The sequence below is a fragment of the Flavobacterium sp. B330r genome (assembly GCF_056824325.1).
This window is the reverse complement of the sequence record NZ_CP124860.1, coordinates 4,210,016-4,325,358: the sequence shown is the minus strand read 5'-3', so window position 1 is coordinate 4,325,358 and position 115,343 is coordinate 4,210,016. Positions and strand designations below refer to the sequence as shown.

The window sequence follows — 115,343 nt, the reverse complement described above, 5'->3', positions numbered from 1 at the left end:
TACTCCATTTATCCCCACATCTTTTCGGCTGATTATCGGGCTTTCAGTTGCTTTTTCCCAAGGTCCAAACGGACTCTTAGCTGTTGCATAACCTACTGCATAATCAGGGTTTCTAAAATCGTTTGCAGAATAAATCATGTAATACAAATCATTGTGTTTCAATACCGTTGGTCCTTCTGTAACTGGCCAAGAAACATTCTGGGTATTTTCCCACGGAAGACCGCCAGAAATACATTCTTTAAGGGTTTCTTCTTTAATTCCAGACCAGTTATCTTTAAGTTCCGCTACAAAAATTCGGTTTCCATTGGTCAAACGCACGTGATAAAGGTATTTTTTGCCGTCCTGATCAACAAAAAAGAAAGGATCGATCTGATTGCCCGAATTAAACATTGGAGTCTTAGAATCGTTTTTAAATGGCCCAAGCGGACTATCACTGCTTGCAATGGCAATATTCTCATCGGCGGTATAAATCATATGAAATTTATTGTTGTATTTAAAAACCTGCGGTGCCCAAAAACCTTTCGTCCCATAAGCGTCTCCTTTTTTTAATGCTAAACCATTTTGTGCTCCAACAGGCCCTTTCCATTTTTTCAAATCAGAAGAAGTGTACACCTGAAAACCTTCTCCGTTAGGAAAATCTCCCGTTGTGGTTCCGTACAAATGATAAACTCCATTTTCGTGAAAAATGGTCGGATCTGCCAACAAGATTGGTTTGTCTTTTGAAGCTGTTTTTTTGCCAGTTTCTTTCTCTTGAGAACAGCAAACAAAGACACAAAACAGACTTAAAAGCGTAAAATATTTTTTTATCTTCATTATTAAACTTTTTATTTAATTAATTCTATTTAAAAACTAAAAATCAAATAGTTAATGATACACTATAGAAAACCTCTATAATGGAAATTCATACTAAAAACCATTATTTTACTCAAAAATTCTCATCTTAATTTCGAAAAAAATAAGCTCTAAAATCTTCCTTAAAAAATGGTTCTTTAATCCTAACTTCTAACTCAAAACTTATTACTTTTCAGATGAAAATTGATACAAAGAAACCGTATGATACTTCTCTCCTGCTTTTAATGTTATTTGAGGGAATTTTGGCTGATTTGGCGCATCAGGAAAGTGCTGTGTCTCTAAGGCAAAAGCAGTTCTAAAATCATCCTTAACACCTGATTTAAAGGTGTTTTTACTCTGCATAAAATTTCCGCTATAAAATTGAATTCCAGGCTCTTCTGTGTAAATATCTAAAGTAATACCTGAAATATCTCCTTTTATGGTTGCAGCATGAATAAATCCATCTTTTTTCGTTGACTTAAGCACGTAATTGTGGTCATAACCTTTTCCGAATTTGAGCTGTTCGTCTTTGGTTTCTATTCTTTCGCCAATTTTATGTTTTGATGTAAAATCGAATGGCGTATTTTTTACAGATTTCAATTCTCCCGTCGGAATCAAACCTTCATCAACTGTTGTAAATTTGTCTCCGTAAATCTGTAATTCATGATTTAAAATTGTCCCGCTTCCCTCTCCATTCAAATTGAAAAAGGCATGATTAGTTAAATTGACAATTGTAGTTTTATCCGTCGTCGCTTCGTATTCCATTTTTACAGCATTGTTATCTGTGATCGAATAAGTCACTTTTACATTCAGATTTCCAGGAAAGCCTTGTTCTCCATCTGGCGAAGCATATGTAAAAACCAAAGTATTACCGTTTGTCTTTTCAGCATTCCAAACAACATCCTGAAACCCTTTTACACCACTGTGTAAAGCATTTTTCCCATTATTAAGCGGAATCTGATAGTGCTTTCCTTCGAGTGTAAATTTGCCTAATGCAACTCTGTTGCCAACTCTTCCAATTGTAGCGCCAAAGTAAGGTTCTGTGGCGTTTTTAAAGCCCTTTGCACTGTTCATTCCAACAACAACATCAGTCGGTTTTCCGTTTTTATCTTTAACCCATAAACCTATTAATCGCCCACCATAGTTGGTAAAAGCAGCTTTTATATCTTTATTTTCGATCCAATACAAACTGACTTTTTTACCATCAATGATTGTGTCGAAGTTTTTAGTCTCTAAAACCGTTTTTACTGTATCTGATTTGATTTCTGAGTTTTCTTTTGAAACAATATTTTCTTTTTTACTGTCTTTACAGCTGAATTGAAAAAGTGCCAGCAACAAAAGTGTAGCAATTTGAATGTTTTTCATTTTTATCTTTTTTGAAAATGATTTTAATTTGATGGAATAGCCAATGACATTCCTTCGCTAACTGGCTCGCCTAAAACAGGAAATCCGTTTGCATCCCAGTCAATTTTCTGCATTCTTGGCGATCTTTTGTTCCCGCAACCTTCGCCCGGGTTTGAGTTAGCGTGATACAGAATCCAATCTTCTTTTCCATCAGGAGATTTAAAGAATGAATTGTGTCCTGGCGCATACACCTTGTTGATTGAAGATTGTTTGAAAATAGGCTCAGGAGATTTCTTCCAAGCATTCGCATCTAGCAAATTTTCTCCGCCGTTAAATGTTAACAATCCTAAAGCATAGAAATCAGTCCAGCATCCGCTTGCCGAGAAAACAATAAAGATTTTACTGTTTCTTTCTAAAAATTGTGGACCTTCGTTCACATTCACCTGCGGCGGATTTACCTTATCATGCAAAGCGCCGTGTGTTTCCCAATCGTTTGTTGGCGCAGAAATCATAACACGATCGCCATCAATCTCAAGCGGATTTTTCATTTTGGCAATGTAAATATTCTGCTGACCGTTTTTATCTCCTGCCCAGCCTGCCCAAATCATGTAAAGCTGTTTTTTATACTCGAATACATTCCCATCAATTGCCCATTTATCGGTTTTCGCAGCAATTTTACCTTTAAACTCAAATTTTCCTTTAAACGGATCTGATGATTTATTTTCTAAAACATACATTCTGTGATTGTTATTATCGCCATTATCGGCTGCAAAATAGCAATACCACTTTCCGTTGATGATATGAAACTCTGGCGCCCAGATTTCTGCCGAATAATTGGTGTTTTTGGGTGGTGTCCAAATCACTTTGCTTTCGGCATTTTTGATATCAGAAAGGTCTTTTGTTTTCCACAACACCAATTTATTTCCAAGCGTGTTGGTATAGTAATAATAGCCTTTGTAATACGTGCTGTAAGGATCTGCTCCCGATGGCAGAATGGGGTTTGTGAATGTTTTTTGCTGTGCAAAACTTATTGTTGTGAACAGAAAAAGGATTAGATATTTTTTCATTTTTAATTTTTTGTTAGTCTTTGAATTTTCTCTCGCAGATTTTGCAGATTTTTTTTATCAGTGTAATCTGCCAAATCTGCGGGAGAAATAAATTTAATTCTAATTCAAAGCATTCATAACCTCCGTATTAATTTTATTCACCGCTTTAAAATCCATTTTGTCTACTTTTCGATCATAAGTCATAAAACCGTTTACTTCACCTTCAACATCTGTTGTCTGTGTGTAGACTGCTGCCGAGAATCCCGTTTTAACGTATTTTCGAAGCGTTTCCGCGTACTTTAGGTATTCAGTGGTAACTTCACTTGCATTTTTAAATTTAATGTAACCCCAGTTGTCATTTGCCCTCCATAAATGCCCTTCCAACGGAAGTCCGATTCCGCCATACTCTCCCAAGACTGTAACTCTTCGGGCATCGTACAAATACATTTCTGGCCCTGGATAATTATGCAAATCCAAAATATCGCCCGTCTGGAAGTGATTTCCACCGCTCGCAGAATTAATCAAACGCGTTGAATCATGGTTTTTTGTCCATTCTGTAATTTCAACGGTTTTAAATTGTCCCCAAGCTTCGTTAAACGGAACCCAAACCACAATACTTGGATACGAATACAAATGATCCATAATCTCTCTCCACTCTTTTCTGTAGATTTCTTCAGATTTTGCCGAACGCTGTAATTCTGTTCCCGTAAAATATTTTGTGTTTTGCCAAATCGGCTGATCGTCACCGCTCGGCATATCTTGCCAAACTAGAATTCCTAACTGATCGCAATGCGTATACCAGCGCTCCGGCTCTACTTTTACGTGTTTACGAATCATATTAAAACCTAATTCTTTGGTTTTAATAATATCATATTTCAAAGCTTCATCAGTTGGTGCGGTGTACAATCCGTCAGGCCACCAGCCTTGGTCAAGAGGTCCAAACTGGAAATAATCTTTGTTGTTTAACTGCATTCTCACGATTCCATTTTCATCTCGTTTAGATGAAATTTTTCGCATTGCAAAATAACTTTTCACCTCATCAACGACTTTATTTTTGCTGATTAAGCGAATTTTAGTCTGATACAAAAACGGACTTTCAGGCGACCACAATTTCGGATTATTCAAAATAATATCATTGCTTTCGCCTACAACCGCTTTTTCTTTAGCAATCTCTTTTCCGTTATCGAAAACAGAAATCTCTACTAAATCTCCTTTTTCTGCTCCATTTACCTCAGCTTTAACACTAATCGTATTTTGATCAATATTTGGCGTTGTTTTTAATGCTGCAATGTTTTTAGCATTTACAGGCTCAATCCAAACCGTCTGCCAGATTCCTGTAACGGGTGTGTACCAGATTCCTTCTGGCTTTTTAACTTGTTTTCCTCTTGGCTGAGGCCCATCGTTGGAAGGATCCCAAACTTTTACTACCAATTTCTGATTTTTCCCTTTTTGGATGAATGGCGTAATATCGAATGAAAACGGTGTATATCCTCCCGTATGAGAACCGACTTTTACATCATTCACAAAAACTTCTGTTTTCCAATCTACAGCGCCAAAATGTAAAAGGATGTTTTTTCCATTCCAACCTGATTCAATCGAAAATTGGGTTTCGTACCAAAGTTCGTTTTTAGCTCCCACTTCTTTCATCACGCCAGACAAGCTCGATTCTGCCGCAAACGGAACCAGAATCTGCCCGTCATATTTTGAAGGCACGGCTTTTCCAAATTCTTGAATGCTATAATTCCACAAACCATTCAGATTTTTCCATTGGCCGCGCTCCATAATCGGACGAGGATATTCGGGTAAAGTTTTCTTAGGATCAACCTGCTCTGCCCATTTGGTTTTGATTTTATCACCTTGTGGTTTCCATTGCGCATTTACCGCAAACATGGATAACAAGGCTAAAAAAAGGATACTTTTTCTTTTCATGCTTTATATTTTTATACTTGTAAGTTTTTTAAACCATATAAGTCATGTAAGTTCATTTTAGTTTAACTCGCTAAAAAAAATGCCGAGAGCATATAAGTTTTTACTTTTATTTAAGACAAGATTTAATATGAACTTACATAACTTATATGGTGAAGATATTTACCGTAATATTTCTTCTAAATCAAAATGAATTACCGGGCTCATCTCCACATAAGCCCGATAATTACTGAACTAAACTAACTTAACTAACCAAGTTTTTTAATTGTGAATTGTTAATGGTAAATTGTAAATTACACAGAACTTCAAAAATGAAGTTTGGAAATAATTAATCATTAACAATTTACAATTCACCATTATTTTCCGAATTTCTTCACCAAACTGTCGTATTCTTTTTTAGAGATTGTAATCATGCAGCCGTGGCGCACTTTTTCTGGAAGACTATATTTGTCCCAATCGGAGAAAAAAGTATATCCTGAGGCTTGAAACCAAGGTCCGTTTAGGTTATCTGCGATTGATAATCCGTAGGAAACACCTGGGTATTGTTCGTAATACATGTACCATATTTTGTCATCAGGAGAAGGAATTAGCATTGGCGCTTCTCTAAAGTTTGGACTGATCGATTGCTGGGGCAAAGAATAAGGGCCTAAAAGGGATTTTGATTTGGCAATTCGGATGGTTTTTCCGGTTGTCCAATACAAAGTTGGATAGGTTTCGTCTTTGATCACGGCATAATAAGAATCGCCGACTTTACGAATAAAAACATCAATCGTTCCCATATCCCAGTCGAATAAGCGTTTTGGCGTTCCTTCGAAAGTTTTTAGATCTTTAGATAAAACATACAAGGTACGCTGACTCGCCCAATAACGTTCTCCGTCTTCTTTCGTTCCTTCCAAATGTGGCGTATGCCAAGTCATGATGAATTTTTCTGAATCTTTGTCGTAATACAATTTTGGTGCACCTATTCGCTGTAAAGCATTTGAATAATCAGGAGTGCTTTTTAAATCTGGTGTATAATCAGAATGTTTTTTCCAAGTAATCAAATCATCCGAAACCCAGATATTAATGCTTTTTGCGTCGTCTCCTGTATTTCCTGCAATGTAATATTTTCCGTCTGGCCCTTTGCAGATATCGGGATGTCCTTTATAATCTTCAAAAACACGTTTTCCGTTATTCAGGTTTTCCCAATGAAGTCCGTCCAAACTAACAGAATAATACAATCTGCCGTAATCGTTATGCGTCATGTGCGCAAACAAATAAGCTTCGTTTTTTGGTTTTTCATTTCCCTTCACTTGTCCCGGCGGATCTGGTTGTTGCGCTTTCGCGGAAAATCCGACCAGAATCATCATTAGAAAAAATAAGTTCTTTATTGTTTTCATAAACTGTTTTTTTAATGTGTCAATTAGTCAATTTGATAATTAGAAAATGAGAAAATGTGGTAATTAAAAAATTAGTCAATTAACACATGTCACGAATTATCTAATTATCAAATTGACACATTATCTAATTCTTCTTATTCGCCTCAGACGTCATTTTCTTAATCAAATCGGTTTCAGCTTTTATGTATGGCGTTCCGTCTGTGTGCAATACATCGTGAAACCATAATTTTGGCTCTGCTGTATAGGTTTTCGTCCAACTATCCCAAGCGTATTTAGTTTGTGTTTTTCCGTCTACAAATCCCCAGTTGATCATTCCTACGTTGTATTTTCTCGCAAGAGGCAAAAAGCCTTCAAAAGTGCTTCCGTTTGGTCTTGCCATATATTCTGTACAGATTAATGGTTTTCCGTAACGCTGTAATTGTTTGATTACTTTTTCGAAATCCTGAGGTGTGTTGTAATTGTGGAAAGAAACAATATCAGATTGTTCGATCTGCATTTTGTGCATTGGTTTCATTTTCGCTTCGTCGCTCCAATCTCCAACCCAAACCCCTGAAGTCAATGGCTGCGACGGATTACTTTCTCTCGCCCACACAAAAACATCTTTTAAAAGTGGCAAAATCAAATCGACTTTGTTTTTAATTTCTACTTTTTCGTAAGAAGGCCCAGTCATGTTATCTGGTTCGTTCCAAACATCCCAGCCTAAAATTCGTTTGTCATCTTTAAATTTGGCTACCGTTTCTTTTACATATTTCTCTAAACGCGGATATTGTGTTTTATCCTGAAGCGCTTTTTGCCCTGGAGCCTGCACCCATCCTGAATTGTGCGTATGCGGTTTTGGAGCGCGCTGTTTTCCTAATGCAGGAAACGGATCCCAACAAGAATCAAACAACACAAAAAGGGTTTTAATATGATGTTTGTCTGCAATTTCCAAAAATTGATCCATGCGTTTGTAAAGTCCTTCAGCATCCTGCTGATGCAGTAAATCGTGCAGATAGACGCGCATTACATTCATGCCAAGACCTTCAGCCCAACCCAATTCCTGATCAATTCTCTTTGGATCAAAAGTATCTTCCTGCCACATCTCTAACTGATTTATAGCTGTGCTAGGAGAATAATTTGCGCCAACTAACCAAGGCTGTTCTGCATACCATTTATTGGCCTGATCTTTTGTCCAGATTTCTCTTTTTTCTATTGATGCGATTTCGCTTTTCTTTTCTTCAGGAGTACTTTTTTTATTGTTGCAGCTAAGCAATACGAGTCCTGCTAACATAAATGTCAGACACAATTTTACTTTCTTCATTTCAATTTTATTTTTTTGAACAATCGTTCTTTATGATAAGGGAACCAGACTTTTACATCTGATCCCCTCAAAAAATCAGTTTTAACTCATTGAGTGATTTTTTCTATTCTTCAGCTTAATTTAAATCTCTCTAAATCTGCTTTAATCTGTATAAATCTGCGTGAAAAAATGGATGCAAAAAGCATTTCACGCAGATTTTAAAAGATTTTAGCAGATCAAATTAGATTTTACTTGTTGAATGAAATTATCTTTGTTTCCATCCAATCCGTAATTTAATATCCAGAATTCTGCTCTAGATTTGGGTTATTATCTACATCGCTTTGTGGAATTGGCATTCTATGATTTTTACCAACTGTGAAGTTTTTAAAATCTGGATCACGAAGCGCAATTTTATCAACAGAAGCTTGAGTGTTTAAATCTCCCCAACGTTTTAAGTCTTCCCAACGAACGCTTTCACCACATAACTCTAAAACTCTTTCCATTTTCAAACGCTCTAAGAATTTGTCATGATCGGTTCCAATTTCAGGATGTGCTGTTGCCAATGCATCCATGTTTGCACGAGTTCTTACCAAATCAACATACTGATACGCTTCAGCAGTGCTTCCTAATTCGTTTAGAACTTCCGCGTAGCGCAATAAAATATCCGCATAACGAACCAATCTGTAGTTTACCTGATTGTAGTAGTCTTCGTTATTTCTGTAATAATCACGGCTTCCTTTTCTAAACCAAGCTTCATTATTGTTCCACTCCCAATTTCTATCGTATGTTTTGTCTCCAAAATCGGCTAATAGTTGAGGATAGAATAAGGTCCATCTTAGCCTTTCATCCAGTTTTCCATTTTTATTGTTTTCTTGTTTAAAAGCATCAACTAACCAGATACGCGCTTGTCCGTCAGACCATCCAATTCCTCTTGGCGCAAAAAACTGAGAACGGTTACTAGAAACTGCTGCATTTTGTGCCTCATCAGTTCCCCCTTTTCTTTGATCTCCAAATTGAATTTCAAAAACAGATTCACCGTTATTTTCATTTGTGTCCGTAAAATTATCTCTGTAATTAGACACCAAACTGTACTTCGCTCCTGCTCCAGAAATTAAAAATTCAAGTGCTCCTTTTGCTTCTGGCCATTTGTGCTGCTGCATGTATACTTTTGCAAGAAAAGCTTTTGCAGCACCTTTATCTGGTCTTCCTAACTGATCGGCTGCCCAGTCTCTTGGTAAATCTTCAAAGGCTTCATTCAAATCTTTTTCTACTTGAGCCCAGATCTCAGCAACCTTTACTTGTTTTGGTAAATCGGCTGGCGTAGACGGATCTAAAACCAACGGCACATCTTCCCAAATTACACCTGCATAATAGTAATGTAATGCTCTAAAGAATTTTGCCTGTGCGATAATTTTCTTTTTATCATCTTCATTCTGAAAAGCGATATTCGGAACATTGGCCAAAACCTGATTGCATCTAAAAATGGCTTTGTACGTATCTCTCCATGTTACGGCATTTCCTTCCCAAAAATTATAATTGATGTAATTAAATCTTGTCCAATCTGCCAATTCTGTCCACGGACTTACGCTATACCCCTCATCAGAAGTTAAATCTAAACGGAAATAAATCCATCTTGCCCACAAACCATCTTTATAAAACATGGCATAAATAGAGTTTACACCGGCTTGTGCATCGCTCTCCGTTTTCCAATATTGGTCTACTGTAATATCATTTGGGCTATTCAAATCTAATTCGTTTTCACAAGCGGTAAAAACAAGACCTAAAAAAGCTGCGGTTATTATGATTATTTTTTTCATTACGCTATTTTTTTAATTAAAAGCTAAATTCTACACCAAAAGAATAAGTCTGAAGATTCGGGAAAGAACCATTATCAACACCTCTTTCAAAAATTCTATTATCACCCGTATTGCTAAACTCAGGATCTAAACCTTTGTATTTCGTGATTGTTAGAATGTTTTGTGCAGATAAAGTCAATCTTGCTCTTGAAATTCCTGATTTTTCTAAAACACTGCTTGGTAAATTGTATCCAAAACCAATGTATTTTAGTCTGATGAAATTGCCGCTTTCCAAGAAACGGTCACTATCTCCTCTTGAATTTAAAGTCGAACCTTTTGTAACTCTAGGAAAATCGGTATTTGGATTTTCTGGTGTCCAAGGCTGAATACCTTTTCTGTAGTTACTATTATCGTCAAAACGATCGACAACACTTCTAAATCCGTTGTAAACTGTAGCACCATTTGAAGCAATCCAGTTCATAGAAAAATCAAAGTTTTTATATTCAGCTCCAGCGTTTAAACCCATTTCAAATTCTGGCCACGGACTTCCCACAATCGCTTTGTCTTCGTTTGTAATTTGTCCGTCTCCATTATTGTCTTTAAAACGAATATCTCCAGGTACTGCATTTGGCATAATAACTTTCCCGTCGGCATTTTTATAATTGTCTATTTCCTGCTGATTTTGGAACAATCCATCTGTTTCCAAAACATACCACATTCCTACTGGGCTTCCGCTTCTAGTCATGGTGTTTCCAATAATGTTTTCGTTTTGTCCATTTCCTAAAGAAACCAGCTTGTTGTTTACCTTTGTGAAGTTTACAGAAGCATTAAAAGAGAAATCATTGATTTTTTTGCTGTAAGCCAATTCAAGCTCAAATCCTTTATTTTCTACCGTTGCAGCATTAGAGATTGGGTTTCCTCCATCATTTCCTGTAGTCAATAAGATTGGAAAACCAAATAATACATCTTCTGTACGTGCAATGAAATAATCAGCCGTAAAACGTAAATCGTTATTTAAAATTCCTAAGTCTAATCCAAAGTTGGTTTGTTTTAATTTTTCCCAACGCAATTGCGAGTTCGATAATTTTACTTGAGTTGCAGAAGGATATAAAACTTGGTCTTTTCCTAAAACAACCTGTCCGAAATTATTAATGAAACTTTTAGATTCGTATTCTCTAATATTTCCAGAACCTAATTCTCCATAACTTGCTCTTAATTTTAAATCTTTAATGAATTCTGATTTAAAGAAAGATTCGTTGCTTATTCTCCATCCCGCAGAAATAGAAGGGAAATTACCCCATTTATTACCATCGCTGAATCTTGAAGAACCATCACGTCTGATTACGGCATTAAACAAATAGCGGTTATCGTAACTGTATTCAAATCTTCCTAAATACGACGTTAAAGCCGCTTCATTAATGAAACCTCCAACAACTGGTGAATCTCCTTGGTTTAAAACCTCATAATATTGTCCAGTTCCAGAATTCATCGGAAGATTTCTTTTTGTTCCATAAATCTGGTCATAATTGTCTTTTTGATACGTCTGACCTACTAAAAGCGTAATATCATGTTTACCAAATTCTTTTTTGAAAGTCAATGTATTTTCAAACAACAAAGTCTCTGATCTACCTTTGTTTTGATCGGTTTGAGAAGGATCTTGAGGCTGGTTTAATGTCCAGCTTCCTTTTTTTCTCATGTATTTATAAGAATCGAAACTCGTTTCATATCCAAAATTGAAACGGTATTTCAGCCAAGGCACAAACTTTAATTCTGACCAAATGTTTCCTCTAATTCTAAAATTTTCATTAGTTACATTAGAAAAATCAGCCAAAGCCAAAGGGTTTGTTCCGAAAGTATCGGCAACACCTTGTTTCCCATAACCATATCCTCCAGGATTTGATGAATCGTAAAGCGGAATCGTTGGCGTCATTCTGTAAACATCAATAATTGGATTTCCAGACATTTCATCTGTTTTGGCATTACTGATCGCTAAGTTTTCTCCAATACTGAAAATTCCTTTTGTACCGCTTGAATTGACACGGAATGAAATTCTGTCAAAATCAGTTCCGATAACTGTTCCTTCATTTCCAAAATAATTTCCAGACATAAAAAAGGTCGAATTCTCATTTCCTCCAGAAAAACTCGCGTTGTAATCTTGAATCATTCCCGTCTGGAAAGTGGCATCCTGCCAATCTGTATTAACAGCCATATTCAAGTTTTGTCTTGGGAATCCAGCATTATCATAAGCCATGTTGTTGTATTTGGCAAATTCCTCAGTTCCCATCAAATCGTAACGAGGCATAACCTGAAGACTGCTTTTTGCTGATACTTCAACCTGAAGCGGTCCTTTTTTACCTTTTTTAGTTGTAATGATAATGACACCATTTGCCGCTCTAGAACCGTAAATCGCTGCTGCAGAAGCATCTTTTAAAACCTGAATCGATTCGATATCATTTGGGTTAAAGTCTCTGTTTGCAGAAGTTACCAAACCGTCAATTACGTATAATGGGTTTGTATTTTGAAGGTTTTTAAGTCCGCGAATTTCAATATTGGCTTCTTGTCCTGGACGTCCGCCTCCGCGAACTTTAACTCCAGTAACCAAGCCTTGAAGTCCGTCTGCAACTGTTGTAACTTGTCTTTTCTGAATTTCTTCAGGTTTAACCAATGCAACTGCTCCTGTAAGATCTTTTTTCTGTTGCGATCCGTAACCTACAACTACTATCTCATCGAGTTTCATGGCATCTTCTGCCATTGTAACATTTATAGAAGTTTTGTTGTTAATTGCAATTTCGATTGTTTTATAGCCCTGCGAACTAAAAACTAGTGTCTGATTTCCGTTGGCAGTGATTTTATAACTCCCGTCAAAATCAGTAACAGCACCATTTTGAGTTCCTTTTATCAAAACATTCGCAAAAGGAACCGCTTGTCCGTCTGCGGTAGTTACTTTTCCCGTAACATTTACTTGCTGGGCAAAAGCGGACTGCAGTAATAAACTAAAGAAAACCAAGAGGTAATATCTCTTCGTTAAAAAGTGAGTGAACTTTGTTTTCATTGATTTTTGCATTTTAGATAGTTTTATTTCTTTTTGTGGTTTGGTTTAATGAAATATGGCTCTTTTTTAATCGTCTGGAATACGGGCAAAAAAAGAACTAATATTCTTTGGTTGTAATAAATTGTTCATTTTGTTTCAAAATTAGTAATGGTTAGATTTTTCAAACTTTATTTTATTGATAGTATATTTTTATCCTTAAAAAATTATCAATATCGTTTATTTGAAAATTCAAAGTAGACGCTTTTTATTCAAAATAAAATGCTTCATTTGTGTCAATATCTCTCTCAAATGATTCAAATTGTATTAAAAACAGTCCGTTTTCATTCAGATGCAACATTTTGTAGAATATTGACACGATATGCCGAAATATTGATTTTAGCCTTAAAAACAGACCTATGCGTAAATTCTTTCTTTTTTTATGTTTCAGCTTTTTTTCGATAAATTTTTCGAATGCGCAAGATTATTATTTTAAACATTTTCAGGTTGAAGAAGGACTTTCAAACAATACCGTTTTAACCTCCATTCAGGATAATGATGGTTTTATGTGGTTTGGAACCAAAGATGGTTTGAACCGTTTTGATGGCTACCGTTTTAAAACCTATAGAAGCAACGGAGACCCAATACATAGTTTAGGAAGCAATTATATACAGTCGCTGCACGAACATAACGGTACGATTTGGGTTGGGACTGATAAAGGTTTGTATCATTACGACAAAAAGCAGGATAATTTTACGATTTTGAATGAAGCTATAAATGATCGTATCAATGACATCAATCACGACCAAAAAGACAACATTTGGTTTGTTTCTGGCAACATTTTGTATAAGTATGCACCAAAAAAGAAGGAAACAACCACTTTTAACCCGAACAAATATTTCATCACCACTTCGATTACGAAGGATTATAAAGGCGAAATCTGGGCTTCTTCTCTAAATAAAATCTATCATTATTCGGAAGAAAACCTTTCTTTTGAGAATATTCCGTTAAATCCTCCAGCCGATAAAGCCAATTTTAGAATTACGGTTATTTATGCCGTTGATCGCGAAAACATCGTAATTGGTACGCTCGATCACGGCGTACTCCTGTATAATAGAAAAGACAAAACGACAAGTGAACTTAAATTTGGAATCAAAGAACCGGTTTTCGTGCGTCAATTCAGAAAAAAAGGAAACGATGAACTTTGGATTGCGAGCGAATCGGGTGTGTATGTTTATAATCTGAAAACTAAAACCGCTGTAAATCTTAAGAAAAATTACAACGATCCGTATGCGATTTCAGATAATGCGGCTTATTCAATCACAATTGATAAAGAAAACGGAATCTGGATTGGAACGTATTTTGGCGGAGTCAATTACCATCAGAAACAATATACGCAGTTTAAAAAGTATTTTCCGCAGAACAACCAGAACTCTATTAGCGGAAGCGCAGTTCGAGAAATTCATAAAGATGATCATGGCGATTTATGGATTGGAACCGAAGATGCGGGCGTAAATCGTTTTAATCCAAAAACCCAAAAGTTTACTACTTATCCCGTTTCCTATTATAATATTCATGCTTTAATGCCTCGAAAAGACAAAATCTGGGTCGGAACTTTTGAACATGGTTTAGATGTTTTGGACAGAAATTCTGGCGCAGTTATCAAACATTACAGCGCAAATGATGGCCGAAGCGGACTGCACAGCAATTTTATTTTTTCTTTTTATGAAATGAAAAACAATGACCTGATTGTAGTGACAACATCGGGACTTTATCGCTATAACGAACAGGCAGATAATTTTGAAATACTGAAATTCTTTCCGGAAACGTATCATTACACGAATATGAAAGAAGACAACGACGGCAATCTCTGGGCTGGAAGCTATCGTGACGGATTGCTGTTTTATAATCCGAAAACGAAGAAAAAAGAGGTTTTTACGTATGATTATAAAAATCCAAAAGGGATAAGCAATAATACGATAAATGCTATTTTTGAAGACAGTTCTAAAAATTTATGGATTGCCACCGAAAACGGACTGAATCTCGTAAACAGGCAAAACCATACTTTTACCAAATTCACAACCAAAAACGGAATGCCGAGTAATGTCTTCTACTCTATTTTGGAAGACGATTCTAAAAATTTGTGGCTGACAACATCCAAAGGTCTGGTAAAATTTGGTCCAGATCATAAAGCAATCAAGATTTTTACCACCGCAAACGGATTATTGAGCGATCAGTTCAATTACAATTCGGCTTTTAAAGATGCAAACGGCGATATGTATTTTGGAAACCTAAACGGAATGATCAGTTTTAATCCGAAGCATTTCAGTAAAAACAAATACACGCCTTTTATTTACATTACCAATCTGCAAATCAATAATAAAGACATTGAAGTTAACAGCCCCGACTCGCCTATTTCGCAGTCTATTTCGTTTCTAGACGAATTGGAACTCAACAACAGCCAGTCGACTTTTAATTTGGAGTTTGCATCTTTAAATTATACCGCGCCAGAATTGACCGAATATTGGTTTCAGCTCGAAAACGTTAATAATGATTGGGTTTATCTAGGAAGAAACAACAAAGTTTTCTTTACCGAACTAGCGCCTGGCGATTATGTTTTTAAAGTAAAATCCTTGAATAGCTTTGGAGTTTGGAGTAAAGAGATAAAACTCAAAATTACAATTCTGCCTCCATTTTATGCCAGCAGTTATGCGTATATATTTTGTTTTATACTGTTCTGCGCCGGATTGTATTACATTATCAGATATTCTCAAAATCTGACTCAGATTAAAAATAATCGCAAGATAAAACATCTAAACGACGAAAAAGAGAAAGAAATCTATCAGGCAAAAATTGATTTTTTTACGAATGTAGCACACGAAATCAGAACGCCTTTGACTTTGATTAAAGGTCCGCTGGAAAAGCTTTTAGGCATGAAATACGAATCGGAAGAAGTGCCGCAATATCTTTCGATTATGAAGAAAAACACTTCTCGTTTATTGAAATTGGTCAATGAATTACTCGATTTTAGAAAATCTGAAATTGGCGGTTTGAAATTGACTTTCGTCGAAGCGAATATTTCTTCGATGGTTCGAAATTTCCATTTGAGATTCAGCCAATTAATTGAAGAACGTGAACTGGAATTTGAATTGGAATTAGGCGAAAAAGACATTCATGCTTTTGTAGATAAAGAAGCTTTCAAAAAGATTCTGAGTAATTTGATCAACAACGCGATTAAATACTCAAACAAAAAAGTCTTTATTTCTTTATTTAGAGATGAAAAGAAACTCCATTTGATTGTAAAAAATGACGGAAATGTGATTCCAATTCATTTAAAAAATAAAATTTTTGAACCGTTTTTTAGAGTTGACGACAGTAGTACGGCTTCAGGAACTGGAATCGGGCTTTCGTTAGCACATTCTCTAGCGCAATTGCACAACGGAAGTTTAGAGTTGATTGAAGATACGAATTACAATATCTTCGAATTGGTTGTTCCGCTACATCAAGAAGAAGAATTTATGCTTTACGCCGATGCTGAAAAAGAACAGATGGAAAGCGAAACGCCAAAAGAAGCTGTTGAAATCAAAAATGAAAAAGCTCAGGTTTTGGTGGTGGAAGACAATGAAGATCTTCTAAGTTTTATTACAACAGAATTGGCAGGAACATACACTATTTTAAAAGCAGAAAATGGTGAAGAAGCCCTCAAAATAATTCATAATCAAAACATTCAGCTGGTAATTTCGGATGTGACTATGCCAATCATGGACGGAATTACGATGTGTAAAAAGATTAAAACCAATCTGGAAACGAGTCATATTCCAGTAATTCTTTTAACAGCTAAAAATTCGCTGAAATCACAAATCGACGGACTTGAAGTTGGTGCAGATGCTTATGTAGCCAAACCTTTTTCGATGGATTATCTGAAAGTACAAGCCAATAATCTGATTGAAAACCGCAGACAGATTATGAATTATTATGCAAGTTCTCCGCTTTCGCACATTAAAAGCATTGCTCACAATAAAACCGATGAAAAGTTTCTGAAAAAACTCGACGACGAAATTCTTAAAAACATAACCGATCAGGATTTAAGTGTAGAATCACTAGCCGAAATCATGAATATGAGCCGCTCGACTTTATACCGAAAAATCAAAGACATTACAAATCTGAGTCCGAACGAATTAATCAATATCGTACGATTAAAAAGAGCTGCCGAGCTATTATTAAACGAAAACTACAAAATGTACGAAATCGCAGAAATGGTAGGCTACAAATCGCAAACGAGTTTTGGACGAAATTTCCAAAAGCATTTTAATATGTCACCAACGGATTATATCAATGCGAATAGATAATTAGAAAATGTGTCAATTAGATAATTAGTCAATTAACCTCATTATCTAATTGGCACATTGACTCATTAGCACATTATTTAATACCTAACAGTTGATACAATTCCTCTTTTTTATTCAAAGCAGCAGAAATAGTTCTCCCATCAATCAATTCGACCACATTTCCGTTGAGACTTCTCACCGCTTCCAAATTTAGAATAAAAGAACGCTGCACGCGAAAGAACATTGGCAGTTTCAAAACTTCTTCCATTGACTTTAAAGTTCCTAAAGTTGTGTATGATGCGCCGTTGATAACAAATTTCAGATAATCGCCTTGCGCTTCTACATAAAGAATTTCACTCAAAAGAATCTTAATCAGTTTTCCTTCCGATTTGATAAAAATTCGATCGGAATTGATTTGATGAACCGAAGTTATTTTCTTTAGCGAAAGATATTCTTTGGCACGATTTACCGCTTTCAAGAAACGATCAAAACGAACGGGTTTTAAGAGATAATCGACTGCTCCGGTTTCAAATCCTTCCAAAGCAAAATTGCGATGTGCTGTGATGAAAATAATAACTGGAGCATTGGTAAGCGATTGCGCCAATTCTAAACCATTAAATTTGGGCATTTCGATATCGCTGAAAACAATATCAACTTCATTTTTCTGCAGAAACAATAATGGTTTAGACGCTTCTGCAAACGAGTCTTTTAGTTCCAAAAACGGAATTTCAGCAATAAAAGATTCGATAATATCTCTTGCAATTGGCTCGTCATCAACAACAATGCATTTCAGTTTTTCCATTATTTTCTTAAAACTATTTTTAAATCGACTTTAAACGAGTTTTCCAGTCTTTCAATTTCTAATTTATATTGATCGGGATACAGCAATTCTAAACGTTTACGCGCATTCTTTACTCCTATTCCGCCAAAATCAGAATCGTTTTCCATTACTTCCGAATCATTCTCTAAACTAAACCAAAAAGTATTATTTTCCATCTTAATGTCAAGTTTTACAAAGGCATTTTTGCTTTTTAAACCGTATTTAAAAGCATTTTCTATGAAGGTAAATGTTAGAAGCGGTGCAACAAAAAGTCCTGCAGTTTGTCCTTCAATAGTAACTTGAATATTCGTTTCATCTGCATAACGCATTTTTTCTAAAGCGATATAGTTTTTGATAAAATCCAATTCTTTTTCCAAACGGACAATTTCGGTATTCGATTCGTAAAGCGTATAGCTCATAATATCCGAAAGGTTCAAGATTAATTCTGGAGCCAGATTGTCTTTTCTAACCGTAAGTCCGTAAAGATTATTCAAGGTATTAAATAAAAAATGCGGATTTAACTGCGCCTTCAGAAAGTCTTTTTCAATTTGAATATTCTGAATTTCCAAAGCTGTTTTTTCTCTTTCAATTTGAAATTTCTTGTTATAGAGTTTCGTGATTTCGACCAATATTTTAGCAAAACAAAAAGGCGAAAGCAATGAAATAATAATTATGGTCTGCGAAAGCATTCTTTTTGGAGAAACTGCTTCTAGAAAAGTTTGATTTGCGCTCATTTTAATAACGCCTTTCAGTTCTCCAAAAGTAATTTCAAGACCTAAAGCATAATAAATCAGTGAAATAAAATACGTTGCCGCCATCCAGACAAATATGGAAATTGGAAAAACCAATAATAGCAGTATTATAATTCGGTTTTTGCTTCCTGAAAATATCTTTGGTAACAAAAGATAAAACAGCATATAAAACACAATCATATTTACCAATGCCATTCTTATTGTTAGTAAAACAGCATCAAAATAGACTAATTTATAGCCAATTACATAGCTCAAAAAAAGCAATATAGAAAAACCTAACCACATGAAAACGTGCAGTAAAATTCGATTTCTTTTCGTAAAAAAGTGATCAAAATTCAGCTGCGCCATTTTATCTAAAAAATATCCAGAAGTCGATGTGGTATTTGGCATGTAAAAGATTTGTAAAGCAGTTTCAAATATAACTTTAATTTGGCAGGTTTTATAAAATTCTAATAACCGCATTAATCAAATTAATCGTGTTATGCCCTAGAATAGAATAAATAAGATTTCCTGAAAACTGTCTTAAAATACCAACGCTCAAAGAAGAAATTAATGTGAGGTATACCATTGTAATAATATCGAACTTCAAATGTAAATCCTGATCTAGAATTGCTCCGTGAGAAACTCCAAATAAAACCGTTACGATAACAAACGCCCAGCCAAATTTGATGCCTCGATAATTCCATGTTGGCGCAAAAGCTTTATCTAAAAGCCATAAAGAGATTCCTCTAAAAAGTATTTCTTCTGTTAATCCAGGCATTGTGGCTTGAAAAAGAAAAGTTTCTAGATTGAAGGCATTTCCTTTTGGAAATAAAATGAGTTTAAAAATAATGTCGAAAAAAGTGAATCCGAAGAAAACCAATAATCCGAATTTCAAATTTGTTAGCGAATTGGTCTTAGAAGTGAATCCGATTTTGATTCTTTCTTCTTTTGAAACCGAAAAGATAATAATCAATGCTAAAACTAAGCTCAGGAATTTTCCTGCCCAATTGAACTTTAAATCAAGATTTATCAATTGTTTTCCTGAAGCCTGTAAAAACACATCGGCAAGAAAATATAAAATGAAAAATCCTAAATATTTTAAATTCAGTTTTTCCGATTTGAAACATGCAATAACAATAATCGGAGCGATTAGCAAAATCCAAAGAAGGGGTGTAAATAATGACATAATTTTGATTTTAAAGGTTTTAATTATGATCAAAAGTATATCGCGAGTATATCAATTAAAATTGTCATCGGTAGAACACACGATCTGCTCGGTGAAAATGTTATTTTACCCGATAATAGAATTTGATAATTAGAAAATGTGCCAATTAGATAATGTGAGTAATTATCTAATTGGCACATTTTCTAATTGACACATTGACTAATTTCTACCACATATATTTCAATATCAATCTTGCATTAAACGGCGTTCCTGCTGTAAAATGAATTTCTTCTACAGGATCGGTTTCATTTGCCAGTCTTGATTCGGTTAAGAATTGTGTTTCTTTCCATTTTGTATTGAAAATATTGTCGATGTTTACGCCAATCGAGACTTTCTTTATTTGATAATTCACAGAAAAATCGGTAATGCAATACCCTTTTGCTATAACCGAATTATCTTCGTTTGCTGGTCTATCGCCTAAAAAACGGGTTCTTAAACTTCCTGAAAATCCTTTTAGATCTTTTACCGAAATTCCGTTCATCAACGTATTTTTTGGAGCCAATGGCAGGTAATCGCTTCCTTTAGGTTCGTCAATTGCTCTTGCGTGCGTATAAGTGTAATCGGTATTCCAGAATAACCAATTGGTCAATTGATATCTGAAACCAAAATCGAAACCTTTTCTTTCTGTTTTTCCGCTTGGTTCAACAACCGCTTCGTCTCCAACATAAACAAATTCTTGCGCTAAATACAAATACCAAATTGCCGAATTGATAATCATTCTTGGAAATGGTTTCCAATTGATTCCTAAATCTGCTCCGTACGTTTCTGGAAGGATTTTTTGGCCACTTTGCGCTACTACTACTCGAGTATCGTTGCTGTGAAATCCTTTTCCTAATTTCAAGAAATAGTTTAATTTTTCATTCTGAGTATACAAAAAGTTCAGTTTCGGACTCACAATTGCTTTGGTCTGCGTCTGATTGGTATAAGTTGGAGCTAATTGATCTTCGTAACCAAATTTGAAATAATCTAAACGCAAACCTCCGTTTACCAGCCATTTTCCTGCTGTAAAATCAAGACTTGAATAAGTAAATAAGTTAGTCTGATTTACCGTTCCTAAACTCAAATAATCTAAGACCGTTTTTCTGTTTAATGTATGAGACAACTCTACATCTTTATTATTATCATTTCGAAGTCCAGCTCCCAATTTAAAACGCCATTTTTCATTTAGTTTCTGATCGTATTCCGACTGAAAACCTACAATAGTTCTATTTTCTTTCTGTTTAATCTGATCGCCGTTTACAGGATCATTCAAGAAAAATGTAAAATTAGAATACAGTTCAAAATCATATTTACTCAAATAAGCACTGCTTTTAATATGTGTGTCTTCGCCAATTTTTGCATCGTACTGCAAATTGAAATTGGTTCTATCAGTATTCCCTCCTTCATTAGAATCAATTGCTCCGAAATGCGAAATGGTTCCGTCGTTTACCGCACGGTCTGGGATTTGTCCGCTGGCATCCCATTGGCTTTTAAAATGGGAAACCGAAATAGCCAGACGATCTCCATTCTCCATTTTAGCATTGTATTTTCCAAATAAATTAATTCGGTTAAAGTTCTGAGGCGCATCAAAATAACCATCCGTCATCATGTATTCTCCCGCAAAATAAGCCGATTGGTTTTCTTTATTCAATAAATTAAACATCGCAACGGTACGGAAGGTATCAAACTGTCCTCCTTCAAAAGAAATAGAGCTGTTCTGCAAAGCATTTTTGGTATTAAAACCAACATATCCAGCAGTTGTAAAATCGCCTTTATCTACAAAGTAGGCTCCTTTATCAAAATCAATATTATCGACTGTTTCCGGAATCACAAAATGCAGATCTGAATACCCTTGCCCGTGTGCGTGCGAAACCATGTTTACGGGCATTCCGTCAACAGTGATGTTAATATCGGTTCCGTGATCACAGTCAAAACCTCTTAAAAAGATTTGTTCGGCTTTTCCTCCTCCTGCGTGCTGACCGATGAAAAGTCCTGGAACTTTTCGCAGCAGATCTTGAGAATTTGAAATTGGCTGAATTTCAAAATCAATTTTAGAAATGGTATTCAAGTATTTTAGATTATTGCTAATCTTAACTTCTTCCAACAAAAAAGGTTTTTCATTTATTGAAATCGTTAAGAAATCCAAAGAAGCAAGTTTAATTTTTTGAGGAGAAAATCCTTTTTTTGTAATCAGCAAACTATCATTTACCTCCACTCCTTCCAATGTAAATTTTCCGTTGGCATCAGTATGTGCGTGTGTTTTTGAGGTTAAATCACGAATTAATACTTCTGATAAAGATTTTCCGCTTCCGTCATTTACAATACCGTTGACAGATTGTGCATTAATAGAAACAGAAAGAATAAAAAAGAAAAGTGCTGATAAAGATTTCATTGCTATTTTGGTAACTAAATTGGTAATTTGAGCGCAAAAATAGCATAAAAAAGATTTTTCCAGCTTATTTATCGAAAATCTGAAACAGTAGATCCGTTTTTCTTCGGATCGTACAGCATAGCGGTACACAAACAGTTTTTTCTGCCCTTGCTTAATAAAATAGGACAGTTGATACAGCTTTTACAGTTTTCCCAAAAAAGGTCATCATTTGGCAATTCAGCGTAAGTAACGGGTTCAAAGCCAATTTCGTGATTCATTTTCATAACGGCAAGACCTGTAGTTAGGCTGAAAATAAGCGCTTTTGGATATTTTTTACGGCTGAGTTCAAAGATCTTTTTTTTAATCTTTTTTGCCAGGCCAGTGTGTCTAAACTCAGGCGCAACAATTAATCCCGAATTAGAAACATATTTTCCATTTTCCCATGAAGATATAAAAGCAAAACCGGCCCATCTTCCATCTCGTGTAATTGCGATAACGGCTTCACCTTCTCTCATCTTTTTTTCAAGAAGCTCGGGCGGTCTACTTGAGATTCCCGTTCCGCGAGCTTTGGCAGATAATAATGTTTCTTCGCAGATTTCATTTAGATAAAAAACATGTTTGCCTTTTGTTTCTTCTAAAATAAAATCATAAGATTCGGCAGCTTTTTCATGGGAAGAAAAAACAGTTGCATCTTTTCTATACTCGATAGTTTTCATGATACCTAAACTATTTTAGCAATCAGCATAACGGTGATAAAAAGAACTACTGTAAAAACCATTAAGTTAACGAATCGATCTTTATTTCGTCTAGATTTATTTGAAAAGTACGTTTTTGTGATTTCTTTATTTCTTTTATTACTTGTTTTCATATTTCTTAAATGTTGTATAATTAAGGGCTTGTTTAATAATCCACAACATAAAAACAAAAGGCATGCCATAGCATCTCAAACTACGATAAACCATTCGTTATAAAACAAATAATAAAAAATCGGCTTTAATCAATTTGCAAAAGCTTATCAAAATGATAGGATATTTTTCAAAATGAAAGGGATTTAAATAAAAAAGCCCTAAATCGAAATTTAGAGCTTTTTTATATTTATAAGTGACCTAATAAATTAGTCCCATTGATTGTTTTTAGAAAGGGCAAATTTACCTGCTCCAGTAAAAAACAAGGCAATAGCTCCAAAAAGGTAAAGCATTAATAATTCTAAAGCATAACCTCCGTGATCGCTAATGGTGAAAATGTCCTGAGCGTGGGCTGTTGCAACTGCAACCACACAAGTGATCGCCAAAAGAACTGCAGCAATTCTAGTTCTAAATCCTAATAAAATAGCAATTGGAGCTAAAACTTCACCAATGTAAACCGCATATCCAAATGCGCCCATGTTATCTACAAGGAAAGAAATTCCGTGAATCAATTTAGAAACACCGTGAAAAAGCATCAATCCACCAGTACTAATACGCAATAGCAATAATCCAAGGTCTGTGTTTTTTGAAATCATAAAAAATTTTGTTTAGGTTAAAAATTATATCAAAATTGGGTTTATAAGCCGACTAAAATACAAAAATTTCCCAATGAAAAACAATCTTATTTAAAACAATTCCAAATAACCGTTTTTAGACTATCACAAACGTGATTTACTTTAAAACTTTATCGCAATTTTTCCAATTGTTTTTCCCGATTCTAAAAGTTCGTGTGCTTTCTTTAGATTTTCGGCTGTAAGTCCATTTAAAGTGGTGTTTAAAGTCGTTTTCAAGATACCGTCATCGAGTAAATCGGCTACAATATTCAGAATATTATGCTGCTCGATCATGTCTTCCGTTTGATACATAGAACGCGTATACATCAATTCCCAAGAAAAAGAAACACTTTTGCTTTTCAGCTTTGTTAATGCAACTGGGTCGCTGCTTCCTGTAATGGAGGCAATATGTCCTTGCGGTTTAATCAATTCGACCATTGTATCCCAATAAGCATTGGTGTCGACAAAATCTAAAATAAAGTCAACGTACTCAAAGCCAGCCTCTCGAACCGAAGAAATCAAATCTTTATGGTCTACAACAAAATCAGCTCCCTGCTGTTTGCACCAAGCAATCGTTTCTGGACGCGACGCTGTTGCGATAACGGTTAAGCCAGCAATTTTCTTGGCTAGCTGAATGGCAATCGAACCAACTCCTCCTGCTCCACCAATAATTAAAATTGATTTTCCTTTGTCTTTATCAGCGCTAATTCTGATTCTGTCAAATAGAATTTCCCAAGCCGTTAAAGCCGTTAACGGAATTACAGCAGCTTCTTCAATACTTAATGCTTTTGGTTTTTTGCCAACAATTCTTTCGTCTATAATCTGATATTCGGCATTGCTACCTTGTTTGGTAATATCTCCAGCATAATAAACTGGATCGCCTACTTCAAACAAAGTAACATCCTCTCCAACAGATTGAACGATTCCGACAGCATCCCAGCCTATAATTTTTGGAGTTTCTAAAACGGTGTCTTTCGCACTGTTTTGGCGAATCTTAAAATCGACTGGATTTACTGAAATCGCATCAATTTTAACTAATAAATCGTGTGGCCCAGGAATTGGTTTTACGGCTTCAAATTCGATAAAACTTTCTGGGTTTTCTATGGGTAATGATGTTTTAAATCCTATTGCTTTCATTTCTTTTTAATGTTTAAATTAAAACTATATTACAAAGATAAGACGAGTTGAAATCTCTTGATTGGTATATATTGAGTGTATATTTGTACATTTTTTTCAAAGATACTAAGGTTTTAAGTTGCTGAGAGGCTAAGTTTTTTTTACGCAGGTTTTATTTAATGCTTTCTAAGAAACAAACACATAATCCCAATAGTTATCGGGGCTATGTATTTAAATAAAGCCTTAAATTTGTAAAAACACTTTACTTATGAATATCAGAAAAGCCGAAAAATCAGACTCAAAATATATTGCTCCTATATTGTTGTTAGCAATGGAAGACATTATCTATAAATTTATAGCTAAGGAAGATTACGCTTCCGCGAAAGACTTTCTGCAGTATTTCGTCGAAAGAGAAAACAATCAATATTCTTATCAAAACTGTTTTGTGGCCGAAGAGGATAACGAAATAATTGGTGCCGTAAACATTTATAATGGCGCTGACATTGAAGAATTACGTAATCCTATTATTGAATACGTTAGAAAACATTATAATCCTGAATTCGATCCTGAATTTGAGACCCGTGAAGGTGAATATTATATAGATTCGTTGGGCGTAAATCCGAAATATCAAGGAAAAGGAATTGGTTCTCAATTATTGCAATTTTTGATAGATAAATACGTTCATAAAAATAAAGAGGTTTTAGGTCTGCTGGTTGAGGAAGACAATCCGAGTGCTAAAAAACTGTATTTAAAGCTTGGTTTTAAAGTAGTTGGAAACAAAACTTTGGTTAAGAAGAACCTAGAACATCTTCAAATCAAAAATTAATTATAGAATGAAAAATATCACAATATTAGAAGCAGGTTTAATTTTAAGAATAGTTTTAGGAATCACAATGCTTTCGGCCGTAGCGGACCGATTTGGAGTTTGGGGCGCACCAGGATCTCACGCAGTTGCCTGGGGAAATTGGGAAAATTTCGTAATCTACACCCAATCTCTAAATTCTTTTGCCAACAAAGCCACAGCAGAAGTTCTAGCAGGAATTGCCACTTTCTTTGAAGTTTTACTAAGTCTACTATTGTTATTTGGTTTCAAAACCAGACTTGCGGCTTTAGGAACTACGCTTTTAATGTTCTTTTTTGCATTTGCTATGTCGGTTTCTGTTTCTGTAAAAGCACCTCTCGACTATTCGGTTTGGACAAGTTGTGCAGCGGCTTTACTGCTTGCTAATATTGGTAAAACATCTTATGCCGTTGACAATAGGATATAGTTTTCGATAAAAGCGTTCTAGAAACTTTGTCAAAGTCTAAAACTTTGACAAAGTTAATCGCTTCGAAAAGTTCAGCTTAAAAAACATCTATTCACATCTTTTTTCTGAGGTAAATTCGTTTCGGAAATTGATCTTCTATACTTTCTTTCCCTTCAAATTCTTCGTAATTTATTGATCGTAATATATCGATCAAAGCAGTATCTACGGCAAAAGCGCTCACCCAAATTAAATCGTGTTTTCGCTGAGAAGCAATTTCTTCAGCACGTTTAATAAGCACTTTTAAATCTTCTTCATCAAAATAAACAATCTCACTCAGATTGATTGCTTTTGACGCTCCAAGGTTTTCGTTTAATATTCTCGACGAATCCAATTTTAAATACGCTTGCGGAGTTTCGCCAAGATAAGCCATCAGAATCTCGATCGAAAAATCGTTCTGAATTCGAAACAACTCTTTTTTCGAAAGATGTTCTTCGGCATATTTTTCTCCTAACTCTTTTTCCTTAAATAAATTGGTATAGAATTGAACGGCTTTGTCTTCCATCCAAAAGACATTATCGTTGATTATGACAACAAATTTTGCAATTTTACTCATTTCTTTTCTTTAAAAATAAAAAGCAAAATTGCACCGAATGTTAGTCTAAAAAAAGAGCGATAAGGCTTCTGTTTTGTGCAAAATGTCGGCTAAATGATTTTAATCGATCTGTTTTTTTCGATATTCTAAAGGCGAAATACCTTCATAGTTTTTAAAAAATCGTCCAAAAACAGATTGATCAGAAAAATGAAGTAAATCGCTGATCTGATTGATGGACATTTTTTTATTCTGCAACAAAACTTTAGCTTCCAGAATCACCATTTCGCTAATCCAGTCACTAGCCGTTTTTCCGCTATGCTTTTTAATGACTTCAGACAAATATTTTCGGCTTACATTTAATTCATCCGCATAATGTTGCACCGTTCTAAAATTCAGAAAATCTTTAAAAAGAAGCTCTTTAAACTTTTCATATAAAGGGCTTTGTACTTCTGTGGGAATTTTTTCTTTCTGAATACCATCAATTTCATAAATTAAAATGTACAAATAACTTCTCAAAATAGAGGCTTGATGCTTAGACTGATCTTCTGATACTTCTTTGATTAAGCTAAAAATGCGTTCAAACTTGCTTTCCTCTCCTTTTGCGAGTGGAGAGATATTGCTATCACTATTTTCAAAAAAAATATATTGTGTTAGAAAAAAGACGTTTGCTTGATTTTCTAGAAAAAACTGCGGTTTAAAAAATATTATATCGATTAGAATTTCGTCCTCATTTTTAGAAAAACTTCTTATTACCGAAGGCCCTAAAGCAATAATAGCTGGAGCGTGAACCACTTTTGTTTCGAGCCCAGTATGCATGATTATACTTCCTTTTCTTAGAAATTCAATTGCATAGCTTTCGGCACGATAAGGCTCGGTAATGTAAGGATGCTCACTCGTCTGGATATAGAAGTACTCTTTCTGATCTGCGTACGAAAATAAACTCTTGTGATGTGTTAAGGAATATGTGAGGATTTTACTCTTCAATACTGCTGTTTTAGTTCATTAGGATTCCAAATATACCGTTTTTTTAGTGTTCAGTCGCAGTTTGCAGTCTTTGCGGTAACAAAGGCTAGCTTTGTCAAAGTTTTAAACTTTGACAAAGCTTCTCGGCTCTTAACCTACCTGGGACTGAAAACTGAACACTAAAAAACTGAACACTGAACACTAAACACTGAGCACTAAAAAAATTTTTAAGGTATATTTAAGGTCATAAAGCTATTTCGAACAAATTTGTATTCGTAAATTAGCCATTACAAAAACATATCTTAAATGACAATACTTACCTTTACGCTGATTATGATTCTGGGTGCCTTTTTAGCAGGCTTTATTGGTTCATTATCAGGCTTAGGAGGCGGTATCATTATTATTCCGCTTCTTACTATTCTTCTTGGTGTCGATATTCATTATGCCATTGGAGCTGCTTTAGTCTCCGTTATCGCCACTTCTTCAGGTTCTGCAGCCGCTTATGTAAAAGAAGGAATTACCAACATGCGAATGGGAATTTTTCTCGAAATCGCTACTACTATAGGAGCCGTTTGCGGAGCATTGCTTTCTACTATCGCCCCTACTTCTTTTATTGCGGTTTTATTCGGTTTAACACTGATTTTTTCTGCCATTAATTCGCTTCGAAAAAAAGAAGAACACATTGTTTTAGAATCTAGTCCGCTAGCTAAAAAACTTAAATTAGACGGAACTTATCCTGCTCATGATGGCGAAGTGATAAAGTACGGAACCAAAAATGTAATTGGCGGTTTTAGTATGATGGGAGTTGCGGGAATGATGTCGGGTCTTCTCGGAATTGGTTCTGGCGCTTTTAAAGTAATCGCGATGGATAACATTATGCGTGTTCCGTTTAAAGTATCTACAACAACCAGTAATTTCATGATGGGAGTTACAGCAATGGCAAGTTCTGTAATTTATATTCAAAAAGGATATATCGAGCCTGGAATTTGTATGCCGGTTGTAATTGGAGTTTTGTTTGGAGCAATGGCTGGAGCTAAAATCTTAGTGCGAACAAATCCGAAGAAATTGAGAATATTTTTTGCCTGCCTGATTTTTGTTTTGGCAATAAACATGATTTATAACGGACTAAATGGAAAAATCTAATATGGTACAAGAAGAAAAATTTGGAGAAAAAGATTTTCAAACTATTATAGGAAACTTGCTTCGTTATGGAGTTTGGATTTCGTTATCGGTTGCTTTTATTGGCGGAATTGTATATTTAATTCATAATGGAAGCCAAATTGAAGATTATTCTGTTTTTAAAGAAAATGACCGCAATATATTTGAAGTAATTACCGCTATTTACAATGGTGCAATTCAAGGAAACGGAGAATCGTTAATATTTACAGGAATTATTTTCTTGTTCATGACACCCGTTTTACGCGTATTGCTTTCGCTATTTTCATTTTTATTGGAAAAAGATTACTTGTACGTTGGCATTACATTAATTGTAATCATGATTATCATTATCAGTATTTCATTTGGTTTCTCACATTAAAAAAATTTTAGATTTTAGATTGTAGATTTTGGAGTTTGGGATTTAGAGTTTGGAATTTGGAGTTTGGGATTTGGAATTTGGAATTTAAAATATTGAAATTTAAAGACATGGAAATAGGAATAGACAGTTTTGCTTCGGCGATGTATGGCGATAACAACACGCTGAGCAGTGTTGATGCTATGGAACAGCTTCTGCAGCGAATTGAATTTGCAGATCAGGCTGGTCTTGATGTTTTCGGAATTGGAGAACATCATAAAAAAGAGTTTTTAGATTCTGCTACAGCTGTTATTTTGAGTGCAGCGGCGGCTAGAACAAAAAATATCCGACTGGCAAGTGCCGTGACCGTTTTAAGTGCAGCAGATCCAGTGAGGGTTTATCAGAGTTTTGCAACTTTAGATTTAATTTCGAAAGGAAGAACTGAAATTGTTGTCGGGAGAGGATCTGCCATTGAAGCTTATCCCCTTTTTGGATATGATTTGAGAGATTATGATGCTCTTTTTAAAGAAAAACTCGAACTGCTGCTTCAAATTAGAGATAATGAATTTGTAAGCTGGGAAGGTAAATTCCGTCCTGCTTTAAATAATTTACCTGTTTATCCAAGAGCTTTACAAGAAAAATTGCCCATTTGGCTTGGTGTTGGTGGAACACCAGAATCTTTTATAAGAGCTGGTTCGTTAGGACTTCCGTTAATGGTTGCCGTTATTGGCGGACAAACACATCGTTTTAAACCTTTAGTCGATTTATATCGTGAAGCAGGAAAAGCAGCAGGCTATAAATCGAATGAATTAAAAGTAGGCTTGCATTCACCTGGATATGTTGGTACAACAACGGAAAAAGCAATTGAAGAATACTATCCCGGTTATGCCGAATTATGGACAAAATTAGGATATGAAAGAGGTTGGCCTCCTATAACCAAAGGCAAATTTGATGGCCTAATTGATGATTTAGGTGTTTTAATTGTGGGTGGTCCAGAAAGAGCTGCAGAGAAAATTCTTCGCCACAGCGAAGCTCTAGGCGGCGTGGATCGATTTACTTTCCAGATGGATAATGCAGGATTAACACACAAACAATTAATGAATGCCATTGAATTGATTGGTACAAAATTGATTCCTTTGATACGCAAGGCATAATTATTAATCTCGCAATCCCGATAGCTATCGGCAGCTAAGACGCAAAGTCTTTATTTTAAAAAGCCACAGATTATTAAGATTAAAAGGATTTTTTTCCATTCCTAATTTTTGAATAGCATCCAGCTTTAGCTGGATGAAAAATAGAGCAAAAGTCAAAGGCTTTAGCCAAACATCACTGGTTTGGCTAAAGCCTTTTTTCAATCTTCATTTGTAACCTTCAGTTAAAACTGGAGGCAATTCAAAAGAATTATACTTCTCAACCTTTGTAACTTTGTAACTTTGCTTCTTAGAATCTTAGAATCTCAGCATCTCAGAAACTTAGCATCTTAAAAAAAAAGCACCCAACAATTAAGTCAGATGCTTTTTTGTGTGATTTGCAATTTTTCAACGATAACAAACCAATTTAGAGCTTATAAGTAACACCAACTCTAAAATTTCTTGGCGCTTCAGTCTGCCAGTAATAAGCATTTAACCAGCTATAGTATGAACCGCTATATAGATATTTATCTAAGATATTGAATACGTTTGCCGTAACTTTAAATTTACCCGTTTCATAAGATAAACCTCCATCCAATTTAAAGTAAGAAGGTAGTTTTTGAAGACCTGCACTCCAAGTATCAGTCTGGCGTCCGTCAAGGAAAGTTCCTCCAATAGAAGCACCAAAACCTTTTAATTTTCCATGCTGAAGCGTATAATTTAACCAAGCATTTGCGGTATGTTTAGCATAACCTGGAACAATATCCCCCACCTTAATACCATTAGCTTCAGAAACATCTGGATCAATTTTAGTTACAGTTGACTCTGTAAAGGCATAATTTGCGATAAGATTTAAACCATCAAAGATTTTTCCTCTCAAATCAAATTCAACACCACGCGCTCTTTTTTCACCTAGAACTATTTTATACTGTTCGTTTGGCTGATTATTAGGATCTGCCGTTAACTCATTCTTCTTTAATATATTGTAAACAGATAAACTGGTATTCCAAGAACCGTCAAACCAATCCTTTTTAAGTCCAAATTCAACATTATTTCCGGTAAGAGGTTTTATATCACCGCTTCTCACAACACCAGATTGAGGTGTAAAAGCTTGATCGTACAACCCGTAAACCGCAAAATCATCAGTAATAGAATAACTTAAACCTGCACGAGGCGTTATATGGCTATCCTCAATTGGTTCTGCCTCATAGCTGCTAGTCTGGCTAATCCATGTGTATCTTGCAGCAAGAGTCAATCTTAATTTATTCTCCAAAAAGCCAAGTTCATCCTGAATATATCCAGCAGCATATTCTGAACCGTAAAGTCCGCCAGCTCTTTGGCTTAAAGGAGTATCGTGATCAAATTGCGGGAAACCATTTGAAGGCGTTCCGTAATTCGGATTATAAACATTAAACGGATTATCAACGGTATCTAAATCATGCGATTGTCCCCAGTCTGCCATATAATCTTTGCTTCCTAAGTCTACTCCACCCAATATTTTATGAGAAACATTTCCAGTATTGAATTTTCCGTTCACAAATATTTGTCCTAAGTACATATTACTTTCTGCGTCCCAGATGCCAACATTTCTAATGATTTCTCCATAAGCAAGATTTCCTTCCGGAACACCATCAAAATCTCTATCAGCAGGTCCTGGGCCAACAACTCCTGGCCATGAACTATATCCTTGCTGAATATATTTAAAATAAGAAGTCTGTGCAGTAAGTTTCCAGTTTTCATCAAACTTGTGCTCAAACTGAAGATATCCGCTATGATCCTGAATATTGGTATCAGGCAATCCTGGCTGCGTCATAGTAAAACCTACAGGTAAAGTTGCATAACCACCTGCTTGTGGTCCAAAAACATAATACGAACCCACTTCGGTCATATTTGCATACTGGAAATTATATTCGGCTGTGATTTTTGTTTTATCATCAATCTGATATGAAATTACAGGAGCAATTACATAGCGGTTATTGCGCTCAAACGGACGGTGCGATCCTTTGTTTTGGGCAGCTCCGTTAAATCTATAAAGCAATTTTCCTTTTTTATCTAATTTTCCGTCAAAATCAACGCTTACTCTATAAAAATCGTAGCTTCCGCCAAGTACACTAACCTCGCCTTTTGTAACTCCCGTTGGTTTTTTAGTCACCACATTGTACAATCCACTTGGATCTCCGCTTGAAAGCATGAATCCTGCTGGTCCTTTTACAAACTCGATATGATCTACAAAACTCATATCTTCTGTTAAGGGACCCCAGAAAGAAGAAACCACATTAAATCCGTTTCTAAAAGCCTGAATTTGAGAACCTCTCATAGTAATATTCGTGTACAAATCTCCCCAGTGCTCCAAACGTACAGCTCCACTCACGTTACGAATTACCCCGTCGCTCATACTCGTAATTTGCTGATCTTTTAAAGTCTGACCGCTTACAATTTGTATATTTTGAGGAATTTCTAAAACAGGAGTTTGAAGACGCAATGACAATGAAGGGTTATCTTGCTTGTATTTATTCTTTCTAATGACCACTTCTTCAAGATCTTCTTGACTTTCAGAAAGAGAAAAATTCTTAATCGTCGTTTGTTTTGAATTGACTACAATCTTATCCTCAACAGCTTGAATTCCTACTCCATTTAATACAATGGTATACGTTCCAGGTTTTACATTTTTAATTTCATAATGTCCTGAAACAGTTGTAATATCTGAATATTTTGTTCCTTTTAACGCTACAGCTATATTTTCTGCTGGTTTATTGCCACTCAAAGAAACTTTTCCGTTTACAGTTCCAAGCTGTTGTGCCATAATATTTAATGAGCTCAAAAACAGCACGAAAAGATAAACTTTTGCATTAATAATTATTTTCATTTGGTTTTGATTTTAAATTGAGCGACAAAAGTAGATGCAAATCTCAACTTTTCCAAATTATTTTAATTCATTCTAAATAAATAAAACAAATTAAACTAAATCAGTAGGAATAAATTCTGAGAATTGCCATTTCTAGTTATTTCTTGATAATATTAATCTACATTAAGTTTGAAACCAAAATCTATTTCTATCTTTATATTTCAAAATTTCAATGATCAAAAACAAATAACTTCCTGATATGAAATCAAATACAATAAGAAAAGTTGCCATTGTGGGCTATAACAGAATTCCTTTTGCGAGAGCCAATACGGCCTATTCTAATGTTGGAAACAAAGAAATGATGATCGCAGCACTCAACGGTCTTATTGACAATTACAATCTAAAAGGAAAATTATTAGGCGAAGTTGCTGGAGGTGCTGTGATTAAACATACTTACGACAACAATTTGATTCGTGAATCTGTTATGCAAACCAGTCTTGATCCTGCAACTCCTGCATGCGATTTACAGCAAGCTTGTGATACTGGAATTGAAAGCGCTATTTACATTGCTAACAAAATTGCTCTCGGACAAATTGATTCTGGAATTGCTGGCGGCGTAGATTCTATCAGCGATATGCCAATTGCAGTTAGTGAGAAACTTAGAAAAATTCTTTTAGAAGCTAGACAAGCAAAATCATTGGGCGGAAAAATTAAAACTTTTCTAAAACTTCGTCCAAAAGATTTATCTCCTTTAGTTCCTAGAAATGAAGAATCTCAAACTGGCCTTTCTATGGGCGGACATACTGAAATCACGGCGAAATATTATAAAATATCAAGAGAAGAACAAGATGAGTTTGCTTTGAAAAGTCATTTAAACATGGCAAAAGCGTATGACGAAGGTTTTTTCGATGATATGATTACGCCTTTTAACGGATTAGAAAAAGACAATAATCTAAGAAGAGACAGTACAATTGAAAAATTAGCCAAATTAAAACCCGCTTTTGATAAGGTAAATGGTACGCTGACCGCAGGAAATTCAACTCCCTTAACAGATGGTGCCTCTTGTATTCTATTAGCTAGCGAAGAATGGGCAAAAGAACAAGGACTTCCTATTTTAGCCTACATCACTTTTGCCGAAATCGCCGCAATTGAATACGTTAAGAATCAGCAGAATCTTTTATTAGCGCCTTTATTTGCTGCTTCAAGAATGCTCGAAAAAGCAGAATTAAACCTCCAGGATTTCGATTATTATGAAATTCACGAAGCTTTTGCCGCACAAACTTTGGCCACTTTAAAAATCTGGGAAAGCCCAGAATTGAGTGCCGAAATTGGCTTAAAGAAACCACTAGGCGCAATAGATCGAAATAAACTGAATGTAAAAGGAAGCAGTTTAGCAGCCGCTCACCCTTTTGCTGCAACTGGAGGAAGAATTATTGGCGTAATGGCAAAATTATTAAACGAGAAAGGCTCAGGAAAAGGATTAATCTCTATCTGTGCCGCAGGCGGTCAAGGAGTTACTATGATAATCGAAAAATAACTTTTTTCCATTTTTTCAAAAACATTTCAATTCAATTTATAAATCTGCTAAATCTGCGAGCAAAAATTACTCCCGCAGATTTAGCAGATTTAGCAGATTTTTTTTTAATATGTCAACTAAACCCGACAGGTTTTAAACTGAAAGTTAAAAAACAGCCATTCCTCTACTGAAAAATCCACTTTTTGTTTAAATATATTCATACAAAAAACAGCTAAATATCAATATTTTATACTAAATTTAGTTTTCTTTTTAAGCTTTTGCATGAATTCATTTTAAACCACTAAAAATGATGGAATCAAAAATACCCGAAGGTCCTCTTGCTGATAAATGGAGTCTCTACAAGTCTAAAGCCAAACTAGTAAATCCCGCAAACCGAAAAAAGCTAAATATTATAGTAGTCGGAACAGGTTTGGCGGGCGCTTCATGTGCGGCATCTCTTGCCGAACAAGGCTATAACGTAAAGTCTTTCTGTTTTCAGGATTCTCCTAGACGTGCACATTCTGTTGCCGCTCAAGGCGGAGTAAATGCTGCAAAAAACTACAAAAATGATGGCGATAGCACGTTTAGAATGTTTTATGACACTATAAAAGGTGGCGATTTTAGATCTCGTGAAGCCAATGTTTATCGTTTAGCAGAATGTTCGGCCCATCTTATCGATCATGCTGTTGCGCAGGGCGTTCCTTTTGCAAGAGAATATGCGGGATATTTAAATAACAGATCTTTTGGTGGCGTTCAGGTTTCTAGAACTTTCTATGCTAGAGGACAAACTGGGCAGCAACTTTTATTAGGCGCTTATCAAGCCTTGGAACGTCAGGCATCTTTAGGAAAAGTTAATTTGTATACCCGTCATGAAATGCTCGAACTCGTGGTTATTGATGGTAAAGCCAAAGGAATAATTGCACGAAATCTTGAAACTGGAATTCTAGAACGCTACGCTGCTGATGCTGTCGTATTGGCTTCTGGAGGCTATGGAAAAGTATATTATTTGTCTACTTTGGCAATGGGCTGTAATAGTTCTGCACTTTGGAGAGCGCATAAAAAAGGGGCTTTTATGGCAGGTGTGAGTTGGATTCAGTTTCATCCTACTTCGCTTCCTCAACATGGCGAAAACCAATCTAAACTGACTTTAATGTCAGAATCGTTGCGAAATGATGGCCGAATCTGGGTTCCGAAAAAAGTAGCAGACGACCGAAATGCAAATGCTATTCCCGAAGAAGAACGTGATTATTACTTAGAACGACGTTATCCCTCTTTTGGAAATCTAGCGCCAAGAGATATTTCGTCACGGGCTGCAAAAGAAAGAATCGACGCTGGTCATGGCGTTGGACCAATGAAAAATGCCATTTATCTCGATTTCTCGGATGCTATTAAAGCGCAGGGAAAGGATAAAATTGAAGCCAAATACAGCAATCTTTTTGCTATGTATGAAAAGATTACGGGCATAAATGCTTATAAAGAACCCATGCTGATTTCGCCTTCAGCACATTTCACAATGGGCGGACTTTGGGTCGATTATGAACTTATGACTACGATTCCAGGCTTATTTGCTTTAGGCGAAGCTAATTTTGCAGATCATGGTGCAAACCGACTCGGAGCAAATTCGCTGCTTCAAGCTTGCGTCGATGGTTATTTTATCGCGCCTTACACTATTCCGAACTATTTGGCAGGAGAACTAAATTTAAGCAAACCTGATACTTCTCATCCTGCTTTTGAAGAAGCTGAAAATGCGGTAAGAAGACAGTTAGATCGTTTTCTACATACTAATGGAACGCTTTCAGCAGATTATTTCCATAAAAAAATCGGACGTCTTTTGTATGAAAAATGCGGTCTTTCGCGAAGCAGAAAAAAACTGGAAGAAGCGATTATCGAAATTCGGGATCTTAAAACTTCTTTCGAAAAAGATCTTAGAATCACAGGCGACAATACTTTAAATAGCGAATTAGAAAAAGCGGGCAGAATAGCCGATTACATCGAATTGGCAGAATTAATGTGCTACGATGCCCTACAGCGCGAAGAATCCTGTGGCGCTCATTTCAGAGAAGAATACCAAACCGCCGACGGAGAAGCTGTCCGCAACGACGATGAATTCTGCTACGTTTCTGCCTGGGAATGGAAAGGTTTAAATAACGAACCTGAACTTCACAAAGAACCTTTAACCTTTGAATCGGTAGAACTTGCGGTGAGAAGCTATAAATAATGGTGAATTGTTAATTGTTAATTATTAATTAACAGCTCATAAATCGCGATATCTAATTTATAATTAACAATTCATAATTCACAATTATATATGAAACTTTATCTTAAAATATGGCGGCAGTTTAATTCTTCTACCAAAGGGGAGATGACAGATTATGAAATTGATGGAGTATCTGAACACATGTCGTTTCTAGAAATGTTAGATCTTTTGAATGAATCGCTTATTCAGCAAGGAGAACGTGTTATTGAATTTGATCACGATTGTCGCGAAGGAATCTGCGGGCAATGTGGTGTCATGATAAACGGACGAGCTCACGGCCCTCTAAAAAATACTACAACTTGCCAGCTTCATATGAGAAGTTTTAAAGATGGAGATACTATTTATATTGAGCCTTTTCGCGCGAAAGCTTTTCCTGTTTTAAGAGATTTAAAAATTGACCGAAAAGCATTTGATTCCATTATCGCTTCAGGAGGATTTATTGGAGCTTCAACGGGCCAGGCGCCAGAAGCCAATAGTATTCCCATTTCGTATGAAACCGCCGAAGCTGCTTTTGATGCCGCTGCTTGTATTGGATGTGGGGCTTGCGTCGCTACATGCAAAAATGCTAGTGCTGCCTTGTTTGTCGGTGCCAAACTAACGCATTTAGCACTTTTACCGCAAGGAAAATTAGAAGCTCCTAAACGTGCCCTTTCGATGGTAAAACAAATGGACGAAGAAGGTTTCGGAAATTGCTCTGATACCAGAGCCTGCGAAATCGAATGCCCACAAGGCATTTCTGTGCTTTCGATTGCTAAAATGAATTTAGAATATATGAAGGCTTTGACTTTTAGGAAGTAAGTATTGAATTTCTCACAAAGACGCAGAGACGCAAAGTTTTTCTTTTTTAAGTTTTTTAAGTTCTAAAACTTTGCGACTCTGCGAGATTAAAAAAATACTTTAAATACAGTGCGCTTATCCTTCGACTTCGCTCAGGAAGACAAATAGCACAAATCTTTTTCAATAAAACCTTCGCGACTCTGGGACTTTGCGAGATTAAATATACTTTTAATACTTTGCGCTTATCCTCCAACTTCGCTCAGGAAAACAAACAGCATGAACCATTTTTCAATAAAAAAACTTTGTGCCTTCGAGTCTTTGTGGTAAAAAAATTTAAACCGTAAAATAAGGCGTCAAGATATCTTCAAAATTATAAAGTCCTTTTTCTTTTTCTTTTAGATTTTCGGCTACAAAAATAACTCCGTTTCCGAAAGCTTCTCTCGAAATCGATTCATGTATTAAACGCACCGTTTGAAAAGGAAAACCAAAAATAACTTCATGTTTTCCAACGATTCCCCCTGCCCTCACAACATTAATATCTTCCTTGTCTACATCTAGTGCTTCTGCAATTTTTACTGCGGTTCCAGACGTTCCTTCTTTAGCTTTAAAGTGCTCTTCATTTACTTCAATATCTACCCAAGGTGCAATTTTCTTTAAAAATTTTGCAGCAAACAATAAGTAATTAACTCCCAACGTGATATTTGGCGACCAAAATACGGTAGTTTTATCTGCCAGTTTCTTCAATAAATTCAATTCTTTTTCCTTGTAATGAGAAATTGCTGAAATTATTTTCACTTTGTGTCTCGCTGCTGTTTCTCCATAAGTGTAAATTCCTTCACTAGAAGAAAAATCGATTATGGCATCTACAGGATGTTTTTCTAATAATTCTTCAACAGAGGTATGCGAACTAGAATAGATTAAGCCGGGTTCGTCTGACTGGATTCCAAAAAATTCGGGAACTGATCTGTGCTCCAAAACATTACTTTGTCTTAAAACCCATTCAAGGCTGAATTTTTTATTTTCTAATAGTATTGAAGCTACTGATTTTCCAGTTTTCCCAAATCCGATTAATCCTATTTTCATAAGCATTTATTATTTTATGGGCGAAGCGTGCCCGGTTGAAAATATTGATATTGTAAAGTAGTTAATATCAATCCTAATTTTATTCTTTTAGACGGTTCTTAAAACCGCTTGTTCATAAAAATAGGAAAATCATAACAGAATTACCAACAAAAACTTCATTTTATAACAATAAAAATGGCTATTAATACGATTTTTTCTGTTAATAGAAAATTTAAACGCCTAATTTTTAAAGTAAGCGCTCTTTTAAATTATTCTCTTAAAAATGTTAAAAAATGACTTTAAAAAAAAGATTTGATCACATACAAGTAAATATATTTTGCCTAGTTTTATGGCCTGATATCCCCAAATTAATATCATAAAGAATGTCTTACAATACTAATGGATTACTTCGGTTTCTAGATGCTCAAAACAAGTTGTATTTAACAGCTCTAAACGAAATCAAAAAGGGTAAAAAAGAATCGCCTTGGATGTGGTTTATTTTTCCGCAGATAAAAGGAATGGGTTCGAGCGATAACTCCAAATTTTACGAAATCAAGAATGCCGATGAAGCAATTGCTTTTCTGGAGCATCCCATTTTAGGAAAACATCTTGTAGAAATTACTTCAGAACTTGCCAAAAAAGAAGAAAGTGTTTCTGATATTTTTGAAGGTCTTGATGTAGAAAAACTTCAATCGTGTATGACTTTGTTTGCTAGTGTTCAAAACACAGAACCTGTTTTTCAGGAAGTGCTTCACAAGCATTTTGATGGGTCATCCGATTTTCATACGCTGCAATTATTGTATAGCAATTTATAGAAGTAAGAATCACTTTGCAAATCTGCAGGTTGTTCCAAAAATAAGGCCTATTTAACTGTATTTCTAAATAAGATATTTATATTTGCAACGCTGTTGCGTTTATTTATTTGATAATTAAACTTTTAAATATCCAGCAGAAATACCACGGAATGAAAAAGAAGATTACAGCCGTAAATTTCCTAATGTCTTTTGCAGTATTGTTTGCCATGCTGTTTCAGACGGTTCACTCCTATGAGCATATTTTAAAACAGTCGGCAGAAAAACATTGCGATCATAAATACACTCCTGGTCAAAAAGAAATAACACACAGCCATTCGGTTGATGCAAATTGCCATATTTGTAATTTTGCTTTCAGTACGTTTATTCCCAACGCATTTCAGGCCTTTACATTTTACAAAACAATTGCCAATACCTCTTATACATTCTTATATTTTGAGGGAATATCAACATTTTTCAAGGGCAGTCTTTTTGCCTTACGTGCGCCTCCTGTATTCTTTTAATTACTGCACTTTTTTAAACTCAAAACCTTTGCTCTATTTATTCTAATAGAGTAAAAGAAAATTCACATTACCGTTTTTTAATTCGGAATCTTTAGCTCCCAATTAAAGACCTTCATTCATTGCAGTAATTATTCAATAAAAAACTAATAATCAAGCTTTTAAAACTCATTAAAAGCCTGAGATTTCTATATCTATTTTTAAAAATCATTTTTTTTAACAAACAAAACTTATGCTTAAAGCAACAAACCTAACTAAAAAATACGGCGATCATACGGCTTTGAATGCCTTAAACTTAACCATAAAAGAAGGCGAAATCTTTGCTCTTTTAGGACAAAATGGTGCAGGAAAAACGACAACAATCAATTTATTTTTAGGTTTTATCGAACCAACATCTGGAGAATTAGAAATCAACAATATATCGGTTACAGCAAACAATCAGGAAACTAAAAAGCATGTGGCTTATATTCCAGAAACCGTAATGCTGTATCCAAATCTTACTGGCTTAGAGAATCTTAAATTCTTTTCGTCATTAGCAGGATTTAACTATTCTGATGGCGAATTAACTTATTTTCTAGACAAAGCAGGACTTCAAGCCAAAGCACATAATCAAAATTTAGGCGGTTACTCTAAAGGAATGCGCCAAAAAGTAGGAATTGCAATTGCGATTGCAAAAAAAGCGAAAGTGCTTTTGTTAGATGAGCCTACAAGCGGCTTAGATCCCAAAGCCTCTAATGAATTTTCTCAGATTCTAAAAGAGCTTTCAGCAGACGGAACGGCAATTTTAATGGCAACTCACGACATCTTCAGAGCGAGAGAAGTGGCTTCGCACATCGGGATAATGAGGCAGGGAAATCTTGTTACTGTTATTGAAGCAGATAAAATCTCTGCAAATGAGTTGGAAGATTTGTATTTACAGACGGTTTAAGATGAAAAATATATTCTCTTTTTTAATTTTAATCGGTGGTATACATTTCATCCAGGCTCAAAATAACAATAACAAAGTTAAAGACAGTATTGCAAAAGATTCTCTGGAAATGGAAACCCAACGAAATGAATTGCAGACTGTTGAAATTGTGGGGCGTTCGACTAAAAAATACAACAGCGACTATTCTTTTGCTGCCACTAAAACTGCGGCTTTAAACAAAGATATTCCGCAATCTATTTCGACTATAACCAAAGAATTAATTGCCGACAAAGGCGCTTTTTATCTTGCTGATGCAGTAAAAATGTCTAGTGGAGTAATTCCGGCTAGTTATTACAATCAGTACACGATTCGCGGTATTAGTCAAAACGAAGAAGGACAAATAATCAACGGAATGCGAACGCGTCAGTATTATTTTCTGCAGCCTTTAACAAGCAATATTGAGCGTATTGAAGTCATTAAAGGCCCGTCTAGCGCTACATTTTCTTCTGTTGATCCAGGCGGAAGCATTAATCTGGTGACCAAAAAGCCTTTGGCAGTTGACCGAAAAGAAGTTAACATGAGCGTGGGCAGTTTTAGCACTTTGCGCGGAACGCTTGATTTTACTGGACCATTAAACGAATCAAAAACACTTTTATATCGTGTAAACGGCGCTTATGAGCAGGCAAAATCATTTCGTGATTTAGTCAATACTAAATCGTTTTTAATCTCGCCTTCTTTCAGTTATATCCCAAACGAAAAAACGGCAATTAATACAGAACTAATTCTGAGCGATATGACAGGAGTTTTGGATCGCGGACAGCCTATTTTTGGTGCTGTTGCCGGAAAAACAAGTCTGAACAAAACACCAATAAGTTTAAATCTTGGTGCGCCTGGTGATTTTTTCAAGTCGAAAGAAATGATTTTGATGACCAATTTTGCGCATAAATTCAATTCTAAAATTGGTTTTAATGCATCCTACATGAAGCAAACCTGGAAAGAAGATCTGCAGGAACACAGAACTACAAATGCTTTTGCTGTAGACATGAATAATCAGCCTGTTACCAATCTTGCCATGATGCAATTTGTACAGCGTCAGCAAAACTGGGATGTCGACAACTTAAGCGCTTATTTTAATTTTGATTTAAAAACAGGCAAACTAAATCATAAGTTACTAACAGGTTACGATTTGAGCAGCTGGAATAAAAACAAAGGCGGCGGACAAAACGCAGGTAGAGGCTATTTATTGAAAGACGGAACGGTTGCCAGCACTTTTGTTTTGGCGAATGCATCCAATTATCAAACTGTTACGATTGATGGCATTGTTTTGCCCAAACCCAATGTTGATTATTTTAATTTGAATAATCCTATTTATAGAATTACAAGTCCTGACGATTATACTTTGAATGTAAGAACGGCACTGCCATCGGCATTAACAACTACAAATGCGGTTTACATCCAAGATCAGATTCAATGGGAAAAGTTTACTTTTTTATTGGGTTTGCGAAACGAATGGTTTGAAGACATTACGAACTATGAAACTAACAACGAACTGATTGTTAAAAAAACAGCTTTATTGCCCAGAATTGGAATCACTTATGCTGTAAATAGTGAGATAAATGTTTATACGACTTATCTAGAAGGCTATCAGCCACAATCTAATACTGTGACGCTAATGCCTCAAACGGGTTCTTTGCCAGGCGGAAGTCTATTCGATCCTCTAGAAAGTGATTTGAAAGAAATCGGGATAAAAACCACTTTTTTAAACAACACGATGACCTTTAATGCTGCTGTTTACGAAATCAATCAGCGTAATATTTTAATGAACGCAAATGATCCGGCAAATCCGGATTTATTGGTAACGCGAGGTGCTGAAAGAAGCCGTGGTTTTGAATGTGATTTAGCAGGTTATATTACACCAGACTGGCAGATTAATGCTTCCTACAGTTATATCGATGCCGAAATAACTCAAGACAGCAATCCTGCTCTAATTGGTGCAAGAAAGCAAAATACACCAAAAAATAGCGCCAATTTATGGACACGCTACAATTTTGCTGCTGATTCTGCTTTAAAAGATCTCGGAATTGGATTTGGAGTTCAATATCAAAGCAGTAAAGTGCCTTGGTTTACAAGAGATTTTACACTTCCTGATTTTACCATTTTTGATGCGGCTTTATTTTACAAACCCAACAAAAGCAATGTCCAAATTGCTCTAAATGCAGGCAATTTATTAAACAAAACCTATTGGCTTGGCGCACAGAATTACCTGCGTTTATTTCCTGGAAGTCCTAGAAATGCAAGCCTTACCGTAACTTATAAATTTTAATTCTATTGAGATGAAAAATATTTAAACACATAGAAACATAGATTTTGGTTTATTTTAAAAAAGGTGTTTCACTAGAATAAATCACATAGCTATGTGTTAGAAACTAGTTTCTTTCCATTACCTTCTTTTAGAAAAAAATCTATGTTTCTATGTGTTTAAACCATTCACTCAACAGATAAATTTTAATTAATATGAAATTATTACATACAGAACTCCTTATAGCCAGGCATTTTAAAAATTCTGTTTTTAAAAATCCGGCACTTTATATCATTACCTTTTTTATTGGCGCATTACTTTTATTCGCTGCTTTTTCGGGCTGGGACAATTACAAAAGCCAAAACGAAACCAGTGAAAAATATCAGCATGAATCTCGCGAAGACTGGTTGAAAAACCCAGACAAAAATCCGCATAGAATGGCGCATTACGGCAATTTTGCCTTTAGAAAAAGCACTTCTTTAAGCGTTTTTGAATTTGGAATGGAACCTTTTTTTGGAAATGCGATTTTCTTAGAAGCTCATAAACAAAATACGGCTAATTTCTCTGAGGCAGGATTTTCAAACAGCATGCTTCGTTTTGGCGAGATCAGCATTGCTATGGTTTTGCAAGTTTTACTGCCTTTATTAATCTTTTTTATCGGATTTAATGCTGTTGCTTACGAAAGAGAAAACGGAACTCTAAAAATACTTTTAAGCCAAGGAATTGATTGGAAACAGCTTCTATGGGGCAAAATCCTTGGTGTTGCTAGCGTTGTTATGCTTCTTTTTGTTCCAACCATTGTGGTATTGGTTTTAATCTGGCTCATGCTTCAGGATTTTTCAATTTCGGCAGATGAGACGATCAAAATGTTGCTGTTTATTCTATTTCATTTTGTTTATCTAATGTTCTTTTGCGTTGTTGCCGTTTTGGTATCAGCGTCAAGCAAAACTTCAAAAAAAGCATTGGTTTCTTTAATTGGAATCTGGCTGATTTTAACGATTATCTTGCCAAGAACAACACAAGCTATTGGAGCTTATTTGTATGAAGCGCCATCTAAAATTCAGTTTACCAGCAATATCGAAAAAGATATTTTAAAAGAAGGTGACAGCCACAATCCAAACGATTTGCATTATAAGGCAATAAAAGATTCTTTGTTACGAGTTTACAAAGTCGATTCGGTACAAAAACTTCCTTTTAATTATTCGGGGTTTATTATGACCGAAGGTGAGCGAATCAGCTCGAATATCTACAACAGCCATTTAGAAGATTTGTTGAAGGTTTATGCCCAACAAAACAGCTTTTCTAAAGCCGTTTCTTTTCTGAATCCGTATATCGCTATGAAAAATTTATCGATGGGATTATCGAATACCGATTACGATTCTTACATCGATTTTCAGAAACAAGCGGAGAAATACCGTTACGAAATGGCGAAGAAAATGAATGCGCTGCAAGTTAAATACATCAGCAATAAAAAACCTGGCCCAAATGATAAACCGCTAATAATTGGCAAAGAACACTGGGCAGATCTTGAAGAATTTCATTATGAGCCTAAAAGCATTAGCGAAGTTTTAAAAACCGAAATCGTTTCTATTGTATCTATTCTTTTATGGATAATTCTATTGTTTGTTTTAATCAGAATTGCTGCTAAAAATCTAAAAGCCATCTAATATGCTAGTACTCTTATTTAAAAATTTTATACGATCAAAAGGTACCAAAATTGGATTACTTTTTTTATTAATCATTGGTTTTATAAGCCTTTTAATCGGACATCAATTTCAGGAAAAACAACAAAATAATATTGCTGAAGCGGCAGTTTATCAAAAAGAACATATCGCCAGAAATGCCGCTTTCCATAAAGATGAAATTGGACTCCTGCTCTACTACATCAAGTTTTCATTGGTCAACAATACTTTGCCAATTAACAGTTTGGCTATCGGGCAGCGAGATGTTAATCCGTCTATTCAAAATGTTACAATTCGTGGTTTAGAAGGCCAGAAATACGATTCGGAACTCAATAATCCCAGTAATTTACTGTCTGGAAATATTGATTTTAGTTTTGTTCTTTTGTACCTGTTTCCGCTTTTGATTATTGCTTTTTCATACAATATTATTTCTGAAGAAAAAGAATCAGGAACTTGGAAGATTGTTGCCGTACAAAGTCCGAATACTTTTTTTTATATCCTGAAACTATTCTATGTTAGAATTTTAAGTTTAACGGCACTCTTAACTTTGATTTTGTTGGCAGCGGTTGTCTTTTTACAGATTCCGTTGGATCAATCCTTCTTTGTGTTTTACGGACTTTCTATTTTGTACATTTTATTTTGGTTTGCGGTTTGTTTTTTCATTGTATCACTGCAGAAAAATTCTAACTTCAATGCTGTAATTCTGTTAACCATCTGGCTGTTTCTCATAATCATTCTTCCAGCCGCAATCAATACTTATATTATCAACAAATATAAAGTTCCCGAAGCTTTAGAGTTAACCCTCACCCAACGAAATGCGTATCACGAAAAGTGGGATATGGATAAACAGGAAACGGTAGATAAATTCTACAAACATTATCCGCAGTTTAAAAAATATGCACTTCCTGATACAGAATTTAGTTGGCTTTGGTATTATGCGATGCAGCAAATGGGCGACGACGAATCGGCAATTCAGTCCAAAGAATTAGAATCGAAATTAGAGCAGCGAAACCATGCCAGCGAATTAATAGCGCTGTTTATTCCAACGCTTCATACACAGATTCAGTTAAACGAAATTGCAAAATCAGATTTACGCAATCAGCTTTTGTTTTTAAAAGAAACAACTAAATTCCACGAAAAACTACGTCTGCATTTTTACCCAAAAATATTCGACAATGCGCCTGTAAATCAACAAAAATGGGAAGATTTTAAAGTAGAAACGTTTAAAGACAACTCTGAAACGAGTTTTATGAAAACGATTTTACCTTTATTGCTTTTCAATCTACTTTTGATTGGTTTTGGATGGAGGAATTTTAAACGTAAAGTTATTATTTAACCTCGAAGTTATTTAACCGCAAAGTTCGCGAATGTTTACGCAAGGTTCGCAAAGTTTTTAGGTAAAGCTTTGCGGACTTTGCGTTTTTTATAAGGATACAAAGTGAAAAACCTTTGCTTGCGGTTAAAAAGTAGTACTTTTAATGAAATTTCCATTTAATGAAAAAATTATTTATCGCTGGTGTTGTCTTGGTATTCATTTTATATGCTTTCAAAAAATTAGTTTATGATTCTTATCAATGGAAAAAAGCAATTAACAGCCCTGAGCATAAATTGCAATTGGGAAGTTTTATCTTTAGTAAACAAAGCGGCTCTAACGGGAGTCAAAGCATGGAACACAAATATTTTATTTTTAAGGTAATTGAAATAAACGGCGATTATGTGAGACTTTCGGTTGTTAGGCAGTTATCACAAAAAGACAAGCTACTTCAATCTGATTTCTCTACTACCAAAGAAGCTTACAAAGATTTAAAACAAAACATAGGCAATATAAAAATTACCGGAATACTCAAAGATGATTTGTATAAAGCGGGTCCTTCTTATACCTTGAATGATTTTTTATTAGAAAAATATCCTTCCTTACTGCAGTCAACATATTATTTTGAAGAAATCACCGAAAATAAAAAACATGGTCCAATACCAGTAGATTACAATGAATTACAGGAATATTTCAGTTTAGTTTATTCTAAAAACGAAATCATAAACAAGGGAAAACTGGTTCCGTGGGTTTTAAATAACAATACTACACCCGAATTAGCCGAAAGGTTATCTCAAAATATAGATTTGATACTTAATTAACCGCAAAATTATTTAACCGCAAAGAGCGCGAAGAGTTACGCAAAGTCCGCAAAGTCCGCAAAGTTTTTAGACAAAGCTTTGCGGACTTTGCGTTTTTATAAGAGTCCTAAACAAAAAAACTTTGCGTGCTTTGCGGTTAAAAAAACAGCAATACTAAACCTATTCTGAATAATTTTTTCAGGAAAGCAGTTTATTTGAATTTTATTTAGAATTAATATAAATAAACTTTTATATTTGCCGCTTTCTGAACAAAATTGAGTAGTTTTTAAAATTTACTTAATATTGCTTCACCCAAAGTAAATTTCGTTTAATGAATAATAATGCCAGTTTAGAACTAGATCTTTTCCATTCCTTTAAGGAAGGCGACGAAACTGCATTCAAGTTTTTTTACGATAAATACTTTAGGAGAATCCAATCTTTCAGCGTTCAATTTATTTACGATCAAGACGAAGCTGAAAATCTTGCTCAGGAATCCTTACTACACCTATGGCAAAGTAGAGAAGAAATAGAATCTGTAAACGGGATTCAAGCTTTCTTATTTACTTATGCCAAATCAAAATGCTTGAATTTAATCCGTCATAATAAAGTGAAGGATAAATTCAAAAATGACCTCTTAAACCACAAAGAAAGAGAATTGGATATTGAAGTTTTAAATTCGATTCAGTTTGATACTTTAGAATTAACCGAATTAGAACGCATAATTCAGGAATCTATCAGCGATCTGCCTCCAAAAACCAGAGAAGTTTTTATTAAAAAACGCTTTGAGAATAAAAAAAATGCAGAAATCGCCGAAGAGCTAGGAGTTTCCTTAAAAGCCGTAGAAGCCCATATGACAAAGGCTTTGAAGATTTTAAAGACGAGATTATCTGATTATTTGTTCTTAATTTTTATCCTTATTTATAATAATTAAGAATAAAGGGTAGGGTATTTTAATTCTGAGGTGTACTTATAATGGCGAGAAGTTTTAAAAAGCATATATGACATCGGAAATACTAAATAAATACCTTTCTAATGAAGCTTCAGAACAAGAAGTTCAGGCACTTTTTGATTGGATTGAAGCATCAGAAGAAAACAAAACACAATTTATAAAGGCTAAGAAAATTTGGGCATTAACCACACTTTCTTCAGACTTATCTATTGAGACTGTTTCGGTAATCCAAATGCAGCCAAAAAACAAAATCAGAACGTATTTAGAATATGCTGCGATTTTTTTATTGTTTTTGGGTTTAGGAACCACTATTTATTTGTTTAACAGTAAATCTGAAACTCCAAAAGAAATTGTTCTAGAATTAGGCGACGGCCGTCTGGAGTATTTCTCTGGAAAAACTCAGACCACTATTTTAAATGACAAAGGCGATTTGATTGCTAAAAAATTTCCGACGGAGATTATTTACTTTGGCAAAGTTCAGGATCACAAAGTGATTTATAATACGCTTTCTATTCCGTACGGAAAACGTTTCAAACTTAAACTTTCAGATGGTACTGTTGTGAGTTTAAATTCTGGAACCTCTTTGCGCTATCCGGAGCAATTTGGCTTAAACGGAAACAGAAATGTGTACCTAACTGGTGAAGCATTTTTTGAAGTTGCCAAAGACAAAATGCATCCGTTTATTGTTCATGCTAATCAGGCAGACATTGAAGTTCTCGGGACAACATTTAATGTGAGCGCTTATCCCGAAAACCCTACAGTTAATAGTACATTAATTGAAGGAAGTATTCGAATGTCTGAAGCCCTTAATCCTTCTAATGCTATTTTGCTGGAGCCCAACCAAATGGCTACATGGCAAAATAATTCCAAAAAACTGGTCTTAAAAGAAGTAGATCCAACCTTTTATGCTGCCTGGACAAAAGGCGAACTTGCTTTTAAAGACACCCCATTTTCTACAATCGCTAAAATTATTCAGCGTACTTATGATGTTGAAATTATCAACGAAAATTCTGATTTGGCCAGACAGAATTTTACCGGTACGATTAAAATTAGCGAATCTAGTGTCGAGAACATTTTAGAACTGCTAAAACGTGACACGCCATTTAATTATTCTATTCAACAAAAAACCATTACAATCACCAATCCGCGATAAATAAAAAAACATGACATTTACGATACAACCCGTTTTAAGAAAAATTCTGTTTTTCTTAGCCATTCTCATATCTGGATTTAAAGGATTTTCTCAGAATAAACTCATAACATTACATGTAAAAAAGAAACCTATAAGCCTAATTATCAAATCTATTGAAGAGCAAAGTGATTTTAGAATCATTTATAATGCAAAAAAAATAGATACCGATCAGTTAGCCGATATAGATGTTAATAATGCTTCTCTAGAAACGGTTTTAACGCAGCTATTAAAAGATAAAGACATTGCTTTTTACATTCAGAAAAAGCAGGTTTTATTGACTCCTTCGGTTCCTGAAACTTCAAATTCGGCAGTTCAGGAAACTTCAAGAATGATTAGCGGAACGGTTTATAGCGCGAAAGACAGACAACCGCTTCCTGGTGCTTCTATTCGCATAAAAGGAACTGGAATGGGCGCTATTACCGATTTTAACGGAAAGTTTGTCTATCAGCTAAAAGGAAACTCGATTTCAAATCTGGTTCTTGAAGCCGGTTTTTTAGGAATGGAAACTCAATCTCAAAAAGCAGACGACAAAAAAGTTTTTGTTTTTTATCTTCAAGAAGCGACAGATGAACTAAATCCTGTTGTGATTACTTCGTCTTATGGCACTACAAAGCTAAAAGAAGAAATTGTTGGAAGTATTTCGACTTTACAAGCAAAAGATATTGCCGTTGAGCAAGCTTCTGAGAGTTTTGATAAAATGATCACGGGACAAATTGCTGGAGTTATGGTAGAAAATACTTCTGGTATAGGTGGCCCTATAAAAATTAATATTCGTGGTCAAGGCACATTATCTTCTTTAAGCGGGGCAATTACTGGAACTTCTTCGCAACCGCTTATTATTATTGATGGTGTTGTAATGAGTGAAGAATATGCCATTGACAGCAGTTTGTTTAACGGAAGCGGCGATTTTTCTGAAAACATCGCTAATCCTTTAATGAAAATTGCTCCAGAAAATATTGAAACCATTTCGGTTTTAAAAGATGCCGCAGCTGTAGGTATTTATGGTGCCGATGGTGCAAATGGAGTAATTTTAATTACAACTAAAAAGGGTAAAAAAGGTAAAACGCAATTTGGTTTTTCAAACCAGTTAGGAGTTTCTTCTGCCATTAATCAAATTAAATATTTAAACGGAGAACAATACACAGAACTTCGAAATGAGTTCATGAAAAACACCACAACTGGCTATGTTCCTGTTGCTTATAATGGAGTAAATACAGATTGGTTTAACATTCTAAACCGAGCTGGAATTTATAACAAATACAATTTCAATGTTTCGGGTTCTACTTCTAAATTTTCGTACCGAACTAACATTAGTTACACCAAAATTGACGAACCACAGGTTGGAAATGAGTCTAAGCAATTAAATGCGGGAATTAATTTAGGCTATAGTTCTGGCAAATGGGATATCAATTTAATGCTGAATCCGAGTTTTGTACAAAAAGATGCGCCTAACATTTTTTATAGTTTTGCCTACCTTCCTACTCTTCCTGTTTATAACGCAGACGGATCGTATGCTAATTTAGGTTTGAGCGGTGCTACGAGAGGAAATCCGTTGGCAGCAATTGAACAGAACAAAAATGAAGCACAGACTTTTGGTCTTTTAGGAAGTATCAATTTATCTTATAAACTCAATAAAAATATTCGTTTTTCTACTCTTTTTGGTATGGATTATACCGATAAAGAACAAGATCGTTATTTTTCTGCAGCAAATGAAAGCGGCCAGTTTAACGGAACTTTTATTTTGGACGGAACTACTTATGCCGCTTGGGGTCGTCGTCTTTTAAACGAAAGAAATTCGAACAAATGGAACTGGCAAGGCCAAGCTTTGTTCAATAAACAACTGAATGAAAACAATGAAATTGATGGTGTTGTTGGTTTTGAATTGGCTGAAGACAAAACAAATTTCAACTACCAATCTGGTGTTGGATTTTTAGAGCCAAACCGTATTAATGCTGTTACAGATGCGATAAGAGATGATAATCCAAACACACCTCAAGATGAATCTAAAGATGGTCAGACTTACAAAAATGAAATCAGTTACAATTCGAGAGTTTCTTTATTCTCGCAGGTAAATTACAACTATAAAAAACGCTATTTCTTGTTGGCAAATTACCGTCGTGATCAGAGTTCTGTTTTTGGAGACGATACCGATGTGGCTCATAATGGAGGTTTGGGTGCTGGTTGGATTATTAGCAATGAAAACTTTTTAAGCTCTAATTCTTGGATTGATTTCTTGAAATTAAAAGCGAGTTATGGTACAACAGGAAATTCTAAAATTGGTTCGTACCGATCAAAAGGTTTGTATAATATCAGCCAAAACGGATACAATGGTTCTATTGGAGCAACTACAGGTTCTGCTCCAAATGGAAGGTTAAGCTGGGAAAAAAACACAAAATTCAATGCAGGATTTGATTTTAATATTTTCAAAAGAATCGAATTGACATTAGAATACTATTATGACAACAAAAGCAATTTAATTACTGCTCGCGATATCCCGACAGAAAATGGTTATAGTTCAGTACAATTAAATGCTGCCAGTATGTACAATAAAGGTTTTGAGCTTACTACAAGAATTAAATGGATAAAAAGCGATGCTTTTAAATGGACAACAGCATTCAATATTTCTACAATAGACAGCAAAGTAACCGACTTAAAAGGCCTAGGAAGCGATTATTCTGAAGCAAATATTGCATTGGCGCAAAAAATTGGTTACAGCACTACAACATTATGGGGAATAAAATGGGTTGGTGTAGATCCTGCAACAGGAAGAGATCTTGTGCAAAAAAATGGTCAAGTTTACGATGCAAAAACCTATAATGAACTCCATACTGTTGCCGATTGGGAGCCAATTGGAGACAAGCAAGCAGATGCTTACGGAGGTTTTTATAATACTTTTACTTTCTACAACAACCTTACGCTGTCTGTTAGAGGAGATTATCAAATTGGTGGTGAATTGTTGGCATCAAGCGTGCTTATAGATCAATATAATGTAACAACAAACCGAAATCTTTCTGTAAATGCATACGATTATTGGAGAAATCCAGGCGATAATGTTTCTCAGTCAGCTGTAACGCTTTCGCCAATTCTAAACAACTTAAGCAAGTATGTTTATGATGCAACTTACATTAGAATCAGTAATGTTAATTTAAGTTATAATGTGCCGCTGAAAAACACTTTTCTGGATGCTCTTTCTGTTTTTGCCGATGCTACAAATGTGGCGTATTGGTACAAAGAAAAAAGTCCGAAAGAAATGAACGGAGTTCGAGAGTATAGTTATATCTATCCGCAGGCAAGAACAATTTCGCTTGGAGTAAATGCTAAATTTTAAGAAAATGAAATATTCAAAATACTTATCTATATTTTTTCTAATGCTTTCATTACAAAGCTGTAGTGACTTTTTAGAACAAGAACCTGGAACACAAACTTCTATAGACGAACTTTTACAGAACAAAACAGGAGTTTTACAGGCGCTTACAGGACTTTACACCGAAGTAGAAGCCAATGTAAGACCTGATCGCTACGCTGCTTATGCTGATTTGCAGGGCGGTAATATAAAATTTGCACCAGTTGCAACGGGAGGCTCTAGAGGTCAAATTTCTCCAGCAATAAATCTGCAGCAAGTTTATTCTTTTGAAGATGTAGCGCTAACCAGTAATTTCAAATCATTTTATGATAGCAGTTATGATATAATCAATCAGGCAAATTTAATTTTAGAATTTACTCCTGCCCTAACCGACGCCACTGAGGCAGAGAAAAACCAAATAAAAGCAGAAGCTTTGGCAATAAGAGCCTACGCGCATTTTCTTTTATCTCTTGTTTACAGCCAAGATTATAAATATACTCCAGATGCATCGCATTTAGGAATTATCTACAGCACAGAATCTATCAAATCTGGCATACAATATCCTGCCAGAAAAACGGCTGCCGAGACGTATACTTTAATTATAAATGATTTACAAACGGCTATCGATAGTTATTCAGACGCTTCACTCCTTTCTGGTCCTGCTTATTCTTTCTTTAACAGAAAAAATACAAAAGCATTATTGGCAAGAGTTTATCTTCAAAAAGGAGATTGGGCCAATGCTTACGACATGGCAAATGATGTAATTGCCAATTCTGGCGTTGTACTAACCAGCAAAGAAACTTTAATTGCAGAATGGGAAAAACCAGATCTTCCGATATCTGAAATTTTGTTGGAATTTTCTATTCCAAAAGACACGGAAGGAAATGTTTCTTCCTCAATGACTCAGACTTTTGGCTATACTACAGATACAAATTTTGAAAAATATACTGCTTCAAATGATTTAGTTGATCTTTACGAAAGCACAGATTTAAGAAAACAATTGTTCTTAACAAAATCGCTTTTTACAATAGTAAGTGGCGTTCAGACCAATCTTAATTACAATTTTACCAAAAAATTCCAGAACAATGCAGGTTATGTAGCTTCTAGGCTTAGCGAAATGTATTTGATTCGTGCCGAAGCAGCGCTAGAAACCAATAGAGCCGATTTAGCAATGGCAGACATTAACATCATTCGTGCCCGCGCCAATGCATCTCTATTGACCAGTACAAACAATCTTAAAGAAAATATCTTTTTAGAACGAAGAAAAGAATTATGCTTTGAAGGTTTCCTATTCTTTGATATTGCCAGAATGCACAAAGATGTTTCCAGAAATGATGGCTGTATTGCTACAGTTTGCAGTCTTACTTATCCGTCTTTAAAATACGTACTGCCAATACCAACATTCAACACTAATCTTAACCCAAACTTGCAGCAAAATGACTCGTATTAAGATATTCAGTATACTATTTACAGCGCTATTATATATTTCATGTTCTAAAGATGATTACAAATTAGGCTCAGACATTGATCCTTTTTTACGATTTAATTTTTTAGTAAAAAGTGACAACACACCTTTAGAATACCCAACCGTAAACGGAAATTTAGTTCCGCAGTCTACTTATGAAAACAAATCTGTAAAGACCTTAAAAGTTCCTGTAGCTTTAACAACACGCGAATTGAAAGGAACTGTTACAGCAAATTTTAGTGCCGAAACAAATGGTGCAAGCGACAGTTTTAGTGTAAATCCTGTCAATCAGCTTTCTTTTCAAGGCAGCAAATTAACAGATACAATTTATGTCTCGTTTGATAAAAGATGGACTCAAAGCCAGAATATTACATTAAAATTAGAAACGGTTTCTGATCCTGATATTCATATTGGAAACCTGAATACAGAATATCCAAACACTACTTTCAAAATTGATTTAGGAACTATTGCAACCAATTACACCTTTCCGGTAACGCAATACAATATAAAAGGAGAAGTAGGCGAAAAAATCGATTTTATAGTCAATTATCCGAATGGTTTTTTCCCTGAGGAAATTGAAAATGCGTCTATTTTTAAATTCCAAAACGGATTCGAATATTCCTTAACTCATGATGATTATGGCGATAATAGAACTTCTGTAACCTATCATTTAACTCTTTTAGAAGATCTTCAAAATGATGATGTTCGATACGAGTCTAAATTAACGCTTGTAAATATTCCAAACTATACCGCAACTGGAAACATCAACTTAACTATTGTAAAACCAATAAAAACGCCAAGAGATGTTAATGCCTATCCAGCTTCGAAATTTACAGATCCGACCAATGCGTTTTATCTAACATACGGCGAACATTGGTTTAACAACAATGGAAACTGTGCATGGATGACTTTCAACGCTTTGACTTTTCCAGTTGTAGTAACAAAAGACGATCCAAATGCTATTTTATACAGCGATAAGGGAACTACAAATCCTAATGATGATATTTATCACGATGCTTTCAAAATTGGATTTAACGTCTCAAGCGGAACCAATACGGTGAATTCTTTTGGTTTAAAAAGATGGTTTTCTAACGAAAGTAACTCTGCTGCTATTTCGCCAGGATTTAATATTACTTCTGCTTTGGAGTTTTTCCCAGCCAACGGAAACAGCAAAACGGAAGGAACTGTTCTCGTGATTCCGCAAGATATTACAATCGGATCTAGCGCAACAAACACGAATAGCATTGCCATTTCAGGAGAAGGAACATACAAAGAAATCAGCAACGGTTTATATGAAATTTCATTTGAATTAAAACTGACAAACGACAAACTGTTTGGAGGAACAGTTTCGACACAATACAGAATGTACAATAACAGGACGTATCCAAAACCTGCGGCTTTGAGCATTCCATGTCCTAAAGAAGTTGCTCTTTAATATAAAAATGGTTTCAAGTTTCAAGTTTCACGTTGCAACAGAACTTGAAACTTGAAACCTGAAACAAAAAACAAAAAAAAACAAAAATTGAAAAAACTAATCTTCCCTCTCCTATTCCTGCTTGGATTATCGGCTTATAAAACAGCCGAAGGTCCTGATTATACGGATATTCAGGAATTACGAAAATTGTATTCTAGCGGAGATTCTTCAAAATGGCCCGCTGCAGAATTACATGAAAATGTAGATAAATCTAAATTTCAGGATATTGGCGTTTTGCCATCCGTTCCGTATCCTGCCTACAATCCGTATTCGAAGGAAAAAGAAAGTTTGGGCAAGATTTTGTTTTTTGATCCGAGATTATCGCGAAGCGGACAAATTGCCTGTGCCTCGTGCCACAATCCAGAATTGGGCTGGACAGACAATTTAACGCGCTCTTTTGGTCACGATCGTCAAACTGGAAAACGAAATTCGATGACGATTTTAAACTCGGCATACGCAACCTCTCTATTCTGGGACGGACGAGCTTCTAGCCTAGAAGATCAAGCGCAATTTCCTGTTCAGGATCCTTTAGAAATGAATGAAAAACTAACAATTGCCGTTGATAAAATAGCCAAGATAAAAGGTTACAATGCGTTATTTACAGATGCTTTTGGAGATAAAAAAGTAACTTTAGAGAGAATTCAATATGCGATTGCCACTTTCGAAAGATCTATCAATAGTCCGAAAAGTAAATTTGACCAGTTTGTAAGTGGAAAATCAGACATTTATAACGATCAGCAGGTAAAAGGAATGCATTTGTTTAGAACCAAAGCACAATGCATCAATTGCCATAATACCCCTTATTTCAGCGATAATGAGTTTCATAACGACGGTCAAACTTTATTTGGAACAAAAAATGAAGATTTCGGACGCTATAATGTGACGAAAGATGTAAAAGATATCGGCAAATTTAGAACGCCAACGCTCCGTGAAGTCGTAAACACAAAACCTTGGATGCATCACGGACATTTTCCAACTTTATTGGATGTTGTAGAATTGTACAATTTAGGAAATCCGTCACCTGTTCAAAAAAAATATCTAGGAACAGCCCGAGATTCTCTCATTCCAAAATCAGATCCAATGCTTAGAAAATTGAATTTAAGCAAAGAAGAAATGGGTGATTTACTGGCTTTTATTGAAACTTTAAGCACGCCAACCCGAAGAATTATGATTCCCGAAATGCCTAAATAAGTTAGTTAATTGATTTGTATTTTGCCCCAAGTATTTGCAAATCTATTAAGCCCATTTCATAAGAGAAATGGGCTTTTATTTTGATTCATAAATATAAAAAACTTCTTTTTTAATTCATTATTTTCAAAAAATTGCAATATAAATTTCCATACATTTAACGAGAAAAATTTTAGAATAGTCCCATTTAAAAACTTAATCCAAACAACATTATGAGCTCTCTCAAAATCTGGAAAGAAAAACCAACTGAACAAGAAGTTCAGAATTTAGTAGAAGAATTTTTCGCTTATTTAAAGAAAGGCGAATTAGATAATGCCAAAAATATTGTAGATCACGTTTATGATGATTGGGAAGAATCTATACATGTAATTTGGCGCGATCATTACTTGATTCACGAAATTGCAGAAGACGAATCTTTTGAAGGAAGAGAATGGTTTAATAACCTAGAATGGCTAAATAACCTCGGAATTCTAGATGATTTTATTTGGGCTGAAGAAAACGATAAATCAAGATATTTTGATGTAAGCGTAACTTATATGGATGAGCCCTCTGGATTTGCAGCCCAATTTTATCTGGTAAAAAATGACAATCACTATTTTGTACAAAGAGGATTAATAGACATGGCTTAATCTCAGTTTTTAGAAATAATAAAGTCCGTAATTATTGATTTGTTACGGACTTTTTTTATTATTATTTAAAATTAAAATAGTAAATTACTATACTTCCATTGATGCATAAAATAACGCCACATGCTCAATAACATTGGCATTTTTTAAATTTGTTTGTCACTCAAAAGAAGCTTTTTCTTTTATAAAAATTATTGTCATGAGAATAGATCAAATACAAATCAAAACAAACGATATTCAAAAAACGAAAGCATTTTACCAGAACCTTTTTGGGCTTTTTATTCTGGAAAATGACCAAAAATCGATCACATTTCAGGCTGGAACTTCTATTTTAAAATTTGTAGAAGATCCAGATTTTAATTCCATCTATCACTTTGCTTTTAATATTCCTGAAAATCAGCTTGAAGAAGCCATTCAATGGTGCAACGACAAAGTGGATTTAATTGTTTTGGAAGATAAAAGCGTCGTTACTAATTTCGAAAATTGGAATGCGCATTCTATTTATTTCTTTGATCACAACGGAAATTTACTCGAATTCATTGCTAGACATGATCTTAATAATGAACAAGTTGGTGAATTCAACTCTGCCTCTATTTTAAATATAAGCGAAATCGGAATTGTTACAGAAAATCCGTTGCAATTAGGAAATCAATTAATTGAAGAACACGGATTGCATTTCTTTTCTCAAAATACAAATACCGATAAATTTGCTGCAATTGGTGATCATGACGGTTTATTGATTCTAGTTCAACCGACTAGAAATTGGTATCCAACTCAGATTCCTTCTGAAAGTAATCCGGTAAAAATAACTTTAGAGAATAATGAAAACATAATTGAATTGAAGTTTTAATAATCTGACAATTCTAAATTCTGTATTTTTATGCAACTTTAAAATGAATCAAAATGCCATTTGTTAGAATAAGTCTTCCAAAAAAACTTTCGCTTGAAACAAAAAATACTATTTCTGAAGCTATTCATCAGTCTTTAATTGAAGAATTTAATATTCCTGTAGATGATTATTTTCATGTAATTGAAGAACTAGAAACACATCAGATAAAATATCCTAAAAGTTATTTAGGAATTTCACATTGTGAAGAAATAGTTTATGTACAAATAACTGCGGGACAAGGAAGGACTTTAGAACAAAAGAAAAAACTATATCACCAAATTGCTTCGAAAATTGCGGTTTCAACTGAAATCCTAATCAACAACATAATTATTATTTTACTGGAAAATAATGGTCATGAAAACTGGTCTTTTGGCAATGGGGAAATTCAAGAGCAAAAACATTTAAAGAAATAAGCAAAAAGCCCAATTCGTATGAATTGGGCTTTTATATTTTAAAATTTCATTCTCTGAATCCGAACCGCATTCAATATCGCTAATAACGCCACACCAACATCTGCAAAAACAGCTTCCCACATTGTGGCAAGTCCACCCGCGCCAAGAATTAAAACAAAAGCCTTAACCACAAAAGCAAGTGTAATATTCTGCCAGACAATCTTTTTAGTCTGTTTTCCTATATTGATTGCCATTGCAATTTTACTTGGTTTATCGTCCTGAATTACGACATCGGCAGTTTCTATGGCAGCATCGCTTCCTAACCCTCCCATTGCAATCCCGACCGTGCTTAAAGCAATTACAGGCGCATCGTTTACTCCATCGCCCACAAAAGCAATCGTTTCGTTTTGGGCCTTAATTTCGTTAACCTTATTCACTTTATCTTCTGGAAGCAAATCACCAAAAGCTTTCATAATTCCAAGCTTATCTGCTACGAATTGAACGACATTCGATTTATCTCCGCTTAACATAGTCAGCTTTACGCCTAAAGATTTTAGTTTAGAAACCGTTTCTTTCGCATCTTCTTTAATTTCATCTGCAATAGTCAGATAACCTGCAAATTTACTTTCATAAGCAATTGCAATTGTGGTATAAACTATTGAAGACGGATCAATGTCATAAGAAATGGAATATTTATCCAAAAGCTTAAAATTCCCTACAAGCAATTCTTTTCCGTTGTAAGTTGCTTTTAATCCGTGGCCTGAAATTTCTTCAATTTCTTTTAATTCTACCGAAGAATCAACTGGTCCCACATGATTATGAATGGCTGTTGCTACAGGATGTGTACTTCTGTTTTCTAAAGCATTAACGAGTTTTAAAATTTCGTCTTTATCCAATTCGGATTTTATAATAACTTCTTGCACTTTAAAAACACCTTCGGTCATCGTTCCCGTTTTGTCAACTACGACATGCTGAATTGTGGAAATACTATCAAGGAAATTACTGCCTTTAAACAGGATTCCGTTTTTACTTGCAGCACCGATTCCGCCAAAATAACCCAGCGGAATACTGATAACCAAAGCGCAAGGGCACGAAATAACTAAGAAAACCAAAGCTCTATACAGCCAATCACTAAAGATATAATGGTCTACAAAAAGCATTGGCAAAAGACAAATCGCAATGGCCAGATACACTACAATTGGTGTATAGATTTTAGCAAACTTCCTGATGAACAATTCGGCAGGTGCTTTTTTGGTTGTGGCATTTTGTACCAACTCTAGAATTTTAGACAATTTACTGTCATTGTAAGCTGTTGTTACTTTTACTTCGACAATAGTGCTTCCGTTTAACATTCCAGCCAAAACGGTATCGCCTTTCTTTTTAGTGTCTGGTTTACTTTCTCCCGTCAAAGCGGCTGTATTAAACGAAGCGGAATCGGATAACAACACGCCATCCAAACCTAATTTTTCGCCCGCTTTAAGCTGAATAATCGCTCCAATCTGAACGTCTTTGGCTTTGACTTTTACTGCAACATTGTTTTCTAAAATATGCACCTCATCTGGACGTTGATCGAGCAGACTTTTAATACTCGATTTTGCTCTACTAACCGCCATTCCTTGAAAGGTTTCTCCAATAGTGTAAAATAGCATAACAGCAACACCTTCTGGATATTCTCCAATGGCAAAAGCTCCGATTGTCGCGATACACATCAGAAAAAACTCTGAGAAAACATCTCCTTTTACAATGCTTTCGTAAGCTTCTTTCAAAACCGGAAGTCCGACTGGAAGATACGCAATTGCATACCAGACAATTCTAACATATCCTGTAAACCATTCTTGCGGAAAATAGTTATCAAAACCAATTCCGATTAGCAGTAAAATAAAAGATATAATTGATGGCAGAAACAACTGAAAAAGACTTCCGTTTGCATTGTGTTCATGATCATGTCCTTCGTGATTGTGCCCATCATTATCAGTCTGCACAGGTTCGTCATGAGAGCAGCAGCAAGAAGGTTTGACTTTATTTTTTTTATTTTTTACTTCTTTATCTTGATGTATCATTTTTTGAGTTTCAAGTTTCAGGTTTAAAGTTTCACGTTTTTAATGCCTGAAGTTATTGTTTAAATAATGTCCTAAAATTAAGCATTTTGTGGTAAAGTTTGTTGCCACGAAGACGCTAAGGCACAAAGTTTTTTTAAAGTCGATTTTAGTTAATCTCGCGAAGACGCCAAGACGCAAAGTTTTTTTTTCTCACTTTATGTCATTTCGACGAAAGAGAAATCTCCGCTAGAAACTCCACAAAGATTGAATTCTAGGAACGGAGCTACTTGTGGAGATTTCTCTTTCGTCGAAATGACAAATAATACGTTTATTCTCCATGTAAAAAACTTTGCGACTTGGCGCCTTTGCGAGCAAATTCCAATCCAACAAAAAAACTTAGTCCCTTAGTATCTTAGCTACTTAGCATCTTTTAAAAAAAACTAATGCGAATGCTCCCCGCCTCCCTTCATTGCAGAAAGCAGATAAAATGCGCCTTTTGTAACAATCTTTGATTGAGAATCAATCTTATCAACGAATTTTACTTCTGTAAAACCTAAATCGGTTGTGCCTGGAATAACTTCTACAGCTTTAAAATGAATTTCTTCTTCGTGTGCTTCTTCTTTTTCGCCTGCTTTGTGTTCGTGTTTTTCTTCTGCATGACCTTCTTCCTGAACAAAAACAAAATACTTATCAGCATTTCTAACTACTGCATCTTTTGGAAGCGCTGGAACAGTTGCATTGGTAATATTAATATTCGCAGAAACGTACATTCCCGGAATCAAACCTTTGGCATCAGCGGGATCAATTCTGGCATGTACGGCAACCGTTTTACTTTCGTTAGAAAAAGACTTATTGATTCCGAAAATCTTTCCTTTAATCGATTTATTCGACTGATTCGTTAACACAAAATCAATTACCTGACCAACAGAAATCGAACCCAAATCTTTTTCATATACATTCAGATCCAAATGCATCTGACTGTTGTCTACCACTTCAAAAAGCGAAACTCCTGTATTCGCAAAAGCACCTTTGGCAATATTGATTTTTCCAACAAAACCATTTATTGGCGAAACAATCGGCACGACCGATGTCGCTCCTTTTGTATTGACATGTAAAGCATCCAACTTGTTTTTTGCTGCTTGAGCACGAGCTCTTTCGGCTGCTAATTTGGCTTTTACTTCCTGAAAAGTCTTTCTCGGATTCACATTTTCCTCACTCAATGTTTTCTGACGATTATACTCTAACTGCAAGAATTCAACATTCGCAACGGCCGACTGATAATCTTCCTGCATTTCTATAACTTCCAAATTCTGAATCGTTGCTAGAACTTTCCCTTTGTTTACATAAGTTCCTTCTAAAACAAAAATATCTTTTACTGTTCCGCCAATTAAAGTCGAAACCTCAGCAGAATTTTGCGGAGGAACTGTTGTGTAACCATTTGCTTTGATGACTTTGTTAAGATTTCGATCTTCTACAATTCCAGTTTCAATTCCTACCGTTTTGTATTGTGATTCCGTCAAAGCCACTTCTGTCGTTTCTTTTTCTTCTTCCTGAGCTTCTTCCGCTTTCTTTTCGTTACAACTTGCTAAAGTAACCGCAAGGCACGCAATCCCGATAGCTATCGGGAGCAAGGCACGCAAGGAAATTAAACTTTGCGAACTTTGCGTTAAAATCTTTGCGCTCTTTGCGGTTAAATAATTCAGTATATTTTTCATGATTAATTGTTTTTAATAGTTGGAAATTGAAGTTCGATAGCGCTCTGATTGTAGCTGTGCGTTGCCTCTGCAAATTGTTTTTTAATATCAATGGCCTGATTTAAAAAGCTGATATACGACCAGTAACTCATATCGCCGTTGGCATAACTTTTTTGCGCCGTTTCAATAATCTGATCGGCATAATGCAGCCCTTCATTTTGGAAATAAGCTAAGTTTTTCTGCTGTTTTTTGAAGTTATTCTGCAACTCTTCTTTCTGCAGATTCAAAATCATTTTGTTTTTATCTAAAGCCATTTGCGACTGCGAAATACTGATTTCGGCCGCTTTGGCTTTGGTCGTATTCACACCGCCAAATAACGGAATCTGTAATCCTGCTGTAAAACCCTGAAACAGCGATTCGGTATTAATGGTTTGTGCAAAATAGCCTAATCCAACTTTTGGTGTTCGCAGTGCTTTAAACGTTCCCGCTTCTTTTTGGTAAACCGAAATCTGCTGCTGATAAAAATCGGTCATCAGCGTTTCTGCTTTTGTGTTTTCCTGATTTTCTATAAAAGTGTATTGCAAAGCCGTCTTTGAATCGGGAACAATATTTTCGTCTGTCTGAATAAAAAACTGCAATTGCTTCTGATAAATTGCCAAGTCATATTCTAACTGTGCTTTTTGTGTCTCAATTTCTTTTACTTTGGCTTTGGCACTAATCACTTCGATGTTCCCGCTTTCTCCTGTTTTAAAACGCAGTTCGGCGTTCTTTAAGAACTTGGTGTAAATAGCATTCAATTCTGAATTTAGTTTCTGGATGGAAACACCATACAAATATTGATAATACGCCAATGTCACCGCTTTTTCAATTTCATACGAAGACAAAGCTTTTCTTTTCTCTGCCAGTTTTGCCAATTCTTCCTGCAATTGTCGGTTGGCTTTTGTTATATTTCCTAACGGAAAAAACTGCTGTACCGAAACATTATGATCATAATCGGCACTGTTAAACTGACCGCCTTGATACTGCACCTGAAGTGGATCTGGCTGAAATGCTGCTTTTTTGAGAACGGTTTGTTTTTCGATTTCTTTGTCAGCGATTTTTAAGTCGATGTTGTTTGATTTAGCTAGTTCTATTGCTTTTTCTAGACTTATGGTTTGCTGTGCTTGTGAAGGCAAGGCAGCCAATAGAAACGCAATTAACCGCAAAGCTCGCAAGGTTTTTTTCGCAAAGTTCGCAAAGGTTATATACTGTGTTTTATATATTGAATTTTTCATTTTTATAATTTTTGTTTCACGCAGATTTAAAAAGATTTAAGCTGATAGCGCAGATTATCAATTATAATCAAAACTTAATCTGCTTTAATCTGTTAGATCTGCGTGAAAAATCTTTTTTACATTCAGCAGTAAATTATCTAATTATCCAATTTTCTCATTTACTAATTATCTCTGCGGTTAAACCCACGCTCCAACAATAAATACAAAATCGGTAAAACGATCAACGTTAACAAAGTTGCAGAGATTAATCCACCAATTACTACGGTTGCTAGAGGCTTCTGGACTTCTGCCCCGCCGCTTGTGGATAAAGCCATTGGCAAAAATCCTAATGAAGCTACAGCTGCAGTCATTAAAACAGGACGCAAACGTGTTTTGGTTCCGATCAGGATTCTCTGAAACGGATCTGAAATACCTTCTGTTTTTAATTGGTTGAAATACGAAATCAGTACAATTCCGTTTAAAACTGCAATTCCGAATAAGGCGATAAAACCAATTCCGGCAGAAATACTAAACGGCATTCCTCTCAGCGACAGCGCAAAAACACCTCCAATAGCCGATAACGGAATCGCACTAAAAATTAGCAGCGCTTGTTTGGCACTTTTAAAAGTAAAATACAGCAAGACCAAAATCAGTCCTAAAGCAATTGGCAAGGCTACAGAAAGTCTTTTCGAAGCTTCAACTAAATTCTCAAATTGTCCGCCATACGTCACATAATAACCTGCGGGAAGCTTAAAGCTTTTATCCAGTTTTGCCTGAATTTCTTCGACAACACTTTTGATATCTCGTCCACGAACATTTAATCCAACGGTAATTCTTCGTTTTCCGTCTTCGCGGATAACCTGTACAGGACCTTGTTCGTACTCTACAGAAGCAACCTGAGAAAGAGGAACTTGCTGTCCGCTAGGAAGCGGAATAAACAAATTACTCACATCGGTAATGTCTGCACGATTGCTTTCGTCCATTCTCACCACAACATCAAACCTCTTGCTTTCGTCATAAATCTTTCCAGCCACTTCTCCCGCAAAAGACGAACGGATAATCTGGTTGATATCTGAAATATTTAGTCCGTAAAGCGCAATTTTATCGTAATCGTATTTGATGGTAATCTGTGGCAATCCTGTAACTTTATCGGCTTTTAAATCTCCGATTCCGTCGATTCCTTTTATTTTCGAAATCAATTCTGTCGCTTTGGCATCTAGGATTTCCAAATCGTCACCAAAAATCTTGATGGCGATATCAGAACGGCTTCCCGTCATTAATTCATTAAAACGCATCTGAATCGGCTGAGAGATTTCGATATTAGCCCCTGGAATAATTTCCATTTCTTCTTTCATGGCATTCGCTAGTTCTTCCCAATTACGGTATTTGCCTTTCCATTCTTTTTTGTCTTTTAAAACAATAATCAAATCCCCGCTTTCAATAGGCATTGGATCGGTTGGAATTTCACCACTTCCTATTTTAGTCACAATAGTCTTGATTTCTGGGAATTTAGCTTTTAGAATCTGTTCATATTTAGTCGTCGTTTCAACCATTTGCGTCAGCGAACTTCCCGTCATAATGGTAGCATTGATAGCTAAATCGCCTTCCTCGATTGTTGGAATAAATTCGCCACCCATGTTTTGGAAAACAATAAAAGCAAAAGCAAATAATCCGACAGCAATAGAAAGAACTACTTTTTTAAATTCTAAAGCTTTTTTCAATAATGGCGTATAACGGCTTTCTAGCCAAGCAATCATACGGTCGCTGAAGTTTTCTTTATGTTCTGTTTTTTTCGAAAGAAACAAAGCACTCATCATTGGGATATACGTCAGCGAAAGAATAAAAGCTCCAATAATGGCAAAACCAACTGTCATGGCCATTGGTTTAAACATTTTTCCTTCGGTTCCAATTAAAGCCAGAATTGGCAGATATACTATCAGAATAATGATTTCTCCAAAAGCAGCACTGTTCCTGATTTTTGAAGCCGAATTATAGACTTCTTCGTCCATTTCTTCCTGCGTTAGTTCTTTTTTGTTTTTGAATTGCTGCAGATGATGCATCGTGGCTTCTACAATAATTACGGCTCCATCGACAATGATTCCGAAATCTATCGCACCAAGACTCATTAAGTTTCCACTTACGCCAAAGGCATTCATTAAAATAACAGCAAACAGCATCGCCAGCGGAATCACAGAAGCGACAATCAATCCCGCACGAAGATTTCCTAAGAACAAAATCAGAACAAAAATTACGATTAAAGCTCCTTCTAATAAATTCTTTGCAACAGTTTTTATAGAATTGTCTACCAGTTTTCCTCTATCAATAAAAGCTTCGGCAACAACTCCTTCGGGAAGGCTTTTATTAATCTGAGCCATTTTTTCGTGAACTCGTTCAACAACAGCGCTGGAGTTTTCGCCTTTTAACATCAAAACCAATCCCGAAACAATTTCTCCTTTGCCATCTTTGGTTGATGCTCCGTAACGTAGCGCAATACCTTCACGAACCTGAGCTACATTTCGAACCAAAACAGGCGAACCGTTTCGGTTTTTGACTACCACATTTTCGAGGTCTTTTACGCCTTTTGCCATTCCGACACCGCGAATAAAATACGTGTATTGATCTTTTTCGATATAAGCTCCACCTGTATTTTGATTGTTTTTTTCCAAAGCATCAAAAATTTCGGTAATGGTAACTCCAAGACTATTTAGCATATTAGGATTTACAGCAATTTCAAATTGTTTGAGTTTTCCGCCCCAAGTGCTAATTTCAGCAACACCTCGAACTCCCTGCAATTGCGGAATAATGATCCAATCTTGAATTGTTCTCAGTTCAATCGCGCTGTATTTGTTTTCATACCCTTTTTTGGCATATACATCATATTGATAAATTTCTCCTAAACCTGTTGAGATTGGCGCTAATTCTGGAGAATTTACATAATCTGGAATGTTTTCTTCGGCTTGTTTTAAGCGCTGGAATATCTGTTCACGAGCCCAGTATATATCAACATCCTCTTCAAAAACAACGGTTACAACAGATAGTCCGAAACGAGAAATACTGCGAAGTTCGATCACATTTGGAACTGTCTTTACAGCTCTTTCTAAAGGATACGTAATTAATTGCTCGACTTCTTGACTCGCCAATGTTGGTGCAGTCGTAATAATCTGAACCTGATTGTTGGTTACATCGGGCAAGGCATCGAGCGGTAATTTTTTAAGCGAATAGCTTCCCCAAGCAATAAGTACAAGGGTAAATAATAGTATGACGAATTTGTTTCGTATACTAAATTGAATGATTTTATCTAACATTTGAATATATAATGACGTGAGAAATTAGACAATTAAATTGTCTGTAAACGTGTGGAAAGTCCACAACTCTCTCGCCCGTTTTCGATTTTTATCGAACAGGCCTAATCATTATGCTATTTGAGGGGGCTGCCAAATACTTCCGTAGAAATTGGAAATAAAAACAGAACTGTAACTTGGTAATACAATTGAAATTTGATTGCAAGCTTTAGGAAACTCAAAACTTACACTAGAATGGTAACTTAAAACCTGTGCACCACAGCAGTTGCAGACACAAAATGGAGAACATAAATCATTGTCTTTGTCATGCGAATGATTGTCTTCTGACGCAAACTGAGCTGTTTTATGCATAGCACTGTTTACTTCCATATCGGCACAGGGCATATTAGACAATGCCAAAAGGTAAATTGATAATATGATTGTTATCCATTTCACAGCTGTAAAAATACAATTTATTTTTTAATTGGTATTTGACGGTGCTAATTCCTAGAATAAAAATACTGAAAAATGTTACAAAAATTATTTTAATGCCTTTTATCATTTTCTTATCATTTTTTGTCGGTGGTAAGAAAATTTCCTTAACTTTAACATTAATTAACACATTATCAAGCCTTAATCTTTAATTACAATAAAGCCAATTTAGCATACCAATAAAAAGATTCTCACAATAGCATTAGTACATATTTATTTTTCGCAGTTTAATTAATTTAACATTAAAACACTTAAATCAATGAAATGTAATACACTAATATCAGCCTTTTTATTACTATTTAGCATGCAAATTTTCGGGCAGGTTTATACCGACAAAATTGTAGGGAAAAAAAATGAAGAATTAAAAGACAGTCTTAAAGTCGAAAAATATCCGTACGCTTTACCGATCTGGGGTGAGAAAGTAGCTCAAAAAGGATACAAACTTCCCTACTCTGCAGGTGTTTCTGTTAATTATTTTTGGCAGGAATCTGAAATTGTCATTAATGATTTAAACATTGGTTTTAATCATGGCCCTCAATATAACTTAGACGAAATTGTACGATTTGATAAATCAACGGTTGAAGCTGGTGCGCTAACTATTAGACCTGATATCTGGCTGCTTCCTTTTTTAAATATTTATGGAATTTTTGGAAAAGCCAAAACGGCAACTAAAATTAATGCTGGTATTTGGGTACCAGATGCAGATAACAATTGGTCTGAAGTTGCCAATTTTAGCACCAAAGCAAATTTTGACGCTACTACTTTTGGTATAGGTATGACACCAACAATTGGTATTGGCGGTGGCTGGCTGGCTCTGGATATGAACATGGCCTGGACTGATATTAGTTCCCTAGATAAACCTGCTTTTTCCTATGTTTTTGGTCCGAGATTAGGAAAAACATTTAAATTCAATAAACCAGACACCAATATAGCAGTTTGGGTTGGAGGTTTTAGAGTTCATATTTCTGGAGATACAAATGGAGATTTGCCTTTATCTGATTTTATTGATCTCAGCAGCGCTCAGGCTAAAGTGGACAGCGGACTTCAAAAAGTTTCTGACAATCAGACCAAAGTAGATGCATGGTGGGATGGTTTAACTCCGGCTGAACAAAAAAATCCAGTTAATGTAGCCAAACATAATACTGCCGACAGAGCTCTAGAAAGAGCAGGAACATTCCTTGCAACTCTAGACGGGGCATTGAGCACAGCCTCAGATTCATCTGTTCAATATTCCCTTCAAAAAAGACCAAAAGACATGTGGAACTTTATTATTGGGTCGCAGTATCAATTCAGTAAACATGTAATGTTTCGTGCAGAGTGCGGTTTCTTGGGGACTCGTACACAAGTATTGGGAAGTTTACAATACCGTTTTGGACTGTAATTCATCCATTATATGAAAAAGATTTTATTAATCGTTTTTGCTTTCTTTTGTATTTCCACGGCGCAGTCACAAGTTTTGATTTCCTTAATCTTTGGAGATAAACTCAATTCCGAATTTTTAGAATTTGGTCTGGAAGGCGGTGCAAATTTTTCTACCATTTCAAACATGGGATCTTCGGCCTTAAACCCAGGATTTAATCTTGGTTTTTATTTTGACTTTAGATCAAGAAAAAATCCGGCGTGGATGATCAATACTGGAGTAATTGTAAAATCACCTATGGGAGCAAAAGATATTCCAGTGTATTCTTTAAATGATGAAAATCTGGACAATACTTTTGCGGGCGGACATGTAAATCGTGAAATACGTTATTTTAATGTTCCGATTCTAATTAAATACCAGTTCAAAAATAATATCTATCTCAAAACTGGACCTCAATTTGGTTTGTTGGCCAAAGCATTTGATGAGTTTAAAAACGAAATCAATAAAGATGATGTGGTTTATAAGAAAAACATTAGAGATCAGATTCATGTTATAGATGCTGGACTTGCCTTCGGTGCGGGCTATCATATGAATGTTGGAAACGGTTTAAACATCACCATTCAATATTATTACGGACTTGTAACGGTAATGAAAGGAGACGGTCCAAATAATCAATACAACCGATCTTTGTACGTTACAGCGGGAATTCCGATCGGAAAAGGAAAAGCGGCACAGAAAAGAGCCGAAAAAGAAGCTGAATTGAATAAAGTCGTGCTTCCAGAAGACGAGAAAAATTAAGAAATTGAAGATTTTAGATTGAGGATTAACGATTTTTGATTTCTTCCATCTGAAATCAAAAATCGTTAATCAAAAATCAGCAATATTTATTTCTTTTATAAACTCTAAAATCTCTTCGGTTTTTAAAATAAAATCTGGCACTGTATGCAAAATCGCATTGTTTGGCATAAAAGGCATATCTGCAGAAAGCGGATTCTGCACAATGCTTATTCCGCCCGCAGCCTGAATTGCTCTCAATCCTGCTGTACCATCCGAATTGGAACCCGAAAGTAGAATTCCAACTAAATTTTGACCATATATTTCTGCGGCAGACTCAAAAGAAACATCTATACTTGGTCTACTGTAGTTTATTTTTTCTGAAGTGTCTAGAGACAACGTTTCTTCTTTTTCAAATAATAAATGATAATTGGAAGGCGCGATATAAATAAATCCTTCTTCAAGTTTTACTTTGTCTTCGACCTCTTTTACTTTTATTTTTGATTTTAAAGCGATTAAATCTTCTAAGGTTTGTTCGTCGGAGTTTTTTCTGTGAACAACAATGACAATAGCAAAAGAAACAGGTTTTTCTATAAAAGGCAAAATCTGCAATAATGCCTGCAAACTTCCTGCCGAACCGCCAATTATAACTACTTTACAATTTGTTACTCTTTTATTTTTCTCCATATTTTCTCTTTATCAAATTGTTTGTATTTGGTTTGAGATATAGAATACTTTATAGTTTCTTTTGTTCCAAGCGCCAAAAAACCTAAAACAGCCAAGCTGTCATCAAATAGATTGACCACTCTTTTCTGCAGATTATTATCAAAATAAATCAAAACATTGCGGCACAAAATCAGATCAAATTCATTAAACGAAGTATCAGAAACCAGATTATGCTGAGAGAAAACCATCTTCTCCGATAGATTCTCATTAAATTTTGCAAACCCATAATTGGCAATGTAATAATCTGAAAAATCTTCCTGTCCGCCCGCTTCACGATAATTATCGGCATAATCTTTTATCATTCTCAGCGGGAAAATACCGCTTTTTGCCGTTTCCAAAACCGTAGCGTTTATATCGGTAGCGTACAATATTGATTTATGCAGCAAACCTGCCTCTTTGAGCATAATCGCCATCGAATACACTTCTTCTCCTGTAGAACAGCCAGCATGCCAGATTCTGATAAAAGGTTTGGTTCCTAGCAAAGGAAGAATTTCTTTTCGAAGCGTTAAATAAAAAGACGGATCACGAAACATTTCTGTAACGTTAACCGTTATTTCATCAATCATTTTTTTGCAATATTCTGGATCGGTACGGACCTTAGATAGAAATTCATGAAAATGCTTAAATCCATCCAAAGTAAATACCCTGCTTACACGTCTTTTAAGTGAGGCTCTTGAATAACTTCCAAAATCAAAACCATAATATTCGTAAACTTCATTAATGAGAGTCTCTAATTCAATATCTTCAATCATAATTCATTTAAATTTCTCCCAAGATGTGAAGTAATTTATCTACATCTACAGGTTTTGAGATGTATGCATCTGCTCCGGCTTGTAAACATTTTTCTTTATCTCCTGCCATAGCTTGCGCTGTGACGGCAACTACAAAAGTATTCTCTTGCGACGGAATGGCTTTAATGAGCGGAATGGCCTCATAACCGTCCATTTCGGGCATCATCATATCCATCAAAACGGCATCAATTGAATTGTCATTTGCTAATATTTTTAGGGCTTCTTCAGCACTTAAACAAGACAGACAGTCAAAAGATTTTGCCTTTAAGGTATTTACTAAAGCAAAAATATTTCTAGAATCGTCATCTACAATCAATACTTTTTTCTTTTCCATGTACAGTATTTTTTAAGATTAGATTTTATCGTATAACCAAACTCGAAGCAGCGACAATAACTGATCGACATCGACCGGTTTTGTAATATAATCTGAAGCTCCCGCCTTAATACATTTTTCTCTGTCACCAGTCATGGCTTTGGCCGTTACAGCGATTACGGCTAAGTTTAGAAATTTAGGATTGCTCCTAATTTTTTCTGCCGTTTCGTAACCATCCATATTAGGCATCATCATATCTAAAAGCACCACATCTGTATCTGGATTTTCATTCAAAATCTTAATCGCTTCTTTTCCATCAAAAGCGGTAATAACAGTCATTTTAAATGCTTCTAAAGCTTTGGAAAGCGAATAGATGTTTCGCACATCATCATCTACAATTAATACTTTTTTCTCAAATAAAATATTGTTTAACGAATTCAGTTTTTTACTGCTTTCTTTTCCTGCAGTTCCTTCTTTCTTATTTTCTACTAAGTGAAGGAAAAGCGAAACCTCATCGAGCATTCTCTGGTACGAATGTGCCGTTTTCACGATAATAGAATCGGCATATTTCTTAATTTTCAGTTCTTCTTTTATCGAAAGACTTTTTCCTGTAAATACAATTACCGGCAGATTTTCTAAACCTGGACTTTTCTTAACACCATCTAGAATTTCGTAGGCTTGCTTGTCTGGAATTCCCATATCGAGAATTACACAGTCTACTTCTTCTTTTCCTAAAGAAGATAAACCTTCTGAAACTTCGCTTTTAATCTCCGAGTTAATATTATACGTTTCTAAGAAAAATGCCAGTGCTTTTGCGTGTTTCGCATTATCTTCAATAATTAAAACCTTTTGCGATTCTTTGTTTATAATGTGTTCAATACGTTTAAAAACATCTGGAATTCGGTCAAAAGCAACTGGTTTGTCTAAGAAGTCGACCGCTCCTTTTAGCAGACTTTCCTGTTTCAATTTATGCGAAGACATAATGTGCACCGAAATATGTTTGGTTTGAGAATGATTTTTTAGTTCTTCCAGAACCTGCCATCCGCTTTTTATTGGAAGTTCGATATCCAATAAAATTCCGATTGGTCTATAAATCAGAGCAAAATTCAAAGCATAATCACCTCGCACTGCCACTACTCCTTTGTATCCTTTTTTCTGAGTGAAAGCCAATAACGATTTTGCAAAATTGATATCGTCTTCTACAATCAAAATGACTTTATCGCCTTCAACAATTGAATCTCTGTCGTCTTCAATTTCTTGCGGAATAACTTCACTTATGTATTTAGGTTTTTCCTCCTCACTTTCGGTTGTTACTTCGATTTCTTCTGCATGCGGAATTTTATTTACCGAAACCTTGTTGATAGCAAATCCTAACTTTGGAAGGCACAATGTAAAAGTACTCCCTTCGTTAACTTTACTATGCAAAATGATTTCTCCTCTTAGCAATTTAGCCAATTCACGACTGATTGACAATCCTAAACCAGTTCCGCCATATTTACGTTTTGTTGAACCATCGGCTTGCTGGAACGCTTCAAAAATCAATGGCTGTTTTTCGATCGGAATTCCGATTCCAGTATCTTTTACAATAAAGCAGATTATTTTATCATCGTCTGTATCGACTTTAATTTCAAGAGAAACGGTTCCTTTTTCGGTAAATTTAATGGCGTTCGAAATCAGGTTTTTCAGAATCTGCTCCAAACGCATTTTGTCCGTTTTGATGACAATTGGCGCGTCTTTGGCAATAATTTCAAAATTAATTCCCTTCTCTTTTGCAACCAGATGAAACAAGTTATATAGATTATCTGTAATTTCTTTAGTCGAAACGTCCAAAAATTCCAGATCCATTTTTCCGGCTTCAATCTTAGATAAATCTAGGATTTCATCAATTAAACCTAATAAACTATTTCCTGAACTCTGAATTACCTTTGCAAATTCGATTTCTTCATTGTTCATCGTTTTATTATTGTTTTCAGACAATAAACGGCTCAGCAATAAAATAGAATTCAACGGTGTTCTCAACTCATGCGACATATTGGCCAAAAACTCCGATTTGTAACGCGTAGTCAATTCCAAAGCTTCTGATTTCTTTTGGATCTCCGTGTTTTTTTCTTCTAATAAAACGCTTCTTTCAGACAATTCTTCATTGGTTTGTTCCAATTCTTCCTGCTGTACGCGAAGTTCTTCCTCAGAAGCCTGTAATTTTTCGGTTTGTGCTTCCAATTCTGCATTTATAGCTTCCAATTCGCTGTGCTGAATTTGAAGTTCTTCAGACTGAGATTTGGTTTCTTCTAGAAGTTCCATTACTCGTTTACGGTTTTGGGTCGCTTTAATCGCAATTCCGATATTATTTGCTACAATATTTAAGAATTCAAGCTGCAAAACAGAAAATCCGTAAATGCTAGCCAGTTCTACTGCGCCTTCAATCTTGAAATCCATTAGTGGCAATGCTACAATATGTGTAGGTTTTATTTCTCCCAATGCATAATTGATCTGAATATCGTCTGGAGAAAGGGTTTTTAGTTCCAGCATTTTCCCAGAAACAATAGACTGGCCAATTAACCCCTCGCCTTTCTTGATTCTTTCTCTGTTTTTACTCGGTATGTAACTGTAACCTCCTGTAACTGTCAATTCTTCTCCATCAATCACATACAAAACTCCGGCACTGCTATTGGTATATTGGCATAAAAATTCGATTACATCTTTAGATAATTTCTGGATTGTTTTTTCTCCCAGCATTTTATCGTTCAAAGTTGCAACTCCCGATTGAAGCCATTCTTTTTGAGATAATAATTCGAAAGAATCTTTTAATGAATCTTTCATATTATGAATGGATGCGCCCAAAGCTCCTAAAGTATCTGATTTTCTATCGTCTATCTGAACATCATAATTTCCTTTAGAAATTTGTGTTGCAATACCGCTTATTACATCAAGTCTTTCAGCTGTTTCTTTATCTTTTCTCTCTAATTCCAGCTGCAATAAAGTTCTCTCGTTGTAATCCTTCAGAATTCTGATTAGGAAAACAATAGAAATAAGAAAGGCTATAAAGAAAGCAACAACAATTAAAGCTAAGCTATAATTCCCGTAACGTTCTGAATTGGAGTTGCGTTCTTCTAAAAGTTTTTGTTCTGTATTTTCAACTTTCCTGACGATCGCCTTAATCTCGTTCATCATATTTCTGCCTTCATTCAAATCAAAAATCAACGTTTCTTTGCTTAAACGTTTTTTGACAATCTGATTGTTTAGATATTTAAAGAAACCGGAACGTTTAGAGCGTAATTCTTCTAGCAATTTTTTCTGTGAAGGATTGTCAGATGTAAGTTCGTCCAACTTATCAAAATAAGTATTTGATTTCGCTTCAGCATCATTAAAACGGTCCACAAACTGCTCATCGCCTGTAAGTAGATAACCTCTCATACTGGTTTGGGCTTCTGTAATAATTGAGGAACCTTCGTTTAGGTTATATATTACATCCTGAGTATGGTTTACCCAAAAGTTACTGTTTAGTAGACTTTTAATACTAATAAAAGAGGCAACAGAACTAATCGTAAGTACAAGCAGTGAAACTAGTGAACTGATTAATAAATTTCTTTTAAAATTACCATTCATATATTCTAAATTATTTTTATTCGTATTTTAAAGGAAGAACAATGATAAAGCTTGCACCTTCTCCCACTTTACTTTTAGCTGTAATTAATCCGTTATGTTTTTCGATTATTTTCTTAGCAATTGCCAATCCAATTCCTGTTCCTTCGTAAGATTGACGATCGTTTAAACTTTGAAAGATAATAAAAATACGATCAAGATAAATCTCATCAAAACCAATTCCGTTATCTTTTACTGTAATCCTACAAAATTTGCCTTCTGGCGAAGTCGGACTTTCGATTGATTTTTCTAAAATAGTTTCCGAAGTAATTTCAATTACCGCTTTTTCTTCATTTCCTGAGAATTTCAAAGCATTTCCAATTAGATTTTGAAAAACCTGGCGCATTTGACTCGGAATACTATCTATTGTTGGAAGTTCGTTGGTTTTTATTGTGGCATTTTTGCGCTCAATTAAATAATCAAAATCTCCCAACACTTCCTGCAGAACAACATTCAAATCTGTTTTTTCAGGTTTTACCTGAGCAGAAAGCCTTGAATAAGCTAAAAGATCGGTAATTAAAGTTTGCATTCTTTCTGCCGATTTTATTGTTCGGTCAACATAATCGATTGCTTTGTCGTCTGCCTTTAAGTAAAGGTCTTTTATTATTTTGATAAAAATTTGAATCTTTCTAATTGGCTCATTTAAATCATGCGACACCACCCAAGAAAACTGTTGCAATTCGTGATTTCGAAGTTCCAGCTCTTCATTTTTCTGAACCAGTTCTTTTGTTCTTTCCGCGATTTTTATTTCAAGATTGTCCTGCGCTTCTTTTCTAATTTTTATTTCTTTAGAAAGAAGGTCTTTCATGACTTTAAGTTCATTTTGCTGTTCGTAGATTTTAATGAAGGTTTTTACTTTTAAAATAAGTAAATCACTGTCTACAGGTTTGGTAATGTATTCCACAGCACCTGTTTCGTACCCCTTAAAAATGTATTTTTTCTCGGTATTAAGTGCCGAAAGAAAAATAACAGGAATATCTTTTGTACGTATATTTCCAGAAAGAATTTTTACTACCTCAAAACCATCGAGTCCCGGCATTTGAACATCCATAATAATCAGACAATAATCTGTTTTTAGGATTTTCTTTAAAGCTTCTTCTCCAGATTCGGCACTATCGACATCGATATTATGCAGCTCTAATGTTTTCTTTAAGGCAATAATATTGGCCCTTATATCGTCTACAATTAATACCATGCCATGTTGAAGCTAAATCGGTTGTAAATCAAAACTCTTGAATTTAAAGTGAAATTTAAAAATTTTCTTATTTTTTTAAAGAATCACCGAAGTAACTCTTAAAAATTATGTGGAAATTCTCAAATGTATAAAAAAAATAACGAGCAGGTTTTTTATCTAAATCGAAAATAGTTACAAAATTCCCATCTTTGACTATCACATGAAACATATTGCATGATTCTTAACTTATTAGAAATTTCTTGTTATTTTAACTTCACAACCTATTAGATGTATTTTCATACAAGTTTTCCCTTTTTGATTTTATTGAGGCAAACAAAATATCTTTTAAGACAAGTAAAATTGCAGTTATCCGGTAATTTTAAATGACACTACAAGCTTAAAAAGAGTAAATCATGAAAAAGAAACAAACATTTCCCGAGCAAAAACAAAATCTTCCCGGCAATGAACACATGATGAATCCGGAGCCTGAAATTATACGAGAAAACTATGTTGGAAGCGGTAAATTATTAGGAAAAACGGCTTTCATTACTGGTGGCGACAGCGGAATTGGCCGAAGTGTTGCAGTACATTTTGCGAGAGAAGGCGCCAATATTGCAATTGTATATTTAAAAGAAGATAAAGATGCACTTGAAACCAAAGCAATGATCAAAAAAGAAGGCCAGCAATGCCTACTGATTAATGGTGATTTGAAAGATGAAAAGTTTTGTAAAAGTGCCATTAAAAAATGCCATACCACTTTTAAAAGTATTGATGTTTTGGTAAATAATGCTGCAACTCAGTTTCCGCAAACAGAAATAGAAAAAATAACTTCGGCGCAGCTCCATAAAACTTTTGAAACTAATATTTATCCTTTCTTTTATATCACAAAAGCAGCGCTTGCTTTCTTAAAGGAAGGTGATAGCATCATAAATACTACTTCTGTTACGGCTTTTCGCGGAAGCGAACACTTAGCAGATTATGCGAGTACAAAAGGCGCAATTGTGAGTTTTACCCGTTCGCTTTCGACTATGCTGGCAAAAAAGAAAATACGCGTAAATGGCGTTGCACCTGGACCAATCTGGACGCCCTTAATTGTAGCCACTTTTGATAAATTATCTGATTTTGGAAAAGACAATCCGATGGAGAGGGCTGGTCAGCCTTCGGAAGTGGCACCTGCTTATGTTTTTCTGGCCTCTGAAGATAGTAGTTATATTACTGGGCAGTTTATTCATATTAACGGCGGTGAATTGGTGGGTTAAAAAAGGGTCTGAGGTTCTGAGATGCTAAGGTTCTGAGTTTTTTAACCATCAAGAGCCCTAAAGATTTTGTGATTTTATCTCGCAAAGGCGCAGAGTCGCAAAGTTTTGTTTCTATAGCTTAGCTTAGTAAAAGGCTTTGCGACTCTGCGCCTTTGCGAGATTATTTTAAACCAACTTAACAAATCTTAAAAAATGAATTTTATAGACATCATCGGACTTTTTGCTGGAGCGTGTATTACACTATCTACGATTCCGCAAATTATAAAGGTTTGGAAAACCAAGAAAGTAAAAGAAATTTCGCTACGGATGTTCAGTATTTTGACCTTTGGAATCGCGGTATGGATTGTTTACGGAATTCTCAAAAAAGACTTTCCAATTATTCTGACCAATAGTATTTCTTTCATTTTAAATCTCATCATGGTTTATTTCATTATTTACTATGAAAAAGAATAAATAATAAAATGAAAAAAACAGCTCTATCAAAGCTGTTTTTTTGAAAAAGTGAAGAATATGGGATGCTTACTAGCTAGCTAATTTTTGGTTGTATGACTTTAATTCCAATTGGTATTTTCGAGGTTGTAGGTTTCGTTTTAAAAACTGTACTGGCGCTGTAATTGCAGTTAATTTCATATGAGATAATTTTCTGATCTCACTTAATTGTTTTACTGCAAAGTTCAAAATAGGTTCAAACGGAGTAAAATAATTATAACTATGTTGCGCTATCTCAAGTTCTAAAACTTCGCGAAGAATACCTTTCATTAATATATAACGAACTAATCCTTGAGTTGGAATTCTTTTAAGTTCCTGAAATTTCTCTCCAATCTTGTGATTTTCATCTCCTATATAAATGTAATTTCCAGAATTGCTCGTAAATATTTTTTTTACTTGAGAAACAAAATCACTTTCTTTATTTTCTATTGTTGTTGGCATTCCAATTAAAGAGAATTGAATCTGTTGGTGGCTTTGAAAATACAATACACTATTAATAGTAGAAGAATTGCTCATAATACCTGATTGCTGTTTTTTAAGGCAATGAGTAGCCCCATTGGCACCAAAACTATGCAAAACGTTTCCTTTCTCGCAATACGCAAAAAATACAGGCGAAAACGGATTCGATTCGATGCTTAAACTAAGTTCTTGAGTAAAAGTTAAATCAAAACTCAGATATGACATCTCTTTTTCAAAACGAACGCCAGAAATGCTTCCCTTTGCCCATTTTGATTTAATTGTCAAATTGTATTCATTGGCAGTAACTTTTAATTTTCCTCCAAAACTTTCTTTCAGATTATTAAAAACAGCATCAAAGCTTCCGGTATTTATGTAAAGTTTTTTCATTATATGGTTTGGTTTTAGTAAAAGCGGTTAGTTATTTATTTACGTATAAAAACCAACCTTGGTTGCTAACTTTCTATAATCCAAATTTCGTTTATATTGTCAGTCAATTCTTTATACAATTTTGTGCAGATATTTCATAATTATTATTTTGAGGTTCTAAGGTGCTAAGATTCTAAGGTTCTGAGACTCTAAAAAGGTTTATAATCTTTGCCTTAAGCCTTTTTGATGAAGAAAAAATTTGAGGAGCTAAGGCTCATAGGTTTATAAATCTTTAGACAAAGAAAAACCTTAGTCCCTTAGTCCCTTAGCCCCTCAGAACCTTTAAAAAAAAAAGCAGCTGCCTCAAATAAATTTGAAACAACTGCTCATCAGCAAAATAAAAATACCAATCTATTTTTATTCTTTTATGTTAATTCGTTTATGTCTGCATTTTTGGAATAATTGGCTTTCGGAATGTCTTTAAAAAATTCGGCTTCTTCCAAATCTGCCGTTGGACCATATCCTAATAGATGAGTTCCTTTGCCTCCATCTTTAGTTTCTATTATGTATAAGATTGACATATCATCGGGATCACTCATACCTTCATAACGATGATGCGCCACAATAAAAACATCTTCTGGTTTATAGGCTACTTTGCTTTCTGAATCTATCAAATGGTCGTTTTCGAATAAATAATTTACTGTGTATCCTTCCTCTTGATATCTCTTTATATTATCGGTTTCGTGTTTTGAATCTTCCCTTTTCATTGTTTTTTATTTTTAACTGTTATTCAAATTTCCGCATAGGAAAGCGATAAAATTAACTCTAACGATTTTAATCTTGCCTCATTTAAAAATCACTTTTCTGCGAATATTTATTTTCACTAATTTTAACAAAACATAATTCAAAAACAAGAATTTACTAAATTTAATACGAATGAAAAGTAGCTTGTTAACAAGACGAAAAATAAGATTTTAATGAATAGCAACAAATATGATTTTCTAGCAAACGGAGGAGAAATGGGTATGCTTACTCGCGACAAAGATTGGAGTAAAACTGCCATTGGACCTGTGGAATCATGGCCTCAAAGTCTTCGAACTACTTTAGGAATTCTTCTAAACTCTAAATTCCCCATGTTTTTATTTTGGGGACAAGATCATATTTGCTTTTATAATGATGCCTATCGTCCAAGTCTAGGAAATAACGGTAAGCATCCTTCTATTCTAGGCCAAAAAGGAGCCGATTACTGGCCTGAAATCTGGGATTTTATTAAGCCTTTAATCGATCAAGTGCTTCAAAACGGGGAAGCAACATGGCACGAAGACCAATTATTGCCAATTTATAGAAATGGAAAATTGGAAGATGTTTACTGGACATTTAGCTACAGTCCTGTAAATGATGAAAACGGAAAAACAAGTGGCGTTTTGGTAATTTGTAATGAAACTACCAAACAGATAAATACTCTTAAAAAACTCGAAGAAAGCGAAAGACGTTTTAGAAATACAGTTAAACAATTGCCTCTCGGAATTTGTGTTTTAAAAGGTGCCGATCTTATTGTTGAGATGGCCAATACCACTTATCTGCATATCATTGATAGAGAAGAAAGTGCCATATTAAACAAATCTATTTTTGAATCTGTTCCCGAAACTAGAGAAACTGCCTATCCTATTATAAAAAAGGTTTTCGAAACTGGCGAACCTTACTATGCAGATGAATTTGCTGTAACCTTAAATCGTTACAACCAAGAAGAACTAGCTTATTTCAATCTCGTCTTTTATCCTTTAACTGAAGAAAACGAGATTACGGGAGTTATTGTGGTTGCGTATGAAGTAACCGAAGAAGTAAAAGGCAGATATCTTCTGGCAGAAAATGAAAAAGCTTTTCGCAATATTGTAATAGATTCTCCTATTGCAATGGCAATTTTTAGAGGAAAAGATTTCGTTATCGAAATGGCCAATAAAGCCATGATGCATAACATTTGGCAAAAGGAAGAAAAAGAATGTATTGGAATTCCGTTACTAGATGTTTTTCCTGAATTGAAAAACCAAAAATATCCTGAATTATTACATGATGTTCTTAATGGAAAAACGATTCGGGAGAATGAGGCAGTCGCTTATGTTGACATTAAAGGAAGTCTAAAAAAATTCTATCTGGATTACGAATATACTACGCTATACGAAAAAAACGGAAAGGCATCTGGCATAATGTGTACGGTTTATGATGTAACTTCTAAAGTTAAAGCCAGAAAAAAACTGGAAACTGCCGAAGCAAGAACGCGTTTGTCTACTGAAATTGCCCAAATTGCCATGTGGGATTTAAATCTTAAAACAAAGAAACTAATCTACAGTGATACTATTCTAGACATTTTCGGATTTGAGAAAAACACAAAGATTGTGCATCAGGACATTCGAAGTCGTGTACTTCCAGAAGACGAGGATATTGTTCTAGACGCTTTCGCGGAAGCATTAAAAACAGGAATTTACAAATATGAAGCTCGAATTTTAAAAGTAGATCATTCGATTGCATGGATTAAAGTTCAGGGTAAAATCTTTTTTGATGAAAACAACGAACCTTCTAAAATGTTGGGAACTGTGATGGATTTTACAATCGAAAAAGAAATTCAGCATGTTTTAATGAAGAGCGAACAAAAATTTAGACTTCTCGCCGATTCTATACCTCAATTTATTTGGACGAGCGATACCCTGGGAAATTTGAACTATTTTAATGAAACGGTTTATAGCTATTCTGGATTGTCTAAAGAAGAAATCGAGAAAAACGGCTGGCTCCAAATTGTGCATCCCGACGACCGCGAGGAAAATGTAAAACTATGGATGGAATCTGTAAAAACAGGAAATGATTTTCTGTTTATTCACCGTTTTAAGCGATATGATGGCGAATACAGATGGCAGCTCAGCCGTGCAATAGCGCAATTGGATGAATTTGGAAAGATTCAAATGTGGGTTGGAACAAGCACTGATATAGAAGAACAAAAGAACTTTACCAATAGACTAGAAGATCAAATTATAGAGCGTACCACACAATTGGAACTCAAAAACAGGGATTTGATTAATATGAATATAGAACTGCAGTCATTTGCTTATATCTCAAGTCATGATTTGCAGGAACCGCTGCGAAAAATTCAGACTTTCGCAAGTCGATTGGCTACTTTGGACGAGCAAAATATTTCGGTAAATGCCAGATCTTATTTAGCTAGAATTGAGTTTTCGGCAAAGAAAATGCAAAATCTAATTCAGGATTTATTAACCTATTCCCGCACCAACTCTGCCGATCGTATTTTTACAACGGTTAAAATAGACGAAATTGCAGAAGAAGTAATAAGTGATTTTTCTGATCGAATTGAAGAAAAAAATGCTATTGTAGAATATCACGATTTAGGAGAAGCCAATCTTATTCAGTTTCAATTTAGACAGTTATTACATAATTTGATAGAAAATGCCTTGAAATTTTCTATTCCTAGTGTTTCTCCAAAAGTAAAAATTTCTGCTACGCAAATTGATGGAAAATCGCTTCCTAATGCTGAATTTAAAGACAAAAATTACCTCCATCTCCAAGTTGAAGATAACGGAATTGGTTTTGAACCTATTTATAAAGAAAAAATCTTTGAAGTTTTTCAGCGCTTAAATACCGACAGCGAATACAAAGGAACTGGAATTGGTCTTGCAATTGTGAAAAAAATCGTTGAAAATCATAGAGGTTTCATCACAGTTTCTAGCGAAAAAGGTAAAGGTTCTATTTTTAATATTTACATTCCCGATTTGTCTGAAATTAATATTTAAACACAAAATTGGATTGATTAGGAATAAATTTATCCCAATCAATTTGTACTGCGTGCTCTATAGATTTTATAATGTCTTTCATTAAAACTGGCTTTGTAATAAAGCAATTGGCGCCCAGTTTACGGCATTTTTCGATAATTCCGGGTTCGCTTGAAGTAGAATAAATTACAACGGGAATATCTTTTTTATAATCTGAAGTTCGAAGTTCTTCTAGAACATCAAACCCATTTTTTCCAGGCATGTTTAAATCTAAAAAAACCACATAAGGCGTAACAGGCGGATGGGAAATTGCGTTTAAAAAATTCTGTCCGCCAGAATACGTTTGAAGTGTAATGTTCTGAGGTATAGATTCTACGGCATCAGCAAAAATACACAAATCATCTTCGTCGTCGTCGGTATAGAATATAGTAAACTCTCTCATGCGTCTTTTGGCTTAGAATTTTAATCTCTCAAATATAATGTAATTTTATGTAACAAACAGATTTTGAACTAATTTCTTACAAAAACAGCAAATTGAAATCTCATAATTTATAAGCTTAATTATATAATCTAAAAAAGGGTAAAAAGAGCCAACTTTACTTTTAGCTATTTCAACGACAATTAAAATAGTATTTGTCAAGCAATTAACTATAAAATATAACTTAAAAATATTACATTATGGGCGATCATAAAGACCTTACAGATGAATTTGCAGTAGATAAAATAAAAGATCTTGCTGAGCACATTAAAACATGTATGTTTTGTACATACAATGAATATAGATTACAGTCACGACCGATGTCTGTTCAGAAAATTGATGATTTGGGACAGCTTTGGTTTTTATCTGACCGAAACAGCAGTCAGAATGCAGAAATTACTTTGAATCCGATGGTTGAAATATTCTTTTCTGAACCGCATGATAAATTTCTAACACTTCACGGAACCGCAAGCATTTCATACGATCGAGAAACTATCGAAAAATTATGGAATCCTCTTGTAAAAATCTGGATGCCTGGCGGTGTAGACGATCCGAATCTAAGTGTTATAAAAGTAGTCCCTGAAGATGGTTACTATTGGAACAACAAAAACGGAAAAATGGTTGCCATTGCTAAAATGACAGCGGCTTTTGTAACAGGAAAAACGATGGATGACGGAATTGAAGGAAGCTTGAAATTATAGCTTTTTTAAAGTTTTTTAACCGCAAAGAGCGCAAAGTATACGCTAAGTTCGCTAAGATTTTTTCTTTTGCTTGCCTTGTGTATACTTTACGCTCTTTGCGGTTATTTTTTTGCCATAGATTAAGAGGATTAAAAAGATTTAAAATAGATACGAATTACTTCGCCTATTCGTCCTTCATCCTCGAGTCATAAATTATTTTTCCCCCAGATTTAGCAGATTCAGTAGATTTTGAACATAGAATCAGCCTAATCTGCTAAATCTGCGAGAGAGAAATAACAAGTTAAAAAGTTATAATTTTGTGAAACAAATTATTCCGAAAGCAAATTAAACTCAAAGCTTTGCGAACTTTTTCACGCATGCATTAAGCCTTCAAAATAATAATAAAAAACTTTGCGCACTTTGCGTTAAAAAAAAACTGCTATCGGGAGCCTGAAACAAAAATTATTCAGCAAGCAAATTAAACTCAAAGCTTTGCGAACTTTTTAACGTCTGTATTAAGTCTTCAAAATAAAAAAAAAACTTTGCGCACTTTGCGTTAAAAAAAATACAGACAGACTTAAGCATTCATTCTCTTCAATTCCAAAGCATTCAAAATACCCGCTTCGCTTGCTGTATTATTAAAATATACAAATCCTTTTTTGGAATGAATCTGATGGTTTACTTGCTGTAATTCTTCTGTAGAATAACTAGAATGAAATAATTTCGGGATTCCGTGAAAACGAATATAAAGTAGTGGGAAATCTTTAAAAATAGTTTTAGGAAGATTAGGATGGCTTACACTGCAAAAGGTAATATTATTTTCTTTGAAAACAGTCCAAACCTCATCATTCCACCAGCTTTCGTGACGAAATTCGACTACATTTTTAAAATTATAATCCAAACTATTGATTATGGTTTCTAATTTTTCTCGGCTAAAAACGTAACTCGGCGGAAATTGAAATAAAACTGTTGCCAGCTTTTCCTTCATTCCTTCTTTACAAACTTCATAAAAGTCATTGAGAAGAGTTTCACATTCTTGCAATTTTTTTATATGCGTAATTTCTTTTGGCACTTTAACCGAAAACTTGAAAGATTCAGGCGTTTTATTATACCAATTTTGAAAAATACGAACAGTCGGAAATTTATAAAAACTTCCGTTAAACTCATACGTATCAAAATGATGGCAATAAAAATCAAACCATTGCTTAGAAGGCAGATTTTGAGGATAAAAAATATTTTTCCAAAAACTGTTATAAAAACTTGAACATCCTATTATTACTTGATTTTTCATTTGTATAGTTGTTGACAATTGGTGCAGAAAAAGCTTCTGCGTTTTCGTTCTCCCGTCTGTTTTTTTTCAAACGGCAGATTACATCGTAAGCAAATACTTTTGGTATAAGCTTCCCAATGTTGTTTCAGTTCAAATTTCTTTTTCCAGTATAAAAATTCAAAACTGTAAATAGAAGATTCAGCAATTAGCTGGCTTATAAGATGAGGCGGAATCTTCTCTACAATCGACTCTGGATGAACATAACAGCGGTACAAAACCTCATTTTTTATAATATTGCCCACTCCAGAAAAAACATCCTGATCTAATAGTACATCGCAGATCATTTTCTCAGGCATTTTTTCAATACTCAGCTGCGCTTTTTTCGGATTCCAATTTTCATTCATTACATCAACACTCCAATCATAATTAGAATTGATATCGCCTTCTAAGATTTTAACTGAGCAGGTGTAGAAATTAATTTCGCCTTTATCAAAAACTAAACTCAGTCTAGGTTTTGAAGTTTTGCGTTCGTTAACTCGATAGGTTCCAAACATCAGCATGTGAATTTTTACTGTAAAAGAATCAAAACAAATTAAAAAATGCTTCCCCCAGGTTTTAAAGGCAAGAATCGTTTTATCCTTCAGTCGAGAAATATCAATATGGGTATTTCCAGATACAGAAATTATTTTCTGTCCGGTAAATTGCTGCACTTCTTCTTTTAAGATTACTATAGACGGACCTTCGGGCATATACTGTATTTTTTATTCAACTAAAAAAAGTGCAGTTTTAGTACTGCACTTTTATTTCATTTTTCAAACCGCTATTCAATTTCGGCAGCTTCAAGATTCACTGCATTTACAGCGACTTCTGTAAGTGTTTTATCGGCTCCTTTTTCTTCATCGAGTGTTTGTTCCAATAAAGTTGCTGCTTTTGGCAAACCAAGCGTTTCTGCAAATTGTCTTAAAGTACCGTAAGTGGCAATTTCGTAATGCTCGATTTTCTGACTTGCCGCAATAATTCCTGCATCACGCACTACTCCAAGCTCCGTTTCTTCCAGCATTCCTTTGGCTTCTTCAATTAAACCTTCCATCGCATCGCATTTTTTTGCCGTTGCTTTTTTGCCAATAATTTTAAATACCTCTTCCAAACGGACAATTTGTTCTTCTGTTTCGGTTAAATGATTATCAATTGCATCTTTCAATTCAACGGAAGAAGCATTTTTAACCATTACAGGCAAAGCTTTTAAAAGTGCTTTTTCTGCCCAATAGATGTCTTTTAGCCCGTCTTCAAATAATTCAGTTAATCCTGAAGCGGCATTAGATTTCGGCTTCGTAACTCCTCTCGGTGTAGTTTCTTTTGCAGCAGCTGCATTTTTACTATCTGTAGTTTTCATGGTAATAGTTTTTATGATTAATATGATGGTAAAATTACTGCCTGTACTATCAGACTGGTTATATGATTACAAGTTAAAATTCCATTCTAAACATCTGTTAATTATAGAATTACACTAAATAATTTTATAATATATTCCGCCAACTTCATGCTAGCTTTGTATGTATAATCATTAAAAAAACAGCGATCATGAATACTATAGATAAAAACAACAGCACGAATAAAGATTTCAAAAATCATTTCTCAAATGATCGAAACCTTGCAGAAGATCTTAAAGATGATATTAAAAAACCCGATAATGATAATCGCGAAATTGCAGAACGAGGTTATACGGTAAGAAACGGCTACAATCCGAACAGACCAAATCCAGATCAAGACGATTTTGTAAGTGATGATGATTTGGACGATCTAAACGACGATTTTCATACTGACAGAGATCTCGAAGACAACAACGACGATGTTTATGAAGTTGAACTGGAAGATGATAATTATGTAGAAGAAAATGACGAATTTGACAATCCTTCCGATTTAAAAGAAGACGAATACGACTTTAACGAAACCGAAGATGTTTTGGAAGACATTGATGATGAAGACGATGACGATGATGATGAAGACGAGTACATCGAAGAGGATATTGAAGAAGAAGATGATACTGATTATATCGAAGACGATGTTCAGGAAGATAAGGATGATGAAAGGTATCCCGAAAATGATCCACGAAGATTGTAATAGTTCATTCTACGAAAAAACAAAACCGTCTCGTTAAAGAACGAGACGGTTTTTTTTTTGAGTCTAAAACTTAACTACTTAATCTCCAATAATTTTCAATACTGGAATATCGTCCATTCGGGCTAAACGCTCGGCTAATCCAGCTCTGGCTTCATTAAGCTCTTGTTCAGCTTTCCCTAATTCTATATACCATTTTTCTTTACCGACTGGCGATGATTCTATTTTTCTGATAATTTCATAAATCTCACCCTCCGCTTCCATTACTTTTAGTCTTTTATAATAAGTCAGACTTTCGGTCATGTGCGCAAGCGCAATCATAGCGGTCAAAAACGGATGGTTATTGGTTACATTTACGTCTTTTATTCTACCGTGTTCCAACTCTACTTTTAATGCAAAAGCGAATTCTTCCATATTAAAAGCTTCATGCTTACTTTTTGGATCTAGATAAGCTTTTATTGCATGAACATTATTCATTGTAGAAAGATCAACATCGGTGTGATTTTTATCATTTAAATCTTTAAAAACCACATTTGCAATAGCTCGTGCTTCTGCAGTTGTCGGATCATTTTCAGGATTTTCAAAATCACGTACCGACCAATCCCAATCTTTAGGATGAACAGGGTTTATATACTTTTCACAAAAATCTGTCACATCATTCTTTAGGCTTACCATTTCATCTTCTCTTTTGATATAAACATCCTGGTAAGCACCGCTTTTTGTTCCCATGATTTGGCTTTTTTAATGAAACCACAAACGACACATTTACTAAATGAAATGTGTCGTTTTTGATTTGTTTGTATTTACTGATACTTCTTCTATACTCTTGTTGATCTTCCGCTTATTAAAGAAATAACAAAAAGAACTAAAAATATAAAGAATAAAATTTTTGCTATACTAGCAGCTCCAGCGGCAATTCCACCGAAACCAAATATTCCCGCCACTATGGCTAGAATAATAAAAGTGACTGTCCAACGTAACATAATAATAGTTTTTTAGTTAATAATGATTTTGTTTGTATTCCAAACTTTTGAAGCTTTTGGGAGAGATGCTCCAACTCTTTTTATTGACATGATGCTTCTAGATTGATCTCATAATTTTGAATCAATTCCGAGAATGCACTTTCTGTTTTTGTAAAATATTTTTTCGTACTTCTGCTTTTTTTGACCTTATCAAAATACTCCTGAATAGAACCATCTTCATAAGTCGAAATCAAAAGCGGATGAACGTAATAATCTTTGCATACTTTTCTGGTGTTTCCGAGCGCTTCGGCTGTCAGATCAAAAGCAGTTATGATATTCTGCTTGATTTCTTTTTCATCTGAAGTCACTCCTATTTCCATTAGGCTTTCAAAGAAAATAATAGAGGCTGCCCAGGTTCTAAAATCTTTCGCACTGAAATATTCTCCCGAAATATGGTGCAGATATTCATTGACCATATGACTGTCCAGTACTTTTTTCTCTCCGTTTTTATCGTAATATTTAAAAACTTCCCAGCCTGGAATTTCTTCGCAACGGCTCACCAGTTTGATCAATTGTTTGTTTCGGGTCGTAATGGTATGCTGTTTTCCTTTTTTGCCAACAAATTCAAATCGAAGCGAATTCTTATTGATATTAATATGACGTTTTCTAAGAGTCGAAAGTCCGTACGATTTGTTGTCTTTGGCATATTTCTCATTTCCGATTCGAATATGCGTTTCTTCCATTAATCGAATGACCAAAGCGGTTACTTTTTCTTTAGACCATTCCTTCTGTTCCAGATCAAGATCAACTTTCTTTCTAATCGCAGGAAGTTTAGACCCAAATTCAGCAATTTTATAAAACTTGGTCTGATTTCGAATCAAATTCCATTTTGGATGATAACGATATTGTTTTCTATTTTTAAGATCAGTTCCTACGGCTTGTAAATGTCCATTTGTAATATCGGTGATACGAACATTCTCCCAAGCTGGCGGAAGTACCAGACTATTAATGCGTTTAATTTCATGTTTGCTTTTTACATTCTTTCCGTTCTTTTTATAAACGAAATTTCCTCCTTCGCGACAGCGTACAATTGTCAATTGATAATCATTGATGTACTCCAAATCTAGTTTTTCAATTACTAAATGTGGCGCTTTTATCAGCTGATTCATTAAGATTTCTTTTTTGGCTGTGGCGTTCATGATATTATTATTTTTATCGCATTACTATTTTATTTTAAATTCTAATTATTTCTTAAAGACTCAATCAAGGCTTTTTTATTCATATAAGATCTTCCTTTTATGCCTACTTTACTGGCTTGTTTGAGAAGTTCCTCTTTTGTCCATTCGTCATAAGGTTTTGCTTTTCCACCTTTTTTCCCCGCATCTGGAGTATTGGCAATACGAGCCGATTTTTCTTTGCTGTATCCTTTTTTCACCAATGCTTCATATTGCGCTTCATTCTTAATTCTTGGATTTGGCATGACTTTAATTTTTAATATTATTTCTAAAAATCTGATAAGTCAAAGTTCTTCAAAAAGTAAGGTGATTCTGTTATAGAATTTTGGCTGGAAATTTCATTTTTGTGGGATGGGAATTGTGAAAGGCGAAATGTAAAATTTTGTTTTTTAAAAAGTGAAATGTTAGATTGAGAAATAAAAAAAAGATTGCCTTTGTGGGCAATCTTTTTTAAGTCAAAGATGGGAATTGTAAAAGTATATTTTGATAATAGAATGGAACTGTAATTATTCCGTCTTAACTTTTATGTATGCGTAAGATATTTTATCTGAGCCATTGTTAAAAATATTAATTTCATTTACACCTTCAATATTTTTCCATCTAATTAAATCTCGAGGATTTTTAAAATCTGGAACAGAAGATGGCAAACCTAAAATCTCAATATTTTCCTCAGAAAAATCATATTTCGATAGGTCGTTAATAGTTATCCAATCTGATTTTCCATTAATAAATATAATTTCAAATTTATCTTTTTGATAAAAGGCTTTTTCACAGGGAATATCTTTGCATGGAGTACTACTCTCTGAAAAAGGTTCAACTTTATCAGATTTACCAAGAATCTTAGCGACTTCTTCCTTGTTTTTTCCAACAATCTTTTTAATATCAACAATGACTTCTTTTGTACTCTTAACTTGAGTATCATGTTTTGAATTGCATGAAAATAACAACAAAGCAACAATTAAAGGAAATATCTTCTTCATATTTTTAAATTTAATAATGATTAATAGCAAATATGAAACATGTAATTATAATAATTTTACGGAAATCCATATTTTGAACATATTGACTATATAATAATTAATCACATTTAATCTTCTTATAATCGCCTGTTTTATCGTCATATTCTAAGCAAGTCTTTTTTACTTGAACCATTTTATTGTTAACGACTTTGTATTCGGTTCTTTCAATGCTTCTGCCTGCACAACACTGATTGTGCTCCACTATCCTTTTAGTTTTACTATCAAATTCTAAAGAAGTCCCAGTAAACCATCCATCAAAATATTTTTCTGTTTTCGGATCGTATAGAAAATAGGTTCTAGAAGTATTTGGTCCCGCATAACTTGTTTCGAAAACGGAAAAATCTTCAAATCCGTCAAAATTATAATCTCCAATATTTAAGCTAAACAATCCCCAAAAATCTCCTCCTACATCAATTTTCTGAATCAATCTATCCGTCTTTTTTTCGATGATTTTTATTCCCGAAACTCTTTTTTCTTTTGAAATAATTAATTTAAAATACTTCCCTTTTAAAGAAACGGGCTGTAGAATTTCTCTTTCTTTCCCTTCCTCACCATTATTATAATTAAGGTCAAATTCTTTTGTCAAACTAATTTTAAGTTCTTTTCCTGAAATCAAATCTTTCCAAATTCCATTTAATTGATCGCTTTCTCCATTATAATTTTCGAAACTTAATTGGTCCGTTTCTTTATCATTTTTATCTTTTTCAGTGAATACCAAAGTAGTTCCTTGCAACTTAGCATTTAAAACAATTGGAGTGTCATAATTGGAATAAGCATAAATTGCTGATCCTTGCCCGTCAGAATAAATATCGGTTACAAATTCAATTGGATATTTATCAATGAAACCTTTATAATTGATTTGGGCCGATACAAGAGCTGTAGCTAAAAGAAATAGGATTGTAATTTTTTGTTTCATTGAAACTAATAGTTTTTATTAAAATTTTTCATGAATATATTCCATCAGAATATTATAATTACTATAATGATCCGGAGAAATTATTATACTCTTGTTATTTCTAAGGACTAATGTACTAAAATGAAATCCATTAGATAAATCTCCTCTCCTATTTCGTATTTTAATTTTTCCTCTTTTAATATTAATAATATCCTCAAAAGAAATAAATTCCTTTTTACCAGTAATTACAGTGATTTTTTCAATTCCTTTTTCTGTAATTGTTAGTTTAAAAATTTCAACCAAATCCAGAGAACAATAAATTAAAAACAAAAGAAGCATACATGCCATTACAAATAAAGGATTAAGGTCTAAACCCATAAAAAAATTATATAAGACATAAAATAAGGCTATTATAAAAAATAAAAAACCTATAACTATTCTTATCGGCAACGCTTTTCTAAACTCTGATTGGATGTTCATTGATATTTTTATTTTGTAATATTTTTCCTAAAAACAAATGTATACTATTTAAAAATGGTATACAAAGTTTAATTTTTTTTTTTGCATCCAAATCCTATAACAATCTCTCAAAATCCTGTAAGACATTCCTGTATGATCTTAATAATTTTACATCATAACATTTAAACTATTAAAATCATGAAAAAGTTATTATTAGCCGGAAAAGCCATTTTAGGAGCAGGACTTATTATATTATTCCTTCAATCTTGTAAAAACGAAACTAAACAAGAAGATCCAAAAGAAGTTGCAGAAGATGCAAATGAAGCAAAATTTGATTCTATTGACAGCAAAGAAGATGATTCTGAATTTTTAGTAGATCAAGCTGAAATTAATTTAGCTGAAATCGAAATCGGTAAACTGGCACAAACAAAAAGTACAAACCCTGAAGTGAAAAAATTTGGTAAAATGCTTGTTGATGAGCACACTAAATCGGCTTCGGAAGTTACTGCTTTAGCAAAAGCGAAAAACTTTACCCTACCAACTTCTCTAACTGAAGAAGGTCAAGAGGAATACAATAAACTAAACGAAAAAACGGGAGTTGATTTCGATAAAAAATTCGCAGACATGATGATTGATGGTCACGAAAAAGCGATTAAAAAACTAGATAAAGCTGCAAAAGATGCTAATGACCAAGAAGTAAGAACTTGGGCTTCTAACAATATTGCAGGTTTAACAGCGCACTTAGAACATGCTAAAATGCTGAAACAAAATCTAGACAAAAAGTAAAAATGTATTAAGACGCTAAGATTCTAAGGTTCTGAGATTCTAAGTTAAATTATCTAAGAACCTCAAATCTTTGCTAAAAAAACCCCTCAAGAGTTGAATTGCTTGAGGGGTTTGTTTTTTTAGATGCTTTTTTTTAGATGCTAAGATTCTAAGTTGCTAAGGTTTTGAGTTTTCTCTTAGTTGCTTAGTATCTTAGCGTCTTAGAATCTCAGAAACTTACTTCCCAGCTATCTTCTGCAGATGTTCTGGGTATCTTGATCCTTCAATTGTTATTTTTGAAGCTGCATTTTCGATTTCTGCTAGATCTTGTGCAGAAAGTACTAAATCTGTTGCGCCAAGGTTTTCTTCCAAACGATGTAGTTTGGTTGTTCCTGGAATTGGTGCAATCCAAGGTTTTTGAGCCAAAATCCATGCAAGCGCTACCTGTGCGTTTGTTGCTCCTTTATCAGAAGCTATTTTAGATAATAAATCTACTAAAGCTTGATTTACTTTTCGGGCTTCTGGCGTGAAACGCGGAAGTGTATTTCTAAAATCTGTACTGTCAAATTGCGTGTTTTCATCAATTTTAGCCGTTAGAAAACCTCTTCCTAGCGGACTAAAAGGCACGAAACCAATTCCTAATTCTTCTAATAGCGGAAAAATTTCTTCTTCTGGAGTTCTCCACCAAAGAGAATACTCGCTCTGAAGCGCTGTTACAGGCTGAACTGCATGTGCACGTCGAATACTTTCTACGCCCGCTTCTGAAAGTCCAAAATGTTTTACTTTTCCTTCCTGAATTAAATCCTTTATAGTTCCTGCAACGTCTTCCATAGGAACATTTGGATCAACACGATGTTGGTAATACAAATCGATTACCTCGGTGTTTAATCTTTTTAAGGATCCTTCAATGCTTTTTCTAATCCATTCTGGACGGCTGTCTAATCCTTTTTTAGAATCGCCTTCCAAAAAACCGAATTTTGTGGCAATTACAACTTTATCACGAAAAGGCGATAATGCCTCTCCCAATAACTCTTCGTTCAAAAATGGTCCGTAACATTCTGCCGTATCAAAAAAAGTAATTCCTTTTTCGTAAGCAGAACGCAACAAACTTATCATTTCTTTTTTATCATGAGCTGGCCCGTAGCCAAAACTCATTCCCATGCAGCCCAGTCCCAACGCGGGGACTTCTAAGCCACTATTTCCTAGTTTTCTTGTTTGCATGTTTTTTTTTAAAGTTTCTAAGATGCTGAGATGCTAAGGTTCTAAGTTTTTTTCTCTTTAATCCTCTTAATCTCTACTCCTTGTTTTTTTTACATAATTTCTAAATTAGCCAAGATCTAAGCACTAAAGAGAAAACTTAGCATCTTAGAACCTTAGCAACTTAGTATCTTATTTAAGTGACTCCATATCAATTACAAAACGGTATTTAACATCTCCTTTTAGTAATCTTTCGTAGGCATCATTAACATCATTCACACCGATTACTTCTACGTCTGATGTGATATTATGTTCGGCACAGAAGTCTAACATTTCCTGAGTTTCAGCGATTCCTCCTATTAGAGATCCTGAGAAACTTCTTCTTCCTAAAATCAAGCTGAAAGAAGTTACAGGAAGCGGATCCATTGGCGCTCCAACTAAAGTTAATGTTCCGTCTACTTTCAATAAATTTAAATACGAATCAATACTATGTTCTGCAGAAACGCAGTCTAAAATAAAATTTAAACTTCTGGCGTGCTGTGCCATCTGCGCTTCGTCTGTAGACAATACAACTTCATCTGCTCCAAGGCGTTTTGCATCTTCCGTTTTAGATAAAGATGTAGTAAAAACAACTACATGAGCGCCCATAGCTTTAGCTATTTTTATTCCCATATGGCCAAGACCGCCAATACCTACAATTCCAACTTTTTGACCAGGACCAACTTTCCAATGTTTTAATGGTGAATAAGTTGTAATTCCTGCACACAATAATGGTGCAACAGCAGAAAGTTCTAATTTATCTGAAATATGCAGTACAAAGTTTTCATCAACTACAATACTTTGAGAGTAACCTCCATAAGTTTGTCCTCCTAAGTGTTTGTCAGGCGAATTAAATGTTTGGATATTTCCTTCATCACAAAATTGCTCTAAATCATTTTTGCAATGTTCGCATTCTCGACAAGAATCAACCATACAGCCCACTCCCGCTAAATCTCCAACTTTGAAACCTTTTACATGATCTCCAACTTTTGTTACACGACCTACAATTTCATGTCCAGGAACAATCGGATAAATTGTGCCATGCCATTCATTTCTAGCTGAGTGTAAATCGGAGTGACAGATTCCGCAATACAAAATTTCGATTTCTACGTCGTGTGCCTGTACTGCTCTTCTTTTGATATCTAGGGTCTTTAACGGTGCTTCGGCAGCTTCTGTACCAAAGGCTTTAATGTTTTTTGTTTCCATAATTTATTTGTTGTTTTTTTGTTTCAAGTTTCAAGTTTAAAGTTTCAGGTTTCATGTTTCAGGTTTCATGTTTTAAAACTGTTGAAAAAAGGCATAGAGAGTCTACCAAATCATATTGATTCACAAATAGTTATATAAATTTCGATTATTTTTATCTAATCAAAAAATATAATGTGTTATAAATCAGTAAAATCTGCGCAAAACTTAGAATCTCAGAACCTTAGAATCTCAGAACCTTAGAATCTTAGTATCTTAGAATCTCAGAACCTTAGCAACTTAGCATCTTTAAAAAGAATAATATTCTTCATCAGTAACACTTTCCAGCCAAGTTCCATGACCTTTGTCTATTTCTGTTACAATGGTAATATGAGAATATTTTGTAGTTGGTGTTGCTCCGTACCAATGCTCAATTCCAGGTAAAACCGTGATTACTTTTCCTTTTTCAATAAGATTAATTTGTCCGCCTCTTTCTTGGTAATAGCCAACTCCATCTGTTACAATGATCAACTGCAGACTAGCATTACTGTGCCAATTGCTTCTCGCTCCAGGTTCAAAAGAAATATCTTTGATAACAGTATTTTCAGGATGAATTTCGCTTGTCTGCTTTTTATATGACACTTCGCCTGTCATATAAGTATTTGGAATTTTACCTTCTTCGGTTACGGCAGTGAAATGTGTCGACATAATTTCGTTGTTTTTAGGTTAATAATTAATTTTTAAATTCTTATAAGCTTATTTGAATGAAATAATCAGTACATCGAATCTCTTGATAGAAGGAGATTTTGATTTTAATTAATACTTTAAAAATTTTATATTTTTCTATTATCAAAATTTAAAACTAAATGCAAAGCGGAGCATGCTTTTGTGAAGTGTTATTTAGTCATTAAAAAAACTGATACAAAGATTCGTTGTTTATTTCAGGGCAAATGTAGTGCAATACTACAATGCCGAAATAACAATATTCAAACAAAAAATTAAGAAATTGAAACAATTTACATTCGAAGCGATTTCGGAACCGTTCCTGTAAGTCTTTTAAAATAATTATTGAAATAACTCGGATATTCAAATCCAAGCGAATAACCAATATCAGAAATACTCCAGTCTGTGTGCTGCAATAAAGCTTTTGCCTCATTGACAACTCTTTCTGTAATGTGTGCCGTGGTTGGTTTTCCTGTAACTTCTTTTACAGAACGGTTTAAATGATTTACGTGAACAGAAAGGCTCTGTGCGTAATCTTGTGGTGTTTTTAAAGCTAAAGGCTGATCTTTGGTTTCTATTGGAAATTGTCTTTCTAATAATTCTAAAAACAAAGAAGTAATTCTCGAAGAAGCATTTTTATGTTTAAAGAAGTTCTCTGAAGGCTGCATTTTCATTGATTCATGAATAATCAAATTGACATAACTGCGCATTAAATCGTCTTTGAAAGCATAATCGGTTTCGTACTCTTCGATCATTTTTTGGAACAAGGAATCGATAAACACCTTTTGTTCAGGAGTTAAAGTAAAAATTGGAGTTCCTCCTATTTTAAACAAAGGCGATTCCTGAAGGGTTTCAGAACGGTCTTTGGTTTTAAAAAATTCTTCGGTAAAAACGCAGGCATAACCTTCGAATTTCTCCGAAATAGTTTCCCAAGAATATGGAATAATCGGATTCCCGAAAAACAAAATCGTCCCGTCAGTTTCTATTCCGCGGTCAGCGTATTGTATGATACTTTTACTAGTATTAATACAGATTTTATAAAAGTCTCTTCGGCTGTAAACGGGAACTTTACTGAAATCTCCATTTATAGGATAAACTTTAAAACCCTTCATCTTCAAATCTGAAGTGAAATCGCAATTTTGTGTTTCTGTTTGATTATTCATTTTGCAAAGTTATGAAAATCAAACATTATTCTTTTGTTAATTTTTTGTTTCAGGTTTCAGGTTTTTGGAATTAACCGGAAAGAGCGCTAAGAATTACGCAAAGGTTCGCTAAGTTTTTTTTTTAGTTGGGCGAATTTGTCTCGCAAAGGCGCTGAGACGCAAAGTTATTTTTGAATTGCCTCAAGCTTTAGCTGGAGGTCTAAAGTTAAGCCAAGGAAAGGCTTTAGCCAAATTATGCGCAGTTTGGCTAAAGCCTTTTAAGCTATATTATTTTTGCATCCAGCTAAAGCTGGACGCAATTCATTTACTGTTATAAAACTTAATCTAAAAAAACTTTGCGCCTTAGCGTCTTTGCGAGATTTTATTTTTTTAGCGTCCTTTGCGGTTAAAAAAACTACTTCACCACAATCACACCATTCTTTAATCCTTTCCCAGAAGCAGAAAGAACAGTTTCCTTTGCATTTTCATCTTTTTGAATGATGATTTGCGCATAACCATTAAAAAGCTTTCTTTTCCAAGATTCTGCTGGCGTTATTACTTGAATAATTCCTGGATCGGTATTCATAACATCCCAGTCTTTTATTTTTTGCAAAGGCATTGCTGCAATGTGAATCGTGTTTTTTCCTTCTTTTAAAATAGCCGAATTCAAAACATATTTTTGAGAATCATCTTTACTTGGTTCAACTTTATTTCCGTTGACGAAAACCACTGTTTCAACTCCTATTTTTTTGTAAAAGAAACTCACAACATTCGAAGCGGAGTTGTTTTTCAAATCAAATTCTCCCTTATAAATATACGACGACGCTTGTTTTTTGTAATCGCGGTCTTTAAAAGCTTCTGTCCACTCTTTTTCTGAATAATTAGACAATTCCTGAGGCAGAGAGGCAGTTGTTGCTTTTTGTTCCATAAAATTATTTATAGCAACCAAATTAATATTATCAATAAATTGATCGCTTTCTTGTGAAGTTGGATCTCCGTTTCCTACTCCTAAAATTTTTCCGCCTTTAATAGCAAACATAATTTCATCGTTTGCTGTCGGAATGTGCAAACCGTTTTTATCTGTGGTTTCCACCGTTAAAACAGAAACATTTCCTTTCAATACATTTTCTTTGTCCAAGGAAAGTTTGATATTTTCTGCTTTTCCAGTAGTTTTCTGAACATCAGAAAGTACTTTTTTTCCGTTTTTATAACCAACAGCCTTCAAAGTTCCTGGAGTATACTTTACTTTCCATTCCAAATGGCTATTTTGCTCCATTTTCTTTTTCCCCAAGCTCTTTTTGTTAAGGAAAAGCTCCACTTCATCACAATTCGAATATGCCCAAACATCAATTTCTTTGCCTTCCATTCCACTCCAATTCCAATGTGGCAGTACATGCAAAACAGGCTCTTTTCCCCACCAAGATTTCAAATAGAAAACATTGTCTTTCGGGAAACCGCAAACATCCATCATTCCGAAATAAGACGTTACAGATGGCCAGCCATAAGGCGTTGGCTCTCCGCGGTAATCAAAACCTGTCCAGATAAACATTCCTGCCAAATAAGGTCGTTCAGTATAAAACTTCCAGCCTTCTTCTATACTATAAAAAGTTGGTCGAGGTTTTTTATCGTAAGCACTTTGATAATGTTTGGCATCATCTGTAAAATAAATGCCTCGCGTTGCAAAAGTCGAACCTTCCTCGGTTCCCATTCCTGGCTGATTTTTAAACTGATTTCTATGCGCATCAATATCTCCGTTTCCGAGATAATTATACCCCATAATTTCGACAACAGAAGAGATTCCGCTTTTAAATCCACTGCTGATTCCTACTGTTACAGGTCTTGTAGGATCGATGCTTTTACTAAAATCCTGCATGATATTGGTAATTCTTTCACCCGTAATTCCGCCCTCAATCTGCCATTCTTCATTTCCAACTGACCAGCAGAAAATACTCGGATGATTACGATCTCGTTCCATCATTCGCTGTAAATCATTCAAATGATACTCATTGATTCCCATTAAACGGGTTTCGTCAATAACCAGCATTCCTAATTTATCGCAAGCATCCAGCAATTCAGGCGTTGGCGGATGATGCGAACAGCGATAAGCATTTGAACCCATTTCTTTCAGTTTTGCAATTCTATAATACTGAATTTCATCTGGAAGTGCTGTTCCAATTCCCGCGTGATCCTGATGGTTGTTTGTTCCTTTCAGTTTTACATGTTTTCCGTTAAGGAAAAAACCTTTTTCTGGATTAAATTCAATTGTTCTAATCCCAAAAGAGGTTTTATAGCTGTCAATTACTTCTCCATCCTTTTTTATTTCAGTAATTAGCTGGTATAAATTAGGGGAATCAATATCCCACAAAAGCGGATTTTCTACTCGTAATTTTGAACTATAATTTATAGTTTGATAAAATTCTGGCGCCAATACATTTTCAGAAGAAATTGCAACCTGCTTGTTTTTATTATTTAAAATGGTTTGAACAACTTCTATCGAACCTTTAAACTTTCCGTTGTTTTTAATTTTTACATCTGCCGTAACTGCAGCATCATTTCCTACCAATTCAGAAGTAACATAAGTTCCATTTTGAATTATGTGAATCGGATTCGTTTTTTGTAAATAAACATGTCTATAAATTCCAGCACCTTCATAAAACCAGCCTTCTTCCATAGAAGCATCTACACGCACTACAATTGTATTTTCGCCTCCATAATTAACATAAGCCGATACATCATATTCAAAACCATTATAACCACTTTCTTCGGTTCCTAAATAAAATCCGTTGAAAAAGACTTTTGAATTTCTAAAAACGCCATCAAATTTTAGAGAAATAATTTTCCCTAAATCTTCATTCGGAATATTTATCTTTTTTCTATACCAGCCAATACTTTTCTCTGGGAAATTTTTGCCTGCTGATTTGAATCCGTGACTGAAACTTGCGGTTTCACTAAAAGGCTGTTCAACTGCCCAGTCATGTGGCAAATCCAATTTTCTCCAAGCGCGATCATCAAATCCAGAAGCCGCTGGTCCATCACCAAAGCCCGTTTTGGTTAAATACGAAAAATAACCTTCGGCGTGACCGAAATCTTTTTTGGTATCGTATTGATGACCAAATGAAAAGCTCCAATCTTTATCGATTAAAACAAGCGCTCTCCCCGATTTATTTTGAGCCAATAAATGGAATGAACAGACAAGAAAAAAACAGAGAATTGTTTTTTGAACAAAAGTGGTTTTCATAAGTTTGGTTTGTTAGTAAAATCAAATAGCGATAAAAATAAAGTTTTTAGAGAAGAAACATTAATAGTATTTTATCAAAATATGATAACTCGTTCATAACAAATGTTTCTAGAATAGGCTTTCAAAATTTAGAATGAATCTAATGGCTTCAGATTCAAAAATGATTTTCTTTTAATGTAATTTTATATTGAAATCTTAAAAAGCAATTCTACTATGAGTACTATTATGAATGAAAATAGACTCCAAACGACTTTCAAAAACCTTGATCATAAGATTAACAAACTTAATGATCAAAAGATTGTGGCTTTTTTTGAATCTTTAGGATTATTAGAAAGAAAAGACGTTCCGAAGGATTTTTTGAACTGGGAAAACATATTAATTGTGGTTCCCAATCGACATGTTTCTCACGAACTGAAATACTATAAATATACCATTTCACGAATTTCATTCTTAACAAATCCTTACGCAGATCAAATTCACATTTTTGATCTCAAAGATTGGAAAAGCGCATCGGGAAACAAAACGCAGTTTCAGATAAGAGAAATGCTGAAAACGAGTTTTGGAGGTGTAAAAAAAGTGATTAAAGAGTCTTAGAAATTAAAAGCCCAATATTATCGATTGGGCTTTTTTGTTTTTAACCGCAAAGAGCGCTAAGGTTTACGCTAAGCACGCTAAGAAATTAAAAACTTTGCGAACCTTGCGTAAACCTTAGCGCTCTTTGCGGTTAAGAAAATCTATTGAACCTCTAAAAGCTCTCTAATTTTATCTTCTAAAGCCTGTCCGTGAATATTTTTTGCTAAAATAATTCCGTTTTTGTCAATTAAAAAATTCAATGGAATAGATTGCAACATATAATCTCCAATAACCGGAGATTGCCAGTATTTTAAATCACTCACATTTGTCCAAGGCAATTTTGCTTTTGCGATTGCTCCTATCCATAATGGCTTTTTGGTATCCATAGAAACTCCGTAAATTGATAGTTTGTCTGGATACGCATTGTGCAATTTTATTAATAGAGGTTGTTCTTTAATGCAAGGTCCGCACCAAGAAGCCCAAAAGTCTATTAAAACTAAAGTTCCTCTTAAAGAAGAAAGTGCAACTTTCTCTCCTTTTGTATCTGGAAGATCAATTTCTGGAGCAATATCTCCAATATCTACACCTACAACTTGAGCTTTAGAACTGGTAATTACACAACACAAGAACGCTACGATAAGTAAAGTTTTTTTCATAATAGATTAAGTTTTATTTGTTTTGGGGCATTTTATCGATTTGACTTGTCATTCTGAGGAACGAAGAATCACACTAGATATTCCACATGTAAAATCTCCAATCTTTGTAGAGTTTCTGGTGTGATTCTTCGTTCCTCAGAATGACAGAAATGACGTAAAATTGTTTGCGTCATTATCTGAAAAGCAAATATAATTTTTTTATCAAACCTTGCATAGTTCTTCCCTACCATTCTGCTCCCAATCATAAAATTATCCTAAATATTTTTCTTTAAATCCATATATCGGGAAAAGTCGATATATTTGCACCATGGAAACGATAGAAATTTTTAAAGCATTATCGAACAAATCCAGACTACAAATGCTGGAATGGTTAAAAGAGCCCGAAATTAACTTTCCGGGACAGCTTGAGCATGCCGGATTTGAGCATGGTGTCTGCGTTGGGCAGATTCAGGCCAAAGCTGGTTTGACACAATCCACAGTATCCGAATACCTGTCTATTTTACAGCGCGCTGGTTTTATTGAAGCCAAACGTGTTGGACAATGGACTTATTATAAACGTAACGAAGGTGCCTTTGAAGCACTCAGTAAATTAATTCAATCTAATTTGTAAAATTACTATGAGTACAAACAACCTATTTTCAGAATTTAACCTAAAATCGTTAAACCTGAAAAACCGAATCGTAATGGCGCCAATGACGCGCTCTTTTTCTCCTAACGGAGTTCCAACTGATGAAGTCGCAGCTTACTACCAAAAAAGAGCTGAAGGCGAAGTTGGTTTAATTTTATCTGAAGGAACTGTTATTGACAGAAAATCTTCTTCTAATGATGCGAATGTTCCTCACTTTTATGGCGATTTAGCTTTAAACGGATGGAAAAAAGTGATTAACGAAGTTCACTCTGCGGGTGGAAAAATGGGTCCGCAAATTTGGCACATGGGAATTATGGATAACCACCATTCTGGATGGGTTCCGCCAGTTCCTTTTGAAGGTCCGTCTGGATTAAACCGTCCTGACTTTAGAAATGGTGTTGCCATGACTGAAAAAGATATTGAAGATACTATTCTTGCTTTTGGAAAAGCTGCTGCTGATGCGAAAAGATTAGGCTTTGACACTGTTGAAATTCACGGTGCACACGGTTATTTAATTGACCAATTCTTTAGAGCTGAAACCAACTTGCGTGAAGATATTTATGGAGGAAAAACACTTCCTGAGCGTAACCGTTTTGCTATTGAAGTGGTAAAAGAAGTGAGAAAGCAAGTTGGAAACGACTTTGCTGTGATTATGCGTTTTTCTCAATTTAAACCTTCTGATTATAATTATAAATTAGCTAAAAACCCGCAGGAATTAGAAGCTTGGCTTACTCCTCTTGTTGATGCTGGCGTTGATATTATTCACGCTTCGCAACGCCGTTTCTGGGAACCTGAATTTGAAGGTTCTGATTTAAACTTTGCAGGATGGGCTAAAAAAGTAACTGGAGCGCCAACTATTACTGTTGGTTCTGTTGGACTTTCTGGTGATTTTTTTGGTGCATTTGCGGGAGAAAGTTCGCAACCGACTTCTTTAGAAGAATTAAACAGACGTTTCGACAGAGGCGATTTTGATTTGGTCGCCGTTGGAAGACCTCTTTTATCAGATCCGAATTGGGTTGCTAAAATCAAAGCAGGAAAAACTGAAGAATTAAAAGGCTTTACTAAAGAAGCTCTAAGCCAATTGGTTTTAGAATAAGTTTTTTTTTTAAAGGTGCTAAGATACTAAGTTTCTAAGGGACTAAGTTTTTTCATCTTTTATTAGATAAAAAGGGATAAACAATAATGTTTATCCCTTTTCTTTTATTGTAAATCATCGTCATCACCATCCGAATTAAAAAAATCATTTGGATTAAATGGAATATCCTCATCTGGATCTTTATCATGTGCATTTACACCAGGCGGATTAAATAATCCCCAACTGTCTTTTATATAATTCCAAACATCAAAACTCGCCACCCAATCAATAAACAAAAAGCGAAATTCTTCAATTGTATTTCGTAACAGATAAATATAATCAGTATCTGTAATTTCATCCTCATAACGAAGACTTCCTGCCTGAACATATAATTCTCTTGACGCTTTTCTAATAATTGCAGCATTTTCCATTCTTAGATCATACAAATCACCGGCCTCTGCTCCAGCGATTTTAGCGGGAATAATCATAGCATTCTCCAACATAAATCGAACGGTCGTTTCTTGGAGGAATTCATTCTCAGCTGGGATAATATGAACTAAACCTTCCGTTAACTTCAAAATCTGCTCTGCCTTTTGAAAAATTGGCATTTTGTGCGTTTCATCTAATCTTGACATTTCTTCATTAGTTTTTGTTATCTAAGTGTTAGACGCACTGCTGCGCGTCTCTACAGTACAGAACCAAAATCATTTTAATCATTTAATCTGTGACTATTCTTTATTCTAAACTTAATAAATTTTCTTTTATAATCTAAAAAAGAAAGGGACAAACCATTAAAGTCGATCCCTTTCTGCATTTGTAACTAACAAAAATTACAAACTCTAAAAAACTCTTTATGCCTCTATTGGCTTTTTCTTTTGAAACTTATTTACAAGCCAATTTCTAACTGGTTCGTCGTATAATTTTAAACATACAAAAGCTAGAATGATACTTACGATTAATACGCCGATTCCTTCCAAATAGCCATTTTCCATCGAAACTTTATTATCTACAACCCATGCTGTAAACCAATAAATTAATGGATAATGTGTAATATAAATTGGGTATGAAATATCTCCGAGAAGTTTGCAAATCTTAAGTGAAAACTCATTTTTAATTTCTCCTCCTGCTCCAATTGCCACAATAATTGGGAAAATAAAAATAATACAGATTGATTCGTATAATCCATTGATCCAAAGACTGTTTTCATCTCCAAATCTTGGCAAGGCTAAAACAATTGTGATTAAAATACTGCAAACCCAAAAAGCATTTTTAATATGAATTAATTTTCCTAAACGGCATAATAAAACTCCAGCAAAAAATGGGTATAACAAACGAGTGAAACCAACATTCATTTGTTCCCAATTCAATGACCAGCCGCCGATTACATCTCCTTTGGGTCCAAAAACAGTATAATTAATTAACAGTCCGGCAAATATCAATACAAAAACTGACATTACTTTATTCGAAAATTTACGAAAGATTAAGGCGTACAAGATGTTTGCAATATATTCGAAAAAAAGCGACCATGCCGGACCATTTAAAGGATGCATTTCTCCCCAACCTCTAATTTCTAATGAAGGCGGAATTGGCAATAATGTAAACCCTATTACCATTGTCAAAATAACTTTCCAAACTTCCATACCTCCAATCATTGGAAACAATATATCTGAAGCTTGAAAATAATAGAATATGGCTCCAATGATCATTCCAAGAATTACCATGGGCTGTAAACGGATTAATCGGCGTTTGTAAAATTCCCATTGTCCCATTTTCCCCCAACGATCATCATACGCATATGCGACAACAAATCCAGATAAAAGGAAAAAGAAATCAACCGCAAGATATCCGTGATTTATAATTTGTACAAAACGATTTCCGCCTGCGAAAGCTTCAAAAATATGAAAAGCAACTACTAAAATAGCCGCAACTCCACGAAGTCCATCAAGAATTTCGTAATGTTTTTTTGGTTTAATATCAGATGAAATTGAACTCATTTGTTTTTTGGTTTAAGTTAGGTTAGGTTTTAATTGTAGATTTTAGATTTTCTGCGATCTTAAAATTCAAAAATTAAGTTTGGAATTTGGAATTTTTAAATTGAAATTTAATCTACAGGTGGTTTTTCAGCCATTCCGCTCTTCTCTGATCTGGTAAATGTTTTACCGTAAAGTTCTCAAATTTGGCTTCAAAACCTTTTCCGTCTGGAGAAGCAGCCATCAAACCAACCATCACTGGCGTGTTGTCTTGCAAAGGCGCATTTCTAGTCATGATATAATTTTTATCATCAAAAGAATAGAATATTTCGACAGCATCTAATCGTCGCACGGCTTTAATCCAAATAAAAGGAGGCACTTTTTCTAAAGTTGTTACGCTCCAATCACTTTTATCATGTGTTACAACGGTACTTACATTAAATTTTCCGTCAACAAACTCTACTCCTGTTTTAATATAATTTTTTTCGTCAATGCGAATCATTAATCCCATTTGGTCAAAACGTGCAATGTAGTTTCCAGTCAATTTTACTTTTGCTTCAAATTCGCCCCCATAATTAGCATAATAAAAAGGTGCATCATCAACTGTGAATCCGTAGTGCGAGATTCTCCAATAATCGCTGTTTGCGGTCACATTCATAATCAAAGCATTGTTTTTAATTTCCCATTTTTCAGGTTCATTAAACCATTGCATTTTATTCAGACTTTGAGCCGAAAGGTTTTGAAATAGAACAAATCCAATCGTAAATAGTAGTATTCGTTTCATTATAATTTGATTCTTTATTAATAAAAAGCAAAACTTCTAACGTTTTACATTTAACTTTTTTAAGACAAAAGCAAAGCTGCAAATTTTTACACTTGCAGCTTTACAAACCAACCAATTTTTAGAAATAAAAAAACTTATTTAAGTGAGAAATTCACTTTAGATTTTATATCTGTAGATGAAGCGCCAATAATCGCTTCGAAATCACCAGGTTCTGCAACCCAGTCATGTTTTTTATCGTCAAAGAAACTTAAAGCCGTTTTATCAATTGTAAACGTTACTGTTTTTTCTTCTCCAGCTTTAAGAGCTACTTTCTCAAAACCTTTTAATTCTTTTACTGGACGTGGCAATGAAGATTTCACATCTGTGATGTACAATTGCACTACTTCAGAACCTTCTCTGCTTCCTGTGTTTTTAACATTAACTGAGAATGTAATTTTATCTCCAGCGTTCATTTGTTTTTTATCTGCTGTTACTTTTCCGTAAGCAAAAGTCGTGTAGCTTAAACCGTGTCCAAAAGAGAACAATGGTTTGATTTTGTTTTTATCTGCCCAACGGTAACCTACAAAAATTCCTTCATTATATTTTACTGAATCGCCTCCTGGGAATTCGCCTAAAGCGTGAGCTCCATTATCTGCTAATTTTACTGGGAAAGTAAAAGATAATTTTCCTGACGGATTCACATCTCCAACCAAAACATTTGCTAAAGCATTTCCTGCCTCAGTTCCTAAAAACCATCCCTGAACAATTCCTGGAACTTCTTTAATCCAAGGCATTGCAATTGCATTTCCAGAAATATTTACGAAAACAATATTCTTGTTAACTTTCGCTAAATCGCTAATTAATTTATCCTGACCATAAGATAAATTCAATTCATTACGATCATGTCCTTCGTCATCTTGATTTGGACTTTTATTTAATCCACCAATGAAAAGAACAATATCTGCATCCTTAGCCACTTTTAAAGCTTCTGCAGTCAATTCTGCTGGAGAACGTTTGTCTTCTAAACTTACTTTAGCAACAACTCCGTTATAGTTACTTGTAGGATCTCCAACATAACCTCTTGCATATACAATTTCAGCTTGATTTCCGATTCTTTTCTTTAAACCTTCTAGCGGAGTGATTTCGTATCTTGCTTTAAGCGAAGAACTTCCTCCACCTACAGTCATCATTTTGATAGCATTTTCTCCAATTACAGCAATCTTTTTGGTTTTAGAAAGATTGATTGGAAGAATGTTATTGTTGTTTTGCAATAAAACAATTCCCTCTTCTGCAATTTTGCGTCCAGCAATAGCATGTTCTTCTGTTCCAAAAGATCCGAAAGGACGATTTCTATCCATTGTAGTCAAGAAAGACAAACGTAGAATGCGGCGTACTTTTTCGTCTAATTCTTTTGTTCCAATTTCCCCTTTTCTGATCATTTCAGAATATGGTTTTGCTAAGTAATAATTGTCATAAGCATTACTTGTCCCCCAAGACAAACCATTTGTCCAAGAACCAAATTCCATATCCAAACCATTGTGAATAGCTTGTTTAGTATCGTTAACACCACCCCAGTCTGAAACTACAACACCTTTGAAGCCCCATTCTCCGCGAAGAATATCGTTTAACAAATATTCGTTATGGCAGCATTGCTGACCTTTGTATTTATTGTAAGCGCCCATAATCGACCAAACATCACCTTCTTGAACTGCAGCTTTAAAAGCAGGAAGATAAATTTCGTATAATGCGCGATCGTCAACAATTACGTCAACCGAGTTACGATTGGTTTCTTGATTATTTAATGCGAAATGCTTCACGCAGGCAGCAACTCCATTGGACTGAACTCCCTTAATATAAGGAACAACCATTTTTGAAGCTAAAAACGGATCTTCTCCCATGTACTCGAAGTTACGTCCGTTTAATGGACTTCTGTAAATGTTTACACCTGGTCCTAATAATACGTTTTTGTTACGGTAACGTGCCTCTTCTCCAATAGATTTACCATATAAAGAAGCCAATTCTTTGTTCCATGTTGATGAAAGTGCTGTAAGCGCTGGAAAAGCAATACAAGAGTCGTTTGTCCATCCCGCCTGATCCCATTCGTCCCATTTTACCTCTGCACGAATTCCGTGTGGTCCATCGGTCATCCAGTTTTCTGGAATTCCAAGACGTTTTACACCAGGAGAACTAAATTTAGACTGCGCATGAATCATGGCAATTTTCTCATCGGTTGTCATTCGTTTCAGCGCATCTTCTACACGCTCTTCAATCGGTTTTTTATCGTCTAGATAAACTGGAACTTTGTTTTGGGCATTAGCTCCCAAAGAACTTAGTAAAAGTAAAACAACAATTGTTTTAACGTTTTTTAACATAACAGTAATAATTAAGCATTAGTTAGATAATATTATAAAGTCTATTATAAAAACTTTCTCTATCATATTGTAAAACTAAAACGTTATCGTACAAGTTACATTTTTAGATAGAAAAAAGTAGTGGTTTAAAAAATTAAAAAACTGATTTACAAATATTTAAAATAAAAACTATAGTAAAAAAAGTAGTGGTTTTAAAATAAATATTCACGCTTTCAAAGCCATCGAACCAATTTTCATGACCATTTCTTCGAAATCATTTCGCGAAACTGCAGCCTTATTTCGAGCTCGTGTGCGGTAGTTGTAAATTGTGCTTAAAGAATAACGTAAAAATGCTGCAATTTTAACACTGTCGGTAATTCCAAGTCTGATTAAAGCAAAAATTCGAAGTTCTGTATTTAGCAATTCATTTTGTTTTAAAACAATCTGTTCTTCTGGAATCAATAAAGCATTAAAATCTTTAACGAATGTTGGATATAAATTCAGAAAGATAATATCAAAATTCTTGTATAATTCTTCTAACTCATTATCAACCAAAGTAGTTGACTTTAGAATTTTATAAATTTCATCGAATTGTTTTGCGGTTGCCTTCTTGTTTAAAATAATGCGATAATTCTCCAACTTATTGATATAAGTCGAACAAAGATTGAAGAAATGCGCAATATATTCTTCTTTAACCAAATTAGATTCAGACAATTGCAGATTACTTTCCTGAAGCCGACTATTGGTTTCGGTAATATCCTTGTTTAATTCTGCCAATTTCTGACTGGTTTCAAAAAGTTCCGATTTAATTCTGGAAACCTTTTTCATCTGTACATACACATAAATAACCGCAACGATCAAAAACAGAGAAAGCAAACTGATGCAGAGTAAATAAATCTGTAATTCGCTTTTTCTCTGCGCTTCGCGCTCCTGATAAACGGTATTGATGATAGAATACACTTCTGACATCAATAAAGTTCTAAACTGTACATTGCAGTACAATGCATCTTCAATAGCAGATTGTGTGAGTTTATAAGCCATATCGACATCGCCAATTTCGTAAAAAACTAATGCCAATTCTTGCAATGAAGCATTGTCTTTATTGGCATTTTTAATGTCTGAAGTGGCAGAAAGCGCGTAATACTTTTTTCTCGATTCTAAATCATGTGTAGCTTCTGCAATTTTACCTAATAAATAAGTAATCATTGCATATTGCGGACTTTCTTCTTTTGTTTTTCCTAATAAAGCTAATAATTGTTTTTTAGGTTCATCAAATTTTTTATTGAAAATGTCGTGCTGGATTCTGTTAATCTGATATTCTAAAGTATTCGGATTTAAAACACCCACTAACGAATCTCGATATTTGCCAATCTGATTTCTGTATTCCGGGCTATAACTGTTTGCGGCATAATGCTCGAAAAACTCGCGATAGGAAAAATAATAAATTGGAATCAAAGAAGGCGCTAGATTCTTCTTGTTGATACTTTTTAAAATTGCTTCAGATTCACGGTATTTTCCAGAAGAAGAATAAAGCGTTACTAATTGCAATTGCGCTAAATTAAAAAGGTCTTTATTCTGAAGTTCTTCGGCAATCTTGAGGTTCTTTTTTACATATTGAATAGCCGAATCTGAATTTAATTTCTGATACTCAAAATACAATGTTTTATTATAATTGTACTCCTGCTCTTTCGTCAGATTATCAGATTTTATTTTCTTGAAGTTCGCAATTCGTTCTTCTTTAATCTTTACGTAATGCTGTTTGTTTTTAATCGCTTTGTTTAATTCTTTTAAAATAATATCTGTACTTTCCGATGCAAAAAGAGGAAAGTTTAGGATAAGAAATAGAAATAAGTAATATTTTTTCAAAGCGATTTTAATATAAAGGAATTACAAATATAGCAAAGCGAAAATATAAAAAATGAATTATTTTAGTAGTGGTTATAATTAACCAAAAATGGAATTATATCCTTTTATGTTATAAATAATTTAGCAAACAGAACATAAATCCTATAAATAATTTTATAAAAGAAGAGCTTTATCAAAGCTTTAAACTTTGACAAAGCTCCTCTAAAATTATATAAAATCTAAAGCGCAATCGGCGCCGCTAAACAGCTTTCTGGAATATCAAAAGCATTTACAAGAGCCACAGCATCGGGACGAATATCCCAACAAAGCTGATTTACGATTTTACGAACTGCTTTGGTTTTAACTGCTTCCATATAACCGTCTTCCAGATACCAAGCTTTATTTTTTTCGATTTGCGAAAGAGCATACAATTGATTCAATTTCGTCAAAATGGCTTTTGACGATTCATCTTCAACTGCTTTTATGGCAAGTTGAAACTGCTCTAAAACTATTCTTTCTAAATAGGCTTCAGCTACATCAATCATTTGGTGCTGAACGACATTAAATGCATCGTAAGGTTCTAATCCGCCATCTATTAATTTCTTGATACGTCGCGCTGCAGAAGCCAAAATGGTTTTCTCTCTGTGAACAAATGCCTGAAGATGAAATTCACTATCTAACAAATGTTCGTCTTCTGTTCTGCGAGTTGCAATTGGGTTTTTCTCTGAAATAGCCGTTTTTGCGTTTTCATACACATAATTAATAATTCCTAACGACCCCATTTCTCCAAATGATTTTCTAAATTCGGCTAAACGGTTTTTAGCTAATAATTGCATCAAAACAGTATTATCTCCTTCAAAAGTCGTGTAAATTTCAGTATCGTTTTTAAGCGCGTCAATTCTGTTTTCAGACAAATAACCTTTTCCTCCGCACGCTTCTCTGCATTCTTGCAGAATATCTCTCGTACTCCAAGTAGAATACGATTTCATTCCCGCTGCTAAAGCTTCAATTTCTTGCATTTCGGCTTCAGTTCTGTTTAAAAATCTGTTGGTTAAATATTGTAATGCAAAATGAACTGCATACGTTTTAGCCAAATGTGGCAATAACCTGCGTTGGTGCATTCTATAGTTTAAAATTGGAACCTCAGAACCTCCTTCTGGTCCAAATTGTCTTCTTTGATCGCTGTAGCGAATGGCAATTGTTAGTCCCGATTTTGCTGCGGCTAAAGCCGAACGCGGAATCCCAATTCTTCCTCCAACCAAAGTTCCTAACATGGTAAAAAATCTACGGTTATCACTCGGAATCGGACTTTCGAATTCGCCTTTATCATTTACAGAAGCAAAACGATCCAGCATATTGTCTTTCGGAATCACAACGTTATCAAAACTTATGGTTCCGTTATCAACGCCATTTAATCCCATTTTATCACCACAATCGCCAATTGTTACTCCGTTTACCACATTTCCGTTTGGATCTCGCAACGGCACCACAAAAGCATTTACACCATAATCATGATCGTCAATAATTAATTTCGCAAAAACAGTTGCCATTTGCCCATGAACAGCTGCGTTTCCAATATATTCTTTTTGAGCGTTTTTATTTGGTGTATGAATGGTAAAAGTCTGATTGTTATGATTGTAAGTTGCTGTAGTTTCTAGACCTTTTACGTTCGATCCGTGATGTGTTTCGGTCATGGCAAAACAACCTGGAAGTTTCAGCGAACCAATATCTTTTAAATATTTAGCATAATGTTTTTCTGTTCCTAACGATTGGACGCTCATTCCCCAAAGTCCAAACTGAACACCAAATTTAATTACCAAGCTCAAATCATGATAACTCAACGTTTCCATAATCGCAAAATAATCTTTTACATTCCCTCCTCCTCCGTATTCCTTTGGGTACGCCATACTTCCAAGGTTTTCATCGGCTAGAATTTTGCACCATTTGTAAACCGTTTGTCTAAAAACGTTAATATCGGTAGAAGTTTCATAAGCAAATTCAGGTCTAGAAATCACCGATTTTACTCTTTTGATTATAGCCGCTTCTTTTCCATCTAAAATTTGAGTGATTTTCTGAATATCAAAACTTGCGTCGGTATGAGAATTGGCAGTAAAAGAACCTGCTTTAGTTTTGAAATTTTGAAGTGCTTCTTCTCCTAAAATTCCTAAATCATTTTCTAGTTTTTTGAAATCTGATTCGATTGGCGTTAAATCCAAATCGTTTCCTGAAAGCGCTTTTGCAATATCAAAAATCGACTTGATCGAAGATTTGTCCTGAATACTTGTTTCAATATCCAATTTCCATTGTGTGAGTTCATTTCGCGAAGGCGGATTCGAAATATCTAGTTTAGAAAGCAGATATTCTTTTTCTTCTTCAGATAAAACATTTAAGGAATTTATAAACTCTTTTAAAGTTGTAAATTCTTTCTGAGTCAATAAATCATCTGACCACACTAAATAAAACAACGGAGTAAAGGCTTGAAGTTTGGTATTTTTCATATCAATAGTATTCGGTTTAGAAATAGTTTTTTTTTAGCCACAGATTTTACAGATTAAAATGATTCTTTCTTCGCCACGAATTCCACTAATTTTCACCAATTTTATTCTCTATTCTAAAAATAATTTAATTCGCGAAAATTAGTGGAATTTGTGGCAACAATTTTTTGCACAAAGACTGTAATCCTTTTAATCTGTAAAATCTGTGGCTAAATATTTTTTTCGGCTTATCGCATAAAAAAAACAGGAATGAAAAATACTCATTCCTGTTTAAACATCCTGTTAAGGTTCTTATAATTTTCGATTTTAAACCAATAAAAAATATGAAAACTAACCCTTATGAACCTTTGGATATTGAAGTCATTTTTTGCTTAATTGCAAAAATATGATGTGAATTAAAAACTAACACTGCGGTAAAAATGATACCATATGCTGTAATTTGTAAAGGTGTAATGTTTTCTCTGAAAAAGAAGGCCGCCAAACCAAATGCAATCATCGGATTGATGTTTAATAACATTCCAACTGTTGAAGAGTTGATTCCAGAAAGCGCATACAAATTCAGGAAAAGCGGAATAATTGTAAACAAAATTGCAATTGTCTCGATACAGAAATAGAATTTAAACTCTGTTGGAACTGGTCCTCCGTAACTCGGATAAAATGGCAATAAACATAATGCTGATAAGGTTATATGAAAAGTTAAAACAATAAACTTATCAAACCCTCTGTTGGCACGCTGACTTACTAAATAAGCTGCATACGTTAAGCCAATAATAATACTAAAAAACATATCCATTATGTCACTGTACGAAAGCAGTATACATCCTGAAATACTTAATCCTACAGAAAGCCATTGTGTTTTAAGCAGTTTTTCTTTCAGTATAAAATAAGCCAATAAAGTCGTTAAAATTGGACAAACCAAATAAGCTAGAGAAGCTGCTTTTACGCTTACATGATTTACTACATATATAAATGTAAACCAATTGGCCATTAAAAATGCACTTCCGCCAATATTCAGAAGAATCGATTTTCTTTTTTCTGATTTTGATAAAGCTTTAAAAATCTCAACGGTTTCTATTATTTGTTTTCTTTTAAATAAAAAAGCAATTAAAAGCATTAAACCCGCACAACTAAAAACACGAAAAAACAAAATATCTAATGACGGATATTCATGTATTGGCTTTAAGACCAAACTAAAAAGTCCCCATATAATAAAGGCTGAAATCGCCGCGATATAATATTTTGTTGTCTTCACAAACTTGCTTTTTGAAATTGTTCTGTTTTGATTTGGCAAATTTCTTAAAAATAAAACAGCAATACAGATACAGTTTTTGTAAATTGCAGCATAACAGTTTTTATTTTATGAAAAATTCGAATTACTTATATCTTCAATTTGCTGACCGAATCGAGAAACAGATTAAATCGGGCGTTTTAAACGTTGGTGATAAACTGCCTTCTATACGCGAAGTCTGCGCCGAAACGGGTTACAGCATGAGCACCGTAAGTAAAGCCTATTATGAAATTGAAAGCCGTTCTCTTATCGAATCTCGGCCACAATCTGGCTATTATGTGAGTAATATTTCTGCTCGAGTAATTACTGAACCTTCGGCAAGCAAACCGCAATTAAGCCTAGAAAACATTGAACGCGAAGATTTAATCGATTTGGTTTACGGTGATATGCGAACTAAAGATGTTACAATGCTTTCGCTAGGTTTTCCGTCCAATGAATTACTTCCGATTGCTAAACTGAATAAAGGAATGGTGCAGGCAATGCGACAATTACCAAACAGCGGAACGAGTTATGAGGAAATTCAAGGAAATAGCAATTTAAGAAAAGAAATTGCGCGATGGTCGTTTACATGGGGCGGCTCTCTAACTGAAGAAGATATTATAACTACTCCTGGATGTATTTCTGCTATTTCAGATTGCTTATTAACACTGACTAAACCGGGAGATACGATTATTACAGAAAGTCCAGTTTATTTTGGAATCCTGCAATTGGCTCGATCTCTAGGCTTATACGTAATGGAACTTCCTACCAATATGACTACGGGAATCGAATTGGAAGCGGTCAAAAAAACACTTTCTACCAATAAGGTAAAAGCTTGCGTTTTGATGAGTAATTTTAGTAATCCGTCGGGAAGCATGCTGCCAAATGAACATAAAAAAGAAATTGTTCGTTTGATGGATTTCTACAATGTTCCACTAATTGAAGACGATATTCATGGCGATCTATATTTTGGTACAAGTCGGCCAACTAATTGCAAAACTTATGATGAAAGCGGCATTGTTTTGTGTTGCAGTTCTGTTTCTAAAACTTTAGCGCCAGGTTATCGAGTGGGTTGGGTTTCGCCAGGAAAATTTAAAAAAGAAGTTTTAAGAACGAAATTATATCATACTATTTCTAACACCACTATTACACATGAAGTGGTTGGAGATTTCTTGAAAAATGGCCGTTATGAGAATCATCTGAGAAAAATTCGACAGATTTTAAATCGAAATTGTACCAATTACATCAATACCGTTTTGGAATCTTTTCCAGCAGGAACAAAAGTGAGCCAGCCTCAAGGCGGTTTCTTTCTTTGGGTAGAATTGGATAAAAAAATCGATACCGCTGCTTTTTATCATTTAGCGCTTAAACATAATATTAGTATTGCGCCAGGGAGGATTTTTTCCTTTCAGAATCAATTTTCAAATTGCATGCGACTGAGTTTTGGATTGCCTTGGTCTAATGAGTTGAGAACTGCTATTCAGACATTGGGGAAATTGGCGAAGCAGTTGTAATCGCCTATTTTTTGTCATTTCGACGTAAGGAGAAATCTTCGCGAGAAGCTCTACAAAGATTGGTGATTTTCTTTATGGAATTTCTAGTGTGATTTCTCCTTACGTCGAAATGACAAAACTTTGGGTTATTTCTGTATCTATTTACTTTGCGGAGTTTCTTGCGAAGATTTCTCCTCCGTCGAAATTGTAAAGGTTAGATATTTCGGTAACAAAATTTACCTTTAATAAATTTTGTTGCGATGAGAAATAACAGTCATGATTCAACACTAGAAAGAAACTATTTAGAGAAGTATCGTTTTTTGATAAAAGAATATGAGCAGGTAAAAAACAAGACGCATCCAGTGCATAAAAAGGCTATGGAATTTTATAAGGCAAATGACACCTGCAGAAAAAGTTTCTTAAAGTATTATAACCGCTATAAGCAGAGCGGTAAGTCTTTAGATCTACTGCCTCAAAAGCGAGG

The 115,343-nt window shown here is 34.7% G+C and carries 93 protein-coding genes (2 of these 93 running past the window's edge); 38 read left to right on the top strand and 55 right to left on the bottom strand.

Features of this window, described 5'->3' with window-relative positions; translation table 11 throughout:
- From QLQ95_RS19250 to QLQ95_RS19215, 8 genes are all read right to left on the bottom strand, one after another.
- Nucleotides 1-813 carry the 5' portion of a glycoside hydrolase family 43 protein gene (locus QLQ95_RS19250; RefSeq protein ID WP_482501194.1) on the bottom strand. 168 nt of this gene lie to the left of the window's left edge, so the window shows 813 of its 981 coding nt (coding positions 1-813); its start codon is at nucleotides 811-813; its stop codon lies beyond the left edge, outside the window.
- A gap of 204 nt (nucleotides 814-1,017) precedes the next feature.
- Nucleotides 1,018-2,196: an aldose epimerase family protein gene (locus QLQ95_RS19245; protein ID WP_482501192.1), complete on the bottom strand. Its 1,179-nt coding sequence runs from the start codon at nucleotides 2,194-2,196 to the stop codon at nucleotides 1,018-1,020.
- A 23-nt stretch (nucleotides 2,197-2,219) separates the two neighbouring features.
- Nucleotides 2,220-3,242, bottom strand: coding sequence for a glycoside hydrolase family 43 protein (locus QLQ95_RS19240; RefSeq protein ID WP_320495095.1), 1,023 nt, complete (start codon nucleotides 3,240-3,242; stop codon nucleotides 2,220-2,222).
- A 99-nt stretch (nucleotides 3,243-3,341) separates the two neighbouring features.
- Nucleotides 3,342-5,150, bottom strand: a complete 1,809-nt coding sequence (locus QLQ95_RS19235; protein ID WP_482501190.1) for a glycoside hydrolase family 2 protein — start codon at nucleotides 5,148-5,150, stop codon at nucleotides 3,342-3,344.
- Between the two features lie 353 nt (nucleotides 5,151-5,503).
- Nucleotides 5,504-6,526, bottom strand: a complete 1,023-nt coding sequence (locus QLQ95_RS19230; protein WP_095927554.1) for a glycoside hydrolase family 43 protein — start codon at nucleotides 6,524-6,526, stop codon at nucleotides 5,504-5,506.
- A 124-nt stretch (nucleotides 6,527-6,650) separates the two neighbouring features.
- Entirely contained in the window at nucleotides 6,651-7,826 is a 1,176-nt protein-coding gene (locus tag QLQ95_RS19225; RefSeq protein ID WP_320495098.1) for a cellulase family glycosylhydrolase, read from the bottom strand.
- Between the two features lie 272 nt (nucleotides 7,827-8,098).
- On the bottom strand, nucleotides 8,099-9,622 hold the full coding sequence (locus QLQ95_RS19220; RefSeq protein ID WP_482501188.1) for a RagB/SusD family nutrient uptake outer membrane protein: 1,524 nt from the start codon (nucleotides 9,620-9,622) through the stop codon (nucleotides 8,099-8,101).
- 16 nt (nucleotides 9,623-9,638) lie between these two features.
- Nucleotides 9,639-12,653 (bottom strand): SusC/RagA family TonB-linked outer membrane protein, encoded by a 3,015-nt coding sequence (locus tag QLQ95_RS19215; protein ID WP_482501187.1) that lies wholly within the window; start codon nucleotides 12,651-12,653, stop codon nucleotides 9,639-9,641.
- Nucleotides 12,654-13,048: 395 nt separating this feature from the next.
- Between QLQ95_RS19215 and QLQ95_RS19210 the strand changes: the two genes are divergently transcribed.
- The gene (locus QLQ95_RS19210) at nucleotides 13,049-16,978 is read left to right on the top strand and encodes a two-component regulator propeller domain-containing protein (RefSeq protein WP_482501185.1); all 3,930 of its coding nucleotides are present in this window, start codon (nucleotides 13,049-13,051) and stop codon (nucleotides 16,976-16,978) included.
- A gap of 73 nt (nucleotides 16,979-17,051) precedes the next feature.
- On the opposite strand, the gene QLQ95_RS19205 is transcribed toward QLQ95_RS19210, so the two are convergent.
- The 7 genes from QLQ95_RS19205 to QLQ95_RS19175 form a co-directional block, all read right to left on the bottom strand.
- Nucleotides 17,052-17,759 (bottom strand): LytR/AlgR family response regulator transcription factor, encoded by a 708-nt coding sequence (locus tag QLQ95_RS19205; protein WP_482501183.1) that lies wholly within the window; start codon nucleotides 17,757-17,759, stop codon nucleotides 17,052-17,054.
- Nucleotides 17,759-18,919, bottom strand: coding sequence for a sensor histidine kinase (locus QLQ95_RS19200; RefSeq protein WP_428239396.1), 1,161 nt, complete (start codon nucleotides 18,917-18,919; stop codon nucleotides 17,759-17,761). The genes QLQ95_RS19205 and QLQ95_RS19200 overlap by 1 nt, the downstream gene beginning before the upstream one ends.
- Before the next feature lie 49 nt (nucleotides 18,920-18,968).
- Nucleotides 18,969-19,697: a CPBP family intramembrane glutamic endopeptidase gene (locus tag QLQ95_RS19195; RefSeq protein ID WP_482501180.1), complete on the bottom strand. Its 729-nt coding sequence runs from the start codon at nucleotides 19,695-19,697 to the stop codon at nucleotides 18,969-18,971.
- Between the two features lie 205 nt (nucleotides 19,698-19,902).
- Complete coding sequence (locus tag QLQ95_RS19190; protein ID WP_482501179.1) at nucleotides 19,903-22,107, bottom strand: TonB-dependent receptor; 2,205 nt, start codon at nucleotides 22,105-22,107, stop codon at nucleotides 19,903-19,905.
- 68 nt (nucleotides 22,108-22,175) lie between these two features.
- Nucleotides 22,176-22,802: a GNAT family N-acetyltransferase gene (locus tag QLQ95_RS19185; protein WP_320495111.1), complete on the bottom strand. Its 627-nt coding sequence runs from the start codon at nucleotides 22,800-22,802 to the stop codon at nucleotides 22,176-22,178.
- Between the two features lie 398 nt (nucleotides 22,803-23,200).
- Entirely contained in the window at nucleotides 23,201-23,587 is a 387-nt protein-coding gene (locus QLQ95_RS19180; RefSeq protein ID WP_095927562.1) for a DoxX family protein, read from the bottom strand.
- A 141-nt stretch (nucleotides 23,588-23,728) separates the two neighbouring features.
- Complete coding sequence (locus QLQ95_RS19175; protein WP_482501177.1) at nucleotides 23,729-24,742, bottom strand: zinc-binding alcohol dehydrogenase family protein; 1,014 nt, start codon at nucleotides 24,740-24,742, stop codon at nucleotides 23,729-23,731.
- A gap of 247 nt (nucleotides 24,743-24,989) precedes the next feature.
- Between QLQ95_RS19175 and QLQ95_RS19170 the strand changes: the two genes are divergently transcribed.
- Nucleotides 24,990-25,547, top strand: a complete 558-nt coding sequence (locus QLQ95_RS19170; protein WP_482501176.1) for a GNAT family N-acetyltransferase — start codon at nucleotides 24,990-24,992, stop codon at nucleotides 25,545-25,547.
- 7 nt (nucleotides 25,548-25,554) lie between these two features.
- On the top strand, nucleotides 25,555-25,989 hold the full coding sequence (locus QLQ95_RS19165) for a DoxX family membrane protein (protein ID WP_095927565.1): 435 nt from the start codon (nucleotides 25,555-25,557) through the stop codon (nucleotides 25,987-25,989).
- Between the two features lie 91 nt (nucleotides 25,990-26,080).
- On the opposite strand, the gene QLQ95_RS19160 is transcribed toward QLQ95_RS19165, so the two are convergent.
- The gene (locus QLQ95_RS19160; protein WP_428239392.1) at nucleotides 26,081-26,581 is read right to left on the bottom strand and encodes a hypothetical protein; all 501 of its coding nucleotides are present in this window, start codon (nucleotides 26,579-26,581) and stop codon (nucleotides 26,081-26,083) included.
- A 99-nt stretch (nucleotides 26,582-26,680) separates the two neighbouring features.
- Nucleotides 26,681-27,544 (bottom strand): helix-turn-helix domain-containing protein, encoded by an 864-nt coding sequence (locus tag QLQ95_RS19155; protein WP_320495119.1) that lies wholly within the window; start codon nucleotides 27,542-27,544, stop codon nucleotides 26,681-26,683.
- A 285-nt stretch (nucleotides 27,545-27,829) separates the two neighbouring features.
- Between QLQ95_RS19155 and QLQ95_RS19150 the strand changes: the two genes are divergently transcribed.
- From QLQ95_RS19150 to QLQ95_RS19140, 3 genes are all read left to right on the top strand, one after another.
- Nucleotides 27,830-28,666: a sulfite exporter TauE/SafE family protein gene (locus QLQ95_RS19150; RefSeq protein WP_095927568.1), complete on the top strand. Its 837-nt coding sequence runs from the start codon at nucleotides 27,830-27,832 to the stop codon at nucleotides 28,664-28,666.
- Nucleotides 28,653-29,060, top strand: coding sequence for a DUF1634 domain-containing protein (locus QLQ95_RS19145; protein ID WP_095927569.1), 408 nt, complete (start codon nucleotides 28,653-28,655; stop codon nucleotides 29,058-29,060). The genes QLQ95_RS19150 and QLQ95_RS19145 overlap by 14 nt, the downstream gene beginning before the upstream one ends.
- 107 nt (nucleotides 29,061-29,167) lie before the next feature.
- Entirely contained in the window at nucleotides 29,168-30,190 is a 1,023-nt protein-coding gene (locus tag QLQ95_RS19140) for an LLM class flavin-dependent oxidoreductase (RefSeq protein ID WP_428239390.1), read from the top strand.
- A 403-nt stretch (nucleotides 30,191-30,593) separates the two neighbouring features.
- On the opposite strand, the gene QLQ95_RS19135 is transcribed toward QLQ95_RS19140, so the two are convergent.
- The gene (locus tag QLQ95_RS19135; RefSeq protein WP_482501174.1) at nucleotides 30,594-33,032 is read right to left on the bottom strand and encodes a TonB-dependent siderophore receptor; all 2,439 of its coding nucleotides are present in this window, start codon (nucleotides 33,030-33,032) and stop codon (nucleotides 30,594-30,596) included.
- Between the two features lie 238 nt (nucleotides 33,033-33,270).
- On the opposite strand from QLQ95_RS19135, the gene QLQ95_RS19130 reads away from it, so the two are divergent.
- The 3 genes from QLQ95_RS19130 to QLQ95_RS19120 all read left to right on the top strand — a co-directional run bounded on the left by QLQ95_RS19130 (nucleotide 33,271) and on the right by QLQ95_RS19120 (nucleotide 37,582).
- Nucleotides 33,271-34,548, top strand: a complete 1,278-nt coding sequence (locus tag QLQ95_RS19130) for an acetyl-CoA C-acetyltransferase (RefSeq protein ID WP_320495122.1) — start codon at nucleotides 33,271-33,273, stop codon at nucleotides 34,546-34,548.
- Between the two features lie 286 nt (nucleotides 34,549-34,834).
- Nucleotides 34,835-36,745: a fumarate reductase/succinate dehydrogenase flavoprotein subunit gene (locus tag QLQ95_RS19125; RefSeq protein ID WP_482501173.1), complete on the top strand. Its 1,911-nt coding sequence runs from the start codon at nucleotides 34,835-34,837 to the stop codon at nucleotides 36,743-36,745.
- A 90-nt stretch (nucleotides 36,746-36,835) separates the two neighbouring features.
- Nucleotides 36,836-37,582 carry a succinate dehydrogenase/fumarate reductase iron-sulfur subunit gene (locus tag QLQ95_RS19120; RefSeq protein ID WP_482501171.1) on the top strand — a complete coding sequence of 249 codons (747 nt, stop codon included), beginning with the start codon at nucleotides 36,836-36,838 and terminating at the stop codon, nucleotides 37,580-37,582.
- 312 nt (nucleotides 37,583-37,894) lie between these two features.
- Here the strand turns inward: QLQ95_RS19120 and QLQ95_RS19115 are convergent, their stop codons facing one another.
- The gene (locus QLQ95_RS19115; RefSeq protein WP_482501170.1) at nucleotides 37,895-38,644 is read right to left on the bottom strand and encodes a 4-hydroxy-tetrahydrodipicolinate reductase; all 750 of its coding nucleotides are present in this window, start codon (nucleotides 38,642-38,644) and stop codon (nucleotides 37,895-37,897) included.
- Nucleotides 38,645-39,006: 362 nt separating this feature from the next.
- On the opposite strand from QLQ95_RS19115, the gene QLQ95_RS19110 reads away from it, so the two are divergent.
- The 16 genes from QLQ95_RS19110 (at nucleotide 39,007) to QLQ95_RS19035 (ending at nucleotide 58,474) form a co-directional block, all read left to right on the top strand.
- Nucleotides 39,007-39,438, top strand: a complete 432-nt coding sequence (locus tag QLQ95_RS19110; RefSeq protein ID WP_095927574.1) for a DUF1810 domain-containing protein — start codon at nucleotides 39,007-39,009, stop codon at nucleotides 39,436-39,438.
- 149 nt (nucleotides 39,439-39,587) lie between these two features.
- Complete coding sequence (locus QLQ95_RS19105; protein ID WP_482501168.1) at nucleotides 39,588-39,938, top strand: hypothetical protein; 351 nt, start codon at nucleotides 39,588-39,590, stop codon at nucleotides 39,936-39,938.
- Nucleotides 39,939-40,167: 229 nt separating this feature from the next.
- Nucleotides 40,168-40,863: an ABC transporter ATP-binding protein gene (locus tag QLQ95_RS19100; protein WP_482501166.1), complete on the top strand. Its 696-nt coding sequence runs from the start codon at nucleotides 40,168-40,170 to the stop codon at nucleotides 40,861-40,863.
- Nucleotide 40,864: 1 nt separating this feature from the next.
- Nucleotides 40,865-43,165, top strand: a complete 2,301-nt coding sequence (locus QLQ95_RS19095; RefSeq protein ID WP_482501164.1) for a TonB-dependent siderophore receptor — start codon at nucleotides 40,865-40,867, stop codon at nucleotides 43,163-43,165.
- A 191-nt stretch (nucleotides 43,166-43,356) separates the two neighbouring features.
- The gene (locus tag QLQ95_RS19090) at nucleotides 43,357-44,808 is read left to right on the top strand and encodes an ABC transporter permease (protein WP_482501163.1); all 1,452 of its coding nucleotides are present in this window, start codon (nucleotides 43,357-43,359) and stop codon (nucleotides 44,806-44,808) included.
- Nucleotide 44,809: 1 nt separating this feature from the next.
- Nucleotides 44,810-46,159, top strand: coding sequence for a DUF3526 domain-containing protein (locus QLQ95_RS19085; RefSeq protein ID WP_482501161.1), 1,350 nt, complete (start codon nucleotides 44,810-44,812; stop codon nucleotides 46,157-46,159).
- A gap of 158 nt (nucleotides 46,160-46,317) precedes the next feature.
- Nucleotides 46,318-46,956, top strand: a complete 639-nt coding sequence (locus tag QLQ95_RS19080) for a hypothetical protein (protein WP_482501159.1) — start codon at nucleotides 46,318-46,320, stop codon at nucleotides 46,954-46,956.
- A 310-nt stretch (nucleotides 46,957-47,266) separates the two neighbouring features.
- Nucleotides 47,267-47,866, top strand: a complete 600-nt coding sequence (locus QLQ95_RS19075; RefSeq protein WP_482501158.1) for an RNA polymerase sigma-70 factor — start codon at nucleotides 47,267-47,269, stop codon at nucleotides 47,864-47,866.
- A gap of 67 nt (nucleotides 47,867-47,933) precedes the next feature.
- Complete coding sequence (locus tag QLQ95_RS19070) at nucleotides 47,934-49,037, top strand: FecR family protein (protein ID WP_482501156.1); 1,104 nt, start codon at nucleotides 47,934-47,936, stop codon at nucleotides 49,035-49,037.
- 10 nt (nucleotides 49,038-49,047) lie between these two features.
- Nucleotides 49,048-52,404 carry a SusC/RagA family TonB-linked outer membrane protein gene (locus tag QLQ95_RS19065; RefSeq protein ID WP_482501154.1) on the top strand — a complete coding sequence of 1,119 codons (3,357 nt, stop codon included), beginning with the start codon at nucleotides 49,048-49,050 and terminating at the stop codon, nucleotides 52,402-52,404.
- Nucleotides 52,405-52,408: 4 nt separating this feature from the next.
- Complete coding sequence (locus QLQ95_RS19060; protein WP_253251738.1) at nucleotides 52,409-53,869, top strand: RagB/SusD family nutrient uptake outer membrane protein; 1,461 nt, start codon at nucleotides 52,409-52,411, stop codon at nucleotides 53,867-53,869.
- Complete coding sequence (locus QLQ95_RS19055; RefSeq protein WP_482501152.1) at nucleotides 53,856-55,319, top strand: hypothetical protein; 1,464 nt, start codon at nucleotides 53,856-53,858, stop codon at nucleotides 55,317-55,319. Before QLQ95_RS19060 ends, QLQ95_RS19055 begins: the two co-directional genes overlap by 14 nt.
- A gap of 87 nt (nucleotides 55,320-55,406) precedes the next feature.
- Nucleotides 55,407-56,549, top strand: a complete 1,143-nt coding sequence (locus QLQ95_RS19050; RefSeq protein ID WP_482501150.1) for a cytochrome-c peroxidase — start codon at nucleotides 55,407-55,409, stop codon at nucleotides 56,547-56,549.
- Between the two features lie 209 nt (nucleotides 56,550-56,758).
- Nucleotides 56,759-57,175, top strand: a complete 417-nt coding sequence (locus QLQ95_RS19045; protein ID WP_095927587.1) for a hypothetical protein — start codon at nucleotides 56,759-56,761, stop codon at nucleotides 57,173-57,175.
- A gap of 196 nt (nucleotides 57,176-57,371) precedes the next feature.
- Nucleotides 57,372-58,022, top strand: a complete 651-nt coding sequence (locus QLQ95_RS19040) for a VOC family protein (RefSeq protein WP_482501148.1) — start codon at nucleotides 57,372-57,374, stop codon at nucleotides 58,020-58,022.
- A 53-nt stretch (nucleotides 58,023-58,075) separates the two neighbouring features.
- Nucleotides 58,076-58,474: a tautomerase family protein gene (locus QLQ95_RS19035; RefSeq protein WP_482501147.1), complete on the top strand. Its 399-nt coding sequence runs from the start codon at nucleotides 58,076-58,078 to the stop codon at nucleotides 58,472-58,474.
- A 38-nt stretch (nucleotides 58,475-58,512) separates the two neighbouring features.
- On the opposite strand, the gene QLQ95_RS19030 is transcribed toward QLQ95_RS19035, so the two are convergent.
- The 5 genes from QLQ95_RS19030 to QLQ95_RS19010 form a co-directional block, all read right to left on the bottom strand.
- Nucleotides 58,513-60,513, bottom strand: coding sequence for a heavy metal translocating P-type ATPase (locus tag QLQ95_RS19030; RefSeq protein WP_482501145.1), 2,001 nt, complete (start codon nucleotides 60,511-60,513; stop codon nucleotides 58,513-58,515).
- A gap of 419 nt (nucleotides 60,514-60,932) precedes the next feature.
- A complete protein-coding gene (locus tag QLQ95_RS19025) occupies nucleotides 60,933-62,207 on the bottom strand; it encodes an efflux RND transporter periplasmic adaptor subunit (protein WP_482501143.1) in 1,275 nt (424 codons plus the stop codon).
- A 2-nt stretch (nucleotides 62,208-62,209) separates the two neighbouring features.
- Nucleotides 62,210-63,460, bottom strand: coding sequence for a TolC family protein (locus tag QLQ95_RS19020; RefSeq protein ID WP_482501141.1), 1,251 nt, complete (start codon nucleotides 63,458-63,460; stop codon nucleotides 62,210-62,212).
- Nucleotides 63,461-63,621: 161 nt separating this feature from the next.
- A complete protein-coding gene (locus QLQ95_RS19015) occupies nucleotides 63,622-66,744 on the bottom strand; it encodes an efflux RND transporter permease subunit (RefSeq protein WP_482501139.1) in 3,123 nt (1,040 codons plus the stop codon).
- Nucleotides 66,745-66,852: 108 nt separating this feature from the next.
- Nucleotides 66,853-67,176, bottom strand: a complete 324-nt coding sequence (locus QLQ95_RS19010) for a DUF6660 family protein (RefSeq protein ID WP_482501137.1) — start codon at nucleotides 67,174-67,176, stop codon at nucleotides 66,853-66,855.
- Nucleotides 67,177-67,471: 295 nt separating this feature from the next.
- Between QLQ95_RS19010 and QLQ95_RS19005 the strand changes: the two genes are divergently transcribed.
- On the top strand, nucleotides 67,472-68,593 hold the full coding sequence (locus QLQ95_RS19005) for a hypothetical protein (RefSeq protein ID WP_482501135.1): 1,122 nt from the start codon (nucleotides 67,472-67,474) through the stop codon (nucleotides 68,591-68,593).
- Nucleotides 68,594-68,605: 12 nt separating this feature from the next.
- Complete coding sequence (locus QLQ95_RS19000; RefSeq protein WP_482501134.1) at nucleotides 68,606-69,370, top strand: porin family protein; 765 nt, start codon at nucleotides 68,606-68,608, stop codon at nucleotides 69,368-69,370.
- A 69-nt stretch (nucleotides 69,371-69,439) separates the two neighbouring features.
- Here the strand turns inward: QLQ95_RS19000 and QLQ95_RS18995 are convergent, their stop codons facing one another.
- Genes QLQ95_RS18995 through QLQ95_RS18975 form a run of 5 tightly spaced genes read right to left on the bottom strand, consistent with a single transcriptional unit; the run spans nucleotide 69,440 to nucleotide 76,013 of the window.
- Nucleotides 69,440-70,033: a chemotaxis protein CheB gene (locus tag QLQ95_RS18995; protein ID WP_482501132.1), complete on the bottom strand. Its 594-nt coding sequence runs from the start codon at nucleotides 70,031-70,033 to the stop codon at nucleotides 69,440-69,442.
- Nucleotides 70,012-70,824 (bottom strand): CheR family methyltransferase, encoded by an 813-nt coding sequence (locus QLQ95_RS18990; protein ID WP_320492707.1) that lies wholly within the window; start codon nucleotides 70,822-70,824, stop codon nucleotides 70,012-70,014. Before QLQ95_RS18990 ends, QLQ95_RS18995 begins: the two co-directional genes overlap by 22 nt.
- A gap of 7 nt (nucleotides 70,825-70,831) precedes the next feature.
- Nucleotides 70,832-71,197: a response regulator gene (locus QLQ95_RS18985; RefSeq protein WP_095927599.1), complete on the bottom strand. Its 366-nt coding sequence runs from the start codon at nucleotides 71,195-71,197 to the stop codon at nucleotides 70,832-70,834.
- Between the two features lie 18 nt (nucleotides 71,198-71,215).
- Nucleotides 71,216-74,782, bottom strand: a complete 3,567-nt coding sequence (locus tag QLQ95_RS18980) for a response regulator (RefSeq protein ID WP_482501130.1) — start codon at nucleotides 74,780-74,782, stop codon at nucleotides 71,216-71,218.
- 16 nt (nucleotides 74,783-74,798) lie between these two features.
- Entirely contained in the window at nucleotides 74,799-76,013 is a 1,215-nt protein-coding gene (locus QLQ95_RS18975) for a hybrid sensor histidine kinase/response regulator (RefSeq protein ID WP_095927601.1), read from the bottom strand.
- Nucleotides 76,014-76,405: 392 nt separating this feature from the next.
- On the opposite strand from QLQ95_RS18975, the gene QLQ95_RS18970 reads away from it, so the two are divergent.
- Nucleotides 76,406-77,251, top strand: a complete 846-nt coding sequence (locus QLQ95_RS18970; protein ID WP_482501128.1) for an SDR family oxidoreductase — start codon at nucleotides 76,406-76,408, stop codon at nucleotides 77,249-77,251.
- A 192-nt stretch (nucleotides 77,252-77,443) separates the two neighbouring features.
- Entirely contained in the window at nucleotides 77,444-77,704 is a 261-nt protein-coding gene (locus QLQ95_RS18965; RefSeq protein ID WP_482501126.1) for a SemiSWEET family sugar transporter, read from the top strand.
- A 69-nt stretch (nucleotides 77,705-77,773) separates the two neighbouring features.
- Here the strand turns inward: QLQ95_RS18965 and QLQ95_RS18960 are convergent, their stop codons facing one another.
- Together QLQ95_RS18960 and QLQ95_RS18955 are read right to left on the bottom strand one after the other, a co-directional pair.
- Nucleotides 77,774-78,586 carry a hypothetical protein gene (locus QLQ95_RS18960; RefSeq protein WP_482501124.1) on the bottom strand — a complete coding sequence of 271 codons (813 nt, stop codon included), beginning with the start codon at nucleotides 78,584-78,586 and terminating at the stop codon, nucleotides 77,774-77,776.
- Nucleotides 78,587-78,990: 404 nt separating this feature from the next.
- Nucleotides 78,991-79,332 (bottom strand): hypothetical protein, encoded by a 342-nt coding sequence (locus tag QLQ95_RS18955; protein WP_248726464.1) that lies wholly within the window; start codon nucleotides 79,330-79,332, stop codon nucleotides 78,991-78,993.
- Nucleotides 79,333-79,542: 210 nt separating this feature from the next.
- Between QLQ95_RS18955 and QLQ95_RS18950 the strand changes: the two genes are divergently transcribed.
- Nucleotides 79,543-82,362, top strand: a complete 2,820-nt coding sequence (locus tag QLQ95_RS18950) for a PAS domain-containing sensor histidine kinase (RefSeq protein ID WP_482501122.1) — start codon at nucleotides 79,543-79,545, stop codon at nucleotides 82,360-82,362.
- Here the strand turns inward: QLQ95_RS18950 and QLQ95_RS18945 are convergent.
- Complete coding sequence (locus tag QLQ95_RS18945) at nucleotides 82,352-82,783, bottom strand: response regulator (RefSeq protein WP_482501120.1); 432 nt, start codon at nucleotides 82,781-82,783, stop codon at nucleotides 82,352-82,354. The genes QLQ95_RS18950 and QLQ95_RS18945 overlap by 11 nt on opposite strands.
- 236 nt (nucleotides 82,784-83,019) lie before the next feature.
- Here QLQ95_RS18945 and QLQ95_RS18940 point away from each other — a divergent pair, with 236 nt between their 5' ends.
- A complete protein-coding gene (locus tag QLQ95_RS18940) occupies nucleotides 83,020-83,520 on the top strand; it encodes a pyridoxamine 5'-phosphate oxidase family protein (protein ID WP_248726461.1) in 501 nt (166 codons plus the stop codon).
- A gap of 556 nt (nucleotides 83,521-84,076) precedes the next feature.
- On the opposite strand, the gene QLQ95_RS18935 is transcribed toward QLQ95_RS18940, so the two are convergent.
- The 3 genes from QLQ95_RS18935 to QLQ95_RS18925 form a co-directional block, all read right to left on the bottom strand.
- Entirely contained in the window at nucleotides 84,077-84,790 is a 714-nt protein-coding gene (locus QLQ95_RS18935) for a DUF72 domain-containing protein (protein ID WP_482501118.1), read from the bottom strand.
- Complete coding sequence (locus tag QLQ95_RS18930) at nucleotides 84,787-85,518, bottom strand: DNA-formamidopyrimidine glycosylase family protein (RefSeq protein WP_482501116.1); 732 nt, start codon at nucleotides 85,516-85,518, stop codon at nucleotides 84,787-84,789. The genes QLQ95_RS18935 and QLQ95_RS18930 overlap by 4 nt, the downstream gene beginning before the upstream one ends.
- Before the next feature lie 71 nt (nucleotides 85,519-85,589).
- Complete coding sequence (locus tag QLQ95_RS18925; RefSeq protein WP_482501114.1) at nucleotides 85,590-86,162, bottom strand: YciE/YciF ferroxidase family protein; 573 nt, start codon at nucleotides 86,160-86,162, stop codon at nucleotides 85,590-85,592.
- A 188-nt stretch (nucleotides 86,163-86,350) separates the two neighbouring features.
- Between QLQ95_RS18925 and QLQ95_RS18920 the strand changes: the two genes are divergently transcribed.
- Nucleotides 86,351-86,890 carry a hypothetical protein gene (locus QLQ95_RS18920; protein WP_320492700.1) on the top strand — a complete coding sequence of 180 codons (540 nt, stop codon included), beginning with the start codon at nucleotides 86,351-86,353 and terminating at the stop codon, nucleotides 86,888-86,890.
- A 78-nt stretch (nucleotides 86,891-86,968) separates the two neighbouring features.
- Here QLQ95_RS18920 and QLQ95_RS18915 read toward each other — a convergent pair whose 3' ends face one another.
- The 7 genes from QLQ95_RS18915 to QLQ95_RS18885 form a co-directional block, all read right to left on the bottom strand.
- Complete coding sequence (locus tag QLQ95_RS18915; RefSeq protein ID WP_482501112.1) at nucleotides 86,969-87,616, bottom strand: DUF5661 family protein; 648 nt, start codon at nucleotides 87,614-87,616, stop codon at nucleotides 86,969-86,971.
- Between the two features lie 89 nt (nucleotides 87,617-87,705).
- On the bottom strand, nucleotides 87,706-87,870 hold the full coding sequence (locus QLQ95_RS18910) for a DUF1328 domain-containing protein (protein WP_008463190.1): 165 nt from the start codon (nucleotides 87,868-87,870) through the stop codon (nucleotides 87,706-87,708).
- Nucleotides 87,871-87,950: 80 nt separating this feature from the next.
- Nucleotides 87,951-89,048 (bottom strand): DNA topoisomerase IB, encoded by a 1,098-nt coding sequence (locus QLQ95_RS18905; RefSeq protein WP_428239362.1) that lies wholly within the window; start codon nucleotides 89,046-89,048, stop codon nucleotides 87,951-87,953.
- 41 nt (nucleotides 89,049-89,089) lie between these two features.
- On the bottom strand, nucleotides 89,090-89,329 hold the full coding sequence (locus QLQ95_RS18900; protein WP_320492697.1) for a DUF7218 family protein: 240 nt from the start codon (nucleotides 89,327-89,329) through the stop codon (nucleotides 89,090-89,092).
- 261 nt (nucleotides 89,330-89,590) lie between these two features.
- Complete coding sequence (locus QLQ95_RS18895; RefSeq protein ID WP_428239360.1) at nucleotides 89,591-90,064, bottom strand: hypothetical protein; 474 nt, start codon at nucleotides 90,062-90,064, stop codon at nucleotides 89,591-89,593.
- Between the two features lie 97 nt (nucleotides 90,065-90,161).
- The gene (locus tag QLQ95_RS18890) at nucleotides 90,162-91,019 is read right to left on the bottom strand and encodes an XAC2610-related protein (protein WP_482501109.1); all 858 of its coding nucleotides are present in this window, start codon (nucleotides 91,017-91,019) and stop codon (nucleotides 90,162-90,164) included.
- 18 nt (nucleotides 91,020-91,037) lie between these two features.
- Nucleotides 91,038-91,478: a hypothetical protein gene (locus QLQ95_RS18885; protein ID WP_482501107.1), complete on the bottom strand. Its 441-nt coding sequence runs from the start codon at nucleotides 91,476-91,478 to the stop codon at nucleotides 91,038-91,040.
- 177 nt (nucleotides 91,479-91,655) lie between these two features.
- Between QLQ95_RS18885 and QLQ95_RS18880 the strand changes: the two genes are divergently transcribed.
- Entirely contained in the window at nucleotides 91,656-92,243 is a 588-nt protein-coding gene (locus QLQ95_RS18880; RefSeq protein WP_482501106.1) for a DUF4142 domain-containing protein, read from the top strand.
- 216 nt (nucleotides 92,244-92,459) lie between these two features.
- On the opposite strand, the gene QLQ95_RS18875 is transcribed toward QLQ95_RS18880, so the two are convergent.
- The 5 genes from QLQ95_RS18875 to galA all read right to left on the bottom strand — a co-directional run bounded on the left by QLQ95_RS18875 (nucleotide 92,460) and on the right by galA (nucleotide 99,743).
- Nucleotides 92,460-93,443 (bottom strand): aldo/keto reductase, encoded by a 984-nt coding sequence (locus QLQ95_RS18875; protein ID WP_482501104.1) that lies wholly within the window; start codon nucleotides 93,441-93,443, stop codon nucleotides 92,460-92,462.
- A gap of 168 nt (nucleotides 93,444-93,611) precedes the next feature.
- Complete coding sequence (locus QLQ95_RS18870; protein ID WP_428239357.1) at nucleotides 93,612-94,664, bottom strand: NAD(P)-dependent alcohol dehydrogenase; 1,053 nt, start codon at nucleotides 94,662-94,664, stop codon at nucleotides 93,612-93,614.
- A gap of 285 nt (nucleotides 94,665-94,949) precedes the next feature.
- Nucleotides 94,950-95,348, bottom strand: a complete 399-nt coding sequence (locus QLQ95_RS18865) for a cupin domain-containing protein (RefSeq protein ID WP_428239356.1) — start codon at nucleotides 95,346-95,348, stop codon at nucleotides 94,950-94,952.
- A 308-nt stretch (nucleotides 95,349-95,656) separates the two neighbouring features.
- Nucleotides 95,657-96,526 carry a helix-turn-helix domain-containing protein gene (locus QLQ95_RS18860; protein ID WP_428239355.1) on the bottom strand — a complete coding sequence of 290 codons (870 nt, stop codon included), beginning with the start codon at nucleotides 96,524-96,526 and terminating at the stop codon, nucleotides 95,657-95,659.
- A gap of 394 nt (nucleotides 96,527-96,920) precedes the next feature.
- The gene (galA, locus tag QLQ95_RS18855) at nucleotides 96,921-99,743 is read right to left on the bottom strand and encodes a beta-galactosidase GalA (protein WP_482501101.1); all 2,823 of its coding nucleotides are present in this window, start codon (nucleotides 99,741-99,743) and stop codon (nucleotides 96,921-96,923) included.
- A 213-nt stretch (nucleotides 99,744-99,956) separates the two neighbouring features.
- Between galA and QLQ95_RS18850 the strand changes: the two genes are divergently transcribed.
- Entirely contained in the window at nucleotides 99,957-100,337 is a 381-nt protein-coding gene (locus QLQ95_RS18850) for a hypothetical protein (RefSeq protein ID WP_095927623.1), read from the top strand.
- Between the two features lie 140 nt (nucleotides 100,338-100,477).
- Here the strand turns inward: QLQ95_RS18850 and QLQ95_RS18845 are convergent, their stop codons facing one another.
- Nucleotides 100,478-100,972 carry a TlpA family protein disulfide reductase gene (locus tag QLQ95_RS18845; RefSeq protein ID WP_095927624.1) on the bottom strand — a complete coding sequence of 165 codons (495 nt, stop codon included), beginning with the start codon at nucleotides 100,970-100,972 and terminating at the stop codon, nucleotides 100,478-100,480.
- Between the two features lie 307 nt (nucleotides 100,973-101,279).
- Between QLQ95_RS18845 and QLQ95_RS18840 the strand changes: the two genes are divergently transcribed.
- Together QLQ95_RS18840 and QLQ95_RS18835 are read left to right on the top strand one after the other, a co-directional pair.
- Nucleotides 101,280-101,582: an ArsR/SmtB family transcription factor gene (locus QLQ95_RS18840; RefSeq protein ID WP_091496855.1), complete on the top strand. Its 303-nt coding sequence runs from the start codon at nucleotides 101,280-101,282 to the stop codon at nucleotides 101,580-101,582.
- A gap of 7 nt (nucleotides 101,583-101,589) precedes the next feature.
- Nucleotides 101,590-102,696, top strand: a complete 1,107-nt coding sequence (locus QLQ95_RS18835; RefSeq protein ID WP_320492690.1) for an NADH:flavin oxidoreductase — start codon at nucleotides 101,590-101,592, stop codon at nucleotides 102,694-102,696.
- 104 nt (nucleotides 102,697-102,800) lie between these two features.
- On the opposite strand, the gene QLQ95_RS18830 is transcribed toward QLQ95_RS18835, so the two are convergent.
- The 7 genes from QLQ95_RS18830 to QLQ95_RS18800 all read right to left on the bottom strand — a co-directional run bounded on the left by QLQ95_RS18830 (nucleotide 102,801) and on the right by QLQ95_RS18800 (nucleotide 113,351).
- Nucleotides 102,801-103,310 carry a hypothetical protein gene (locus QLQ95_RS18830; protein ID WP_482501098.1) on the bottom strand — a complete coding sequence of 170 codons (510 nt, stop codon included), beginning with the start codon at nucleotides 103,308-103,310 and terminating at the stop codon, nucleotides 102,801-102,803.
- 216 nt (nucleotides 103,311-103,526) lie between these two features.
- Complete coding sequence (locus tag QLQ95_RS18825) at nucleotides 103,527-104,669, bottom strand: acyltransferase family protein (RefSeq protein ID WP_428239353.1); 1,143 nt, start codon at nucleotides 104,667-104,669, stop codon at nucleotides 103,527-103,529.
- A gap of 112 nt (nucleotides 104,670-104,781) precedes the next feature.
- Nucleotides 104,782-105,429 (bottom strand): DUF1349 domain-containing protein, encoded by a 648-nt coding sequence (locus tag QLQ95_RS18820; RefSeq protein WP_482501096.1) that lies wholly within the window; start codon nucleotides 105,427-105,429, stop codon nucleotides 104,782-104,784.
- A 134-nt stretch (nucleotides 105,430-105,563) separates the two neighbouring features.
- Nucleotides 105,564-107,780 (bottom strand): glycoside hydrolase family 3 C-terminal domain-containing protein, encoded by a 2,217-nt coding sequence (locus QLQ95_RS18815; RefSeq protein ID WP_095927629.1) that lies wholly within the window; start codon nucleotides 107,778-107,780, stop codon nucleotides 105,564-105,566.
- Between the two features lie 204 nt (nucleotides 107,781-107,984).
- Complete coding sequence (locus QLQ95_RS18810) at nucleotides 107,985-109,625, bottom strand: DUF6377 domain-containing protein (protein WP_482501095.1); 1,641 nt, start codon at nucleotides 109,623-109,625, stop codon at nucleotides 107,985-107,987.
- Nucleotides 109,626-109,843: 218 nt separating this feature from the next.
- Nucleotides 109,844-112,102 carry an acyl-CoA dehydrogenase family protein gene (locus tag QLQ95_RS18805; RefSeq protein WP_482501093.1) on the bottom strand — a complete coding sequence of 753 codons (2,259 nt, stop codon included), beginning with the start codon at nucleotides 112,100-112,102 and terminating at the stop codon, nucleotides 109,844-109,846.
- A gap of 334 nt (nucleotides 112,103-112,436) precedes the next feature.
- On the bottom strand, nucleotides 112,437-113,351 hold the full coding sequence (locus QLQ95_RS18800) for an EamA family transporter (protein ID WP_428237854.1): 915 nt from the start codon (nucleotides 113,349-113,351) through the stop codon (nucleotides 112,437-112,439).
- 107 nt (nucleotides 113,352-113,458) lie between these two features.
- Between QLQ95_RS18800 and QLQ95_RS18795 the strand changes: the two genes are divergently transcribed.
- Entirely contained in the window at nucleotides 113,459-114,880 is a 1,422-nt protein-coding gene (locus QLQ95_RS18795) for an aminotransferase-like domain-containing protein (protein ID WP_482501091.1), read from the top strand.
- Between the two features lie 239 nt (nucleotides 114,881-115,119).
- Nucleotides 115,120-115,343: the start of an integrase core domain-containing protein gene (locus QLQ95_RS18790; protein WP_320493490.1), read on the top strand. 751 nt of this gene lie beyond the right edge of the window; 224 of the gene's 975 nt are visible here — the first part of the coding sequence; it begins with the start codon at nucleotides 115,120-115,122; its stop codon lies off the right edge, out of view.

Excerpts from the sequence above, each read along its gene's own strand:
- QLQ95_RS19245 (WP_482501192.1), bottom strand. The coding sequence starts at position 2,196 with ATGAAAAACATTCAAATTGCTACACTTTTGTTGCTGGCACTTTTTCAA.
- QLQ95_RS19240 (WP_320495095.1), bottom strand. The coding sequence starts at position 3,242 with ATGAAAAAATATCTAATCCTTTTTCTGTTCACAACAATAAGTTTTGCA.
- QLQ95_RS19235 (WP_482501190.1), bottom strand. The coding sequence starts at position 5,150 with ATGAAAAGAAAAAGTATCCTTTTTTTAGCCTTGTTATCCATGTTTGCG.
- QLQ95_RS19230 (WP_095927554.1), bottom strand. The coding sequence starts at position 6,526 with ATGAAAACAATAAAGAACTTATTTTTTCTAATGATGATTCTGGTCGGA.
- QLQ95_RS19225 (WP_320495098.1), bottom strand. The coding sequence starts at position 7,826 with ATGAAGAAAGTAAAATTGTGTCTGACATTTATGTTAGCAGGACTCGTA.
- QLQ95_RS19220 (WP_482501188.1), bottom strand. The coding sequence starts at position 9,622 with ATGAAAAAAATAATCATAATAACCGCAGCTTTTTTAGGTCTTGTTTTT.
- QLQ95_RS19215 (WP_482501187.1), bottom strand. The coding sequence starts at position 12,653 with ATGAAAACAAAGTTCACTCACTTTTTAACGAAGAGATATTACCTCTTG.
- QLQ95_RS19210 (WP_482501185.1), top strand. The coding sequence starts at position 13,049 with ATGCGTAAATTCTTTCTTTTTTTATGTTTCAGCTTTTTTTCGATAAAT.
- QLQ95_RS19205 (WP_482501183.1), bottom strand. The coding sequence starts at position 17,759 with ATGGAAAAACTGAAATGCATTGTTGTTGATGACGAGCCAATTGCAAGA.
- QLQ95_RS19200 (WP_428239396.1), bottom strand. The coding sequence starts at position 18,919 with ATGCCAAATACCACATCGACTTCTGGATATTTTTTAGATAAAATGGCG.
- QLQ95_RS19195 (WP_482501180.1), bottom strand. The coding sequence starts at position 19,697 with ATGTCATTATTTACACCCCTTCTTTGGATTTTGCTAATCGCTCCGATT.
- QLQ95_RS19190 (WP_482501179.1), bottom strand. The coding sequence starts at position 22,107 with ATGAAATCTTTATCAGCACTTTTCTTTTTTATTCTTTCTGTTTCTATT.
- QLQ95_RS19185 (WP_320495111.1), bottom strand. The coding sequence starts at position 22,802 with ATGAAAACTATCGAGTATAGAAAAGATGCAACTGTTTTTTCTTCCCAT.
- QLQ95_RS19180 (WP_095927562.1), bottom strand. The coding sequence starts at position 23,587 with ATGATTTCAAAAAACACAGACCTTGGATTATTGCTATTGCGTATTAGT.
- QLQ95_RS19175 (WP_482501177.1), bottom strand. The coding sequence starts at position 24,742 with ATGAAAGCAATAGGATTTAAAACATCATTACCCATAGAAAACCCAGAA.
- QLQ95_RS19170 (WP_482501176.1), top strand. The coding sequence starts at position 24,990 with ATGAATATCAGAAAAGCCGAAAAATCAGACTCAAAATATATTGCTCCT.
- QLQ95_RS19165 (WP_095927565.1), top strand. The coding sequence starts at position 25,555 with ATGAAAAATATCACAATATTAGAAGCAGGTTTAATTTTAAGAATAGTT.
- QLQ95_RS19160 (WP_428239392.1), bottom strand. The coding sequence starts at position 26,581 with ATGAGTAAAATTGCAAAATTTGTTGTCATAATCAACGATAATGTCTTT.
- QLQ95_RS19150 (WP_095927568.1), top strand. The coding sequence starts at position 27,830 with ATGACAATACTTACCTTTACGCTGATTATGATTCTGGGTGCCTTTTTA.
- QLQ95_RS19145 (WP_095927569.1), top strand. The coding sequence starts at position 28,653 with ATGGAAAAATCTAATATGGTACAAGAAGAAAAATTTGGAGAAAAAGAT.
- QLQ95_RS19140 (WP_428239390.1), top strand. The coding sequence starts at position 29,168 with ATGGAAATAGGAATAGACAGTTTTGCTTCGGCGATGTATGGCGATAAC.
- QLQ95_RS19135 (WP_482501174.1), bottom strand. The coding sequence starts at position 33,032 with ATGAAAATAATTATTAATGCAAAAGTTTATCTTTTCGTGCTGTTTTTG.
- QLQ95_RS19130 (WP_320495122.1), top strand. The coding sequence starts at position 33,271 with ATGAAATCAAATACAATAAGAAAAGTTGCCATTGTGGGCTATAACAGA.
- QLQ95_RS19125 (WP_482501173.1), top strand. The coding sequence starts at position 34,835 with ATGATGGAATCAAAAATACCCGAAGGTCCTCTTGCTGATAAATGGAGT.
- QLQ95_RS19120 (WP_482501171.1), top strand. The coding sequence starts at position 36,836 with ATGAAACTTTATCTTAAAATATGGCGGCAGTTTAATTCTTCTACCAAA.
- QLQ95_RS19115 (WP_482501170.1), bottom strand. The coding sequence starts at position 38,644 with ATGAAAATAGGATTAATCGGATTTGGGAAAACTGGAAAATCAGTAGCT.
- QLQ95_RS19110 (WP_095927574.1), top strand. The coding sequence starts at position 39,007 with ATGTCTTACAATACTAATGGATTACTTCGGTTTCTAGATGCTCAAAAC.
- QLQ95_RS19105 (WP_482501168.1), top strand. The coding sequence starts at position 39,588 with ATGAAAAAGAAGATTACAGCCGTAAATTTCCTAATGTCTTTTGCAGTA.
- QLQ95_RS19100 (WP_482501166.1), top strand. The coding sequence starts at position 40,168 with ATGCTTAAAGCAACAAACCTAACTAAAAAATACGGCGATCATACGGCT.
- QLQ95_RS19095 (WP_482501164.1), top strand. The coding sequence starts at position 40,865 with ATGAAAAATATATTCTCTTTTTTAATTTTAATCGGTGGTATACATTTC.
- QLQ95_RS19090 (WP_482501163.1), top strand. The coding sequence starts at position 43,357 with ATGAAATTATTACATACAGAACTCCTTATAGCCAGGCATTTTAAAAAT.
- QLQ95_RS19085 (WP_482501161.1), top strand. The coding sequence starts at position 44,810 with ATGCTAGTACTCTTATTTAAAAATTTTATACGATCAAAAGGTACCAAA.
- QLQ95_RS19080 (WP_482501159.1), top strand. The coding sequence starts at position 46,318 with ATGAAAAAATTATTTATCGCTGGTGTTGTCTTGGTATTCATTTTATAT.
- QLQ95_RS19075 (WP_482501158.1), top strand. The coding sequence starts at position 47,267 with ATGAATAATAATGCCAGTTTAGAACTAGATCTTTTCCATTCCTTTAAG.
- QLQ95_RS19070 (WP_482501156.1), top strand. The coding sequence starts at position 47,934 with ATGACATCGGAAATACTAAATAAATACCTTTCTAATGAAGCTTCAGAA.
- QLQ95_RS19065 (WP_482501154.1), top strand. The coding sequence starts at position 49,048 with ATGACATTTACGATACAACCCGTTTTAAGAAAAATTCTGTTTTTCTTA.
- QLQ95_RS19060 (WP_253251738.1), top strand. The coding sequence starts at position 52,409 with ATGAAATATTCAAAATACTTATCTATATTTTTTCTAATGCTTTCATTA.
- QLQ95_RS19055 (WP_482501152.1), top strand. The coding sequence starts at position 53,856 with ATGACTCGTATTAAGATATTCAGTATACTATTTACAGCGCTATTATAT.
- QLQ95_RS19045 (WP_095927587.1), top strand. The coding sequence starts at position 56,759 with ATGAGCTCTCTCAAAATCTGGAAAGAAAAACCAACTGAACAAGAAGTT.
- QLQ95_RS19040 (WP_482501148.1), top strand. The coding sequence starts at position 57,372 with ATGAGAATAGATCAAATACAAATCAAAACAAACGATATTCAAAAAACG.
- QLQ95_RS19035 (WP_482501147.1), top strand. The coding sequence starts at position 58,076 with ATGCCATTTGTTAGAATAAGTCTTCCAAAAAAACTTTCGCTTGAAACA.
- QLQ95_RS19030 (WP_482501145.1), bottom strand. The coding sequence starts at position 60,513 with ATGATACATCAAGATAAAGAAGTAAAAAATAAAAAAAATAAAGTCAAA.
- QLQ95_RS19025 (WP_482501143.1), bottom strand. The coding sequence starts at position 62,207 with ATGAAAAATATACTGAATTATTTAACCGCAAAGAGCGCAAAGATTTTA.
- QLQ95_RS19020 (WP_482501141.1), bottom strand. The coding sequence starts at position 63,460 with ATGAAAAATTCAATATATAAAACACAGTATATAACCTTTGCGAACTTT.
- QLQ95_RS19015 (WP_482501139.1), bottom strand. The coding sequence starts at position 66,744 with ATGTTAGATAAAATCATTCAATTTAGTATACGAAACAAATTCGTCATA.
- QLQ95_RS19005 (WP_482501135.1), top strand. The coding sequence starts at position 67,472 with ATGAAATGTAATACACTAATATCAGCCTTTTTATTACTATTTAGCATG.
- QLQ95_RS19000 (WP_482501134.1), top strand. The coding sequence starts at position 68,606 with ATGAAAAAGATTTTATTAATCGTTTTTGCTTTCTTTTGTATTTCCACG.
- QLQ95_RS18995 (WP_482501132.1), bottom strand. The coding sequence starts at position 70,033 with ATGGAGAAAAATAAAAGAGTAACAAATTGTAAAGTAGTTATAATTGGC.
- QLQ95_RS18990 (WP_320492707.1), bottom strand. The coding sequence starts at position 70,824 with ATGATTGAAGATATTGAATTAGAGACTCTCATTAATGAAGTTTACGAA.
- QLQ95_RS18985 (WP_095927599.1), bottom strand. The coding sequence starts at position 71,197 with ATGGAAAAGAAAAAAGTATTGATTGTAGATGACGATTCTAGAAATATT.
- QLQ95_RS18980 (WP_482501130.1), bottom strand. The coding sequence starts at position 74,782 with ATGAATGGTAATTTTAAAAGAAATTTATTAATCAGTTCACTAGTTTCA.
- QLQ95_RS18975 (WP_095927601.1), bottom strand. The coding sequence starts at position 76,013 with ATGGTATTAATTGTAGACGATATAAGGGCCAATATTATTGCCTTAAAG.
- QLQ95_RS18970 (WP_482501128.1), top strand. The coding sequence starts at position 76,406 with ATGAAAAAGAAACAAACATTTCCCGAGCAAAAACAAAATCTTCCCGGC.
- QLQ95_RS18965 (WP_482501126.1), top strand. The coding sequence starts at position 77,444 with ATGAATTTTATAGACATCATCGGACTTTTTGCTGGAGCGTGTATTACA.
- QLQ95_RS18960 (WP_482501124.1), bottom strand. The coding sequence starts at position 78,586 with ATGAAAAAACTTTACATAAATACCGGAAGCTTTGATGCTGTTTTTAAT.
- QLQ95_RS18955 (WP_248726464.1), bottom strand. The coding sequence starts at position 79,332 with ATGAAAAGGGAAGATTCAAAACACGAAACCGATAATATAAAGAGATAT.
- QLQ95_RS18950 (WP_482501122.1), top strand. The coding sequence starts at position 79,543 with ATGAATAGCAACAAATATGATTTTCTAGCAAACGGAGGAGAAATGGGT.
- QLQ95_RS18945 (WP_482501120.1), bottom strand. The coding sequence starts at position 82,783 with ATGAGAGAGTTTACTATATTCTATACCGACGACGACGAAGATGATTTG.
- QLQ95_RS18940 (WP_248726461.1), top strand. The coding sequence starts at position 83,020 with ATGGGCGATCATAAAGACCTTACAGATGAATTTGCAGTAGATAAAATA.
- QLQ95_RS18935 (WP_482501118.1), bottom strand. The coding sequence starts at position 84,790 with ATGAAAAATCAAGTAATAATAGGATGTTCAAGTTTTTATAACAGTTTT.
- QLQ95_RS18930 (WP_482501116.1), bottom strand. The coding sequence starts at position 85,518 with ATGCCCGAAGGTCCGTCTATAGTAATCTTAAAAGAAGAAGTGCAGCAA.
- QLQ95_RS18925 (WP_482501114.1), bottom strand. The coding sequence starts at position 86,162 with ATGAAAACTACAGATAGTAAAAATGCAGCTGCTGCAAAAGAAACTACA.
- QLQ95_RS18920 (WP_320492700.1), top strand. The coding sequence starts at position 86,351 with ATGAATACTATAGATAAAAACAACAGCACGAATAAAGATTTCAAAAAT.
- QLQ95_RS18915 (WP_482501112.1), bottom strand. The coding sequence starts at position 87,616 with ATGGGAACAAAAAGCGGTGCTTACCAGGATGTTTATATCAAAAGAGAA.
- QLQ95_RS18910 (WP_008463190.1), bottom strand. The coding sequence starts at position 87,870 with ATGTTACGTTGGACAGTCACTTTTATTATTCTAGCCATAGTGGCGGGA.
- QLQ95_RS18905 (WP_428239362.1), bottom strand. The coding sequence starts at position 89,048 with ATGAACGCCACAGCCAAAAAAGAAATCTTAATGAATCAGCTGATAAAA.
- QLQ95_RS18900 (WP_320492697.1), bottom strand. The coding sequence starts at position 89,329 with ATGCCAAATCCAAGAATTAAGAATGAAGCGCAATATGAAGCATTGGTG.
- QLQ95_RS18895 (WP_428239360.1), bottom strand. The coding sequence starts at position 90,064 with ATGAAGAAGATATTTCCTTTAATTGTTGCTTTGTTGTTATTTTCATGC.
- QLQ95_RS18890 (WP_482501109.1), bottom strand. The coding sequence starts at position 91,019 with ATGAAACAAAAAATTACAATCCTATTTCTTTTAGCTACAGCTCTTGTA.
- QLQ95_RS18885 (WP_482501107.1), bottom strand. The coding sequence starts at position 91,478 with ATGAACATCCAATCAGAGTTTAGAAAAGCGTTGCCGATAAGAATAGTT.
- QLQ95_RS18880 (WP_482501106.1), top strand. The coding sequence starts at position 91,656 with ATGAAAAAGTTATTATTAGCCGGAAAAGCCATTTTAGGAGCAGGACTT.
- QLQ95_RS18875 (WP_482501104.1), bottom strand. The coding sequence starts at position 93,443 with ATGCAAACAAGAAAACTAGGAAATAGTGGCTTAGAAGTCCCCGCGTTG.
- QLQ95_RS18870 (WP_428239357.1), bottom strand. The coding sequence starts at position 94,664 with ATGGAAACAAAAAACATTAAAGCCTTTGGTACAGAAGCTGCCGAAGCA.
- QLQ95_RS18865 (WP_428239356.1), bottom strand. The coding sequence starts at position 95,348 with ATGTCGACACATTTCACTGCCGTAACCGAAGAAGGTAAAATTCCAAAT.
- QLQ95_RS18860 (WP_428239355.1), bottom strand. The coding sequence starts at position 96,526 with ATGAATAATCAAACAGAAACACAAAATTGCGATTTCACTTCAGATTTG.
- galA (WP_482501101.1), bottom strand. The coding sequence starts at position 99,743 with ATGAAAACCACTTTTGTTCAAAAAACAATTCTCTGTTTTTTTCTTGTC.
- QLQ95_RS18850 (WP_095927623.1), top strand. The coding sequence starts at position 99,957 with ATGAGTACTATTATGAATGAAAATAGACTCCAAACGACTTTCAAAAAC.
- QLQ95_RS18845 (WP_095927624.1), bottom strand. The coding sequence starts at position 100,972 with ATGAAAAAAACTTTACTTATCGTAGCGTTCTTGTGTTGTGTAATTACC.
- QLQ95_RS18840 (WP_091496855.1), top strand. The coding sequence starts at position 101,280 with ATGGAAACGATAGAAATTTTTAAAGCATTATCGAACAAATCCAGACTA.
- QLQ95_RS18835 (WP_320492690.1), top strand. The coding sequence starts at position 101,590 with ATGAGTACAAACAACCTATTTTCAGAATTTAACCTAAAATCGTTAAAC.
- QLQ95_RS18830 (WP_482501098.1), bottom strand. The coding sequence starts at position 103,310 with ATGTCAAGATTAGATGAAACGCACAAAATGCCAATTTTTCAAAAGGCA.
- QLQ95_RS18825 (WP_428239353.1), bottom strand. The coding sequence starts at position 104,669 with ATGAGTTCAATTTCATCTGATATTAAACCAAAAAAACATTACGAAATT.
- QLQ95_RS18820 (WP_482501096.1), bottom strand. The coding sequence starts at position 105,429 with ATGAAACGAATACTACTATTTACGATTGGATTTGTTCTATTTCAAAAC.
- QLQ95_RS18815 (WP_095927629.1), bottom strand. The coding sequence starts at position 107,780 with ATGTTAAAAAACGTTAAAACAATTGTTGTTTTACTTTTACTAAGTTCT.
- QLQ95_RS18805 (WP_482501093.1), bottom strand. The coding sequence starts at position 112,102 with ATGAAAAATACCAAACTTCAAGCCTTTACTCCGTTGTTTTATTTAGTG.
- QLQ95_RS18795 (WP_482501091.1), top strand. The coding sequence starts at position 113,459 with ATGAAAAATTCGAATTACTTATATCTTCAATTTGCTGACCGAATCGAG.